Source organism: Novosphingobium resinovorum, from assembly GCF_036352595.1.
Lineage (GTDB): Bacteria > Pseudomonadota > Alphaproteobacteria > Sphingomonadales > Sphingomonadaceae > Novosphingobium > Novosphingobium resinovorum_B.
The window spans coordinates 115,344-230,686 of record NZ_JAZFAX010000004.1 but is presented as its reverse complement, the minus strand read 5'-3'; the positions used below and the strand labels follow the sequence as shown (position 1 = coordinate 230,686).

Sequence of the window (115,343 nt, the reverse complement as noted above, 5' to 3'; positions counted from 1 at the left end):
GCAACGATCGCCCTCTGTGCGCTGAGCGTCAACTTTGCAAAACGGCCCCATAGAGGTCGTGCTCGTCCGCATCTTCGACGAGAACTTCAACGATATCACCGACTTGCAGCCCACCAGCGTCGCGCAGGAAGACGTTTCCGTCGATCTCGGGAGCGTCCGCTTGCGAGCGGCCGGTTGCGCCGACATCACCGTCTTCGTCCGCCTCGCCCACTTCGTCGATGATGACGGGCAGCACGCGGCCGACCTTGGCGGCGAGCTTCGCGGCGCTGATCGCGGCGGTCTTTTCCATGATCCGCTGGTAGCGCTCTTCCTTGACCTCTTCCGGCACCGGATCGGGCAGGTGGTTCGCCGAGGCCCCCTCGACCGGTTCGAAGCGGAAGGCGCCGACGCGGTCGAGCTGGGCTTCGTCGAGCCAGTCGAGCAGGTACTGGAAGTCCGCCTCGGTCTCGCCGGGGAAGCCGACGACGAAGCTGGAGCGGATCGCGATATCCGGGCAAATTTCGCGCCACTTGTGGATGCGGTCGAGCACCTTGGCTTCGTTCGCCGGGCGCTTCATCGCCTTGAGCACCGACGGCGCCGCGTGCTGGAACGGGATGTCGAGGTAGGGCGTGATCAGCCCTTCGGCCATCAGCGGGATGACGTTGTCGACGTGCGGGTAGGGGTAGACGTAGTGCAGGCGCACCCACGGCTTGCGGCCCTGCGCATCCTTCAGGCCGCCGAGTTCGCGGGCAAGGTCGGTCATGTGGGTGCGGACCGCGTGGTCCTTCCACATGCGTTCCTCGTGGCGCACGTCGACGCCGTAGGCCGAAGTGTCCTGGCTGATGACGAGCAGTTCGCGCGTCCCGGCCTGCACCAGCTTCTCCGCTTCGCGCAGCACCGCGTCGATGCGGCGGCTGGCCAGCTTTCCGCGCAAGCTGGGGATGATGCAGAACGAGCAGGCGTGGTTGCAGCCCTCGGAGATCTTGAGGTAGCCGTAGTGGCGCGGCGTCAGCTTGACGCCGGCGTCGTCGTAGGCCTGCGGGATCAGGTCGAGGTAGGGCGAGAGTTCGGGCGGGGCCGCCTCGTGCACCGCCTCGACGACCGCCTCGTACTGATGTGCACCGGTCACCGCGAGGACTTGCGGGAACTTGGCGCGGATCGCTTCCGCCTCGTTGCCCATGCAGCCGGTCACGATGACACGGCCGTTCTCGGCGATCGCCTCGCCGATGGCGGCAAGGCTTTCTTCCTTCGCGGAATCGAGGAAGCCGCAGGTGTTGACGAGCACGACGTCGGCGCCGGAATAGTCCGGGCTCATGTCGTAGCCGTCCGCGCGCAGGCGGGTGAGGATGCGCTCTGAATCGACGAGCGCTTTCGGGCAGCCGAGGCTGACCATGCCGACTTTCGGCGGGGAGGGGAGTTCGATAGCCATGGGATTGGCGCGCCCGATACCCGCAAATCGCGCCCGAGTCACGAGAAACGAATTTTGCGGGTGATTCGCAAAACTTGCACAAGTGTACGTAGCCTGCAAGACAGGGCCCGGATTGAGGAGACAAGGCTATGGGTCCGGTGAATTGGCTGGCAGTGGTGCTGGCCGCAGCGCTCGCGGTGGCGGTGGGTATCGTGTGGAACACGGTCCTGTTCCGCGACGGACGCCAGATCGTTCCCGGCAGTTCCGAGCGGGCCGGCGGCCATATCACCATGGCCATCGTCTTCCTCATCAGTGCGGCGATGCTGGGCCATGCTCTTGCACGGATCGGGGCAGAGACCCTCGCGGTGAAGCCATGGCTCTATTTCATGCAGAGCGGCGGGCTCGCCATCGCCTTCGTCATGCCTGCCGTGTGGTTGACCCATTCGCGGGGGCGCACCGAGCCGATGCGCCGGGTGACCGATTGCGCGTTCTGGCTGGTCGCTTACCTGGCGATGGGCCTGGTGTTCTGGCTGCTAGGCTAGGCCTTCGCGGTTGACGGTGGGGGCGACCTCGACGACGATGTCGCCCGCTTCCAGCTTGTGCGCCTCAGGCTCCCAGAAGCCGTAGCAGCGCTTGCCGCGGTAGATGCGCACGCCCTTGCCGGTATTTATGTCGTCGAGCGAGTGACCGATCTCCTCGGGCGAGACGGGGCGCTCCACCAGTTGCACGCGCCCGCCTACCGAGGCGAGGTCGGACATGTATTCGGCGATGTGCTGGCCCTCGGCCGAGCCTGCCAGCAGCAGGCCGGTGAAGCGCACCGGGTTGATGACGTTGTCGGCGCCGGCTTGCCGGGCCAGCAGTTCATTGTCCTCCGCCCGGATCACGGCGGTGATCGGGATGCCGGGAGCGAGGTGGCGCGCGGTGAGGACGATCAGGATCGTGGTGTCGTCGCGCCCGGCCGAGACAAGGATCGTGCGGGCGAGGTCGATGCGCACCGCCGCCAGCGTCTCGTCGCGGGTGGCGTCGCCTTCGAGCACGTTGCAGCCGACTTTCTCCGCCAGCTTGAGCCGCGTGTTCGAGGGATCGACGACGACGATGCAGGCGGCGTCGGTGCCGCGCGCGATCAGTTCCTCGACCGCCTCGGACCCGCTGACGCCGTAGCCCAGGACGACGATATGGTCGGACAGGCGCTCCTGGATGCGCTTCATGCGCCAGCTCTCCCAGCTATGCTTGATGAAGTAGTTGTAGGCGGTGCCCACGAAGATGAAGATCACGGCGAAGCGGATCGGGGTGACGATCACCGCCTCGATCAGCCTCGACTTGTCGCTGACCGGCGCGATGTCGCCGAAGCCGGTCGTGGTGATCGAGATCATGGTGAAGTAGAACACGTCGAGGAAGCTGACGGTCCCGTCGTGCGTGTCCTTCAGGCCGTCGCGGTCGATCCAGTGGATCAGCACCACGAACATGACGAGCGCGAAGGCGCCGCCGAGCCGCAAGGCCAGGTCCGCCCAGACCGGCAGGTCCACCGCGCGTCGCAACGGACGGGTGAGGGCCGCCGGCGGGCGCCGCACCGTCACGGCGCCTTGGGCAGCTCGCCCAGCGGATCGACGGGCTGACCGTCGCGGCGGAGCTCGAAGTGCAGTTCGTCGCCCTTGGCAAGCCCGGTGTCGCCGACGAGGCCGACGCGCTCTCCCTGCGCCACCCTGGCGCCTTCCTTGACCGTCACGCGGCTGAGGAAGCCATAGGCGGTGTACCAGCCGTCGCCGTGGTCGAGCACGACAAGGTTGCCGAACTGGGCTTTCTCGTTGCCCGCGAATTTGACGATACCGGCGGCGGAGGCGCGCACCATGGTGCCCTTGGCAGCGGGAATGTCGATGCCGTCGTGGTAGTCGGCGCCGTCGGAGTAGCCGCGCCGCACGGTACCCGAGAGCGGCCAGGCGAAGCGTGCGGCCTTCGGCGCGGCGGCCTTGGCGCCAGTGGCATTGGCAGGGGCGGGGGCAGTCGCAGGGGCAGGCGCCAATGTCTTCGGCGGATCGATGATCGTCGGGATCAGCAGGTTCTGCCCCACCTTGACCGGCGCCGCCGGGTCGAGATTGTTGGCGAGCGCGATGTTTTCCCAGGGCACCGCGGTGTCCATGGAGATCGAGAAGCCGGTCTCGCCCGACTTCACCACATGGCGCCCGGTGCGCGGAATCCTGAGTGTCTGGCCGACACGCACGTTGAACGGCGGTTGCAGGCCGTTGGCCTCGGCGATCAGCACGCGCGGCACTTTGGCGCGCGCGGCGATGCCGCCCAGCGTCTCGCCTTCGCCGACGCGGTGCTCGGTCTCGTATTCCGGGGCGCCGGGAGCGGCCGGGGTGCGCGCCTCGATCACGCGGGCGGCCTTGGCTACCTGCTTCGCCGCTGGAACCGCCGAGTTGGCCGCCTTGGCAGCGACGTTGCGGTCCTGCGCCGCCTTGCCCGGTGCCGACGGCGCGGCCTGCGACCTCGGGATCGTCAGCTTCTGGCCGATGCGGACGACGTAGGGTTCCTTGAGCGCATTGGCCTTGACGATCGCGCTAGCCGTTACGCCGGCGCGGTTGGCGATGCCGTTCAGCGTCTCGCCCGAGGCGACGACGTGGACCGTCTCGTCCTGCGCGGGCGCGGCTAGAGCGGGCGTCGAGGCCAGCGCCGCGGCAAGAAGAAGCGCCCGCTTCACTGGCCGAAGCGCTCCGACAGGGCTTGGAGCGAAGCGTCGTGAGTCAGGTCGAGATGCAGCGGCGTCACCGAAACGTAGCCCTCCGCGATCGCCTCCAGGTCGGTCGCATGACCGGGCGTATGTTCGATCCCGTGTAGCCCGAACCAGTAGTACGGGAAACCACGCGGATCGCGGCCTTCCACAACCGAGCCGCGCGCGTAGTCGTGGAAGCCCTGGCGCACCACGCGGATGCCCTTGACGTCCTTGCCCAGCAGCGGCGGGAAATTGACGTTCACCAGCGTGCGCGGGGCGAAAGGCTGGTCGATCAGCGGGCGCAGCACTTTCGCGCCCCATTCCTCGGCGGCGGAAAAGTCGACGCCGTCGCCCAGATCCTCGCGCACCGGAACCTGGCTCAGTGCGATCGAGCGGATACCCGCCAGCGCCCCTTCGAGCGCGGCCGATACGGTGCCCGAATACGTCACGTCGTCGCCCAGGTTGGCGCCGCGATTGACGCCCGACAGGATCAGGTCGGGCGGGCCGGGCAGCGCCTTCTTGAGGCCCAGCGTCACTGCATCGGTCGGCGTGCCGGTGACCGAGAAGCGCTTTTCGGCGTGCTGGCGCAGCCTCACCGGGCGCGTCAGCGTCAGCGAATGGCCCGCGCCCGACTGCTCCTCACTGGGCGCGCAGATCCAGATGTCGTCCGAAAACTGCGCGGCGATCTTCTCCAGCACATAGAGGCCGGGAGCGTTGATGCCGTCGTCGTTGGTGAGGAGAATGCGCACGTGTTGATGTTTTCCTTCGTCACCCTGAACTTGTTTCAGGGTCCATTTGGCAGCTTTGACCGACGCGTTGATTGTCCGCGCTGCTCCGGCGGTTTACCCGGTTCGGCCTTGGAGCATGCGGCACGATGGACCCTGAAACAAGTTCAGGGTGACGGGAAAATTCATCATCCGGCGGTTTCAGGCCTCCAGCGTCTCGATCCCGCCCATCCAGGGCTTGAGCGCCTCGGGCACCCGCACCGAGCCGTCTTCCTGCTGGTAGTTCTCCAGAACCGCGACGAGGGTGCGGCCAACCGCGAGGCCCGAGCCGTTGAGCGTGTGGACGAACTCGGTCTTCTTCGAGCCCTCGGGCTTGTAGCGCGCGTTCATTCGCCGGGCCTGATAGTCGCCGCAGTTCGAGATCGAGCTGATCTCGCGGTAAGCGGCCTGACCCGGCAGCCAGACTTCGAGGTCGTAAGTCAGCCTCGCGGTCGCGCCCATGTCGCCCGCGCACAGCAGAACCTTGCGATACGGCAGGCCGAGCGCCTCGAGGATACCCTCGGCCGCCTTGACCATGCGCTCGTGCTCGGCCGCGCTCTCTTCGGGCCTGGCGATGGTGACGAGTTCGACTTTCTCGAACTGGTGCTGGCGGATGAACCCGCGCGTGTCACGCCCGGCCGCGCCTGCTTCCGAGCGGAAGCAGGGGGTGAGGGCGGTCATGCGCAGGGGCAGTGTGTCGGGGGTCAGGATTTCGCCGGCGACCGCGTTGGTCAGCGAGACTTCGGCGGTGGGGATGAGCCAGCGGCCGTCCGTCGTCCTGAACAGGTCTTCGGAAAACTTGGGCAATTGACCAGTGCCGTAGACGGCCTCGTCCTTGACCAGCAGCGGCACGGCGCATTCCATGTAGCCGTTGGTCGCGGTCTGCGTGTCCAGCATGAACTGCGCCAGCGCACGGTGCAGTCGCGCCATCTGGCCCTTGAGGAAGGTGAAGCGCGCGCCCGAGAGCTTGGCGCCCGTCTCGAAATCGAGGCCGAGCGCCGGGCCGAGGTCGGCGTGCTCCCTAGGCGTGAAGGCGAATTCGCGCGGCGTGCCCCAGCGCAAGACTTCGACGTTCTGCGCCTCGTCCTCGCCGTCCGGTACTTCGGCGACGGGGATGTTGGGCAGGCTTGCCAGCGCGTCCTGCAACTGCGCGGACAGTTCCTTCTCCTCGGCCTCGAGCGCGGGGAGGGTGTCCTTCAGCGTGGCGACTTCGGCCTTCAGCGCCTCGGCCGTGGCGGTGTCGCCCGAGCCCATGGCCTTGCCGATCGCCTTGGAGGCTTCGTTGCGGCGGTTCTGCCCCTCCTGCATGCGGGTGGCGACGGCGCGGCGCTGCTCGTCGAGGGCGACGAGGCTGGCGGCAACGGGCGCCACGCCCCGGCGAGCAAGGCCGGCGTCGAAGGCTTCGGGGTTTTCGCGGATCTGGCGGATGTCGTGCATAGTGCCAGCGCCTATGCCGCGCAGGCGTTGCGCCCGCAAGACGCCCGAACCGAAATGCCACCGATGTCGAGGAAAAAACCGCTACCATCCCGAAGGATGGTGGGCGCGACAGGGATTGAACCTGTGACCCCACCCGTGTGAAGGGTGTGCTCTACCGCTGAGCTACGCGCCCGCTCCGTTAGCGGAAGCGCGCCTTTAGACAGGCCGGATCGAATTGACAAGCGGGGAATGCAAGATAAATCGCTGCGTCATGACTGAAGACACCCAGACTCCCGAAACGGCCCCCTCGACCAATGGTCCGGACGTGCCGCCCGATCATCTCGCGATCAACCCGCGCAGCCCGTTCTTCGACCAGGACAAGCTGCAGCGCGGCATCGGCATCCGTTTCAAGGGCACCGTGCGCACCAATGTCGAGGAATATTGCATCTCCGAAGGTTGGGTGCGCGTGCAGGCGGGCAAGACCATGGATCGCAAGGGGAACCCGCTGACGCTGAAGCTCTCCGGCCCCGTCGAGGCATGGTACGAGGATCTCGGCGAAGGCGCACCGGTCGCGAAGAAGGACTGATCGCATGAAAAACGCGCCGTCGCTGGGGCGAGGGCGCGTTTTTCCTGGGGGGTGAGATATCTCAGAAGTTGCCGGCGATGATCGCGCCGATGGGGTCGCTGCGGCGGCCCTTTTTCTTGGCCGGCTTCGCGACCTGCGCGGCGAGGCGGACTTCACCGCGATCGGGCGCGGCGTCCCGCAATCTGGTGCCGGGCGCGGCATTGTAAATGAAACCGGAGACCGGCCAGTGCGTGGTGCCCAGGTTCCGGGAAGGGCCGTACCAGATGCGCACCTCGCTCCAGTCGTTGTTCGGCGATACGTCGAGCGCCGAAACGTTGCGCTCGATCTCGCCGGGCACCGACCAGTTGGCGTGGCTGAGCAGCACCGTGCGCGAATCGACGATGCGGCTGACCGTGGCGACATGGCCGAGCTTCGAGTTGTTGAACGGCTTGACCGCCATCACCGCGCCGACGCGCGGCGTGCTGCCGGTGGCGTAGCGGCCCTTGGCCTGCGTCCACCAGGTCCAGGCGTCGCCATAGATCTGGATGCCGGAGGTCGTGCGCGCATAAGGCACGCATTCGAGATGGCCCGGCCCCTTCGGAACCGTCAGTGCGGCGCCGGCGTCGTGGTCGATGGCCGATCCGGCCTCGATGTCGATGGCGGTGCGCGCGATCGCTGCTGCGGGAAGCATGCAGGACGCTGCGAGCGCCACGATGATGATCTTACGGTAAACCCTCATGAACGTCGTTCTGCCCTCGGAAGGTTGACGTGCGTCTTCCGGGGTTGGTTAACGACGAGGTAGGAAAAGGTTCCGTGCTTTTCCCAGGGTCGGATGGAAAAGGTATGCGCAATCGATTGCAAATCGCTTAACGGCGCCCTGGTCCCGATCCGGCACGACGAATCACCGCAAGACTTGCCAAATCCGCAGGAAATGCCCAAGCGGTGGGAATCATGCTTCCCCAAGTCATCATCATCGGCCGACCCAACGTCGGCAAGTCCACGCTGTTCAACCGACTCGTCGGCAAGAAGCTCGCCCTCGTCGACGACCAGCCCGGCGTTACGCGCGACCGGCGGTTCGGCGACGCCGAGCTTCTGGGCCTCAAGTTCCAGATCGTCGATACCGCCGGCTGGGAGGACGACGAGGCCGAAACCTTGCCCGGCCGCATGCGCAAGCAGACCGAGGCGGCGCTGGAGACGGCCGACGTCGCGCTGTTCGTCGTCGATGCGCGCGCGGGGCTGACCCCGCTCGATGCGGAAATCGGCAACTGGCTGCGCTCCTCGCCGGTGCCGGTGATCCTGCTCGCCAACAAGGCCGAAGGGCGTGCGGGCGAAGGCGGGCTGCTCGAGGCCTATTCGCTGGGTCTCGGCGATCCGCTCGGCATCTCGGCCGAACATGGCGAGGGCATGGCGGACTTGTTCGAGGCGCTCCTGCCGCACCTCGACCCGCTGCAGCCCGAGGAAAATCCCTTCGAGGAGGAAGAGGACGAGGAAGCGCGGCTGCGTGCCCCGCTCAAGCTGGCGATCGTCGGCCGCCCGAACGCGGGCAAGTCCACGCTCATCAACAAGCTGCTGCGCGAGGATCGCCTGCTGACCGGTCCGGAAGCCGGGATCACGCGCGATTCGATCACCATCCACTGGAAATGGACCGATCCCAAGACCGATGACGTGCGGGAAGTCCACCTGATCGACACCGCCGGCATGCGCAAGCGCGCCAACGTGGTCGAAAAGCTGGAGCGCATGGCTGTCGCCGATGCGCGCCATGCGATCGACTTCGCCGAAGTCGTGGTGCTGCTGCTCGACGCCACGCGCGGTCTGGAGCACCAGGATCTGACGATCGCCTCCAAGGTGCTGGAGGAAGGCCGCGCGCTGATGATCGCGATCAACAAGTGGGACGTGGCCGAGGGCGCATCGGGCCTGTTCAACGGCATTCGCGCCGCGCTGGACGATGGCCTCGCCCAGGTTCGCGGGCTGCCCTTGCTGGCGGTCTCGGCCCGCACCGGCAAGGGTCTGGACGAGATGATCGCCGCCGCTTTCTCGATCCGCGAGGCCTGGAGCAAGCGCGTGCCGACCTCGGCGCTCAACCGCTGGTTCGACGATGCGCTGTCCGCCAATCCGCCGCCGGCACCGGGCGGCAAGCGGATCAAGCTGCGCTACATCACCCAGGCCAAGACGCGCCCGCCGGGCTTCGTGGTGTTCGGGACGCGGCTGGACCTGCTGCCGGAGAGCTACAAGCGCTATCTCATCAACGGGATGCGGCGAGAACTCGGGTTCGAATCGGTGCCGATCCGCCTGAACCTGCGCAGCGCGAAGAACCCGTTCGCGAAGGATTGAGCTACGGCTCGTCATTGCGAGCGAAGCGAAGCAACCCAGGGCAGCATTACGCCGCCCTGGGTTGCTTCGCTTCGCTCGCAATGACGAATTTTACGAAGGATGCGCTACCGCTTCTTCCGCCGCCTTGGCGGCGCCGGCCTCGGTCTGCACCGGGATCGGTGAGCCTTCCGCCACCGCGGCCTTCGCCTCGCGCCGGTCGCGGTGCTGGTTCCATACCGAGATGAACAGCGCAGCGATCACCGGCCCGATGATGAAGCCGTTGAGGCCGAACAGTTCCAGCCCCGAAAGCGTCGCGATCAGCACCACGAAGTCGGGCAGGCGGGTGTCGCGGCCGACCAGGATGGGGCGCAGGACATTGTCCACCATGCCGATGATGAAGACTCCGCAGAACACCACGATCCCGGCCTTCATCACGTCTCCTGCCGCGAAGAGGTAGATCGCCACCGGCACCCAGATGATGCCGGTGCCGACAGCCGGCAGCAGCGAGAAGAAGCCCATCAGCACGCCCCAGATGAGCGCGCCCTCGATCCCCAGTACCGAGAACAGGATGCCGCCGAGCAGGCCCTGCACCACCGCCACCACCACGGTGCCGCGCATCGTCGCGCGGACCACGAGGAGGAAGTTCTCGATCAGCGAATCACGCGTCTCGGCATGGAGCGGCATGCTGGTGCGGACCATCTCGCCGTAGCGCTCGCCATCGCGCAGCAGGAAATAGCTGAGGTAGAGCATCACGCCGAGCGCGGCGACGAAGCTCAGCGCGCCCTGGCCGAGGGTGAGCGCGCGGCCGGCCACAGCCTGCAGGCCGCTGGTGATGCTGGAGCCGAACTGGCGCCGGATGGTCTCGAAGTCGGTCAGGCCGTACTCGTCGACCATGCCCCGCACCCGGCGGGGAAGGGCGTTCTGGATCTGCTGCAGGATGCGGCCGAAGTCGATCTGGCCGCTGGTGATCTTCTGGTAGAGCGCGGTCGCCTCGTTGACGATGCTGATGCCGAGCAGGATCGTCGGCACCACGAATAGCGCGATGAGCCCGAACAGCACGATCGACGTGGCGAGATTCCTGCGTCCGCCCATCCGCGTCGCCAGCTTGGCGGTCATCGGCTGGAACATGATCGCGGCGACCACGCCCCACAGGACGGCGCCGAAATAGGGTGCGAGCAGGTATGCCGCAGCCAGAGAAATGACGACCACGAGGACGGCGAAGCCAATGTCCTCGGTCTGTAGTCCGCGCTTGTCTTCCGATCCCATCCACGCCCCTTACAACGCAAAACCGCTCCTGCCATCCGATAAACGACGGCAGGAGCGGTGGTTCCCTCTGTCGGGGATTCGCGTCCGGGACTTTTTTCGGTGCCCCGGTGGCACCAAGCCCTCCCGTCATCCCCTTGCGCGCCGCCCCGGCGAGTGCGGGGGCTGAAGGCCGGCCTTGCGTCATGGTGCAAGGATCGGCCGCGCGGCGGGAAATCGTGTCGATCCCCGACTTGTCGGGGATGACGGGACGTAGCGTCAGGATCGTGTCAGGTCACGATCCCGGAAATCAGGATTCCGATTCGCCCGCCGGCTTGCTCTGCAGCTGGCAGTAGTTCTGGATGCCCATGCGGGCGATCATGTCGAACTGCTTCTCGAGGAAATCGACATGCTCTTCCTCGCTCTCGAGGATGCGCGCGAAAATCTCGCGGCTGACGAAGTCGCGCACCGTCTCGCAGTGGGCGATGGCGTCCTTGAGCATCGGGATCGCATCGTATTCGAGCGCGAGGTCGGCCTTGAGGATTTCCTCGACCGTCTCGCCGACGCGCAGCTTGCCCAGGTTCTGGAAGTTGGGGAGGCCATCGAGATAGAGGATGCGATCGGCCAGCACGTCGGCGTGCTTCATCTCGTCGATCGATTCGTGACGCTCGTACTCGGCGAGCTTCTTGATGCCCCAGTTGTCCAGCATGCGGTAATGCAGCCAGTACTGGTTGATGGCGGTTAGCTCGTTGAACAGCGCCTTGTTCAGAAATTCGATGACCTTGAGGTCGCCCTTCATCGCGCGGAAACTCCTATGTGGGAGCCGCGGCCTATATCCGGCAATGTCGAGTCGGGCAAGTCAGGTCATGAATTACGCGGCGGCAGCTATTCCCATTCCAGCGGACGAAACCTCGTCCGCGATGATGTCTTCGGCTTCGTCCAGGCACTGGCGGCACTGCGGAGGCCGGCCGATCGCACCGTAGATCGCTTCGGCATTGCCGCGATAACGGCGTGCCGCGCAGCGAAGCTCGGTCTCTCGAATGGCATTGCAGATGCACACGTACATGAGCGAATCCTTTGTTCGGCCCCCAATATATGAGAGTGCGAATAGATCGCAATAGCATATTCGCTCAATTCATCCGATTGTTCAGCAGGCGGTGCTCGACGAGGCAGCGCCACAGCCATTCCAGCGGGCCGCGCCGGAAATGCCGCAGCCATCGGCCGCTCCAGCCCAGCATCAGCGCCCAGCCGCCGAGCACGAACAGCCACTGCGTTGCGGGCCGGACCTGGCCAAACAGGCCGAGGCCCCATCCCTGGAACACGAAAGTCATGACCAGGCTGGTGAGGATATAGTTGCTGAACGCCATGCGCCCGGCATCGGCGATGCGGCCGCCGAGCCATGTCGCGCCGAGGCGGGGAGCGACCATGACCAGCAGGCCGGCATAGCCCACGCCGCCCAGGACGTGCGGCATCGCAAGGCCCCATACCAGCGCGGCGTGCATGGTTACCGGCGGGAAATGGCGCGGCCAGGCCCAGGCGAGGAACATCGCCGTCAGCGCAAGCCCTCCGAACGTGCAGGCGAACGAAACGTCGGCGAGGCGCCGGCGCGAGATGCGTCCGTCGAACACGCCCCTGCGGTAAAGGACTATGCCGATCAGCATCAGCGGCAAGGTTTCCGAAAACGCACCCGAGACGACTTCGATCGGCCAGAACGGGCGGTCGACGAGCTTTACCCGCAGCAGATCGAGCCAGCCGAGATGCGCCTCGCGCAGTTCCTGTGCCGCCCATGTCCGCATTGGCTCCAGGCGCTCGGCCAGAAGCTGGAGCTGCGCCGCGCTGGCGTGATGGGCAAGGGCGGCCTTCTCCGCCTCGATCGCGGTGGCCGCGTCAAGCATGCCCCAGACATGCCAAGCATAGTAGAGCACGAGCGCGAGGCCCAGCAGCGTCCGGTCACCGAGCGGCCGCAGCAGCAGCGCGGCGATCCCGCAGGCGGCATAGAGGAACAGGATGTCGCCCCACCACAGCAGCAGGTAATGCGCGAGGCCGAACAGCAGCAGCCAGCCCAGGCGGCGCAGTTGTAGGCTGTCGCCATCGCGGTCGGTAGCCTCGCAGCGCTCCCAGAACAGCACGATCCCGGCGCCGAACAAGAGGGTGAAGAGGGCGCGCATCTTGCCCTCGAACACGAAGAAGCCGAAGGCCCAGGCCGCTTCGTCGAGCGGGCTCACGGCGTCCGGCAGATTGGGCGTGGTCGAGCCGATCATCGGCCCCGCGAACCCGGCGATGTTGATCGCCAGGATGCCGAGCACCGCGACGCCCCGGATCAGGTCGAGCGTCTGCAGCCGCGCCGCAGGGGCGCCGGCCGCATCCTCTGCGGCGGGGTGAGGGGAGGTCAGTCCCTCGCCGCCAGGCACCCGAAGCCACCGGCCGTCAGGCGTGCGCAGGCGGCATCGGCCTCTGCCTTCGAGGCGAAGCCGGTGGCCTGCAGCTTGGTCAGCTTGCCTGCCGGCACGAGCGCACGGGGATGGCCCGCGAGTTCCGGACGGCCCTTGATCCGGGCCCACAGCGCCTCGGCATTGCCGGCGACACCGAAGGCGCCGAGCTGGACACGCCAGGGGCCGGAAGCGACGGCGGCTGCGGGCTTCGGCGCTGGCTTGGGAGCGGGCGGCGGCGTCCTCGCCTCAGGCCTGTTTGCCTCAGGCCTGTTTGCTTCGGTCCGGGCCGGCGCGGGGCCGGGAGCCGCGGATTTCCACGGCCGTGCGAAGTCGGTGGTCTTGGGTGCGGTGCTGTCGGTGCCTGCCGCATGAGCCGCCTGCGCGACCGCATGGCGGGCCTCGACGACCTCGCGTTCGGGAACCGCGCTGGCCGCAAGAGGCGGCCGGGCGGGCGGGGTGCCCAGTTCCGCCGAGGCGTTCAGGCGCTGGCGGTTGGCCTGTGCCTGCGCCGCGATCTGCTGGGCGAGGACCACGCTTTTCTGCCGGTCGGCGAGCGGGATGTGCTGGTCCATCTGCGCCAGCGCGCTGGTCGCCTGCTCCAGGCCCGCCTGCTGTGCGAGCGTGGCGAGGGCATAGGCCCGCACCCAGTCCTTGCGGACGATGTCGCCGTTGAAATAGGCGACCCCCAGGATGTACTGCGCGCGCGGATCCCCGCGTGAGGCCGAACCTTCGATATAAGGCAGGGCGCGCTGGCGTTCGCCGCGCTGGAACAGCAGCAGGCCATAGGCGTCCGCCGCCTGCAGGTGCCCCTTGGCGGCGGCCTTGCCGTAGAGATCCTCTGCACGGGTGAGGTCGAGCGGGACGCCGCGCCCCAGCTTGTAGGCCTGCGCCAGGTTGAACAGGGCATCGGCATCGCCCCTGTCGGCGAGCGGCTGCCAGATGCGCACCGCCGAATCGTAGTTGCCGCCCGACCAGGCATCGACGCCGGCCTTGACGTCGGGCGCCTGCGCCAGGGCGACGGGCGCGGTCATCACCGCCAGGCCGGCGGCGAGCAAGGGAAAAATCGTCTTCACGTCGTCGGCGTTCCAGTGCAGCCCCGTCAATGTCCCTATGGTAAGCTTAACGGGGCGCCTCTTGCCAGCAGGAAGCGCACGCAAAGTCCATGAGGAACCATGGATTAAGCCTAGACCGGAAGAGTTAATGCCCGGTGGATGGCGTGGGCGAGCCCCATCGCCACACGGATTGCCCGCTGCGGCGACCATTGGCGGCCTTCTAAGCAATTAACCGTAAATTAGGAACGATCTGGCAGTTCCCGAATGAGGGCGGTGCGCCGCCGCACTGGTCGGTCACCGGGGGGAATTCGGTTTTGCGCGTTTTGGCATTGGCATCGCAGAAGGGCGGATCGGGCAAGACCACGCTGTCGGGCCACCTCGCCGTACAGGCCGAGCGCGCGGGCGCCGGGCCGGTGGTGCTGATCGACATCGACCCGCAGGGCTCGCTCTCCGACTGGTGGAACGAGCGCGAGGCCGAGACACCTGCTTTCGCGCAGACCACCGTGGCGCGGCTTGCGGCCGACCTGCAGGTGCTGCGCCAGCAGGGTTTCAAGCTGGCGGTGATCGACACCCCGCCGGCGATTACCCTGGCGATCCAGAGCGTCATCGCCGTCGCCGAACTCATCGTCATCCCCACGCGTCCCAGCCCGCACGACTTGCGCGCGGTGGGGGCCACCGTCGACTTGTGCGAGCGCTCGGGCAAGCCGCTGGTCTTCGTCGTCAACGGGGCCACGCCCAAGGCGCGCATCACCGCAGAGGCTGCCGTCGCGCTTTCGCAGCATGGCACCGTGGCCCCGGTCACCGTGCACCAGCGCACCGATTTCGCGGCCTCGATGATCGACGGCCGCACTGTCATGGAGATCGACCCGAACGGTCGCTCCGCCGCCGAGATGGCCGCCTTGTGGGCCTATGTCGCCGATCGTCTCGAAAAGAATTTCCGCCGCACGATCTTCGCCGCGCCGGCTGCGGGCCAGTCCCCGCACGGGACGGTGCAAGGCGGGGTGCTGCGTCCGGTCGGCGGTTTCGGCCGCCGGGTTCCGGCCTGAAGGGAAACGTCCGATGAAGAATCGCTCCAGCAGCAAATTCACTGGCAGCAGTGCCCGTAACGCCGGCTTCACCTTGTGCTCGGCGATGGTTGCCGCCCTCCTTGCCGGTTGCGCGGGCGGGCAGTCCCATGTCGCCAGCGCGGAAGGCACGCATCTGGCCGAGGGCAGGGCCGAAGGCGTCACCGATGGCGCACTGGCCAAAGTCGAGGCGCGCGTGGCGAAGTCGCCGCGCGATGCGGCGGCGCGCGCCGCGCTGGCACAGGGCTATCTCGCCGCCGGTCGCTTCGATTCGGCTGCCACCACCTTCGAGGACGCGCTGGCGCTGGGCGATCGCAGCCCCCGCACCGGGCTGAGCCTCGCGCTCGCCTACGTCGGTTCGGGCCGGCAGGCCGAGGCGCTGGACGTGCTCGAGCGGTTCCGCAGCAAGCTCCCGGCGGGCGACTACGGCCTCGCCGTCGCGCTGGCGGGGCAGCCGGCGCAGGGCGTCGCGGTGCTTTCCGACGCGGTGCGCGGCGGGGACAACACCCCCAAGACACGGCAGAACCTTGCCTATGCCTACGCGCTGGGCGGGCGCTGGGCCGAGGCGCGCGTGATCGCTTCTCAGGACATTTCCGGGCCGCAGCTCGATGCGCGGCTGCAGGAATGGGCGGGCAGGACGCGCCCCGACATGGCCCGGGCACGCGTGGCCGGATTGCTCGGCGCGCCGCTGCGCGGTGATCCGGGCCAGCCGGTCGCGTTGGCACTGGGCGGCGTCGATCATACCCCGCGTACGATGATGGCGGTGGCAGAGCCGGTCGCCGAACTCCCCGCCGCCGAGGAAACCGTGCCGGCCCCGGCTTTCGTACCAGCCGTGGCTGAGGCCCCGGCGACGGTGGCTCCCGCTCCCGCGATGGCGATGGAGGACGAGGCCCCGCGCCGCTCGATCGAGCGTGCTTTCGACGGCAGCCTCGCGCGCTTGCAAAAGCCACAGGCCAGGAAACCTTCCGCCGCGGCACCGGCTGAGCAGACAGGCCGCCATCTGGTACAGCTCGGTTCGTTCGGCACGATGGAGGGCGCCAAGCGCGCCTGGGCGATCTTCCAGCGCCGCGACCCCTCGCTGCGCGGCCATGCGCTGCGGATCACCGAGGCCGAGGTGAACGGTCGCCGCTACTACCGCGTCGCCGCCGAAGGCTTCGCACGCGGCGCGGCCGAGTCGATGTGCTCGAGCGTCAAGGGGCGCGGCGGCGAATGCCTCGCCTATGAGGGCGGGCGCACGCTGCCCGGCGCGGTCGCGGCACGGGGCAAGCCGATGCTGGCGAGCCGCTGAAGTTTCAAGGTTTCATGCGAACCTGACGGCCCTTTCGTCCTGCGGGACGGAAGGGCCTTTTCCTTGGCCGTTTCGACAAGCTCAGCCTTGGCGGGGTTTCGCAGGTTTACACCACTTCCGCTCACCCTGAGCTTGTCGAAGGGTCTGGCGCCGGCCTACCCGCCGACCTTCTTGGTGCGCACCACCACGCCGCCCTTGAACAGCGCAAGGACGCGCCCCTGAACAGGCTGGCGGTCGAACGGGGTATTGCCCGCAGCGGCGGCCATCTTGTCCGAATTGACGATCCACGGCCGCTCGGGATCGAGCACCGCGATGTCGGCCTCGGCGCCGACTGCCAGTGTGCCCGCGTTCACGCCCAGCAGCTTCGCCGGGTTGGCGGCGATCAGCTCGAAGGCGCGGGCCATGTCGATCACGCCGTCGCGCACGAGGCTCATCGTCAGCGGCAGCAGCGTCTCCGCGCCCGCCATGCCGGGGGCCGAATCGCTGAACGGCAGGCGTTTGTCCTCCGGTCCGCGCGGATCGTGGCCCGAGGCGATCACATCGATGGTGCCGTCGGCGATGGCGGCGACCACCGCCTTGCGGTCCGCCTCGCAGCGCAGCGCGGGCGAGAGGTGGGTGAAAGTGCGGAACGCCCCGATCGAAAGGTCGGAGAGCATGAAGTAGGCCGGGCTGACACCCGCCGTCACCTTCAGGCCTCGCGCCTTGGCCGCGCGCACCAGGTCAAGCCCGGCGGCGGTCGTCACGTTGCGGAAGTGGATCGCCGCATTGGCCATCTCGGCGAGCGCGATGTCGCGGGCGATGGCGAGCGCTTCGGCCTGCGCGGGTGCGCTGGGGAGGCCAAGCCGCGTCGCCATCTCGCCCGCCGTGGCGACGGCATTGCCGACGATCCCGGCGTCCTCGGCATGGGCGATGACGACCATGCCCAGCATCCCGGTGTACTGCAGCAGGCGCAGCATCGTGCCCGAATCGCCGATCCAGCGCCGCCCGGTGCAGACCGCGCGCGCACCGGCATCGCGCATCATCGCGATCTCGGCGAGCGCCTTGCCTTCCAGCCCCTGCGTCGCGGCGGCGAGCGGGTGGACCCAGAAGTCCGGCTTGCCCGACTGCGCCGCGAACCGCACCCGCGCCGAGACGTCGAGGGGCGGGTTCTGGTCAGGCATCAGCGCGGCGCGGGTGATCCCGCCGAAGTGGAACGCGGGCTTGTCGATCGCGAAGACGCCGATATCGACGAGGCCCGGCGCAACGATCTGGCCGCGCGCGTCATGCACGGTGTCGCCGTCCTGCGGGGCGACGTCCGCGCCGATCGCGGTGATGAAGCCGCCTTCGCAGCGCACGGCGCCGCTCTGGATCGAACCGTCGGCCAGCAGCACGCGGCCGCCCGTGACGGTCAGGGGTGCGTGAAGGCTCATGCCCAGCCCTCCATCTTGCGACCTTTTCGGGTGAGGACATCGAGGCAGGCCATGCGGATCGCCACGCCCATCTCCACCTGCGTGGTAATCATCGAGCGCTCCACATGGTCGGCGACGTTGCTGTCGATCTCGACGCCGCGGTTCATCGGACCCGGATGCATGACCAGCGCGTTCGATTCGGCCAGTTCCAGCCGGTCGAGCGTCAGTCCGTAGAGGTGGCGGTATTCGCGCGGGGAGGGGATGAACTGGCCCTCCATGCGCTCCATCTGCAGGCGCAGCATCATGACCACGTCCGCGCCTTTCAGCGCCGCGTCGAAGTCGTGGAACACCGTCACGCCCATCTGCTCGATATCGGCGGGCATCAGCGCAGGCGGCGCGCAGACCCGCACGTCGGCGCCCAGCGAGGCGAGGCACAGGATGTTCGAGCGCGCCACGCGGCTGTGCAGGATATCGCCGCAGATCGTCACGCGCAGCCCGTTGAAGGCGCGCTTGGCCTGCCGGATCGTCAGTGCATCGAGCAGCGCCTGCGTCGGGTGCTCGTGCTGGCCGTCACCGGCGTTGAGCACCGGGCAGTCCACCTTGTCCGCGATCAGCTGCACCGCGCCTGAGGAGGCGTGGCGGATGACGATGGCGTCTGCGCGCATGGCGTTGAGCGTCATCGCCGTGTCGATCAGCGTCTCGCCCTTCTTCACGCTGGAGGTGGCGACCGCCATGTTCACGACGTCGGCGCCGAGGCGCTTGCCCGCAATCTCGAAGCTCAAGAGCGTGCGCGTCGAGTTCTCGAAGAAGGCGTTGATGATGGTCATGCCGGACAGCAGCTCGACCCGCTTCTGCGCGCCCCGGTTCATTGCGACCCACTGTTCCGCCTCGTCGAGCAGGAACCAGATCTGGTGCGGGGCAAGGCCCGCAATGCCCGTGAGGCCGCGATGCGGAAAGGCGAGAGCGCCTGCCGGATAAGTATATTCTGGAGGTGTCATTAAAGACCACGCCATAGGCGGGGAAGGGGCATGGCTCAAGGGGGGATGGGCGCGATGTGCACGGTTGAAGCCCGTGCGGGTCCGATGCATGCTAAAGGCATGGCGGAATTCGAGAGCCTCGATGGCGATGACGATTGGGATCAGGCGTTTGCGGACGATCTGATCGGCTGCACCTTGCTGGTGGGGCTGACCTATCTGGCGCCGGACGATACCGTTGTGGACAGCAAGCAGGTGTTTGGAACCGTGGATTCCGTGGACATGAGCGCGGGTATCGTCATTCGGCAACACGCCGACGGCGAGCCTTTCACGATCGCACCGTTGCTGGATGCCATTGATCCGGCCGATCCCGGCGTCTACCAGCTACGGGATGAGGATGAGGCGGTCGAGAACCCCGACTTTACCGCGCTGATTACGGTGCGTGCTCCGTTGCGGAGTTGAGGCACGCGCTGCTTGGGCGGATCACGCCGCTTGCGAAATCCTCGTAACCTCCAGCGCATGCCCATGCTCGCGCGCCTGCGCCACGTCATAGGCCGCCTGCATTCGCATCAACACGTCGGCCGAGACACCGAAGGCCTTCTCGAACCGCAGCGCCATGTCGGCGGACAGCGCCGCCTTGCCGTTCAGCAGGTTGCTCATCGCCACGCGGGTGACGCCCAGCGCCTGCGCCGTGGCGACCACGGTGAGGCGGTGAGGAGCGACGAACTCCGCGCGTAGCCAGGGGCCGGGGTGGACGGAAAACGAGGCATGAACCTTGATGGCCATCAGTGATAATCCTCCAGATCGAGGTCGGCGACCGTGTGCCCGTCGGGGCAGGTGAAAGTCAGCCGCCAATTGCGGGTGACGGTCATCGCAAAAGTCCCGGCGCGATTTCCTGTCAGCGCGTGAAAGCCGAAATTGGGTGGAACCGAGAGGTCATCAACCGATCGGGCCGCAACCATGAAAGCGATCATCCGGCGTAGTCGCTCGGGTTCCCGCAAACCCCTGGCATTGCCGGTATCGACGAAGCGGCGCAGGGTCCGGTCGAGGATGCTCTCGATCTCCATCAACGGCGATGTATAGCATGGCTATACGGAAACGTATAGCATGGCTTTGCGTTTGCCGTTTCAGGCGGGCTCGCCCTTTCCCTTGTTACCCCCTATCCTCTAAGACTTCCCCCGAAAGGCAGGTCGGTACATGAGATTCGCGCGCAAGGTCTGGAAGTTGCTGGTCGCCGTGAAGGATGCGCTGGCGCTGCTGTTCCTGCTGGCCTTCTTCGGAGTGATCTACGCCGCGCTCTCGGCGCGGCCGGTCGGCGGCAAGGTGGAGAACGGGGCGTTGCTGCTCGAACTCGACGGCACCGTGGTCGAGGAGAAGAGCAAGGTCGATCCGCTCCAGTTGCTCACCTCTGGGGGCGAGCAGGTCCACGAATTCCAGGCCCGCGACGTCGAGCGGGCGCTGCGGCTGGCGGCGAGCGACAAGCGGATCAAGGCGGTCGTCCTTGACCTCTCGCGCTTCATGGGCGGGCGCTACGTCCACCTGCATGATATCGGCGCGGCCATCGACGAAGTGCGCAAGGCGGGCAAGCCGGTGCTGACTTTCGCCAATCTCTATGCCGACGACGGCGTGCAACTGGCGGCCCACGCCAGCGAGGTCTGGGTCGATCCGATGGGCGGCGCCTTCGTGGCGGGCCCGGGTGGCAACCTGCAGTTCTACAAGGGCCTTTTCGACAAGTACGGGGTCAACGCGCATGTCTACCGCGTCGGCACCTACAAGTCGGCGGTCGAGCCCTACATGCGCACCGACCTCTCGCCCGAGGCGCGCGAGGACTTCAAGCTGATCCTCGATTCGCAGTGGAACGCCCTGCGCGCCGAGATCGCGAAGGCGCGGCCCAAAGCGCAGCTCGATCGCATGGTCGCGGACCCGGTCGGCTGGAACAAGGCGCACGGCAACGACATGGCCGAGGCCGCGAAGGCGGCAGGCCTGATCGACCGCATCGGCGACCAGACCGAGTTCGAGGCCCGCGTCGAGAAGCTGGTGGGCGAAACCACGATCGGCCATTCGGACAAGGACGCGCCGGACTACGCGCATACCGGGCTGGCGACCTGGCTGGCGGCGAACCCGGTGAAGGGGGAGGGCGCGAAGATCGGCGTCGTCACCATCGCCGGTGAGATCGTCGATGGCGAGGCCGGGCCGGGCACCGCGGGCGGAGACCGCATCGCCGCGCTGCTCGACGAGAACCGCGAGGAGGGCATGAAGGCGCTCGTCGTCAGGATCGATTCGCCGGGCGGCTCTGTCATGGCGTCCGAGCGCATCCGCCGCGCGATCCAGCGCTGGCGCGATGCGAAGATCCCGGTTGTGGTGTCGATGGGCTCGATGGCGGCGAGCGGCGGGTACTGGGTTTCCACGCCCGGCCAGCGGGTCTTCGCGGAACCGGCGACGATCACCGGCTCGATCGGCGTCTTCGCCTTCGTGCCCAGCTTCGAGAAGACGCTGGCGGACTTCGGCGTGACCAGCGACGGGGTGCGCTCCACGCCGCTGGCCGGGCAGCCGGACATTCTCGGCGGCTTCACGCCTGAGGTCGAAGCCATGCTTCAGGGCTCGGTGGAGAGCATCTACGGCAAGTTCCTCGGCATCGTCGGCAAGGCGCGCGGCAAGACGCCGCAGCAGGTCGACGCGATCGCTCAGGGCCGCGTGTGGCCGGGTGCGGACGGGCAGCGGCTCGGCCTCGTCGACCAGATGGGCGGGCTGGACGATGCGCTCGCCTATGCCGCGAAGCTGGGCGGCGTGGGCAACGGCAAGTGGCAGGCGGTCTATCTGGAGGAACCGGAGGATTCGTTCAGCGCCTTCGTGCAGAGCATGACGTCAGGTTCACAGGAGCAGGTGGCAGCCTACGACTTCGCCGGGCTGGTGGCGCAGCGCCAGCGTCTGCAGATGGCGCAGGCGGTGGCGCGGCTCGATGGTGTGCTGGGGGCGCAGGGCGTGCAGGCATACTGCCTCGCCTGTGCGGCCGGGCCTGACTATCGCGCGGTACGCAAACCGTTGGGTGAGGGCTCGACTGCGGCGATGCTCGCGCGGCTGGCGGGTTGGAAATAGGCTGACAGGGTGGCGCGCGGCCCTTCGACAAGCTCAGGACGAGCGGGGTGGGGGTGGTTCGCTTTCCTTTCCCCGCTCATGCTGAGCCTGTCGAAGCACGAGCGGAGGCACCCGCCCATCGTCATTGCGAGCGTAGCGAAGCAATCCAGGGCACGGTTATGCCGCCCTGGATTGCTTCGCTACGCTCGCAATGACGAGATGAGCCTCAATCCGGCGGCGGCAGTTCCACCGGAGCCTCATCGGGCTGGTCGAAGTCCGGCCCTTGCGGCGGCGTCTCGTCAGGCCCGCCGGGAACCCCGGGGTCGTTTCCGGGCGTCGGGATTTCCGCAGGCGTGTCGCCGGGGCTGTAGACGGGTGGCTGGGTGGCCATGGTGATCTCGCTCCTCTCGCCCCCTCGCACCCATAAACCGGTGCACAGCCGATCCGTTCCGTGACACCATAGCGACTCGTCGCACTTGCCCTTTTCTCCGGCTGCCATTAATGGCCCGTCCCTTGAGTTTCAGGCTACACTCATGCGGGCGTGGCGGAATTGGTAGACGCGCTGGTTTTAGGTACCAGTATCGAAAGATGTGGGGGTTCGAGTCCCTTCGCCCGCACCAATCCGTCACCTGTGCGAGGGTAGGCCACGGTAATGCTGGCCGAGAGGCCCTTTGGATTGCACAGGAAGGCATCGAAATGCAGATTGTCGAGACGACCAACGAGGGCCTGAAGCGCGCCTACACGGTCACCATTCCCGCCGCCACGATCACCTCGAAGGTCGAGGGCGAGGTCAAGAAGATCGCCCCGCAGGTGAAGATGCCCGGCTTCCGCGCCGGCAAGGTTCCCGCGAACCTCGTCAAGAAGCTGCACGGCCCGGCGATTCACCAGGAAGCGCTGAACACCTCGATCCGTGAAGCCATGGACAAGCTGGTGGCCGACAACGCCCTGCGCCCCGCCATGAACCCCGACGTCAAGCTGACCGACGGCTACGAAGAGGGCAAGGACGCCGAGCTGACCGTCAGCCTCGAAATCCTCCCCACCATCGCTGCGCCCTCGCTCGACGGGCTCAAGCTCGACAAGCTGACCGTGCCCGTCTCGGACGAAGCCGTGACCGAAGCGGTCGCGAACATCGCCAAGCAGCAGCAGCGCTTCGAGACCAAGGACGGCGAAGCCGCCGAGGGCGATCAGGTCATCATCGACTTCACCGGCAAGCTCGACGGCGTCGAGTTCGACGGCGGCAAGGCCGAGAAGGCCCCGCTGGTGATCGGCGCCGATCGCTTCATCCCGGGCTTCGAAGAGCAGCTCAAGGGCATCAAGGCCGGTGACGAGCGCACCATCACCGTGACCTTCCCCGAGGACTACCCGGCCGAGAACCTCGCCGGCAAGGAAACCACCTTCGACATCGTCGCGCACGAAGTGAAGGCGCCTGCCGAGTCGAAGCTCGACGACGACTTCGCCAAGGAACTGGGTCTTGAGAGCCTGGAGCAGCTCACCGGCCTGCTGCGCGGCCAGCTGGAGCAGGAAACTGCCGGCCTGACCCGCACCGCCATGAAGCGCTCGCTGCTTGACCAGCTGGCCGCCGGCCATGACTTCGACGTGCCGCCGACCATGGTGGAAGCCGAATTCTCGCAGATCTGGCAGCAGCTGATCCAGGAAGCGCAGAACGAGGAAGATCCCGCCGCCGCTCTCGAAGAGATCGAGGCCGAGAAGGACGACTACCGCAAGATCGCCGAGCGCCGCGTGCGTCTGGGCCTGCTCCTGTCGGAAATCGGCCAGGCCAACGGCGTCGAAGTGACCAGCCAGGAAATGGGCATGCTGATGCAGCAGGCTGCGCAGCAGTACCGCCCCGAAGATCGCCAGCGCTTCTTCGAATACGTCCAGCAGGACCCGATGATGGCCGCCCAGCTGCGCGCTCCGCTCTATGAGGACAAGGTCGTCGACTTCCTCATCGAGAAGGCCGAAGTCACCGAGCGCGAAGTGACCCGCGACGAGCTGCAGGCCGCGATCGAGGCCGACGCCGACGGCGAGAAGCCCGCTGCGGCTGCGAAGCCGAAGAAGGCTCCGGCCAAGAAGGCAGCCAAGAAGGACGAAGCGGAAGCCGCTCCGGCTGATGAAGCTGCCGCCGAGGAAAAGCCGAAGAAGGCTCCGGCCAAGAAGGCTGCCGCCAAGAAGGACGACGCTGAAGAGGCTCCGGCCGACGAAGCCAAGCCCGCCAAGAAGGCCCCGGCCAAGAAGAAGGCCGCTGCCAAGGAGGACTGATCCCTCGCTTGCGGTTCGACCGATAACGAAAAGGCCCGGTGCAGCGATGCACCGGGCTTTTTTCGTTATCGCGTTGCGTTTGGGCGCGGGGCCTTCGACAAGCTCAGGCTGAGCGGGATCGAGGGCGAACGGACGCGGGAAAACTCTGAGCCCGCGCAGGCTGAGCGGGATCGAGGGCGAACGGACGCGGGAAAACTCTGAGCCCGCGCAGGCTGAGCGGGATCGAGGGTGAATGGACGCGGGAGAAACCCAAACCCGCTCAGGCTGAGCTTGTCGAAGCCCGCCCGCGACCTCGGGCCATCTTCAGTCCCCGATCTTCCCGAACGGCACCAGCTTGCGGGCCATTTCCGCTGCCGCCTTGCCGTTGTTCGCCCGCAGCGAGGGCAGTACCGAGAGCGCCGCCCGCTTCATCAGCGCGTCGAGCGGAGTCGCGGCCTCGCCGTTCGCAGCCGCCTCCGCCCAGCGTCTGGCGAGCGCGATGTCGTTCGGGTCGTTGCGGATCTGTAGCAGCGCGGCGAGGCCGGGGTAGAACGCCCGGTCGCCGCCGAGCGCCACCGCCTTGGCCAGCGCCGTCTCCCCCGCCGCAGTCCGCGCGCCGAGCGCCGTGCGGGCCAGGAAACCGCCGAGTTCATCCACCGCGCCCAGATGCCATCCGGCAATCACCATCTGCGCCTCGGGATCGCGCGGGTTCTGCGCCGCCAGCTTCTGGAACACGTCGAGCGAGGCCCGCACGTCCGAACGGCTGCGTGTCAGCTTGCCGCGATAGCCGATGGCGATGGCGCGCTGCAGCGTGGCCTCGCGGTCGCCGGGGCGGGCGGCGAGGATCTTCTCCGAGGCGGTGATCGCCTGCGCCACCAGTTTGAGCGCCTGCGGCTTGGTCGCGGTCTGGAAGGCGGCGGCGGTGAGCAGTTCGCGAGGGGTATCGGCATGAGCGGCCGTCGGGGCGGCGAGAACGATAGGCGCAACGATTGCACCGAAGGCTGTCAGCGTGGAACGGTACACGAAATCTCCTGGCGAACGGGAAGTGCGCAGGATGACCCAAGGCGGCGGGATGCGCCAGTCGCTAATCGTCGCAACGAATGGTTCCGACTGCCGTGACGAGCCGCGCCCGCGTCGTTCTCCCCCGCGCAATGCCGATCGATAGGTTAACCCCCTTGAACATCGCGCATTGCCACGCGACATAGGCGAGGCAAAATCGCAAAGAGGACTCCCATGCTCGACCTGTTCGGCGCTTCGAACGCCCAAGGAAAGTTCACCACCGATCCCGTGACGGGCGCACTCGTGCCGATGGTCGTCGAGCAGACCAGCCGCGGCGAACGTTCGTTCGACATCTACTCGCGCCTGCTGCGCGAGCGCATCGTGTTCATCACCGGCCAGGTGGAAGACCACATGGCCTCGCTGATCGTCGCGCAGCTGCTGTTCCTGGAATCGGAGAACCCGACCAAGGACATCTCGATGTACATCAACTCGCCGGGCGGCGTGGTGACGGCCGGCATGGCGATCCACGACACCATGCAGTACATCAAGCCGCGCGTGTCGACCGTGTGCATCGGCCAGGCGGCCTCGATGGGCAGCTTCCTGCTGGCGGCAGGCGAGCCGGGTATGCGCATCGCGCTGCCGAACGCCCGCATCATGGTGCACCAGCCCTCGGGCGGCGCGCAGGGCATGGCCAGCGACATCGAGATCCAGGCACGCGAAATTCTGCGCATGCGCCGCCGCCTGAACGATCTCTACGTGAAGTACACCGGCAAGTCGCTCGACGATATCGAGAAGGCGATGGACCGCGACACCTTCCTGGAAGCCGACGAGGCGCTGGCCTTCGGTCTGGTGGACAAGGTGTTCGAAACCCGGCCCGACGCCGACAAGGCGGAAGGGTAACCGACTCGCGGCAGCGGGGGCCGAGTCTTCAACCTATCGAAAGCATTTGGCGGTAGGATTGCAAAACCGGCTCCCCACGGAGTAAGAGTCAGCGAGTCGCCTCGCTTGGAGGCCAAAGACGGAAAATGACGAAATTGAGCGGATCTGACGCGAAAAGCACCCTTTACTGCAGTTTCTGCGGAAAGTCGCAGCACGAAGTGCGCAAGCTGATCGCGGGCCCTACGGTCTTCATCTGTGATGAATGTGTCGAGCTTTGCAACGACATCATTCGCGAGGAGACCAAGGCTGGCATCGCCGGGCGCAAGGAAGGCGAGATCGTCTCCCCGCGCGACATCTGCGAAATGCTGAACGACTACGTGATCGGCCAGGAACGCGCCAAGCGCGTCCTGTCGGTGGCTGTCCACAACCATTACAAGCGCCTCAAGCACAGCGGCAAGCAGGGCGACGTCGAGCTTTCGAAGTCGAACATCCTGCTGGTCGGGCCGACCGGCTCGGGCAAGACGCTGCTCGCGCAGACGCTCGCGCGCACCTTCGACGTGCCGTTCACCATGGCCGACGCCACCACGCTGACCGAAGCCGGTTACGTGGGCGAGGACGTGGAGAACATCATCCTCAAGCTGCTGCAGGCGTCCGACTACAACGTCGAGAAGGCGCAGCAGGGCATCGTCTACATCGACGAGATCGACAAGATCAGCCGCAAGGCCGAGAACCCGTCGATCACGCGCGACGTTTCCGGTGAGGGTGTGCAGCAGGCGCTGCTCAAGCTGATGGAAGGCACCACCGCCTCGGTTCCGCCGCAGGGTGGTCGCAAGCATCCGCAGCAGGAATTCCTGCAGGTGGACACGACCAACATCCTGTTCATCTGCGGCGGCGCTTTCGCGGGCCTCGACAAGATCATCGCCGACCGCCTGCAGAAGCGTTCGATCGGTTTCGGCGCGCATGTCGCCGATCCGGACAAGCGCCGCGTGGGCGAACTGCTGCAGAAGGCGGAGCCGGAAGATCTCCTCAAGTTCGGCCTGATCCCCGAATTCGTCGGCCGCCTGCCGGTGATCGCGACCCTCAACGACCTCGACATCGAGGCGCTGGTCAAGATCCTCAAGGAACCGAAGAACGCGCTGGTCAAGCAGTACGCCCGCCTGTTCGAGCTGGAAGACGTGGAACTGACCTTCACCGACGACGCGCTCGAAGCGATCGCCAAGAAGGCGATCGAGCGCAAGACCGGCGCGCGCGGCCTGCGTTCGATCGTGGAAGGGCTGCTGCTCGACACCATGTTCGACCTGCCGACCGAGCGTGACATCGCCGAAGTCGTCGTCGACAAGGACGTGGTCGAGGGCCGCAAGGAACCCGTCCGCGTGCTCAAGGGCGACAAGGCCGAAGCCGCGGCCTGACGGTTCCGCCACACTGAAATGAAAAGGGCCCGGCCGGGAAACTGGCCGGGCCTTTTTCGTTTCAGGTCCGCAGCACCTCCACCGCGATGCCCATGTGGTCGGTCGCCGTCGTGCCCGAGGACGACTGCGAGAAGTAGACCGCCTGCTTCAGCGCCACGCTCATCCGGTTGTAGACGGCGACGTCGTACATCCGGGTGCCGGCGCTGTTCGTGCCGCTCTCGACGTGGAGGTAGTTGTCGACCGGCGCGATCGTCCCGCCGCCATGGGCGTTGACGTAGACCGCGCCGGTGTTGCCTGCCGCCGCCTGCAGGCAGTCCCGCGTGTGATCGGCGCTGGCCTGGTTGGTGTCGCCCATCACCACGTCCATGCTGGCATAGCCCTTGCGCACCGCGTCCTGGATGATCTGCGCATAGAACGCCGTCGTCGCGCCGCGATCGGTGGCGAAGGCATTGGGGACGTGGACCAGCAGCACGCACAGCCCGTCGATGTCGATGCACAGGAAGCCGATGCCCTCGCTCACCACCTTGGACTGCGCGCCGCGCCCGGATGAGGTGAACGAGGTGAAGCACTGGCAGTTGCGGCTCGCCAGCGTGGTGTGGGTGGTCAGGTTCGGGAAGCTGCGCATCGCCGCGAAGTCGGCGTGGCTGGCGATGTCCAGTTCGCCGCAGACCAGCAGGTCGATCTCGTCGTGCAGAGCGCGGGTGGAATTCTGGTAGATCTGTTCGATCTGCGCGCGCAACGGGCTGATCGAGGCCGCCGCCAGCGGTGAGAGATGGCGCACCGGCACCAGATGGGCAGGCCCCTGCACGATCGTCGCCGGATCGTCCGGGATGGTCGGGTAGACCAGCGCGTTGACGTTGCCTGCCACGCGGGCGTTGGTCTGCTGGGTGAACTGCTTCTGGTGGATGGCCTGCGCGTTGTGCGTCGTGCTCGTGTTCGATTCGAAGGACTGGTACGCGATGATCGTCACGGCGCCGTCTCCCTGTTGTCCTGGCGGCAAGTGCTAGGACGCGGGGGGCAGGGCGGCAAGCCGGGCAACCATGACAATTGCCGTGAGGACTCTCAGACCGTGTGGTCGCTTTCCAGCGCGCAGGGGCTGGCGGGGTCGGTCTCGACCTGGATGGTCGGGTGGCCGATGCCGAAATCGTGCGCGAGCCCGTCGGCCAGGGTGCGCAGGAAGGCGTCGCCGGGCTGGCCGCCGGGCATGACGAGGTGGGCGGTCAGTGCCGTCTCGGTCGTGCTCATCGGCCAGATGTGCAGGTCGTGGACGCGCATGACGCCCGGCTGTGCTTCCAGGAAGGCGCGGACGCGGGCGCCGTCGATGCCCTCCGGAACCCCCAGCATGCCCATGTGCAGGGCGTCACGCAGCAGGCCCCAGCTCGACCATGCGATGACGACGGTGATGACCAGCGAGGTCAGCGGATCGACCAGCGCCCACCCGGTCCAGGTGATGACGAGGCCGGCGATCACCACGCCCACCGAGACCAGCGCATCGGCCATCAGGTGAACGAAGGCCCCGCGCAAGTTGAGGTCGCCCTTGGCGCCCTTGGCGAACAGCAGCGCGGAGAGGCCGTTGACCGCGATGCCGAGCCCGGCGACCACCATCATCATCGTGCCGCCGACCGGCTCCGGCTCGGCGAGGCGGCGCACGGTCTCTACCAGGATGGCGCCGATCGGCCACCCACAGCAGCGCCGCATTGGCGATCGCGGCGAGGATGGAGGAGCTTTTCAGCCCATAAGTAAAGCGCTCCGAAGGCGGCCGCGCCGACAGCACCGCGGCGGCCCAGGCGAGGCCGAGCGAGAGCACGTCGGACAAGTTGTGCCCGGCGTCGGCCAGCAACGCCATCGAGCCGCTGACGAACCCGGCGGCCGCTTCAGCCACCACGAACACGAGGTTGAGCGACACCGCGATGGCGAAGGCCCGTCCCGGGTCGGCGGTAGCATGGCCGTGGGAATGCCCGTGCCCGTGCCCGTGCCCGTGGTCATGCGAATGCCCGTGATGGTGGTGGTGATGTCCGGCGCCCATGGTCGACGAGTGCCACGAGGCGATAACGCACTGCAAGACATGACGTAACATCACCTTCCGGCGGCCGGAGACGATGCTGCAGGTGCAGCATCGGGTTTCGCTCCTGCGTGACATTTTTGCCTCAGCGGAATAACTGAAACATGTCGCAACATTCTGACATAAAAAGATTTTTTTGAAATATTTGAGCTTATGTGACCGTAGTGTCACAAAATTTCGTCCAGATGAAAGGATTTGAACTGCCAACTGTCAGAAAGTTGTCATATGCCGATGCTCTTAGCAGCCGCAGCAAATGCGGCCGGGCTAAAGTTCGTCGCGCATTGTGACCACTCCAGTCTGACAAAGCTCAGGGGCATAAAATGAAACTCACCTCCCTCCTCTCCACGGCGACCAGCACGATCGCCGTCGGCGCCGCTTTCCTGGCGGTTCCCGCCTTTGCCCAGTCCACCGGTTCGGCTGACTTCGACAACACCATCATCGTCACCGGCACGCACATCGGCGAAGGTATCGCTGGCGTCCGTACGCCCGATTCGCCCAAGGCGAAGGTTGAGATCGGCCAGGAAATCATCGGTTCGCAGCGCGCGGGCCAGTCGGTCAACGAGATTATCAACCTGGTTCCGGGCGTCAGCTTCACCAACAACGATCCCTGGGGTTCGTCGGGCGGCTCGTTCACCATTCGCGGCTTCGATTCCAGCCGCATCTCGCAGACCTTCGACGGTATCCCGCTGAACGACTCGGGCAACTACGCGGTCTATTCGAACCAGCAGGTCGACGGTGAGATCATCGAGCGCGTCAACGTCAACCTCGGCTCCACTGACGTCGACAGCCCGACCGCTGCTGCCGTCGGCGGTACCGTCAACATCAACACCAAGGTTCCGGACGAGCAGTTCGGCGTCATGACCAGCACGTCCTACGGCGATATCGTGGCGAAGGATTCGGGCGGCGAAGACCGTTCGTACCAGCGCTTCTTCGCCAAGGTCGAGACCGGTGAACTGAATTCGAGCGGCACGCGCGCCTATTTCACCGGTTCGTTCGCCCGCAACGGAGCCACCTTTGCCAATTACGGCAAGGTCCAGAAGAAGCAGTTCAACACCAAGATCTATCAGCCGCTCGGCGACAATGGCGACTTCATCTCGATTGCCGGCCACTACAACGAGAACCGCAACAACTTCGGTGGTTCGCCGTTCACCGCCGGGGCTTTCTCGGGCGACAAGTCGACGCGCTTCTATGATATTACCGGCGGCTACCCCTGCACCGTCGCCGCAGCAACGCCCGGCGTCGCCGACGCGACCAACAGCTGCGGCACCTCGTTCGAGCGTCGCTACAACCCGTCGAACACCGGCAACGTGCGCCTTGCCTCGCTGTTCCACCTGACTGAAAAGCTGACCCTGTCGGTCGATGCGGCCTATCAGTATACCAAGGCCAACGGTGGCGGCACCACCGGTGCTTACGAGCGTGAATACACCGCGAACGGCTTCACCGGCACCGGTAACTACGGTGGCAGCTTCTACTTCGGCCGTGATCTTAACGGCGACGGCGATCTGCTCGATCGCGTGACCCTGCTGCAGCCGAGCCAGACCAAGACCAATCGCTACGTCGCGATCACCAACCTGGCTTACGAGATCAACGACACGAACCGCATTCGTCTGTCGTACTCGTTCGATCGCGCACATCACCGCCAGACCGGCGCAGCCGGCTTCCTGAAGGCCAACGGCGAGCCGTTCGACGTGTTCCCGATCAACGATCCGCTGACCGATGACGCGGGTAACGTCCTGCAGAAGCGCGATCGCAATTCCTACGCGACGCTTCACAAGGTCGCGGCGGAATACCTCGGCCGCTTCTTCGACGAAGCTCTGACGGTTCAGCTTGGCGTTGCCGCGCCGTTCTTCAAGCGCGACCTCAACCAGAACTGCTTCACCACCAGCACCGGCGGCAGCTCGGGCGCCTTCGTGAACTGCGTTCCGGCCGATCAGGCTGCAGCCTATGCCGCTGCAAACCCGTATGTCTACAACGCGACCACGGGCAAGGCGACCGGAGCTGCACTGCCGCAGTCGCGCAAGCTGAACTACGACAAGATCCTGCCCAATGTCGGCGCCACCTTCCGCATCACCCCGGAAGTCAGCATCGCGGGCAGCTACTCGAAGAACCTTTCGGTTCCGAGCACCGACACGCTGTACAACTCGTTCTACTTCCCGGCGAACGATCCCTCGTCGTACCGCACCCCGGAAACCTCGGACAGCTTCGACCTGAGCCTGCGTTACTCGACGCCGATGGTCCAGGCTGCGCTGACCGGCTGGTACTCGTCGTACAACAACCGCCTCGTCACCGCGTATGACATCGACGGCAATGCGACCGATACCAACCTGGGCAAGGTCAAGAAGTACGGCGTCGATGCCAGCGTCTCGGTCCGTCCGGTGCAGCCGCTGTCGCTCTATGCCTTCGGTTCGTGGATCAAATCGGAAATCCAGGACGACGTCGTCACCAGCGCCTGCTCGGCTACCAGCGACATCGGCCGCGCCGGCCTGTGCTACACGCAGGATGGCGTCAGCTACCTGCGCACCGCTGGCAAGCGTGAGCGTGCGGCTCCCGAATGGCTGTTCGGCGGCCGCGCGCAGCTCGACCTGGGTGACTTCCAGTTCGGCGCTCAGGCCAAGTACACCGGCTCGCGCTTCCTGAACGACATCAACGGCGAAATCCAGACCGTGAACACCGGGACCGACGCGGCTCCCGTCATGACCACGATCTATCCGGGTGCCAAGTTCAAGAGCTACACGGTGGTTGACCTCAACCTGCGCTATAAGCTGGAGAGCCTGGGCCTTGCCAAGAGCGAGATCCAGCTCAACGTGACGAACCTGTTCGACAAGTATTATGTCGGTTCGTTCAGTGGCGGTCTCGACACCCTGTCGAGCTCGACCAATGCGTTCGTGAACTTCGGTTCGCCGCGCGCGGTCAGCGCCACGCTGATCATGGGCTTCTGATCGAAGCGCATCCGGTAACGGAAACACGGGAAGGGGAGGGACCGCAAGGTTCCTCCCCTTTTCTTTTGCCCGCCGCACGCGTGGGCGACGCGGCGCGCGATGCGTTTTCCTACAGGCGGTACAGTGGGTTAGAAGCGGGGGATGGCATGGTCCGATCCTTCGAACGCAGTATGCGTCCAAAGCGCTTCGCGAACGGCCGGGGCCTGCGCGATGCCGTGCCGCAAGGTGACACTTACCCGCGACAAGGTGACACCTTCACCGCGCAAGGTGACACCTCTGGCCGCCAAGGTGACACTTTCGGGCCATAAGGTGACACATTCCGGGGCCAAGGTGACGCCTTTGTCCCCTGGACCGTGTAAACTGTGTAAACCCTGTCACCTTGCGCCGCCTCTTAGGGCGCGGCGGCTGCGTCTATTCGTAGACGCAGGACGCGTAGCCGCCGCGCTTTACCGTGCCGATGCGCGCGGCGATGGTGTTGCCGTAGCGGCGGGTGAAACCGGCGGGGTTCTTGACCGAGCGGGTCTTGGGGCTCGGCAGCGCGGCGGCCATGCGGCCCGCCTCGGCCGGGGTGAGGTGCGCGGCGGACTTGCCGAAGTAGCGCTGCGATCCGGCCTCGACGCCGTAGGTGCCGATCCCGGTCTCTGCCACGTTGAGGTAGACCTCCATGATCCGCCGCTTGTCCCACAGGTTCTCGATCAGGAAGGTGAACCAGACCTCGAAGCCCTTGCGCAGATAGCGCGTCCAGCCGTCGCCCTGCCACAGGAACACGTTCTTGGCGGTCTGCTGGCTGATCGTCGAGCCGCCCCGGATGCGGCCGCCCTTGGCGTTGCGCTCCATCGCCTTCTCGATCGCGTCGGTATCGAAGCCGTTGTGGGTGCAGAACTTGCCGTCCTCGGCCGCGACTACGGCGGAGACCATGTTGGGGTCGATGCGGCTGAGCGGCACCCAGTCCTTGGTGATGCCGTTGCCGTCCACCAGCATCGTCACCGTTACCGGCGGGGGGACGAAGCGGTACAGCACCGTCATCCCCACGCTGATGGCAATGAACCAGATGACGATCTTGGCAAGCAGACGCATGGACGCAGGGAGCCTCGGGAACCTTCGGGAAGAATCTCTCTAGTCGAAATGCCACGCCTTGCGCCAGCACCGGGACGCGCTACGCCCCGCCGATGAATGTATTCGCAATATAGACCTTTCATTTGCAGTGTGGACAAACCTCCCGGATAGATCGGCGTATAAGACGAACGGGAGAACAGGCGCATGGCGGCATCCTTCGGCGTGGGGTGGAGGCAGGTCGCGGTCGGCTTCATGCTGCTGGCAGCGGCGGGCATGATCGCGGCGACGTACTCGATCGTCGCGGTGCCGCTGGCGCGGGAGTTTCGGCCGAGTCGCACCGTTCTGATGCTGGCGATGACGGTCCTGTCCGGGACCAGCGCGGTGCTGGCACCGCTGCTGGGCGCGCTGATGGACCGTTTCGCGCTGCGCCGCCTGATGGTGATCGGCGGGCTGTGCCTCGCTGCCGGCTATGTGGGGATCTCGCTGGCGAGTTCGTTCGCGCAAGTGCTGCTGATCTTCGCGCTGCTGATCGCCCCGGCCAACGTGCTCATCGGGCCGGTGGCGGTCACGGTGCTGCTTTCGCGCTGGTTCGAGAAGAAGCGGGGCAGGGCGGTGGGCATCGCGATTGCCGGGATTTCGGCAGGGGGATTCGTGTTCCCGCTCGTCATCTCGGGGCTGATGGCGGCATTCGAATGGCGGATCGCCCTGCGGGCGCTGGCGGCGGTGCTGCTGGTCTGGACGATCCCGATGGCGTTGCTGGTGGTGGATCGCCCTTCCGACCGGGGCCTCAATCCTGATGGCGCCGACGAACCGCCGCTCCAGTCCCGGGCGGAACTGGCCAGGAAGCCGATTTCCGCGCGCGAAATCCTGACCGACCCGGCGTTCTGGATGATCGCGCTGACCGTCTCGATCGTGACGGCGGGGATGAAGGGCATGATCACCAACCTGGCGCCGCTGGCGATCGATACGGGGGCTACGGCGGCGCAGGCGGCGCCGCTGATCTCGCTATATTCCGCGTGCAGTTTCGTCGCGAAACTGACCTTCGCGGCGCTTGCCGACAGGGTGGGGCCGCGCGTGCTGATGTTCTGCGGCCTGGGCGGCTTCGCGGCGGGAATGGCCTGCCTGACGCAGGCGCATGCCGGCTACGAGGTCATCGCGATCGGCGTGGCGGTGACCGGGCTGCTCGGCGGGCTGATGGTGCCGGCGGAAAGCTATCTGGCCCCGCGCATCTTCGGCCAGCGGGGCGTCGGCCGGGCGATGGGGCTGCTGTCCGGTGCGATCCTGCTGGCGATGCTGGCGACGCCGCCGCTCTACGGGCTGATCTACGACCTGACGGGGAGCTACACCGGCATGTTCTGGACATTCGCCGCCATTGCCGTGGCGGCGTTGTTCTGGGTGCCAATGCTGCGGCTGCATCCGCGGGCGGAGACATGACAGCGACCGTAACTTGTTCCCTCGGCCCGGCTATGGTCATTTCCGGGTCCGGAAGAATGAGGAACCAGAGACATGGCCAAGCTCGAAATCCTGCTCACGCCGCGCCAGTACGACCCCGACTTGTGCATGCTGCGCAAGGTCGTCGTGCTGGATCGCAAGCCGCAGCTCTCCGAAGTGGTGCTTCGGACCGAATACGGCAATGCGGTCAAGCTCTTCATCGACCACAAGACGCTCTATACCATCGCGATCGATTGCGGGGCCGGGCCCTGGCGTATACCGGACGCGGGTTTCCCCGAGGTTCCGGGCGCTAGGGTGCTGGAGTTCGGCGGCAACTACAACGACCTGTGCATGCATCTCGAGCGCATCGAACTGAGTGCCGGACTGCTCGAGGTGGCTGTGCGCAAGCTCTCTTTCCACAGGCCCGGTGAAAAGGGTTCGGACTTCATGCTGGGCGAGAAGCAGGATCTCATCCGCCTCATCTTCACCGTTTCCGAGGCGTTGCGCTTCTGGACGATCCAGCGCGACGTCTCCGGGCTTCTCAAGGAGCCGGCCAAGTCCATCTGGATCAACGATTATGCCGGCAATGACAAGCCGCTGAACAGCTGGGGCACGTGGTCCGAACGTTTCAACTGGCCCGACAAGGGGGTCTTCGTGCCTAAGGTGCTCGAGCCGTCCTGACATGGAAAAGCGGCCGGACTTTCGTCCGGCCGCCTCTCGTTCCGCGCTATCGCCGGGTCAGGCCGGCAGCAGGCGCTTTTCACCGGCGATACGGTTCATCGCCTTCTGCAGCTTCTCGAAGGCGCGCACTTCGATCTGGCGCACGCGCTCGCGGCTGACCGAGTAGACCTGGCTCAGTTCCTCCAGCGTCTTGGGATCGTCGGTGAGGCGGCGCTCCGTCAGGATGTCGCGCTCGCGCTCGTTGAGCGAACCCATGGCCTCGACCAGCATGTCGTGGCGTACCGAGGCTTCCTCGGCGTCCGCGACGGTCTCGTCCTGCAGCGGGCGTTCATCCTGGAGGATGTCCATCCACTGGCCTTCGCCTTCCTCGCGCAGGGAGACGTTCAGCGAGGCATCGCCGCCCATCATCATGCGGCGGTTCATGTTGACCACCTCGGTCTGCGAGACGCCCAGCGTCGTCGCGATCTTGGCGACGTCATCGGGGTGCAGGTCGGTGTCCTCGTAGGCGTCGAGGTTCTTCTTCATGCGGCGCAGGTTGAAGAACAGCTTCTTCTGCGCGGCAGTCGTGCCCATCTTCACGAGGCTCCACGAACGCAGGATGTATTCCTGGATCGAGGCCTTGATCCACCACATCGCATAGGTGGCAAGGCGGAAGCCGCGTTCGGGCTCGAACTTCTTGACGCCCTGCATCAGGCCGATGTTGCCTTCGGAAATCAGCTCGGACACGGGGAGGCCGTAGCCGCGATAGCCCATGGCGATCTTGGAAACGAGTCGCAGGTGGCTGGTGACGAGCTGCGCCGCAGCTTCCGGATCCTGATGTTCCGAATAGCGCTTCGCCAGCATGTATTCCTGCTCAGGAGCCAGGATCGGGAACTTGCGGATCTCCGACAGGTAGCGGTTGAGGCTTTGCTCACCGCCCAAGGCCGGGACACTCGGCAGGTTTCGATTATTGCTCACGATCATCCGTCCTTTCTAGGTCGGTACACGGTCTAGGACCCTTCATAGGCGTCTTAGCTTGTGTCCACCTCTATACGTTAGCATGGATTTGCGATTTCAGTGTCGCAGTTCGTCGATCAGTGTCCGCATGTCGTCGGGCAGCGAGCTGGCGAAATGGACCCTTTCTTGTGAAACGGGGTGAACGAACCCGAGTTCCGCAGCGTGGAGCGCCTGGCGGGAAAAACCGAGTCGGGAGAGAATCGGTCGAAGCGGAGAAGGAGTTCGCCCATAGACAGGGTCTCCCAATAGCGCATGACCGATTGACGCCATGTGAACACGGACCTGATGGGTTCGTCCCGTTTCCAGCCTGCATTCGACGAGAGTGGCGCCGCGCAGCGCCTCCAGCGTGCGGAAATGGGTGACCGCGTGCTTGCCGCGCCCGTCCTCCACCAGCGCCATCTTCTTGCGATCATGCGACGAGCGGGCGATCGCGCCGCGCACGGTTCCGGCCACCGGCACCGGCCTGCCGCCGACGACGGCGTGATAGGCGCGTTCGATCGAGTGGTCGGCGAACTGGGCGGCCAGCCCTTCGTGCGCCTTGTCGGTCTTGGCGACGACGAGGAGCCCCGAGGTGTCCTTGTCGATGCGATGGACGATGCCAGGCCGGGCGACTCCGCCGATGCCCGAAAGCTGGCCCCGGCAGTGGTGCAGCAGGGCGTTCACCAGAGTCCCGTCGAGGTTTCCCGCCGCGGGATGGACGACGAGGCCGGCAGGCTTGTCGACGATGATGAGGTGTTCGTCCTCATGGACGACCACCAGCGGAATATCTTGCGCCACAGCCTCCGCAGGCGCAGCCTCGGGCACGTCGATGGCGAAGGGCGTCCCTGCATCGACCTTCAGCGAAGCCTGCGCGATCGGCTTTCCTGCCAGCGATACGCGGCCTTCGCCCATCAGCGCCTTGATGCGCTCGCGCGAAAGGCCGCTGACTTCGGCCAGCGCCTTGTCGATTCGGCCGCCGCTGGCGACTTCGCCCTGGATGATATTTGTAAGCGCCCCCATTGCCTGTAGGATTTGGGGATGATCGTCGAACTGACAAGTGGTGTTCTTGCAACATTGCATGAAGAAGCGCGCCGGGCTGCTCCCGAGGAATGCTGCGGGTTGTTGTTCGGGCGCGGTGGATGGATCGACGAGGTGCGTGCTGCCGCGAATGTCGCGGAAAACCGCCGGGTTCATTTCGAGATCGACCCCGGAGCGCTGCTGGCGGCGCACAAGGCGGCGCGGGCGGGTGGGCCGCAGGTGATCGGTTACTATCACTCTCATCCTACGGGGATTTGCGTGCCTTCGGCGACCGATCGGCAACATTCCACCGGGGATTCGCGCATCTGGGCGATCATCGCGGAGAGCGAGGTTGCTTTCTGGCGCGATAACGCCAATGGATTCGAGGCCCTGCCGTTCCGCATCGTCGAATAGGGGGCCGCGTCAGAAGTACGAAAGAGCAGTCCAAGCCCATGACCACGAGTTCGATCGAACTTGCCAGCCTCCTGTGTTCGCGCCTTTGCCACGACATGCTCAGCCCGGTTGGTGCGCTGACCAACGGCCTCGAACTGCTGGCGGACGAGAAAGACCCGGAGATGCGTCAGCGCTGCTTCGAACTTCTCGACCAGAGCGCGCGGATTTCCACCGACAAGCTCAAGTTCTTCCGCCTCGCTTTCGGCGCTGCCGGTGGCTTCGGCGATATGGTCGCGGTGAGCGAGGCGAAGGTGCTCGTCGATGCGCTGGTGGCGAACAATCCGCGCATCACGCTGGCCTGGGCACTGCCGAGCGATTCGCTGCCGAAGGCGGCGATCAAGACGCTGCTGAACTTCGCTTTGATCGGGCTTGAGGCACTGCCGCGCGGCGGTACGCTGGAAATCGCGGCCGAATTCCGCGACAACCACAGTGAACTGGTCGTGCGTGCGGCCGGCCCTCGCATCGCCTTCGACCGCTCGGTCGGCGCGGCGCTGGAAGGCACGCTGCCCGAAGGCGAACTGTCGAGCCGGACGGCTCCGGCGGCGATGCTCCACCAGCTTGCCGTCGAGTTGAAGGGGCAATTGCAGTACGTGTTGGCCGAAGACGCGCTGGTGCTCGGCGCGATGCTGCCGAGGGCCTGACGGGAGGGCGCAACGCGATGAACCGCTGGCTCGTCAATCGCACTGTCGCCTCCCCCAACTGGAACGAGCGCAAGCTGCCGGTCAGCATGGTCGTGCTGCACTACACCGGCATGAAATCCGCCGATGAAGCGCTGGCGCGCATGTGCGATCCGGCGGCGGAAGTCTCCGCGCACTACATGATCGACGAGGAGGGCACGGTCACCTCGCTCGTGCCCGAGGACAAGCGGGCCTGGCATGCGGGCCGCTCTTACTGGCGCGGCGTCACCGACGTGAACTCCGCCAGCATCGGTATCGAACTGTGCAATCCCGGCCACGAATGGGGCTACCGTCCGTTCCCCGAACCGCAGATGGACGCGCTGCTGCCGTTGCTCGCCGATATCATGGACCGGCACGACATTCCCCGCGCGAACGTCGTGGCGCATTCTGACATCGCTCCCGCCCGCAAGCAGGATCCTGGGGAATACTTCGACTGGAACCGCCTTGGCGAACTCGGTCTCGCGCTCGAGATTCCCAAGGCGAAGATGAACCTGTTCTACGACAATCCCGGTGCCTTCTACCTGGCGCTGGAGCGGTTCGGCTATGACATCACCGATGGGCGCGCCGCCGTCACCGCCTTCCAACGCCGCTGGCGGCCGATCTTCATGGACGGCGAGATCGATGGAGAAATCGGTGGCATCCTGTTCGAACTGCTGTTGGAACGCGACATCGGCCGTGCTAGGTGACCGCCCGCGCCGGGGAGCCGGGCAGCCGCGTCCTTCGACAAGCTCAGGATGAGCGAGGAGAAGGCCGAGGAAAGTCCGGGCTCCACGAAACAAGGGTGGCAGGTAACGCCTGCCGGGCGAGGGCGGTTTTCAGACCGCTCGAAGCTTAGGGAAAGTGCCACAGAGAGCAGACCGCCGATGTTTCCTTCTCTTTCGGGAGATCGGAAGCAGGTAAGGGTGAAAGGGTGCGGTAAGAGCGCACCGCGCTGCCGGTAACGGTAAGCGGCTTGGCAAACCCCACCCGGAGCAAGACCGAATAGGGGCTGCGTGCCGGCGCTCGCGAAAGCGGGGGGATCGGCGGGTTCGTTTCGAACCCAGGCAGCCCGGGTTGGTCGCTTGAGCGAGGCAGCGATGTCTCGCCTAGAGGAATGGCTGCCGCCGCGGCGTAAGGTCCCTCTTTGGGGAGACCACGCCAGGAACAGAACCCGGCTTACAGGCTCCCCGGCGCAATCGGACGAATTTCAGGCGGCTTCGCTGCAGGCGGTCGCGGAGTCGCTGGCGGTGAGGAACCAGCGTTCGGTGCCTTCGAGGCCGATGGCGGTGAGTGTGCCGTGGAGGTAGGCGCCGGTGTCGATGCCGATGCGGTTGGTGCAGATCTCGGGCTCGGGCGTGATCGTGTGGCCGTGGACGACGAAGGCGCCGAAATCGCCGCGATGGCTGAGAAACGGCTCGCGGATCCAGCGACAGTCCCGCCCCAGCTGGTGCGCCAGCGGTGTGTCAGGCCGCACCCCGGCATGGACGAAGAGATAGTCGCCGATCTGCACCATCTTCTTGAACCCGTCGAGGAAGTCGAAGTCCTCCTGGGGGATCGCGGCGTTCATCGCGTGCTGGAGATCCTCGATCTCGGCCGAGAGCACGGTTTCGCTGTCGACGCCGTAGGACAGGATCGTTTCGACCCCGCCGAACTTGAGGAAGCCGCGCATCGCCTCGGCATCCTCGCGCGCGACAAGCAGCATTTCCTCGTGGTTGCCCTGGATGAATTCGACCTCGCGCTCACGGCCCCACTGGCGGGCCCGCGCCACGACCGCTGCGCTGTCGTCGCCGCGATCGATGAGGTCGCCCAGCAGCACGACGGTGGTACGCGCCCTGCCGCGCGCCGCGTCGTCCTGCTCTATGGCACGGATCAGGTTCTCGAAAAGGTCGGCCCGGCCGTGGATGTCGCCCACGGCATAGACCCGTTCTCCGAAGGGGATCGAGGGGGCTCGCCGTGGTTCGGCCCGGCCCAGAATTTTACGAATGGTGCTCAGCATTTATTGCGCTGCGGTATAAACCGCCCCTCCGTCGCGCACAACCCGTTGCGATTACGGATGCCGTGCGTGGCAAAAAGTCCACACATCGTTTCCTGAATGTTGCTGAATTGAAATTTTCCTTGTGCCGTTCTTGGCTGCAGTGCAGCAATCTTGTGCCGCCGCGATCGGGATCCGTTGAAGAGATCCCATGCAGCGGACGCAGGTGGGACGAGGCATCAAGACAATAATTGTGAGGGAAACATCATGCTCTTGTCCGTCCGCGGCGCCATCGCCGCCACTCTTCTTGCGGGCACCGCGATCTCGGCTGCGCCGGCATTTGCGCAGGACGCCGAAGCACCCAAGGAGATCACGATCACCGGCAGCGCGGCCCTGACCAGCGACTATCGTTTTCGCGGCGTCTCGCAGTCCGGCGGCGACATTGCCATCCAGGGCGGCATTACCGCCTCGCACGCCAGCGGCTTCTACGTGGGCACCTGGAGTTCCTCGCTCGACAACGGCAGCCTCTACGGCAGCACCGAGGTCGATCTCTTCGGCGGCTGGACCGGCCAGGTTTCGTCGGGCCTGACGCTCGACGCGGGCCTGCTGTACTACGCCTATCCGAACGGCACTGGCGGCGCTTCCGAGTTCTTCGAACCCTACGCGTCGATCTCCGGCCAGGTGGGCCCGGCGAAGCTCAAGGTGGGCGGCAACTACGCCTGGAAGCAGAAGGCGCTGCCGAGCTACACTTCGAGCAAGGACGACAACATCTATCTCTACAGCAACGTCGATATCGCCATTCCCAATACGCCGCTGACGGTGTCGGGTCACATCGGCTACACCGATGGCGTGCTGTCGCCGTGCTATTATTGCGATCCGGTCGTCGCGGGCGACAAGACCAACTGGGACTGGTCGATCGGCGCTTCGGCGACGGTCTATGGCCCGCTTTCGGTCAGCCTGTCCTACGTCGGCGTGACGGGCCCGAGCGTGGACAGCTACACCGACGACACGGTCGTGGCGACGCTTACCGCCTCGTTCTGATCGCGAGGCGACCGCGTTACAGACGCATAGCAGGAGGGGAGCCCGCCCGGGATATCCGGGCGGGTTTTCTCATTTCAGGTAGAAGTCGATCGTCGTGACGACCCGCACCTTCTTGTAGGGGGTATCGGATTGGCCCCAGCCGCCGCCCGAATCGCCGTCACGCGCCTCGATCGAGAAATAGCCCTGCGCCGCGTTCTTGATCGCGCCGACTTCCGCTCCGCTATCCTTGGCGAACTGTTCGGCGGCGGCGCGCGCGTCCCTGGTGGCGGCGGCGACCATGCGCGGCTTGAGGTCGTTGAGCCGGGTGAAGGTATAGGCCATTCCCGAGCCTTCCTCGAGGATCACGCCCCGGCGCACGAGGTCGAACTGGCGGCGCACCGCGTTCTCGGCGCGCTTGATGTCGGTGGTGCGCAGGCTCACCCGCTGGCGCACGGTGAAGCTTACAATGCCGTTGTCCTTGGTCTGGTTGACGTTGACCCCGGTGGGTTGCAGCGCATCGGCCGGAAAGCCCAGTTCGCGGAAGAAGGCGGCGATCTGGGCGGTGTCGCGATCGACACTGGCCTGCGCCGTCGCGAGATCGGGGGCGGTCGCCGAATAGCTGATCGTCCAGGTCGCGAGGTCGGCGGTGACGTCCTGCTCGGCGAGGCCCTTGACGGTGACTGCACGATCGGCCCGTTGTGCGCGCTTGAGCCCGTCGCCCAGCGCGAAACCGCCGAGGATCAGGCCGACCGCGATGATCGTCGAACTGGCGAGCCAGCGGCCCGTCGTGCCTTTCAGGCCTCGCACGGTCTTGCGCGCCTCTTCACCCGAACTATCTTCGCTCATCGCACTCTCCCCGGATTGTCGCCCGTCTTTGCCGGACGGCGCCTGTATCCGCGATGAATTGTTCAATACCGTAGATGAATCGAAAAAGGCTTTTCCATGACCCGCTACCTTCACACCATGATCCGCGTGACCGATCCGGACGCGACGATCCGCTTCTTTGAACTGATCGGTGTAAAGGAGACCCGCCGGTTCTCGAGCGAGCAGGGGCGCTTCACGCTGATCTATCTGGCCGCGCCGGGGCAGGAGGAAGCCGAGGTCGAGCTGACATATAACTGGCCCGCCGAGGACGGCTCTGCCGAAGTCTATGGCGGGGGCCGCAATTTCGGGCACCTGGCGTTCCAGGTCGCGGATATCTACGAGACCTGCCAGCGGCTGCAGGATGCGGGAGTGACCATCAACCGTCCGCCTCGCGACGGGCACATGGCCTTCGTGCTGACGCCGGACGGGATTTCGATCGAACTGCTGCAGGACGGCCGCCTCGATCCCGCCGAGCCCTGGGCCAGCATGCCGAACGTGGGAAACTGGTAAATCGAAAACCCTGTCTGGTTAACTTTGTGAAACGGCATGTCTTCGCGTTTGCGAACTGCTGACACCCACCCTTAAGCTGGGCTCGTGCCGGATCGGGGGGCTGATCCTGCACGGCTCATCTGCCGGGGGAAAAGGTGCAAGCATCCACTGCGTTGACCGGCATCGTCGCGTGCCTGCAGGGGCTGGAGCATGAACTCCTGCTCTTCGTCGGCTTCTGGTTCGTCATCGGCGCGCTTGACGAATTCGCGATCGATGCGTGCTGGATCGTCCTGCGCCTGACCGGACGGGCGCGCGACGGCTTCATCGGCGATGCGGACGCGCAGGCGCCATTGTCCGGGCGTGCCGCCGTGATGATCGCCGCATGGTCGGAGGCGGAGGTCATCGGTCCTACCGTCAGACATGCGCTTGCTGCCTGGCGCCAGCAGGATTTCACGCTCTATCTGGGCTGTTACGGCAACGATCCCGCGACGGTCGAGGCCGCGGTCGAGGCCGCTGGCAGTGACGGCCGGGTCCGGTTGGTCATCGGCGAGATGGCGGGGCCGACGACCAAGGCCGACTGCCTCAATCGCATCTACGAGGCCTTGTGCGCCGATGAGCAGCGACAGGGGCGTCGCTATCGCTCGGTCATCATCCACGATGCCGAGGACATGGTGCATCCGGCGGCGCTCGCGGTCATGGACGCGGGACTGGCGAGGGCGGACTTCGTGCAACTGCCGGTCTTGCCGGAACTGCAGCCGCAATCGCCCTGGGTGGCGGCACACTATGCGGACGAATTCGTCGAATCGCATGGCAAGGCGATGGTCGTGCGCGACGCGCTTGGCGCGGCGATCCCGGCGGCAGGGGTCGGCTGCGGCTTTTCGCGCGGGATGATCGCCCGGATCGCCCGGCGGCGCGGCGACGAAGGAGCCCATGGCGGCCCCTTCGCTGCGGAATGCCTGACCGAGGATTACGAACTCGGGCTGCTGGTGCGGCGCGAGGGCGGCCGCTCGCGGTTCCTGCGGGTACGCGACGAAGCTGGCCGTCTGGTCGCGACACGCGCCTATTTTCCGGCGCGGCTGTCGGATGCGGTGCGCCAGAAGTCGCGCTGGGTCCATGGCATCGCCTTCCAGGGTTGGGACCGGCTGGGCTGGACCCGCGGTTTCGCCGATACCTGGATGGCGCTGCGCGACCGGCGCGGTCCGTTGACGGCGGTGGTGCTGGCCTGCGGTTATGCGCTGCTCGCCATCGAGGCGCTGCTGTGGATCCTTGCCGGGCAGGAGCGGTCGGTCGTGCCCGACGGTCTGCGCGTATTGCTGGCGATCTGCCTGGCGGGCTTCGTATGGCGCGCTGCCATGCGATTCGTGTTCACCGCGCGCGAATATGGCGTGATCGAGGGGCTGGGCGCGATCGCGCGCATTTTGACCGGGAATCTCGTCGCGATCCTGGCCGGCCGGCGGGCGCTTGCGGGCTACCTCAAGGTCTTGCGCGGCGGCGGCGTGCATTGGGAGAAGACCCTGCACCACGGCCATCCCGCGCTGCCGGATCACCGTCAGGCCGATCCACAGGAAGCATTGGCGGCATGACGGCGGCGCGGATTTCCCGGGGGCACCCGCTGTTCGCCCTGCTGGCGGTCCTTGGCGGCTGGGTCGGTGGCCGAGCCGCGACCTGGGAGCCGGTAATGCCGGTGGCGGAGGTGGCGGCTGCCTCGGTGACAGGGACCGGCAGTGCGCCTCAATCCCTGCCGGGCTTCGCGCCGGAATATGGGCCCGCACCGTCGATGGCTTATCCGGGAGCAGCGCCTATCGGTTATATGGTCCCGCAAGCTCTTCCCCCGGTCGTCCGGTATGTTCTTGGGGCCCCGGCCGAAGTCCGTGCGCCGGGGATGGAGGTGCCGGGAGGGACATCGCTGCCGCCACATCTGCGCACGGACTTCGCCGGGCTGGAGCCGCTGCCGAGGTTCTATGCACCTGAAGTCCCGGGTATTGGCGCGGCGCCCGTGCAAGGCGCGCCCGTGCAGCCGGCCCCCTTGCGTCCACGCCGCTGGACGATGGACGCCTGGGCCCTGCTGCGCCGCGACGGGGCGACCGGTTCCGCATCCGCCGGCGTGCTCCCCGCCAGCTATGGTGCAAGCCAGGCGGGAGCGGTCCTGCGTTATCGGCTTGCCATGGCGAGTCGCCATCGACCGATGCTCTACTTGCGCACGACCTCCACGACCGGGACGATACAGGAAAGCACGGCGGCGGCGGGTCTTGCGGCGAGACCCTTCGCGGCCGTGCCGATCGTCGCGGCGCTGGAGGGGCGGTTGACGGACCAGTCCGGGCAGCGCCGGGTGCAGGGCGCGGCGATGGCGATCACCGAACTCGCGCCTTTCGCCCTGCCGGCGGGCTTTCGCGGCGAGGCCTATGCGCAGGCGGGCTATGTTGCCAGCCGTTTTGCGACGCCGTTCGCCGATGGCCAGTTTCGTGCCGATCGCGGGCTCGTCAGGCTGGGCCGGGTCGACGCGCGCTTCGGTGCCGGGCTGTGGGGCGGGGCGCAAAAGGGCGCGGCACGCTTCGACGCCGGGCCGACCGCGTCGATCGCGCTGCCGCTGGGACGCGGCATGAACGGGCGCGTCGCCGTCGACTGGCGCTTTCGTCTGGCCGGGGATGCGGTGCCCGGTTCCGGCCCGGCGCTGACGCTTTCCGCAGGATTCTGAAACGGCGCTTTTCCGGAAGGCCATGCTGCGGTAGCGAGGAGGCAGCATGGACGTCTATCTCCCCATCGCCAACCTTTCGGTCAACGGGCTCATCATCGTCGGGCTGGGCGCGCTGACCGGTGTGCTTTCGGGCATGTTCGGGGTCGGCGGCGGGTTCCTGACGACGCCGCTTATGATCTTTTACGGCATTCCCCCGACGGTCGCCGCCGCCTCGGCCGCGAGCCAGGTGACCGGCGCCAGCGTCTCGGGCGTCTTCGCGCATACCCGGCGGGGCGGCGTGGACTACCAGATGGGCGCGGTGATGGTGGCGGGCGGCATCATCGGCACCGGGCTCGGCTCGCTGCTGTTCAACCTGCTGGAGCGGCTGGGGCAGATCGATACCGTCATCAACATCCTCTACGTCGTGCTGCTCGGCTCGATCGGCGGGCTGATGGCGAAGGAGAGCATCCAGTCGATCCGCGCCGAGCGCAGCGGCATTCCGCTCGCGGCGCGCAAGCGGCGGCATCATCCGATGGTCGCCAGCCTGCCGATGCGCTGGCGCTTCTACCGCTCGGGCCTCTACATCTCGCCGCTGGCGCCGCTGCTGCTGGGGATCGGCACGGGCATCCTGACGATGCTGATGGGGATCGGCGGCGGCTTCGTGCTGGTGCCGGCGATGCTCTACATCCTGGGCATGAGCGCCAACGTGGTGGTGGGAACCTCGCTGTTCCAGATCCTGTTCGTGACGATGGCGACGACGATGATGCACGCGCTGACGACGCATGCGGTGGATATCGTGCTGGCCTCGCTGCTGCTGCTGGGCTCGGTCTCGGGCGCGCAGGTGGGCGCGCAGTTCGCCCAGAAGGCAAGCCCGGTGAAGCTGCGTCTGGTGCTGGCGGTGATCGTGCTGCTGGTGGCGGGGCGCATGGCGCTGGGGCTGGGTTACCGCCCGGACGAGATCTACACGGTGTCGCCGCTGTGATCGGCAGCGTTTGCCTTGACGAAGCCGCCGAAGTGGCGCGCGTCGGGTGAAAGTGTGGCTCGCCTTGCTGGCGCTGTTCGCGCTGACGGGCGCGCGCGACCCGATCCTGGTGCCCGAGGTCTCGCAGCACGAGGTGGACCTGCAGCAGGGCTTCACCGGCACCGAACTGCTGCTGTTCGGGGCGATGCTGACCCCCGAGGGATCGCGCGCGGCGCAGGACTATGACATCGTCGTGGTGCTCAAGGGGCCGACCCAGTCGGTCGTCCTGCGCGAGAAGCAGAAGGTGGCCGGCATGTGGATCAATGCCGCCAGCACCGAACTGCGCAGCGCGCCCAGCTATTACGCCATCGCATCGAGCCGCCCGATCGCCGATATCGTCGACGACAAGACCGCGGCGATCTACGAACTGGGCCTCAAGTGGCTGCAGTTGTCGCCGATCGGCGCGATCGATCCTGACGAGCAGGCACGTTTTTCGACCGGGCTGGTCGATCTCAACCGCCGCACCGGCTTGTACCGGGAGCAGGAGGGCGGGGTGACGGTGAAGGAGCAGGTGCTCTACCAGGCGCGCATCGAACTGCCTTCGCGCGTGCCGACCGGGATCTACACTGCCGAGACTTTCGCGATATCCAAGGGCAGGGTGGTCGCCTCGGCCAGTAGCCAGGTGGAAGTACGCAAGCAGGGCGCCGAGCGCGCGATCGCCGAATTCGCCGAGAACTACGGCTTTGCTTACGGCCTGCTGGCGGTCTTCGTGTCGGTCGCGATGGGCTGGCTGGCCGGGCGGCTGTTCGCGTTGATCTGAGAATTTGTCTGGAGAATGCCGCGAAACGCGGATTTCCAAACACTCTTTGACCCGCTCCGGCAGGGTGCTTTAGCCGGAAATTAACCTAGCCGCTGCTAGGCATCGCAATCGGTTGCCATAGATAACGCGAAACGGTTGACGAAGCAGATGCATCTGGAAGGTCTCGACAGATTCCAAGACCCCAAGGCCGCTACGAGCGTGACGGCGTTGCACGGCGTCGAGCCGATCGGCGTGGTGCTCGATATCAGCGGGGCGGGCAGCCGGGTGGCCTTCGACCTCGATCGCCTGCACGAGATCGCCGCCGATGCCGATCCCTCGGTCGCCATGTCGGGGCAGGTCGGCAGCCAGATCAAGATCCGCGTCGGCAGCGGCTGGCTGCTCGCCAATGTGCGCAGCCAGCGGCAGGACGGGCGCACCGCCGGCGTGCTGGCCGAAGTCGATTTCCTGGGCGAAGGGCTGGAGGAGCGACTGACCGGGCGTATCCACGGCTTCCGCCGCGGCGTCACCGCCTATCCCATCCCCGGCGCGCTGGTCTATCCGGCGACCAGCGACGATCTGCGGCAGATCTACGCCAGCGACGGGCGCTCGGCGATCCAGGTCGGCAACGTCTATCCCACCAAGGACATCCGCGCCGGCCTTTACGTCGATGCACTGCTGGGCAAGCACTTCGCGCTGCTGGGTTCGACCGGCACCGGCAAGTCGACCAGCGCCGCGCTGATCCTCCACCGCATCTGCGAGCACGCGCCCGAGGGCCATGTCATCATGGTCGATCCGCACGGCGAATATGCGGCGGCTTTCCGCGATACCGGGGTGATCCTCGACGTCTCGAACCTGCAGATGCCGTACTGGCTGATGAACTTCGAGGAGCATTGCGAGATCCTCCTCACCTCGCGCGGGGACGAGCGGCAGCTCGATGCCGAGATCCTCGGCAAGGCGCTGCTGGAGGCGCGTTCGAAGAACCGGCTGGCCGAGCAGATGGGCAGGATCACGGTGGATTCGCCGATCCCCTACCTGCTGTCCGACCTTGGCAACATCCTGAACAACGCGATGGGCAAGCTCGACAAGGGCCATACCAGCGCGCCGTACCTGCGCATCCGCAACAAGCTGGACGAGATGAAGTCCGACCCGCGCTACCAGTTCATGTTCTCGGGCATGCTGGTGGGCGACGTGATGGCGGACTTCATCATGAAGTTGTTCCGCCTGCCTTCGCGCGGTCGGCCGATCTCGATCATCGACGTCTCGGGCGTGCCGACCGAGATCACCTCCACCGTCGTCGCGGTGCTCAGCCGCATGGTCTTCGACTTCGCCGTCTGGGCGCGCGAAGAGGAGACGCGGCCGATCCTGCTGGTCTGCGAGGAGGCGCACCGCTACGTGCCCAACGAGCGCAATGCCGATGGTTCCTCGGTCGGGCGCATCCTCTCGCGCATCGCCAAGGAGGGGCGCAAGTACGGTATCTCGCTGGGCCTCATCACCCAGCGGCCGTCCGATCTGGCCGAGGGCGTGCTGTCGCAGTGCGGCACCATCATCTCGATGCGCCTCAACAACGAGCGCGACCAGGCCTTCGTGCGCGCCGCCATGCCTGAGGGCGCGCGCGGGTTCCTCGATTCGATCCCGGCGCTGCGCAACCGCGAGTGCATCGTCTGCGGCGAGGGCGTGGCGATCCCGATGCGGGTGTCGTTCGACGACCTCGAGGAGCGCAAGCGCCCGGCTTCGGCCGACCCCTCGTTCACCCGCCTGTGGAACCAGACGGGCGGCGAGGAGGAGATGGTCCTGCGTACCGTGCAGAGGTGGCGCGCGCAGGGCAGGTAGTCCCCGCGCTCACCTTACCCCTTGAACGCGGCCCGCCACTTGCCCCAGCGGTAGTAGCCCAGCGATATCAGCACCGTCAGCACCGATCCCACCGGGTAGGCCCACCACACCGCATCGCTGCCGATCAGCGGCCGCGCGATGGCATAGAAGCCCAGGCGCCCCGGATAGAGGCCGACGAACAGGATCACCAGCGGCGCTCCCACCGCGCCGTAAGCGCGCATCGTGCCGGTCAGGATCATGGTGATCGACACCAGCACGAACGAGGCCGTGCAGATCAGCTGGATATGCTGCGCGATCGGCATCGCCGGGCTTTCGGCGCCAAGGAACAGTGCCAGCAGCGGGCGATCGAAGCCGACGATCACGGCCGCCAGCACCGTCGACATGACGAGGTTGGTCGCCATGCCGATCGCGTTGACCTTGCTGATGCGGCCATGGTCGCCCGCGCCCAGCGACTGCGCGACCATGGCGCTGACGGCCGAGCCGATCGCGAAGGCGGGCATCTGCAGGTAGTTCCACAATTGCAGCGATGCCCCGTAGGCCGCCGTGGCGTTCAGCCCCTCGCGGTTGACGAGGCCGATCATGATGAGCCCCGCCGAGGAGACGATCAGCATCTGCGCGCCCATCGGCAGCCCCTTGGCCAGCACATAGCGCAAGTCCGGCCCACTCGGCCGCAGGTAGGCAAGCTCCGCCCCGCGCAGGCGCAGCGGCAGATCCTTGCGGTAGATCACCACGATCTGGAGCAGTAGCCCCGCCGTGTTGGCGATGGCGGTGGCGATCGCGGAGCCGGCGACGCCGAGCGCGGGCAGGGGGCCCGGCCCGATGATGAGCAGCGGGTTGAGCGCGATGTCGAGCACCACCGCCAGGATCATCGCATAGAGCGGCGTCTTGGAATCGCCGGCGCCGCGCATGCCCATCGACACCATCATGCTGACGGCGGCGAGCGGCAGGGTCACGAAGATCACCCGAAGGTAGGCCAGCGCGTCCGGCCGGCTCACCTCAGGGGTGCCGAGCAGGTCGAGCAGCGCGGCGGCGCCGAACCAGCCGATCACGGCGGTGGCGATCGAGATGCCGATGCAGAAGCCCACCCCGGTCCCGAAGGTCCGCCGCGCCGCGTCGATCTGGCGCGCGCCGAAGTGCTGGCCGACGCGCACCGTGGTCGCCATGCCGAAGCCGAACACGGCGGCCACGACCAGGAACATCACGATGTTGGCGTTCGCCGTCGCCGCCAGCGCGGCCTCTCCCAGCAGGCGGCCGACCCAGATCGCGTTGACCGATCCGTTCAGCGTCTGCAGCACGTTCGACACCAGCATCGGGATCGAGAACATCAGCAGCGTCTGCAGGATCGGCCCCTTGGTGAGGTCTCCGCGCATGGCCGGGCGTGCGGCGGCTTCTTCCTGCGGCGTGTCGCCGGCTTCGATTTCCTCTCCGGCGGGAATGGGCGATGCTTCGTTCATGTGCCTCTCGTGTCGCCCCACAAGTGGATGTGCAAGCGATCTGTGAACCTCAGGCCATGCTGCGAGCAGAAATCCGCCAGCCAGCCCGAGCGCTGCCGGATGACATCGCTGGAGCGGCCTTCGGGCATCAGGAACAGGCGCTGGCCGGGAATGGCGTAAGTCTGTTGCAGGGCCATGACTTCGTCGAGGTCGTCGCGGGTGGCGACCACGAACTTGAAGAAGGCGCGCGGTTCGGCGGCCCAGGCGGCGAGGCGTTCGGGCAGCAGCGCGAGGGTATCGGGGTTGCCGCTGTGCGCCAGCTTGGGGCTGACGTTGTACTGGTCGATCCGGGCGTCTAGCGCGGGGTGCGGCGCGACGGTGGAGTTGGTCTCGACCTCGACGTGCATGCCGGGGCGGATTTCGTCGAGCGCCTTGACCATGCGGGCGAGCGCCGCGCCTTGCAGCAGCGGCTCGCCGCCGGTGATGACGAGGCGGTCGGGCACCAGATCGGCGACCGCCTGCGCGAGGTCCGCTTCCTCCATCGTCACCTGGTTCTCGCGCCGTTCGAAGGCGAGATCGTCGCGGTGGAAGCGGTTGTCGCCGGTGAAGCGCCAGGTGTAGGCGGTGTCGCACCACTGGCACGCGAGGTTGCAGCGCGAGAGGCGCACGAAGGTGCTCGGCCGGCCCATCGAGGGGCCTTCGCCCTGCAGCGAGGCGAAGATTTCCGGCTGGCCGGGGGTGGTGGTGGCTAAGGTGAGGGTCATGGTTTCAGTGTCGTAAGGTGACGCAGGTTTACACGGTTTACACGGTCCAGAGGGAAAAGGTGTCACCTTGTGGCTGAAAGTGTCACCTTGCAGGCGAAACCTGTCACCTTGCGGCGAAAAAGTGTCACCTTGTGCGGGGAAGGTGTAACCTTGAGTGTCACTTTGTGCGGCGCGATCATCGACATGGGCGGCATCGTGTCAGAGGCACGCCATGTAGGAAAGCCACCGTCGCCGCAACCTGACCGGGCAGCCTTCCCGGCCCATTTCCCCCCTTCGTCATTGCGAGGCCCGCAGGGCCGAAGCAATCCAGGGCAGAGCGGCGCCGCCCTGGATTGCTTCGCTACGCTCGCAATGACGAGCAAGGGGGAACGAGCGGGCTTGGGTTAGTGGTTCTGCGTAGCCCTCAGCCCAGACGCGCCAGTGCCGCCGCCAGACGCTCCGCCTCGGCCGAATGCGCGGCGTGGTCGGCCTTGGCCTTCTCGACTGCCTCGGGCTTGGCCTTCTGCGCGAAGGCCGGGTTGTCGAGGCGCTTGCCCAGCGAATCCCGCTCCTTGATCGAGGCGGCGTGCGCCTTTTCCAGACGGGCCTTTTCGGCGGCGATGTCGATCACGCCTTCGAGCGGGATCGCCAGCATCGCATCCCCGGCGCCGACCTGCATCGCCGCGCCCGCAGGGGCCGCTTCGAAGCGGATGCCGTCGAGACGGGCGAGGCGGTCCACCACCGCCGGGTTGCGCTCGATCACGGCGCGCGTCTCGGTCGAGGGATCGGCGAGGTACGCGGTCAGGCGCGCGCCGGGCGAGATCCCCAGTTCCGCCTTGGCGCCGCGCAAGTTGCCGACGAGAGCGATCAGCCACTCGACTTCGGCCTTGGCCTCGGCGTCCACCGCGGCCTCGGGCGCGGGCCATGCGGCGACGATCAGTTCGGCCTCGCGGGTGCCGGTCTTGCTCCACAACTCTTCGGTGACGAAGGGCATGAAGGGGTGCAGCATGACGAGGATCTGGTCGAGCACCCAGCCGGCGACGGCCTTGGTCTCCTCATCGAACGAACCCTTGATGAGTTCGATGTACCAGTCGCAGAACTGGTTCCAGACGAAGTGGTAGATCGCGTTTGCGGCCGCGTCGAAGCGCAAGTCGGCCATCGCCTTGTCGAGCGCGGCGACGGTTTCCACGACTTCGCCGATGATCCAGCGGTTGACCGCCGAAGTCGCCTTGGGCGCGGCTACCGAGGTGCTGCCGACGATGCCGTTGGACTGGCAGAAGCGCGCGGCGTTCCACAGCTTGGTGGCGAAGTTGCGGTAACCCTCGACGCGCTTCTCATCCATCTTCACGTCGCGGCCCTGGCTCTCCATGGCGGTCATGAAGAAGCGCAGCGCGTCGGCGCCGTACTGGTCGATGAGGCCCAGCGGATCGACGACGTTGCCCTTGGACTTGGACATCTTCTGCCCGTCTGCCGCGCGCACGAGGCCATGGAGGTAGAGCCGCTTCCACGGCACTTCCTTCATGAAGTGGATGCCCTGCATCGCCATGCGCGCATCCCAGAAGAACAGGATGTCGAAGCCGGAAACGAGCAGGTCGTTGGGGTAGTGCTTCTTGAGCAGCGCCGAATCCTGATCGGGCCAGCCCAGCGTCGCGAATGGCCACAGCGCCGAGGAGAACCACGTATCGAGCACGTCGTTGTCGCGGGTCAGCGCCTTGTTACCGGCGAGGGCCTGCGCCTCTTCTTCGGTCTCGGCGACGAAGATCTCGCCGTCTTCGGAGTACCAAGCTGGGATGCGGTGGCCCCACCAGAGCTGGCGGCTGACGCACCACGGTTGGATGTTCTCCATCCAGTTGAAGAAGGTCTTCTCCCACGACTTCGGGACGATCTCGATCGAGCCGTTGCGCACCGCTTCCATCGGCGGGATGGCGAGGGTGGCGGCGTCGACGTACCACTGGTCGGTCAGCCACGGCTCGATCACCACGCCGCCGCGGTCGCCGTAGGGCGTCGCGATGGTGCGCGGCTCGGCGTCGTGCTCGACTTCGTTGCCTTCCTTGTCCTTGGTGACGTGCGGGATCAAGAGACCAAGCTCCTTCATCGCCTCGACCACGGCGGTACGCGCCTCGAAGCGATCGAGGCCGAGGAACAGGTGCGGGATCAGGCCGTCCGCCGTCTGGCAGACCTTCGCCTCGGCATCGAGCATGTTGAGCATGTCGCGCGCCTCGATCCCGGCGCGCTTGCCGACGTCGAAGTCGTTGAAGTCATGCCCCGGGGTGATTTTCACCGCGCCCGAGCCCAGTTCCGGATCGGCGTGCTCGTCGGCGACGATGGGAATCTCGCGCCCGGTGATCGGCAGGGTGACGGTGGCCCCGCGCTCCAGCAGTGGCCTGTAGCGCTCGTCGGCGGGGTTCACGGCGACGGCCATGTCGGCCAGCATCGTCTCGGGGCGCGTGGTGGCGACCTCGATATGGCCCGAACCGTCCGAGAGCGGATAGTTGAAGTGCCAGAAGTGGCCCTGGATCTCGCGCGTCTCGACCTCGAGGTCGCTGATCGCGGTCTTGAGCTTGGGATCCCAGTTCACCAGCCGCTTGTCGCGGTAGATCAGGCCCTGGCGGTGCAGGTCCACGAAGACCTTGACCACGGCCTTGGTGAAGTGCGGGTCCATGGTGAACTGCTCGCGGCTCCAGTCCATCGAGCAGCCGAGGCGGCGCAGCTGGCCGGTGATGGTGCCGCCGCTCTCGGCCTTCCATTCCCAGACCTTCTCGATGAAGGCTTCGCGCGAATAGTTGGTGCGCTTGTCCTGGCGCTGTTCCATCTGGCGTTCGACCACCATCTGCGTGGCGATGCCGGCATGATCGGTGCCGACCACCCACAGCGCATCCTTGCCGCGCAGGCGCTCGTAGCGGATCACCACGTCCTGCAGCGTGTTGTCGAGCGCGTGGCCGATGTGCAGCGAGCCCGTCACGTTGGGCGGCGGGTTGACGATGGTGAAGGGCGCGGCGTCGGGGCGCTCGGGGCGGAACAGGTTGTTCTGTTCCCAGTGGGCGTACCACTTGGCCTCGATCCCGGCGGGGTCGAAAGTCTTGTCGAGAGCGGGTTCTGCGATCTGGTCGGTCATGGCTGCGGGCCATGCCAAAGCGCGGGTTTTGGCGCAAGGAGCCATTGCCATGCGATTGCCGCATTCGCGTGCGAACCCGTCGCAGCAACACCACTGACACATCTCGTCGCCACCATGGAACATCTTGCCGGTCCATGGTTTTTCCCCCAAAGCGAGCGAACATGCGGGAATGGGCTGAATTCACCCTGTCGGAAAACGACCAAGGCGCCGACCATGTCCTGGCGCTGAAGGGACCGCTTTGCGTCCATTCGCTGGGCAATCTCGACGCCAAGCTGCATGGCCTCAGCGGGAATTTCACCCGCGTCGACATGTCCGGCGTCACCGATATCGACACCACCGGCGCCTGGCTGGTCACACACTACGCCGGCCAGCGCGGGCTGGAGATCACCGGGGAGAGCGAGCAGGCGCGCCGTCTCTTCGCCGCCATCGGCAACATGCACGAGCACGAAGCCGAGCCGGAGCCGAAGCTGCCCTTCATCACCCGCCAGTTGGACGAACTCGGCGACCTGATGGCGAACTGGGGCCACGGCATCGTCAAGGTGCTGGATTTCCTCGGCGAACTGATCCTTGCGATCTGCGCGGTGATCCGCCGCCCGTCCAGGCTGCGCGGCACCGCGCTGGTGTTCCACATGCAGTACGTGGGCATCAACTCGCTGTGGATCATCGGCCTGATGAGCTTCCTCATCGGCATCGTCATCGCGCAGCAGGGCGCGGTGCAGCTGGCGCAGTTCGGCGCGGAATTCTACACGATCAACCTGACCGGCCGCCTGTCGATGCGCGAGCTGGGCATCCTGATGACCTCGATCATGGTCGCGGGCCGTTCGGGTTCGGCCTTCGCGGCGCAGATCGGCACGATGAAGCTGACCGAGGAAGTGGACGCCATGCGCACCATCGGCGTCTCGCCGATGCAGGCGCTGGTGGTGCCGCGCGTGCTCGCCTCGATGCTGATGATGCCGCTGCTGGGCTTCTATTCCTCGGTGCTCGCGATCATCGGCGGCGCAACCATCGGCGGCCTCGCGCTCGACATTCCGTTCTGGACGTTCCTCCAGCGCACGCAGGAAGTGGTGCCGATCACCGACGTGTGGATCGGCCTCATCAAGGCGCCGGTCTTCGCGCTGATCGTGGCGCTCGCGGGCTGCTACCAGGGCATGCAGGTGACCGCCAACGCCGAGGAAGTCGGCGCGCGCACGACGCAGGCGGTGGTCACGGCGATCTTCACGGTGATCGTGCTCGACGCCTTCTTCGCCATCTTCTTCACGAAAATCGGCTGGGCCTGATGGACCTCACCAACGATTATGAGGGCGAATACCCGATCCTCGTCGAAGGGCTGCGCAACAGCTTCGGCGAGCATGTGATTCACGAGAACCTCGACCTCAAGGTCCGCAAGGGCGAAATCCTGGGCGTGGTCGGCGGCTCGGGCACTGGCAAGTCGGTGCTGATGCGCTCGATCATCGGGCTGCAGCAGCCCACCGACGGCAGCATCACCGTGCTCGGCCACAAGATGGGCGAGGCGACCGAGGACGAGGACATCGACCTGCGTTCGCGCTGGGGCGTGCTGTTCCAGGGCGGCGCCCTGTTCTCGACGCTGACGGTGGGCGAGAACGTCGAAGTCCCGCTCAAGCAGTTCTTCCCCGAGATCACCGACGCCCTGCGCGCCGAGATCGCCCGCTTCAAGGTGCGCCTTTCGGGCCTGCCGGAGAATGCCGCGTTCAAGTTCCCAAGCGAGCTTTCGGGCGGCATGAAGAAGCGCGCCGGGCTTGCCCGTGCGCTGGCGCTCGATCCCGAGCTGCTGTTTCTCGACGAGCCGACCGCCGGTCTCGATCCGATCGGCGCGGCCGCCTTCGACGATCTCACGCGGGAGCTGAAGGAGACGCTGGGGCTCACGGTCTTCCTCATCACCCACGATCTCGACACGCTCTACGCGATCTGCGACCGGGTGGCGGTGCTGGCGGACAGGAAGGTCATCGCCGTGGGCACGATCCCGGAGCTGCTGGCGCTCGACCATCCGTGGATTCAGGAATATTTCAATGGCCCGCGCGGCCGCGCGGCGCTTGCCGCGAAGGACGATCCGGCGATAACCCCGGAACACGTCCTGTCGGAACATGGGGCCGCCGCGGCGGTTCAGGATAGTTCGCCGTCCGACACGGACAGCAAGAGGTCGGAGGCATAAGGGCGCAGGCGATGGAAACCAAAGCCAATCACGTCTGGGTCGGAGCCGTCACGCTGGTCTTGCTGGCGTGCCTCGCGGCGTTCGTCATCTGGATCGCGCGTCTCGGCGACGGGGCCAAGAACGAGTACGACATCTTCTTCAAGCAGTCGGTCGACGGCCTGGCGAAGGGGTCCGAGGTCAATTACGCGGGCGTGCCGGCGGGGCAGGTGACCCAGATCGAGCTGTGGCCGCAGGATCCCAGCTTCGTGCGCGTGCGCGTCAAGGTGGACGAGAAGGTGCCGATCACCGTGGGCACCACCGCGCAGATCCAGGGCAGCTTCACCGGCGTCTCCGACATCCAGCTGGAGGGCGCGGTCAAGGGCGCGCCGCTGCTGACCGATGCCGGGCCCGAGGGCGTGCCGGTGATCCCCACCAAGCGCGGCGGCTTCGGCGAGATCCTGACCAACGCGCCGCTGCTGATGGAGCGGCTGGCGACGCTGACCGAGAACCTCAACCAGCTGATGAGCGCCGAGAACCGCAAGTCGATCACCGGCATCCTCGCCAATACCGACAAGATGACCAGGGACTTGTCGGCGGCGACCCCGCAGCTGCGCCAGACGATGACCGAGCTGCAGGGCGCGCTGGCACAGGCGACGCGCACGCTAGCCGCCTTCGAGGGTGTCGCCAGCAAGGCGGACGATCTGCTGGGCGACAAGGGCAGCTCGCTCGCCGACCAGCTTCGCCAGACGCTGGCCTCGGCACAGAAGTCGATGGACCAGCTGAACAAGACGATGGAACACGCGCAGCCCGCGCTGGACCAGGTTTCCGAACAGACCCTGCCCGCCGCCGAAAGCGCGATCCGCGATCTGCGCGCGACCAGCAAGGCGCTGCGCAGCCTGACCGAGAAGATCGACGAGCAGGGCGCCGGCGCACTGCTCAAGGGGCAGAAGCTGCCCGACTACAAACCGTGAGGATTTGGCCGTGAGGGGTATCGCGATGAACCGTCTAGCCAGTGGACTGCTTGCCGCCGTCGCCGCGCTCTCGATTTCCGCCTGCGTGAGCCTGGGCACCAAGCCGCCGGACGAACTGCTCAAGCTCTCCGCGCAGGACAGCGCGCCTGCGGGGGCGACCTCGAGCGGGCAGTTGACCGACGCGATCGTCGTGCTCGATCCGGAGTCCGATCGCGGGCTCGACGTGCTGCGGGTGCCGGTGACGGTGGACAGCTCCAGCGTCGCCTATCTCAAGGACGCGCTGTGGGTGGAGAAGCCGACGCGCCAGTTCCGCTCGCTGCTGGCCGAGACCTTGCGCGCGCGCACCGGGCAGCTGGTGGTCGAGGGCGGCGACTTCGAGGTCACCGGCAAGACGCTGATCGGCGGGCGACTGCTGCAGATGGGCTATGACGCGCAGGCGAGTGCCGTCGTCGTGCGCTTCGACGCGGTGCGGACCGAGCGTGGCAACGGCCCGCTGCAGACCCGCCGCTTCGAGGCGGTGGTGAACGGCGTCGAGGCCAAGGCCAAGCCGGTCGGCGCGGCGCTCAACCAGGCGGCGAACGACGTGGCGCGGCAGGTCGCGGACTGGGTTAAGGGCTGAGGGGCCAACCATCGTCATTGCGAGCGCAGCGAAGCAACCCAGGGCAGTTTTGAACCGCCCTGGGTTGCTTCGCTGCGCTCGCAATGACGATGGGGGGGCACGAGGCTACAGCGCGAGTTCCCCGAACATGTCGCGCCATGTCGGGTTCAGCGTTTCGATCAGAGCCAGCTTTTTCTTCCGAGATCCGCCTTTAAGCTGCTTTTCGCGCAAGATGGCGTGCTGCATCGTCGCATGCAGTTCGAACCAGACCAGCGCCTTGCAGGCATATCTGCTTGTGAAGCCGTCTGCGACACCCTCGCGATGCTGCCATGCCCTGACGCGCAAATTGGAGGTGACGCCGACGTAGATCGTCCCATTGCGCCGGCTTGCCATGATGTAGACGGCGGGCTGGAATTCTCGTCGCATGCCCTGATCGTGCTGGTTCCATGCCGCGAGGCCCAGTTAACTCTTCATCACCCCTTCGTCATTGCGAGCGAAGCGAAGCAACCCAGGGCAGCACTACACGGCCTTGGGTTGCCACGCTGCGCTTGCAATGACGAAGGTTGGCAGCTTGTGGACTCGTGGGGAAATCCGCAGCGCGTGGTTGATCTGCCGCCATGGGGGCGCCTAATCTCCTGACCATCCAAAGGTTCAGATGAGGTTCCCCCCATGAAATTCGCCTCGACCGCGCTGGGCGCCATCGCCTTCGCGCTTTCCGTCGCCGCCGTGCCTGCCCATGCCGAGGATTACCCCCGGACCGCCGAGGGCGCGGCGAAGTTCGTCGCCGATGCCGAGAAGGATCTGTTCGACTTCTCGATCGGCAACAACCAGGCCAACTGGATCAACTACACCTACATCACCGAAGACACCGACGCGCTCGCCGCCGCCTCAAACGGCGAACTGACCGAGAAGCAGGTGAAGTACGCGGTCGAGGCGGCGAAGTTCGCGAAAGTGCCCGGCCTCGACGCCGACGTGTCACGCAAGCTGGGTATCCTGCGCCAGAGCATCGTCCTGCCCGCGCCCAATACGCCGGGGGCCGCCGCGCAATTGAGCGCGATCACCACGCGCCTGTCGTCAGCCTACGGCAAGGGCAAGGGCACGCTGGACGGCAAGCCGATCAATGGTTCGGACATCGAGGCGGAGATGGGCAATCTTCAGCACACCCCGGCCGAATTCGCCGAGATGTGGACTTCGTGGCACGACAACGTCGGCAAGCCGATGAAGCCGGACTACGTGCAGATGGTCGGCATCGCCAACCAGGGCGCGAAGGAACTGGGCTATGCCGACGTCGGCGCGATGTGGCGTTCGGGCTACGACATGAGCCCGGAGCAGTTCTCCGCCGAGACGCAGCGCCTGTGGGAAGAGGTCAAGCCGCTCTACCTGGCGCTGCATACTTACGTGCGCCGCAAGCTGAACGAGAAGTACGGCGATGCGGTGCAGCCGCGCACCGGCGCGATCCGCGCCGACCTGCTGGGCAACATGTGGGCGCAGGAATGGGGCAACGTCTACCCGCTCGTCGCGCCCAAGGGGGCGGGCGACCTCGGCTATGACATCGGCGATCTGCTCAAGGCGCAGCAGAAGACCCCGCTCGACATGGTGAAGGCGGGCGAGGGCTTCTATTCCTCGCTGGGCTTCGATCCCCTGCCCGGCACGTTCTGGACCCGATCGATGATTACCAAGCCCGCCGACCGCGAGGTGATCTGCCATGCCTCGGCCTGGGACGTCGACAACAAGGACGATATCCGCATCAAGATGTGCACGAAGGTCAATTCGGAGGACTTCGTCACGATCCACCACGAACTCGGCCACAACTACTACCAGCGCGCCTACAACAAGCAGCCCTACCTCTACCTCAACGGCGCCAACGACGGCTTCCACGAGGCGATCGGCGACTTCATCGCGCTGTCGATCACGCCGCAGTACCTCGTGCAGATCGGGTTGCTGGACAAGGGACGCGTGCCGAGCGCCGACAAGGACATCGGCCTGCTGCTGCGTCAGGCGATGGACAAAGTGGCGTTCCTGCCCTTCGGCCTGATGATCGACCGCTACCGCTGGGGCATCTTCGACGGCTCGATCCAGGCCGCCGACTACAACAAGGCGTGGACGAAGATGCGCCTCGACTACCAGGGCATCACGCCGCCGTCGGCACGCGGCGATGACGGGTTCGATGCGGGCGCGAAGTACCACATTCCGGGCAATACGCCCTACACCCGCTACTTCCTCGCACGCATCCTGCAGTTCCAGTTCTACCAGGCGGCGTGCAAGCAGGCGGGCTGGAAGGGACCGCTGCATCGCTGCAGCTTCTACGGGAACAGGAAGGTGGGCGAGAACCTGAACGCGATGCTCGCGATGGGCCAGTCGAAGCCCTGGCCCGAGGCTCTGAAGGCCTTTACCGGATCGGCGCAGATGAGCGCCAAGCCGATGCTGGACTACTTCGCGCCGCTCAAGCGCTGGCTCGACGCGCAGAACGCGGGCGAAAAGTCCGGCTGGTAAGCGCCAGTGCGTTCTCCCACAGCGCGAAGTCGGCGGCGTAGAAGTCCGTCAGGAAGGCCTCCTGGCTCGGAGTGAGCACGATCGGCGCGGGGGCGCTGCTGCGGTTCAGCCGGGGCAGCGCCGCCAGCCGGTCCAGCCCGACGATCGCATCGAGGCTGTCGATCTCCTCGTAGGGGACCAGCTGGTCGATCCGGCAGTCCCCGCGCGAGTCGGTCAGGTACCAGCTCTGCGGGCGGAAGATGTGGTCGATGTCGAAGGAACTGCGCGCGGTGGCGAGGTGGTCGATGGCGTCGTCCACGCTGGCGAAGGCGCGGTAGCGGCGGTTGAAGGGACGGGCGACGGCGCGGTCGGCGGTGCCGCCGCTGCGCGCATAGCGAAAGGCCGAACGGAAGCGGCAGACCGGATCGCGCACGATCGCGAAGCTGGGCAGCGCCAGCACGTCCGGCGCGACGCTGGCGTAGTAATGGACCGTCTCGTGCTTGATCTGCGAACCGTAGAGCGCCTCGCAGACCGAGGTTCCGGCGTTCTTGGGAACGTGGATGAACAGCACGCCGCTCTCGCGGATCACCGAGATCCGCTCGCGCCGCCGGGCGTTGGGGCGATAGGGCAGGCGGGCGCGGGCCAGGCGCTCGGGCACGTCGCTGACGAGCTTCAAGCGAAGGGCCGAGGCGATCAGGCGATTGATGCCGACGGTGCCGGTCTTGCGGGGGGGATTGTGCATGGCCCCAAGGCTATGGGGCGAAGGTCATGCGGCGATTTCGTCTATGTTGCATTCAGGCGCAGCCGGAAACGTCCCTGCGACAAGTGCCGCAAGGACGCTGAAATTTTCCGGTGAGGCCGGGGGCGATCCGCACCGCCCCGGCCCCGGCTGGCCTCAGAAGTCGACGGTGATGCCGGTGAAGAAGGTCCGGCCGTAGACGTCGTACGTCGAGGGATACGTGTTCGACTGCTCCTGGTTGTCACCCAGCACCGGCGGCTTCTTGTTGAACATGTTGTTCATGCCGATGTTCCAGGTGAAGCGCTTGTCGATGTTCACCGTCGCGCTCAGGTCGAAGTAGTCGTAGGCGGGGATGTGATCGACGGCATAGCCGCCGGTGTCGTCGTCCACGGCCGAGAGGTGGCGCCATGCCAGCGACAGGCTGACGTCCTCGGTCGACCAGGTCGCGCGGCTGTTGATGCGCCACTTGGCGTAGACGTTGCCGCAGCTCAGGCCGAACTTGCCCGCGCAGTCGAGCACGAGGTCGGGCAGCGAGGCCATCGGGCGGAACGTCCAGTTCATCAGGTACGAGCCCGCGACGCGCAAGTTCAGCTTGCTGGAGTTGTTGCGGCCGAAGCCCAGCGGGATGGTGTACTGCGCGTCGAAGTCGATGCCGTCGGTCTTGACGCCGCCGGTGTTGCTCAGGTTGTCCACCGCGCCGACGATGGTGCCGGTGCTGTCGCGCGGCAGCAGCGAGCAGGTGCTGCTGTCGTAGGACGTGTAGTTGTTCGCCGCATTGCCATAGCAGGCGGTGAGCAGGTTGGCGGTGCCGACGGTGGTGATGAAGTTGTCGATCTTGATGTGGTAGTAGTCGGCCGTGATCGACAGGCCCGGGATCATCTGCGGCTGCAGCACGACACCGAAGGTGTAGGTGTTCGCGGTTTCCTCGCGCAGCTTGGTGTTGCCGCCGTTGTAGCTCTCGATCTGGGTCGCGGCGGCGTTGTACTCGTCGTCACCCACGGCCGAGGCGGGCACGCCCGAGGCAACGCAGGCGGCGTAGAGGTTCGAGTAGCTCGTCGCGTCCGTGGTCGAGCACGGATCGGTCGCGGTCTCGAAGTTCTGGGCATTGCCGCTGTAGAGGTCGTTGACCGTCGGCGCCCGGACCGCGCGCGAGAACTGGCCGCGGAAGCTGATGTCCTTGATCGGCGCATAGACGAGACCGGCGGAGAACGTGCCCACCGACTTGGCCGCCGTCGAATAGTACGAATAGCGGGCCGCGCCGTTGAATTCGAGGCGCTGGATGAAGGGCTTGTCGGCGATCAGCGGCACGTCGATCTCGGCGAACAGCTCCTTGACGTTGTAGCCACCGGCGGTGGCGTCGCTGGCGTTGAAGCCGACGACGTCGCCCGAGGACAGCAGTTCGTCCGGGTTGTAGCTGCCGTGCTCGGAACGGTATTCCGCGCCGAAGGCCAGGCCCGCCGGGCCGGCGCCGAGGTCGAACAGGTTGTTGTTGGTGATCGCGCCGCTGACGACCTTCTCGGTGATGGTCGAGCGGTTGACCGTATCGACCGAGAGGAACGCCACCGCCTCGTCGCTGAGGTTGCCCTCGCCGAAGATGTTGGCGGGGACACAGCCGTTGCTGGTGTCGGTGCAGACGAGGTTGCCATCGGCATCGTACGTGGTCAGCAGGGACTGCTGGAGCCTGCTGGCCGAGATATTGCCGTACTGGTACTCGGTGCGCTTGGTCCGCGAGAAGCTGGCGTAGGCGTCGTAGCTCCAGTCATGGCCGAGATCGCCGCGTGCGCCGATCAGGCCGCGCACCGCCTTGCTGTCGGTGACCTGCACGCGGTCGCCGATCTCGCTCAGGCGGCGGTAGATGTTGGCGGCGGTGTAGCCGTCGCCATCGGTGTCGTAGCTCTGCAGCAGCGCCTGGCTGTCGGCCGAGAGGAACGAGCTGTCGTTGTCGATCAGGTAGCTGCCGGTCACCGGCGTCGGGGCGAGCTGGTTCTTGACGCGGTTATGGACGTACTGGCCTTCGGCATAGACCGTCAGCGCGTCGCTCACGTCGAAGTGCGCCTGACCGAACAGGAGTTCGCGCTTCTGCGGAACCTGCAGGTAGTTCTCGGTCGCGTAGTTGTAGGCGTCGGTGCTGCTGTCGTAGGCCGAATAGCTGCCGTCCTGCCCGAACTTGTAGTTGCTGCCGCCCAGGGCGAAGCGGGTCGCCGGGATCGACGAGGAGCCGCCGGCGACGAGGGTGCCGTCTTCGCCGTCGCTCATCGCCGTCTTGGTGTAGCTGCGCGCCGCCTGGGTGATCGCCTTGCGCTGGCTGTACTCGCCGTAGACGGTGATGTTGCCGCGCCCATCGGCGAAGTTCTTGCCCGCCAGAATGCCGCCGGTGTACTGCGCGCCGTCGCCGTAGTCGGTCAGGCGGTAGTTGGCGTTGGCCTGGACGCCGTCGTAGTCCTGCTTGGTGACGAAGTTGACCACGCCGGTGACCGCGTCCGAACCGTAGACGGCCGACTTGCCGCCGGTGACCACGTCGACGCGCTCCAGCAGGGCGGTCGGGATCGTGTTGAGATCGACGATCTGGTTGGTGTCGTAGGACACGTAGCGGCGGCCGTTGACCAGCACCAGCGTGCGCGAGGCGCCGAGGCCGCGCAAGTTGGCGGTGGCGACGCCGTCACCCGGGTTGTTCGAGGCGCCGGTCTGGTCGGGGACCAGCTGCGGGATTTCCTTCAGGACGTTCTCGACGTTGACCTGGCCGGTCGCCTTCATCTCGGCGGCGCTCATCGCCATGATCGGCGCGGCCTGTTCGAGGTTGGCGTTGCGCAGGCGCGAGCCGGTGACGATGATCGCGTCGCCCGGGGTATCAGCTGCGTCGGCAGCGGTATCGGCCGGCGCGGCGTCCTGCGCCTGCGCGGTGGCCGGCAGGCCCATCAGCAGGGTGGACGCCAGCAGCAGGCGCTTCATGTCGGATGTCATCGGTGCTCCTTTCGCGAACTCCGGCGGGACCGAAGTCAACGGCGCCGGAAGCAGGCGAGGGCGTTTGCTCCCAACCGTATCGCGGTGTCATCCGATAATCATGATGGTGCGGTATTTGAGTTGTTCGCGTTGTATATCGATCACATTTATTTCATTTACGGAAATGTATATGAAATAAATACGAAATATATGTCGGTATTATTTTGAGATAGAATTGATGGGTATTCATATCTTGCATTTTATATATTCAAAATGGATTTCAAGTAAAACTGATTTGTCGCCGGCTCAGTTGCACCGAAACGCGGATAATGACGTTACGTTGTGCGCATTATCCATTTCCAATGGCGGTCATAAAATTTCGCAAGGCAGGAATATTCGGGCGGTCCGTTGAACCAAACGCCTGCCTTTCCACGCTTCCCGCAGGCGCCAGCAAGGCTCTGCGATGAACCGCCATGCGCTCATGCACGGCAACCACCGCCAATACTGGGCCATCCATAGTAAAACGCCCCCCGCGACCGGGTCGCGAAGGGCGTCTTTGCATCCGTGGTAGGAGGGCCTTGCGGCTTACCGGAACGGCGGCTCGTTGAACGCGCGCAGCTTGCGCGAGTGCAGGCGGTCGCCCTGTTCGCGCAGCAGGTCGCAGGTGATGAGCCCGATCTTGAGGTGGCTGGCGATCGCCTCCTCGTAGAAGCGGTTGGCCTGGCCCGGCAGCTTGAGTTCGCCGTGCAGCGGCTTGTCCGAGACGCACAGCAGCGTCCCGTAAGGCACGCGGAAGCGGTAGCCCTGCGCGCTGATCGTGGCGCTTTCCATGTCGATGCCGATCGCGCGGCTCAGCGAGAAGCGCTTGGCGGACTCGGTGTAGCGCAGTTCCCAGTTGCGATCGTCGGTGGTGACGATGGTGCCGGTGCGCATCCGCTTCTTGAGGTTCGCGCCGCCTTCGCCGCTGACGACCTCGGCCGCCTGCGCCAGTGCGAGCTGCACTTCGGCGATGGCGGGCAGCGGGATCTCGGGCGGCAGCACCGGGTCGAGCACGTGGTCGTCGCGCAGATAGGCATGGGCGAGCACGTAGTCGCCGATGCGCTGGCTTTCGCGCAGGCCGCCGCAGTGGCCGATCATCAGCCACGCCTCGGGACGCAGCACCGCGAGGTGATCGGTGATGGTCTTGGCGTTGGACGGGCCGACGCCGATGTTCACCAGCGTGATGCCCGAGCCGTCCTTGCGGATGAGGTGGTAGGCGGGCATCTGGTGGCGGCGCCATGCGGTGTCGGACAGACGTGCGCGGGCGTTCTCAACCGGCGCGTCGAGATAGAGGCCGCCGGCGCCCGAAAGCGCGACATAGCCGTCCGAGCCGACTTGCGTGCCCGCCCAGTCCACGAACTCGTCCACATAGCGGTGGTAGTTGGTGAACAGCACGAAGCGCTGGCAGTGGTCCGGGCTGGTGCCGGTGTAGTGCGCCAGACGCGCGAGGCTGAAGTCGGTGCGCAGCCCGTCGAACAGGGCGAGCGGGTGCGGTTCGTCCTCGGCGGCGAGGAAGGTGCCGTCGGCGATCTCGTCGCCGATCATCGCCAGTTCGGTGCTGGGGAAGTGGCTCGCCAGTTCCTGCGGCGTGACGCTGCCGACCGATACGCCTTCGAGCACGTAGGGGAAGGGGATCTCCTGCGTGGATGCGGCGACCTCGAATTCCACTTCGTACTCGGCCTCGATCAGCGCGAGCTGTTCCTCGAGGTAGGAGGCGAAGAGGTGCGGGCGCGTGACGGTGGTGGCGTATGTGCCGGCCATTTCAAGCCGCCCGAACGCGCGCGAGGCGCGGGCGTTGAGTTCGGTGCCGCGATAGGTGATCCGCAGCTCAGGATATGTCCAGAGGCGGTTCGCGCGGCGATCTGACGGGGGGAGGGTGCCGTTCTCTACGAAGGCGGCGATGTCGGCCTTGAGAGTGGAAACGGCGGCTTCGTAAACGCGGACCAATTCCGCGATGGTTTCTTTCATCTTCTGCATGGCCATCTATTACGCATTCCGTGCTGCGGCGCAATAGGGGGCGATATGGGCAGGGTGATGACGGTTGGAGCTTCGGCAAGCTCAGCCGTGACCCTTCGACAGGCTCAGGGTGAGAGGAGGTAGCGTAAACTTCCCAAGTTCCGCTCAGGCTGAGCTTGTCGAAGCCCCCTCGGTACAAGCCGACGACAACTCCAGCGCCAGATACGTCACTGTCTTGCCGTTCTCCAGCCGCGCCTCGCCGACGGGCGTGAAGCCGAGGGCGGCATGGAAGGCGTCGGAAGCCGGGTTGGGCGGATCGGAATTGACCTCGCAGACAATGCGCTCGTGGCCTGCTGCGCGGGCGGCGTCGAAGAGATGGGCGTAGAGGCGCCGCGCAAGGCCGCGACCTCGTGCTTCGGGGGCTACGACGATGCGGTCGACGTAGACGAAGCTGGCGTAACGTTCGGCGAACCAGCGGTAGTTGGCGCTGTCGTATGCGGCTGCGGGCGCGAAGGCGAGGAGCAGGGCGTCCACGCTGCCGACCCGCGCGGCGAGGAAGGCCTCTTCCACTAGCATCGCCATGCGCGCTTCGTCGGCGAAGGAGAGTTCGACGGCGTGGGCGTTGTTGAGCGCCAGCATCGCGCCGCGCAGAGATGCGTCGGTGCGGTAGTCGGCGGGGGTGACGGAGTGGATCATGGCCGCCTCGTCTGCCCGCCCGAGGGGGCTTCGACAAGCTCAGCCTGAGCGGAATCTGGAGCGTGTTGGCCTTTTATCGATCGTCATTGCGAGCGTAGCGAAGCAATCCAGGGCGGTCTGCTCGGCCCTGGATTGCTTCGCTGCGCTCGCAATGACGAAGGGTGGTTAAATCCGATGTCATCGCGCGTTCCAAGAGCCTGCTCTCAACACCGCTCAGGCTGAGCTTGTCGAAGCCCCATCGGCACAAACTGCTCGACCCAAAAAGGAAAAGCCCCCGTTCCGCTGGGGAACGAGGGCTTTGCTATTCCTCGGTAACCGAAGGAAGGGCTCAGGCCTGCGCCTCGCCCTCTTCCTCGGTTTCCTCGACCGCGATTTCGCCGGGTTCGGCGTTCGGGTCGTAGGCTTCGGTGAAGCCCGAGACGTCCTGTTCGAACATCGCGGCCATCACGTCCACGCCCTGCGACTGCAGTTCGGCTTCGTCGGGCGAACGGGCGACGTTCACCTTGACGTTGACCGCAACTTCGGGGTGCAGCGAAACCTTGACGTCGAAGATGCCGAGCGTCTTGATCGGGCGCTCGAGCACGATCATCTGCTTCGACACGTTCGCGCCTTCGGCGTTCAGGCCGTCGACGATGTCGCGGACCGAGACCGAACCGTAAAGCTGGCCCGAGTTCGACGAGGCGCGGATCAGGACGATCTGCTTGCCTTCGACATTGCCCGAGTTGGCTTCGGCAGCCGAACGACGCTCTGCGTTGTCGGCTTCGATCTTGGCGCGGTTGGCTTCGAAGACCTTCTTGTTCGCGTCGTTGGCGCGGAGGGCCTTCTTGTTCGGAAGCAGGTAGTTACGGGCGTAACCGTCCTTGACCGAGACGACGTCGCCGATGGCGCCGAGCTTCTCGATGCGTTCCAGGAGGATGATCTGCATGGGTAGGTCCCTCCCTTACTTCACGATGAAGGGAAGCAGGCCGATGTGGCGGGCACGCTTGATAGCCTGGCCCAGCTCACGCTGCTTCTTTGCGGAAACCGCGGTGATGCGGCTGGGGACGATCTTGCCACGCTCGGACATGAAGCCCTGGAGCAGACGAACGTCCTTGTAGTCGATCTTCGGCGCGTTCTTGCCCGAGAACGGGCAGGACTTGCGGCGGCGGAAGAATGCACGTGCCATGGAAATCAGTTCCCTTCACGTTCGCGACGGCGAGTACGCTCGCGGTCGGTCTTGCGCATCATGACCGAAGGGCCTTCCTCGTGCTCGTCGACGCGGATGGTCACGTAGCGGATGACGTCTTCATTGATCTGCGTCTGGCGCTCGAGCTCGGCGACGACGTCGCCCGAAGCCTCGATGTTCAGCATCACGAAGTGAGCCTTGCGGTTGCGCTTGATCTTGTACGCGAGATTCTTGAGGCCCCAGGTCTCGGTCTTGACGACCTTGCCCTGGTTCGACTCGACGATCTCGGTGGCGGCGGCAGCAAGCGCATCGACTTGCGCCTGGCTGAGGTCCTGGCGTGCCAGGAACACGTGCTCATATAGAGCCACGGCAGCTTCCTTTATCTAGTCTAACCGATCGCTGGCGACCCGCGGGATTGCGGGGCCCCTCCGGCTTTCTTTGGGTTTCCCGCCCGTCCTCGGACTATGGGGAAGGCGGGCGCTTAGCGGATTCTCGGCGAAAGGCAAGCGAAAGGTGGGAATATGACCTGCCGGTTCGTCATCGGTTCGATCCCATGCGGTCCGCGCCCCTGGAGGCTGTTTGGAAAATGCCGAAAGCGGCATTTTCTTTGCGGCACCGGCCCACACCCCCACCCGACCGTCCAACGATAGTACCCTATGGGCGGTCGGGTGGCGGTGTGGGCCGGTGCCGCAATGCGCCGTCAGGCGCATTCTCAAACGCGCCCTAAGGCCTGATCCCCAGCTTCGTGTAGAGCGCGTCCACCGCCGGGTCGATCGTGCGGGCGACGGCAAGCTCGGCGCCGCTTTCCTGCGCGCGGCCCAGCTTCGCCAGCACGACGCCGCGCATGTAGCGGCTCTCGCTCTGGCCCGGCGCCTCCAGCAGCACGGCGTCGAGATCGCGCAGCGCGTCCTCGTAGCGGCCGAGCCGGAACCACACGACGGCCCGGCTGTCGAGCGGGCCGACCGGGCTGGCCGCCAGTTCGACCGCGCTGGAGCACTGGCGCACCGCACTCTCGACGTCGAGCGCGCGCATGCCCTTGATCCAGCAGGCGAGGTTGAGCAGGTCCGGACTTTGCGGGCGCCGCTCCATCAGCGTGCCGAGCATCGACAGCGCCTCGGCCGGGTCGCCGTAGAGGCCGAGGGTCTCTACCTCGCTCATCTCCCAGAACCGGCGCTGGTCGCCGCCGAGCGCGACCTTGTCCTGCAGGATCGTGCGGGCTTCGTCGACGTGGCCGGTCTCGGCCAGCAGCGTGGCGAGCAGCGCGGTGGCGCCGCCCGATGCCGGGTCCAGTTCCTGCGCCTTGCGGGCATCGGCGATGGCGGCGGGCATGTCCTTGAGGGCGCGCTCGACGCCGGCGCGCTGCAGGTAGGAATCGGCCTCGGCGGAGAGTTCGATGGCCTTGTCGAGATCGGCGCGCGCACCCTTGAAGTCACCGATGCCGCGCCGCAGGTTGGCGCGGGTCTCCCAACTGGCCGAATTGGGTTCCTTCGCCGCCATCGCCTTGGTCAGCACGGCCTCGACGGCGGCACGCTGGGTCGCGCCCTTGGCCGCGCCGGCCAGGTTCCAGCGCCGCGTGGTGTCCCTGGGGGCGACGACCTGGACGATCTGCGCCTTGGCTTTGGCGAGCGCCGCGCGGTCGGCACCGATGCGGTCCACGGGCACTTCGGCCCCGGTGCCGTCGGCGCGTTCCTCGAACGTGAAGGTGCCGTTCGCAAGGGCAGCGCGGCTGGTGAAGCGGGTGCCGCCGAGCGTGGTATCGACTTGCGGCGCGCCTTCGAGGGTGAAGCCCCGGCCGCCGTCGGGCAGCCGCACGCTGACGCGGTAGAGCGTGCTCATCGGCGCGGGCGTGGCGACGGGAATGCCCTGCCATTCCGCGCGGGCGCGGTCCGGTGCGAAAGTGAAGGCGGACAGCAGGCCGGGCAGGTTGCGCAGGCGCTGGCGGTCGCGCGTCTTCCAGGCGGTGGTGACGACGCCGCGCCCGCTCAGGACGGCGGTGGCGTCCTGCGTCGAGGTTTCCAGCTTGAGGTCGGTGTACTGCCCCTCGCCGAAGGCGCTGCCCAGCTGCTGGCGGATCATCTCCTCGCGCTGGTCGGGATCGAGCGACTGCGCCGCCAGGGCGATGCCGAGCGCGCCGGGCCCGCGAATGCTCATCTTCGCATCGACCACCGAGGGCAGGTCGACGCTGGAGCTTTCGTCGTATTGCGCGGCCAGTTCCACCGTGGGGCGGGCATTGGCGTGGGTGACGATCAGTTCGGGCTCGGCGCCGTCCCTGGCGAGCGGCAGCACGTAGCCGAGGTCGGGCGTATCGTGGATATCCTCGATGCGCGAGCCGAGGTCGGTGCCGTCGAGCCAGAGCGACTGGCCGCCCACTTTCGCGCGCACCAGCACATGGTCGAAGGCGGCGGCGCTGGGCAGGTGGCGGATCAGGTCGTGCCCGCCGCTGGTGCGGGCGAGCACCGCCTCGGCCTCTATCCCCAGCCGGTCGAGCAGGGCGAGCAGCAGCAGGCTCTTGGCCTTGCAGTCGCCGTAGCGCAGCTTCCAGGTCTCCTCGGGCGATTGCGGGGTATAGTTGCCCGCGTTCATCGCCACCAGGAAGTAGCGCACCTGGTCCTGCACCAGCTGGAGCGCGGCCTGGGCGCGGGTCAGCGGATCGGTGGAGGCGGCGGCGATCCGGTCGGCCTCGGCCGCCAGCGGGCTGCCGTCGGGGATGAGACCGGCGCGGGTGTAGAGCGGCTCGAACGTGCGCGAGACGTCGGCCCAGCCTGCGAACGTGCTCAGCTCGAATAGCGGCAGCGAGGCATAGCGCGAGGGCGCGTCGTCAGGCATCTCGGGCAGCTTGGGCAGCGGCAGTGGCATGTCCACCTCCAGCGCATCCCCGTTGCGGCGGGGCGTGGCGGTCACATCCTTGGCCAGGAACTGCCACTTCGCGGTGTCTTTCGCGGGCCACATCACGCGCAAGTGCCCGGCCCCGACCAGCAGCGGGCGGGTGGGCAGGTAGACCGTGCTCTGCACCCGGCCGCCCAGCACCGCATCGCGGCTGGTGACCGAATAGCGCAGGCGGAACACGTCGCCCACGCGCAGCCCCTCGACCGTCATGGTCGCGCTGAGCAGGCCGGTGAGCTGGCGCTGTTCGAGCATTTCCTCTCGCCGCAGCACGTCGAACTTCTTGCCCGAGGCGAGCAGGTCGATCGTTTCGCCGCCGCGCACGATCGTCATTTCATGGACGATGATGTCGCCCTTGTCCGGCGACCACTGCAGCGCGATCGTCGAAAGCTGCGCCAGTTGCTCGGGCGAGGCGATGCGGCTGGCGGTGTCGAGGTACTGCCACAGCCGGTCGCCCTCGACCTTCTGCTGGACGTCGTAGACGAGCAGCGCGGGCGAGGCGGCGCCTGCGGTGGCCGCCGGGATCTTTGCCGGCGAAACCCAGGTCGGCGCGGGTTGGTACAGGATCGCTTCCCCGGCCAGCACACGGCCCGGCCATGCTGCAAGAAGCAGCAGCAACGGCATGCGAACGTTCATGAATTCTTGCCCCCGTTCAGTCGCGTCCAAATCTAGACAATCGTGCTGCGGGAACAAGAGCGTGCCTGTGCAGTTTCGGAGGAGATTTACTTCAATGTCGCGCCGTCACTGAAAAGTTGCGCCGGACGGCAAATATCTTGCGCGTACGGGCGAGGGCGTTAGCAAGGCGCGCATCCCCCAGGTTGAACGAGTCGTCCATGAAAAAACCGTACCGCCGCGCCGCGCTGGCTCTTCTTGCCGGTGTCGCCCTGCCGCTTTCCGTTTCCGCCCAGACCGTTGCGTCGGGCGATGCCTCGACCACCGAAGGCGCGACCGCCGCGACGGTCACCACGCAGCTGCCGCGCGGCGTGCGGCCCAGCCATTACGACGTCACCGTCACCCCCGATGCCGCTGCGATGACCTTCACCGGTACGGCGGCGATCACCGTCGAGGTGGCCGAGGCGACCCGCACCATCACCCTCAACGCCGCCGATCTCACGATCGCGAAGGCGGCGCTGACGAAGGGCGGCAGGAAGGCGGGCACGCCGACCGTTGCGCTAGACGAGAATGCGCAGACCGCGACCTTCACGTTCGCCAAGGCGATCGCGCCGGGTACGTACGTGCTGTCGATCGATTATGCCGGCAAGATCAACACGCAGGCCTACGGCTTCTTCGCGCTCGACTACAAGGCGGCGGACGGCTCGGCCAAGCGCGCGCTGTTCACCCAGTTCGAGAACTCCGACGCGCGCCGCTTCATGCCGTCGTGGGACGAGCCGTTCTGGAAGGCGACCTTCAGCCTGAAGACGGTGGTGCCGACCGAGCAAGTCGCCGTCGGCAACCTGCCGGTCGAAGGCCGCAAGGATCTGGGGGGCGGCAAGACATTGGTGACGTTCGGCACCAGCCCGAAGATGTCCACGTACCTGCTGTTCTTCGGCCTCGGCGATTTCGAGCGCAAGACGAAGATGGCCGGCGCCACCGAAGTCGGCGTGCTCACCAAGAAGGGCGACATCGCGCAGGCGGACTACGCGCTGGACGCCTCGGCCGACCTGCTGCCGTGGATGAACGACTACTTCGGCGAGACGTACCCGCTGCCCAAGCTCGATCACATCGCGGCGCCCGGGCGCAGCCAGTTCTTCTCGGCGATGGAGAACTGGGGCGGCATCTTCTACTTCGAGAACGCGATGCTGCTCGATCCCAAGATCGCCTCGAACGCGCTGCGCCAGCGCATCTTCACGGTGGTCGCGCACGAGATGGCGCACCAGTGGTTCGGCGATCTGGTGACGATGTCGTGGTGGGACGACTTGTGGCTGAACGAGGGCTTCGCCTCGTGGATGGAAAGCCGGGCGACCGCGCGCTTCCACCCCGAATGGCACCCGGAACTGACCGCGCTGGGCTCGCGCGAGAAGGCGATGGGGCAGGATGCCTATGCCACCACGCACCCGGTCATCCACCATATCGCCACCGTCGAGGAAGCCAGCCAGGCCTTCGACAGCATCACCTACGACAAGGGCGAGGCGGTGATCCGCATGCTCGAGGCCTTCGCGGGATCGGACAAGTGGCAGGCGGGCGTGCAGGCCTACATGCACCGCTACAAGCATTCGAACACCGTCACCGACGACTTGTGGCGCGAGATCGACAAGACCTCGGGCAAGCCGATCAGCCAGATCGCGCACGACTTCACCCTGCAGCCGGGCATCCCGCTGGTGAAGGTGAGCGCTTCGTGCGCGGGCGGCAAGACCACGCTGGCGCTGGAGCAGGGCGAATTCACCCGCGACCGCGCCGACAAGCAGCCGCTTTCCTGGCGCGTGCCGGTCAGCGCGGCGGCAGTGGGCGGCGCGAAGGCCGAGACGCTGCTGCAGGGCAAGGGCGTGCTGACGCTGGCCGCCTGCGGCCCGGTCGTGGTGAACGCCGGGCAGTCGGGCTATTACCGCGTGCTCTATGATGCGAAGACTTTCGCGGGGCTGGCGAAGGGGATCGCCGCGGTGCAGCCGGTGGACCAGCTCGGCATCCTCAACGATGCGGTGGCGCTCGGCTATGCGGGCACCCAGCCGATGGCCGACATGCTCGACCTGGTGAAGAACCTGCCCGCCGATGCCTCGCCGCAGGTCATGGAGCGCGCCGCCAAGGTGATCGACGACCTCGCCGAGTTCGCCAAGGGCAATGCCGGGCGCAAGGCGGCGCTCGCCCGCTTCGCCTCGGCGCGGCTGCTGCCGGTGCTGAACGCGCTGGGCTGGGAGCCGAAGGCGGACGAGCAGGCCACCGCCGGCGACTTGCGCGCGACGCTGATCGAGACGCTCGGCGACCTTGGCGAGCCGAGCGTGGTCGCGGAGGCGCGCCGCCGCTTCGCCGATCCGGCCGCGATCGATCCTTCGGTCAAGGTGGCGGTGCTCACCGCCGTTGCGAAGAACGCCGATGCGGCGACCTGGGACAAGCTGCATGCGATGGCGCAGGAGGAGACTTCGGCGCAGGTGCGCACGACGCTCTACTCGCTGCTGGGCAAGGCGGGCGACACGGCGCTGGCCGACAAGGCGCTGGCGCTGTCGCTGACCGACGAGCCGGGCGCGACCACCAGCCCGGTGATCGTCAGCGCCGTCGGCGCGGTACACCCGGAGCAGGCGTTCGACTTCGTTCTCGCGCATTACGACGCGGTGATGAGCCGCGTCGACAGCTCGGGCGCGACCCGCTACGTCGGCCGCCTGTCGCAGACGAGTGCCGATCCGGCGATGCCCGCCAAGCTCGACGCTTATGCCAGCGCCCACCTCGCATCCGGCTCGCGCCGCCCGGTGGACGAGGCCATCGCCAAGATCGCGGACCGCGTGAAGGTCGGCGCCATGCGCCTGCCGGAAGTGGACACCTGGCTGGCGAAGCAGGGCTACTGAAGACAGGGCTTCCGATCCCGCTCGTCCGGGCGGGATCGGGCCGTGCGTGGGGGGCGCGGGTTGGAAGGCCGGCTTTGGGTGGGAAGCGGACCTGTCCCGATAGGCTTCGTCATCCTGAACTTGTTTCAGGATCCATCGGGCAGTTAGTGCCGGCACGTCATATCGCAAACCGCCATCCCGGTATGCTGATCGAGAACCTGAGCTATCGGTTTGATGGACCCTGAAACAAGTTCAGGGTGACGGCGGATTTGGGTGGGAAACTGCCGTTGCGCAGTGCCCACCGCGTCCGGCTAGGCAGCCCTTCGACAAGCTCAGGACTGCCTAGCCTACCGGCCCTCCCGCAAGCGGGAGGGCGAAGGCGGCTTTCCCCGCCCGCTTGCGGGAGGGGCAGCGAGACTTACTGAGCCGAAGGCGAAGTTAGTCGCAGCGGGGTGGGCCAAGCGCAACGCCCGCCACGGGGCCTAACCTGCCATGACGCCGCAAGGGCCTCGGGACCACTCCGCCCAGCGTCCTCAGGCCATCGCCAGGATCATGTTGCGAACCTGCGGATAGACCTCGCGCTCCCATTTCGAGCCCGAGAACACCCCGTAATGGCCCACGCCCGGCTGCAGGTGATGCCGCTTCAGGTGCGGCCGCAGGCTGGTGCAGAGCAAGTGCGCCGCCGCCGTCTGGCCGACCGCGCAGATGTCGTCGCGCTCGCCCTCGACGGTGAGCAGCGCGGTCTTGCGGATCGCCGCGCAATCGACCTTGCGGCCCCGGTGCATCAGTTCCCGGCGTGCGAGCTGGGCCTGCTGGAACACCTTGTCGATCGTTTCGAGATAGAACTCCGAGGTCATGTCCAGCACCGCGAGGTATTCGTCGTAGAAATCCTCGATCCGCGCCGCTTCCGCCATCTCCTGATCGGCGAGATGCTGGTAGAGCTTGCGATACTGCGCGTTGTGCCGCCCCATGTTCATCGACATGAAGGCGCTGAGCTGGATGAAGCCCGGATAGACCTTGCGGCCCGCGCCCTTGTATCGCCAGGGCACGGTGTGGATCAGGTTGTTCTCGAACCACTCGTAGCTTTGCGCATTGGCCAGATCGTTCACCACCGTGGGCGATTCGCGCACGTCCACCGGGCCGCCGAGCAGCGACATCGTGCGCGGCTGGCAGGGATCGTCGTCCTGCGCCATCACCGCCACCGCCGCCAGCACCGGCACGCAGGGCTGGCACACCGCCAGTACGTGAGCGCCGCGCCGGGTGTCCCCGGTGCCGGCCGGATCGCCCAGTTCGCGCAGGAAGCGGATCACGTAGTCGATATAGTCCTCGAGCCCGAACCGCCCGGCCGACAGCGGCACGTCGCGCGCGTTCTTCCAGTCGGTGATATAGACGTCGTGGTCGCGCAGCAGCGTCTCGACGGTATTGCGCAGCAGCGTCGCGAAATGGCCGGAGAGCGGCGCCACCACCAGCACCCGGGGCTGCGGCGCGGCGACTTCGGGCTTGGCGAAATGGAGCAGGTCGCCGAACGGCAGGGACAGCGCGACGTCCTCGACCACCGGGGTCATGGCATTGCCGCACAGCACCTGATCGATGCCGTAGGGCGGCCGCGCGTGGGTGATCCTCGCCTTGTCGAACGTCTCTGCCAGGGCGAAGAGGCGGCGCGCCATCGGCAGCTTTTTCGCGCCTCCCAGAAACCGGTCGCGAAAGCCGGTCGCCGCGCGCGCGGCCAGCCGGGCCGGCGTCATCGCGTCGCAATACGCCTGGTAGGCCTGGTAGAGCATCCGCAATATCCCTCATGATCCGGCGCTTCGCCCGCGCATGAATCGGAAGGGGCGAAGCAAACGGTTGTGGATTCATGCTGCGCTGCATCATAAGCTGATGCAAGCTAAACGAAGGGGCAGGGCATGACGGCTACCGGTGCGACGCTGACGATCTCCAGCAAGACCTATTCGGCGTGGTCGCTGCGCGGCTGGCTGCTGTGCCGCCTGGCAGGGCTGGAGGTGACCGAGAAGATGGTGGCCAACGACGCCGCCAACCGCGCCGAACTGCTGCTGCTCTCGCCCTCGGTGCTGGTGCCGCGCCTGACGTGGCAGGGGGCGAGCGTGTGGGACACGCTGGCGATCGCGGAATTCCTCAACGAGCGTTTCCCCGAGTCGCAGATGCTGCCCGCCGATCCGATCGCGCGGGCGCATTGCCGCTCGATCTCGGGGGAAATCCATTCGGGCTTCACCAACTTGCGCTCGGCGCTGCCCATGAACCTCAAGGTGCGCCACGCGAAGTTCCCGGTGTTCTCCGGCGCGCGGCCCGATATCGAGCGGATCGAGGCGATCTGGCTGGAATGCCTCGATCGCCATGGCGGCCCGTTCCTGTTCGGCGCGCAGCCCACGGTGGCGGACGCGATGTATGCCCCGGTGACGACGCGCTTCACCAGCTACGCGGTGGCGCTGCCGCCGGCGTGCGAGGCCTATTGCCGCACCATCGCCGAATGGGAACCGATGCGCGAATGGGTGGCGGCGGCGAAGGCCGAGCCGGAGGAGATGGAGGAACTCGACGTCGAGTTCTGACGGGAAGCGGACCTGTCCCGATAGGCTTCGTCATCCTGAACTTGTTTCAGGATCCATCGGGCAGTTAGTGCCGGCACGTCATATCGCAAACCGCCATCCCGGTATGCTGATTGAGAACCTGGGCTATCGGCTTGATGGACCCTGAGCCGAAGGCCAGCGCAGCTAAACAAGTTCAGGGTGACGGCGGATTTGGGTGGTTAGTTGCCATAGGTGGGGTGTTCATCGACCCAAATCACGGCTGCACGACAGGCCGGTTCTCCGATTGCCTTCGCATAGCTTTCTGCCTCATCCCACTCCGCTTGATGCTTTATTTTGGCGTCTGGGTGCCACCGAGCGATGGCAGTGCCGACCGGCACGGCGTCGGTTTCGCTGTTTATCGCGACAAATCTTAAGAACGGTTCAGCAAACCCATCAACCCGAGCGCCCTGAAACAATCCGCAGATAGCCCGGGCACCTGAGATATAAGAGCATTCGCCCGAAAGCATTGCTCTAGCTGTTGCGCCAATCTCGGCGCGACATCGCTCTATCTCGATAGCATTGAGGCTCATGCTTCGTCTCTAACCGCACAAATCTGCGTCGGCTATAGGACGTTTGGTGCCGGGAGGGCGGGAGAAACCCTTTTGCACTTCTTAGAGCCCCGGCTGATCTCCTCGCTGTGTCAAACCTCCCGACACAACTGAGAACTCGATTTGCTTACCGTCAGACCGGAAAAGCGGCAATGGGGCGCTTACGGATAGCCCGCTTTCCTACACCACACCCGCTCCGATATCTTGCGCGCATGCCCAGCCTGACCGCCTCACCCGCTGCAAGTTTACACTGCAAGGTGACACCTGCGCCGCACAAGGTGATACATCTCGCACCAAATCTGTCACCTTACGCCTGCAAGGTGACACTTTCCGGCCCCAAGGTGACGCTTTTTCTCTCTGGACCGTGTCAACCGTGTAAACCTGTCACCTTGCGCGTTCGGCATGTACGGAAACGCCCGACGGTCGGGGAGACGACCGCCGGGCTTCCGGACCTTCCGGGGGAGGAAGGCAGTGCAAGCTTTGCTTTAGCGCAGGAGCGACAGGACGTTCTGCTGGCTCTGGTTGGCCTGCGCGAGCATCGCGGTCGAAGCCTGCGACAGGATCTGCGCCTTGGCCATCGCGGTGGTTTCGGCCGAGTAGTCGGCGTCCTCGATGCGGCTGCGCGCGTCGGACAGGTTGGTGGTGGTGTTGGTCAGGTTGTTGATCGCCGATTCCAGGCGGTTCTGGCCGGCGCCCAGCGAGGCGCGGGTCGAGTTCACGTCGGCCAGGGCCTTGTCCACGCTGGTCAGCGTCGCGGCGGCCTTGGCGGCGTCGGTCACGTCGAGCGCAGAGGCGGTCAGGTTGGCGCCGTCGATCGCCTTGGAGGTCAGCGTGACCTTCTGGCCGGCGTTCGAACCGGTCTGGATGTCGAAGGTCAGGTCGGTGCCCGAAGTGGTCGAGATCAGCGTGTTGCCGTTGAACTTGACCTGGGTGAAGCTGTCCGAGATCTGCGTGGTCAGCGCCGCGACTTCCTGCTGCATCGCCGCGCGGTCCGAGGCCTGGTAGGTGCCCGAGGCCGACTGGATCGCCAGTTCGCGCACGCGCTGCAGCATGTTGCCGACTTCCGACAGCGTGCCTTCGGCGGTCTGGGCCAGCGAGATACCGTCGTTGGCGTTGCGGATGCCCTGGCTCATGCCGCGGATCTGCGAGGTCATCGAGGTCGAGATGGCAAGGCCCGCCGCATCGTCCTTGGCCGAGTTGATGCGCTTGCCGGTCGACAGGCGCTCCATCGCGGTGCCCAGCGCCTTGGTGGCCGAATTCGAAGCGTTCGAGGCGCGGATCGCGCTGATGTTGGTGTTGATGACTGACATGTAAGAAACCCCGGTAAGCCGTTTGGGAGGCCCCGGAAGTGGAGCGCCCTTCGCATGTCCAGAAGAACGGCGCAGGCCGCGCGGTTTTAAGTCGGTTTCGCTTTCGCTTGATCGCAGGCTGTTTAAACCGCATTGCAGCGACTTCGTTCGCACCTGCAAACAAAAGGAATTGTATGCCTTCCGGCCTTGTCGCCCTGCTTGACGACGTTGCGGTCATCGCCCGCGCCGCTGCCGCCTCCATGGACGACGTGGCGGCGGGGGTGGCCAAGGCCGGGACCAAGGCGGCGGGCGTGGTGATCGACGATGCGGCGGTGACGCCCGGCTACGTCACCGGCTTCACGCCCGATCGCGAACTGCCCATCATCTGGAAGATCACCAAGGGCTCGCTGTTCAACAAGCTGGTGATCCTGCTGCCGGTGGCACTGCTGCTGAGCGCCTTCCTGCCGATGGCGATCACCCCGATCCTGATGGCGGGCGGCCTGTATCTTGCGTTCGAGGGCGCCGAGAAGGTGCTGGAGAAGCTGGGCGGGGAAAAGCACGGCGAGACGCTGGAAGACCCGATCGAGGACGCGGCGACCTTCGAGAAGAGCCGCGTCTCGGGCGCGGTGCGCACCGACCTGATCCTCTCGGCCGAGATCATGGCGATCGCGCTGTCGCAGGTGGAGGATTCCAGCTTCATCGCCCGCGCCGTGGCCCTGGCGGTGGTGGGCGTGCTCATCACCATCGGCGTCTATGGCGCAGTGGCGCTGATCGTGAAGATGGACGACGTCGGCCTGCACCTGACCAACAAGCCCGGCGCAAGCGCGCAGGCGCTGGGGCGCGGGCTGCTGAAGGCGATGCCGATCGTGCTTACGGTGCTGGGCAGCGTCGGCACGGTGGCGATGCTGTGGGTCGGCGGCGGGATCATCCTGCACGGGCTGGAGGAACTGGGCCTGCCCGCGCCCGCGCATGTGGCGCACGGCATCGAGCACACGCTGGCCGCAGCGACCGGGCCGCTGGGGCCGGTGTTCGGCTGGCTGGGCTATGCGGTGGCTTCGGCGGTGGTCGGGCTGGTGCTGGGCGCGGTGGTGGCGGTGATCGTCCACCTCGTCGCCAAGGCGCGCGGGAAGGGGCATTGAGGTTTGCGTAAGGACGAGGGGGCTTCGACAGGCTCAGCCTGAGCGGGGATCAGGGTACACCTGCTCTCCGCCCCCCTGCCGCTCATCCTGAGCTTGTCGAAGGATGGGAACCCCGCGCTAGGTCAGGGTAACCGGGCCAGCACGTCCCGAGCGAACACCGTCAGCGTATCGTCGCGCGCGCCCATGATGACCACGCGGTCGCCGGGGCGGGCGATTGCGGCGATGCGCTTGCCGCAGTCCTCGCGGGCGGGGACATATTCGGCCTTGCCGCCGTGGCTCTCGATCAGCCCCACGATGCGCTGCGAGCCTTCGCTGCGGTCCACAGTACCGCCGAAGTAGACCGGGTCGCACAGGATCGTCACGTCCTCCGGCCCCAGCTTCGTCGCGAAGACTTCGGCCAGTTCCGCGCCCATCTGGCGCAAGGGGCCGTAGCCGTGCGGCTGGAAGAACGCGATCACGCGGCCCGGATGCGCTTTCAGCGTCGCCAGCGTGGCGGAGACCTTGTCCGGGTTGTGGCCGAAGTCGTCGATCACCGCGATGCCTGCGGGCGAGGTGCCGACGATGTCGAAACGCCGCGCCAGTCCCTCGAAGCTGCCGAGTGCGCCGACCGCTTCGGCCACCGGCACGCCCGCCGCATTGGCAGCCGCAATCGCCGCCAGCGCGTTGTAGAGGTTGTGCCGCCCGGGCACCTTCAGCTTCAGGTCGTGCGAAGTGCCGTCGCGCCGGTCGAGGATGGTGGCGAACAGCGAGGTCGGGCCTTCCACCACTTCGCTCGCGCCGATCTGGGCCTCGGGCGAGGTGATCCCGAAGGTCACCAGCGCCCGCGCACGGTGGGCGAGGGCGGCGGTCTCGGCATCGTCGAGGTTGATCGCGGAGACGTCCGCACGGGCGAGGAAGTCGCCGAACAACTCGCGCAGTTCCTCGAGGCTCTTGTGGTCGAGGCTGACGTTGCCCAGCACCGCCACCTTCGGGCGGTAGAGCGCGATCGAGCCGTCGCTCTCGTCCACCTCGGATACGAAGGCGTCGCCCGAACCCACGCGCGCGCTGGCGAAGGGCGCGTCGGGGCTGGCGAAGTTCTTCATCACCGCGCCGTTCATGATCGTGGGATCGCGGCCCGCCGCGGTCATGATCCAGCCGGTCATGCCGGTGACGGTGGACTTGCCCGAGGTGCCGCCGATGGCGACGCCGAAGGGCGCGGCGTTGAACAGCGTCGCCAGCAGCTGCGCGCGGCTCATGCGCGGGCAGCCGAGTTCGCCCGCGCGCACCACTTCGGGCACGGTGTCCTCCACCGCCGCCGAGGCCACCAGCGTCTGCTCCGCACGGGTCACGCCGCTGCCGTCCTGCGGGAACAGCTCGAAGCCCAGCGATTCGAGCCAGGCGAACTTCTCCGCGCTGCGCCCCTGGTCGCGGCTGCGGTCCGAGCCGCCGATCCGGGCGCCGTGGCCCTTGAGGATCAGCGCCAGCGGCAGCATGCCCGAGCCGCCGATGCCGCAGAAGAACCAGGGGTGAGAAGTGAGATCGTGTGCTTCGCTCATGGGCAATTGCCTATGCGGCCTTGCCCGCCGTGACAACCTCGATGGGGCTCGATAGGAATGGTCCGCATGACACGTATCGCCGTATGCGCACCGTCCACCCCGATCACCCCCGAGGATGCCGAGGCCGTCCGCGCGCTCGCCTCCGCGCAATTCCCCGGCGCCGAACTGGTGATCCACGACCAGTGCTTCGCGGTGGAGGGCCACTTCGCCGGATCGGACGCGGCGCGCCTCGACGCGCTGCTGGAATGTGCCAACGACCCCGCATTCGACGCGGTGTGGTTCGCGCGCGGCGGCTACGGCGCCTGCCGGATCGCCGAGGATGCGCTGGCGAAAATGAACCATGCGGCGGGGCAGAAGACCTACCTCGGCTATTCCGACGCGGGCTATCTGCTGGGCGGCCTCTATCGCGAGCGGATCGGCAGGCCGGTCCACGGGCCGATGCTGGCCGATGTGCGCCGCAGCGGTGGCGCCGAGGCGGTCCGGTGTGCGCTGGGCTTCCTTGCGGGGAAGGGGGCGGACCTCGAACCCTCGCTGGCGGACGAGCGCCACCCCGTCGTCGCCTTCAACCTGACGACGCTGGCGATGCTGGGCGGCACGCGGCTGATGCCGGGGCTGGCCAATCACGTGGTCATGGTGGAGGACGTGTCCGAATACCTCTACGCCATCGACCGCCTGTTCTTCCACGCCACCGCGCACCTTGGCGGCATCGCGGGCCTGCGGCTCGGCCGGGTCAGCGACGTGCCCGAGAACGATCGCCCGTTCGGCGCCGATGCGCAGGAAATCGCCCGCCACTGGTGCCGCCGCCACTCCATCGCATTCCTGGGCGAAGCGGATATCGGCCACGATGCCGCCAATAAGCTAGTTCCCTTCGGCTGACGGGCGGGCCACTCTCCCGCGCAAACAGAACGGGAGAGAGTATACCATGGCCGCCTTGCCGATCCGCCAGATCGCCTATTTCGTGCCCGACGTGCGCGCCGCCGCCCGCGCGCATTCGATCGCCTTCGGGTCCGGGCCCTATTATGTCGCCGACAACATCCCGCTCACCCGCGCCGTCCATCGCGGGGTGGAGCGCCAGCTCGACCATTCCAGCGCCTATGGCCAGTGGGGCGAGGTGATGATCGAGTTCTGCCAGCAGAACAACCCGGGGCCGTCCGCCTTTCATGACCTCTATCCCGAAGGATCGGGGCGCGAAGGGCTGCATCATGTGGCGCTGTTCGTCGACGATCTGGACGAGGCGGCGGCGATGTTCGCCGATCAGGGGCACGGCCTTGCGCTCGACGCCGCGATGACCGACGGGTTCCGCTACGTCTTCGTGGATACCGTGGCCACTTACGGTCACATGCTCGAACTCTACGAACCGCGCGAGAGCCTGACCGGCTTCTACGACTTCGTGCGGCGCAAGGCGGGCGACTTCACCCGGGGGGTGACGGTGGACATCGCTTTCGGGTGACAGGGCGGCCGGTTTCGACTTCCGGGCTTGCCCTGAGCGCCCAAGCGCAATAATCCGCCGCGCCACAATCCATAGAACGCGGTGCGTGGCCCCCGGCCTGCCGCAGCAGCAGGAGCGACGCCAAGATGCGTGCATTCGTTTTCCCCGGACAGGGCAGCCAGAAGGTCGGCATGGGCGCAGAGCTGGCCGCCGCCAGCGCGATCGCGCGCGAGGTGTTCCAGGAGGTCGACGACGCGCTCGGCCAGAACCTGTTCCGCATCATGAGCGAAGGCCCCGAGGATCAGCTCACCCTTACCGAGAACGCCCAGCCCGCGATCATGGCGAACGCCATCGCCGTGCTGCGCGTGCTGGAGAAGGAAGGCGGCATCAGCCTCGCCGACAAGGCGGACTTCGTCGCCGGTCACTCGCTGGGTGAATATACCGCGCTCTGCGCCGCAGGGGCCTTCAGCCTTGCCGACACCGCGCGCCTGCTGAAGCTGCGCGGCCAGTCGATGCAGGCCGCCGTGCCGGTGGGCGTGGGCGCCATGGCCGCGCTGCTGGGCGCCGATATCGAGAAGGCCACCGCGCTCGCCGAAGCGGCGGCCGAGGGTCAGGTCTGCACCGTCGCCAACGACAACGACCCCACGCAGGTCGTGATCTCGGGCCACAAGGAAGCGATCGAGCGCGCCATCGCGCTGGTCAAGGACCACGGCATCAAGCGCGGCATCGCGCTGCCGGTCTCGGCCCCGTTCCACTGCCCGCTGATGCAGCCTGCCGCCGACGCCATGGCCGAGGCGCTTGCGGCGACCCCTCCGGGTGCGCTGCGCGTCGCCCTGTTCGCCAACGTGACGGCTTCGGTGGTGACCGACCCGGCCGAAGTCCAGCGCCTGCTGGTCGAGCAGGTCACCGGCCGCGTCCGCTGGCGCGAGAGCGCGATCGCGATGCACGCGGCGGGCGTGGAGCGCTTCGTCGAGATCGGCGGCAAGGTCGTCGGCCCGATGATCAAGCGCTCGGCAGGCGAGGTGGACGTCGTTGCCGCGATCTCGATGGCCGAGATCGAGGAACTGGCCAAGAGCCTCTGATTTTCCGCATGGCCTCGGGCTTGACCCGGGGCCATGCGCCGTCTGATTAAGCATCGCCGGGATGGCGATCTAGGAGTTTTGCCATGTTCAACCTCAACGGAATGACTGCCCTGGTGACCGGCGCAAGCGGCGGGATCGGTTCGGCCGTGGCCCGCGCGCTGGCGGCGCAAGGTGCGCGCCTTGCGATCTCGGGCTCGAACGCCGACAAGCTGCGCGCCTTCCGCGACGAACTTGACGAGCACACCCCGCAGCACCTGCAGGAAGTCGATCACGTCTCGATCGCCTGTAACCTGGGCGATGCCGAGCAGGTCGAGAAGCTGGTCCCCGCCGCGCTCGAATCGCTGGGCAAGATCGACATCCTCGTCAACAACGCCGGCATCACGCGCGACAACCTCGCGATGCGCATGAAGGACGAGGAGTGGGATCAGGTGATCCGCATCAACCTCGAATCGACCTTCCGCCTGATGCGCGCGGCCACCAAGCCGATGATGAAGGCGCGCTTCGGTCGGATCATCAACGTGACTTCGGTGGTGGGCACTACCGGCAACCCCGGCCAGATGAACTACTGCGCGGCCAAGGGCGGCATCACCGCGATGTCCAAGAGCCTCGCGCAGGAACTCGCCAGCCGCGGCGTGACGGTGAACTGCATCGCTCCCGGCTTCATCCGCACGCCGATGACCGACGTGCTGCCCGACGCGCAGAAGGACGCGCTCAACGCCCGCATCCCGATCGGCCGCATGGGCGAGGGCGACGAGATCGCTGCCGCCGCCGTCTACCTTGCCAGCAAGGAGGCGGGCTACGTCACCGGCCAGACGCTGCACGTCAACGGCGGCATGGTGATGGTGTGATTTGATGCAGGGGGAGTGATTCTCCCCCTGCACGCCGCGCTCCGTCACCCTGAACTTGTTTCAGGGTCCATCGGGCAGTTGTGCCGGAACGTCGGACACCATGCGTCCCTCACGGCTTGCGCCTCACTACACCGGGCTATCGGCGCAATGGACCCTGAAACAAGTTCAGGGTGACGGGGGTGAAAATCAGACGAGGTTCCGCCGCCTGGTACCGCAAACCCCCGATTTATCCCCAGATTCGCGGTTTTCCGCCCAGTTCCAGCTTGCCGCGTTCCTGACTCCCGTTAGAGATAGTCGTCCGAATTTGAGGGATATCCTTATCCCGTGCCCGACCAAGGGGGACTTGAGGCTGTCATGAAGGCCACTATCGAACGTTCCACGCTGCTGCGCTGCCTTTCCCACGTGCAGTCGGTCGTCGAGCGCCGCAATACCATTCCGATCTTGTCCAACGTGCTGATCGAGGCGTCCGCATCCGGTTCGCTCAAGATCATGGCGACCGACCTCGACCTGCAGGTCGTGGAAACGCTCGGCGCCGTGGCGGTGGAGCAGGCTGGTGCCATCACCGTTTCGGCGCACCTGCTGTTCGACATCGCGCGCAAGCTGCCCGAAGGCAGCCAGGTCAGCCTCGATTCGGCGGACAACCGCATGGTCGTGAAGGCCGGTCGCAGCCGCTTCCAGCTGCCGACGCTCCCGCGTGACGATTTCCCGATGATCGCGGAAGGCGAACTGCCGACCAGCTTCGAGGTGCCCGCCGCCACGCTGGCGCAACTGATCGACCGCACCCGTTTCGCGATCTCCACCGAAGAGACGCGCTACTACCTCAACGGCATCTTCCTGCACGTCAGCGACGAGGAACTGAAGGCTGCCGCCACCGACGGTCACCGTCTGGCGCGCTTCACCATCGCCCGTCCGGACGGCTCGGAAGGCATGCCCGACGTGATCGTGCCGCGCAAATGCGTGGGCGAACTGCGCAAGCTGCTGGAAGAAGCGCTGGACACCAACGTCCTCGTCGATCTGTCGCCCAGCAAGATCCGCTTCACGCTGGGCGGCGAGCATGGCGTGGTGCTGACCAGCAAGCTGATCGACGGCACTTTCCCGGACTATACCCGCGTCATCCCGACCGGGAACGACAAACTGCTGAAGGTCGATCCCAAGAGCTTCTTCCAGGGTGTGGACCGCGTGGCGACGATCGCCACCGAGAAGACCCGCGCGGTGAAGATGGCGCTCGACACCGACCGCGTGACGCTGTCCGTCACTTCGCCAGACAACGGCACCGCGGCCGAGGAAGTGCCCGCGCAATATGACTCCGCGAGCTTCGAGATCGGCTTCAACGCCAACTATCTCAAGGACATCCTTGGCCAGATCGACGGCGATACGGTGGAACTCCATCTGGCCGATGCCGCCGCGCCGACCCTGATCCGTCAGGACGAGAAGAGCCCGGCGCTCTACGTGCTGATGCCGATGCGCGTCTGACCGCAAGGCTTCGAGACAAGAAAAAAGGGCCGGAAGCGAAAGCTTCCGGCCCTTTTTTCTTGGGGGTAAAGCGGGGCTTCAGGCTCGCCCGGTCGCCTCGATCATCTTCCCGACTTCGACGAACTTCTCGCGCGGGGCGCCGTCACGGGCGGCGGCGACTTCGGCCTCGTCGATCTTCTGCCAGTCGGTGAACCGGACCACCTGGATGCCGCGCGCCTCCGCCAGGGCATCGAAGCCGGGGCGGCCGGGCTTGCCGGAATCACCGGGAATGTCGGCCGCGATCTTCTCGACGATGGCGAAGCCGTCCGGGCGATTGGTGCCGATCGTGCCGGTCGGCCCCCGCCGCGCCCAACCGACGCAGTAGAGGCCGGGGGCGATGCGCCCTTCGCTATTGGCGAAGCGTCCGCCCTCGTCGTCATAGGGAACTTCGGGAATCGGCGAGGTCTGGTAGCCGATACAGGCGATGACGAGACCGGCGGGAATGCGGTAGGTCTCGCCAGTACCGACAGCCTTGCCGTTCTCCAGCCGGGTGCGCTCCACCTCCACGCCCTCCACCTGGCCATCGCCGAGGATGGCGCGGGGGGCGGCGAAGAAGTCGAACTCGACGGTCACGTCGTCGGCGCGCGGGTTCCGGTTGCCGGCGAAGGCGCGCAGCAGGCCAAGCGACTTGCGCAGCCCGGTGTCGAGCGCGCCGTCCGCGTCCGCCGGCGGAAGGTCGGCGGCATCGACCACCGGATGCGCGCGCTCCAGTTTGGCCAGTTCGCCCAGTTCCTTGGGCGTCATCGCGATCTGGTGCGGGCCGCGCCTGCCGAGGATGACGATGCGCCGCACTTTCGATTCGTGCAGCGTGGCGAGCGCGTGGGCGACGATGTCGGAGCCGGCCAGTTCGTCCTCTGACTTGGCCAGGATGCGGGCGACGTCGAGAGCGACGTTGCCGTTGCCGACGATGACGGCGGTGTCGTGGCCGACGGGCGGGTGGAGGCCGGCGAACTGCGGATGGCCGTTGTACCAGCCGACGAAGGCGGCCGAGCCGAAGACGCCCGGCAGATCCTCGCCGGGCAGGCCCAGCTTGCGGTCCGAAGGCGCGCCGGTGGCGAGGACGACGGCGTCGTAGAGTTCCCGGAGTTCCGCCACCGACAGGTCGCGGCCGAGCATCACGTTGCCGACGAAGCGCACGTTGCGGGTCAGCGCGGTGTTTTCGTAGCGCCGCGCGACGGCCTTGATCGACTGGTGGTCCGGCGCGACGCCGGTGCGGATCAGGCCGAAGGGAACCGGCAGGGTGTCGAAGATATCGACGTGGACCTCGTCGCCCCACTGCTTGAGGGCCGCTTCGGCGGTGTAGTACCCCGCCGGACCCGATCCGACGATGGCGATGTGCCGCATGGCTATGTCTCCCGTCATCTGGCCAGCTTCGGCGCCGGTCGATGCGATGAAGCAAGCACGACGACGAAGCGGTATCAAGGGAAATGCTTCGGCTTTCGGATTGTTGCGGGCATGGGACGGTTCGCGCATCGCTCCGGGGCGATTCAGGGTGGGTGCGCTTAACCCTTTCGCAATGGCGACGGGGGCATGATCCCGGCCATGGCGAAACTGGGTCTGCGTGGAGAACGACAGGCGGCGCGCATCGGCGCCGAGGGCGGGCCTGTGCCCGAAGCGAACGGCCTCGATGGCCGGGACGCGGGTGAAGGCGAGCACGCGGCAGTTGCCGAGCCATCCGCCTTCGCGGGCTTCTCGCGGCTGAGGGCGGGTTCCGACGCGAGCGACGTGCTTCACTATTTCACTTGCCGCCGCTGGATGGTTATGGGGCCGGCATTGCTGCTCTGCGTTCTGCTGATGGGCGCAATCTCGGGCTCCATCCCCGACAGGGCATCCGCACTGTTCCTGGGACTGGGCATGGCGCTGTGCCTGGCGGCTCCGCTCCATGCGCGCGTCGAGCGGCGGATCGTGCACGACGGCTGGCAGCGCTATCCGCTGATGATCGCCGCGATCATGCTGCCGATGGGACTGTTCGGCTATGGCGCGGCGTGCTGGACGAACATTCCCGGCGGCCTCGGCTGGGATGTGACCGCCGATATCTTCGTGATCGCCGTGCTGATGGCGACGGTGTTGCTGGAAGGCCGCCTGACGTCGATCATGGGGGCGACGATCGGGCTGTGGGGCGGGGGATCGCTCGACGGTGGCACGGTGGCCTCGTTCACGTTGCTGCTCGCCGGTGCCATCATCGGCCTGTGGATGGCGATCCGCCAGGCGCGCAGTGCCTGCTCGCAGTCGCTCCGCTACGCCGAGCGCGAACGCGAGCAACGCCGCGCCGAGCAACTGCTGCACGAATACGAGCAGACCGGGCAGGGCTGGTTCTGGGAAACCGACCGCCAGGGCCGGATCACTTACGTCACGCAGTCGATCGCCGCGCTGCTGGGGCGCAGCGCCGCCGACCTCGAGGGCAAGCCCTTCACCGGCCTCTTCATGCTCTCGGCCGCCGGGCAGGAGGGCGAGCGCACGCTGGTGTTCCACCTCAACACCCGCTCCTCTTTCCAGGACCTCGGCGTGCGGGCCGCGACCGAGGAGAAGGACGAGCGCTGGTGGTCGATCTCGGGGCGTCCGGTGCTCGACCAGTTCAACAACTTCATGGGCTTCCGCGGCTCGGGCACCGATCTGACCGAGAAGCGCCGCTCGCAGGCGCATGTCACGCAACTGGCGCGCTTCGATTCGCTGACGAAGCTGGCGAACCGCTTCCAGATGTCGGAGTGGCTGGAGAAGATCCTTACCAGCCCCCGCATCGAGACGCGCGCCTGCGCGGTGTTCCTGCTCGATCTCGACCGCTTCAAGCAGGTCAACGACACCATGGGCCATCCGGCCGGCGACGCCCTGCTCAAGCAGGTGGCCGAGCGGTTGGGCAGCACGGTGGGCGATCGCGGCCGCGTGGGCCGCCTTGGCGGCGACGAGTTCCAGGTCATCCTCCACGGCGCCCAGAACCGCGAGGGCCTTGCCCATCTGGCGCGGCGCATCATCGAGAACCTGTCGCAGCCCTACACCATCGAGGGCGCGCGGGTGGTGATCGGTGCCTCGGTCGGCATCGCGCTTTGCCCGGACGACGGGATGACTTCCGACGCGCTGATCCGCAACGCCGACCTCGCGCTCTATGCGGCCAAGGGCGGCGGACGCGGGCGCCATCACTTCTACGACGAGGATCTCCACTCTGACGCCAAGGAGCGGCAGCAGCTGGAGCAGGATCTGCGCGATGCGATCGCTGGCGGCGCGCTGGAGCTGCACTATCAGCCGCAGGTCCGCACCACGACCGAGACGATCACCGGGTTCGAGGCGCTGCTGCGCTGGAAGCACCCCGTCCACGGCTATATCTCGCCGGCCAAGTTCGTGCCGGTGGCCGAGGAGACCGGCCTCGTCGCGCAGATCGGCGAATGGGCGCTGCGCACCGCCTGCGCCGACCTTGCCCGCTGGCCCGAGGACGTGCGCGTGGCGGTCAACGTCTCACCGCTGCAGTTCTCCAACCCGGCGCTGCCCGCGATCGTGACCAGTGCCATCGCCGGAGCGGGAATCTCGCCCGGCCGGCTGGAGCTGGAAATCACCGAGAGTGTGTTCCTGAGCGACGACAAGGCGACCGAGGCGATGTTCTCGGCGCTGAAGAACCTTGGCGTACGGCTTGCGCTCGACGATTTCGGGACCGGCTATTCCTCGCTCGGCTATCTCAAGAAGGCGCCGTTCGACAAGATCAAGATCGACCAGAGCTTCGTGCGCGGCGCCACCATCCAGGGCAGCCGCAACGGCGCGATCATCTCCTCGATCGTCAATCTCGCCGAGGCGCTGGGGATGGAGACCACCGCCGAGGGGGTCGAGACGATGGACGAGCTGGATCTCGTGCGCATGCTGGGCTGCAGTCATGTGCAGGGCTTCATCTACGAGCGGCCGCTCAATGCGCAGGCCGTCGCCGCGCAGCTGGCCGGGGGACTCGTGGCGGTCGCCAAGGGGCCGCGCTCCGCCCGACCGCCGCGCCAGACGATGCTGCGCAAGGTCGTGCTGGAGCACGGATCGCACAGCTACGACGGGACGATCCGCAACGTTTCGCAGAAGGGGGCGATGATCGAAGGGCTGTGGAACGTGCCGGTGGGCACGACCTTCGGCGTTCACTTGTCCGAAGGCTACGTGGTGATGGCGACTTCGCGCTGGTGCAAGGAGGACCGCATGGGCCTCGAATTCGCGCAGCCGCTCGACCTCGATGGCACCGGCGCCCTGCTTTTCGCGCCCGCGCGGCCGGTGCGCGAGAGGGTGGAGGCGCCGTTGCTGCGCCACACCGCCTGACGTTCGCGCCATTTTTCGCATTTTCCCACGTCGGGGGTGATTTCACACTTGGCGAAAATGCTCTAACGGCGCTGCCATGACCGAACTCTCGCAGATCCGTAACTTCAGCATCATTGCCCACATCGACCATGGCAAGTCGACTCTCGCCGATCGTCTGATCCAGACCACCGGCGGTCTCACCGAGCGCGAGATGAGCGCGCAGGTGCTCGACAACATGGACATCGAGAAGGAACGCGGCATCACCATCAAGGCGCAGACCGTGCGCCTGAACTATACCGCCTCCGACGGGATCACCTATGAGCTGAACCTCATGGACACCCCGGGCCACGTCGACTTCGCCTACGAAGTCAGCCGCAGCCTGGCCGCCTGCGAGGGCGCGCTGCTGGTGGTGGACGCGGCGCAGGGCGTGGAAGCGCAGACGCTGGCCAACGTCTACCAGTCGATCGAGCACGACCACGAGATCGTGCCCGTCATCAACAAGATCGACCTGCCCGCCGCCGAGCCCGAGAAGGTCCGCGCCGAGATCGAGGAAGTGATCGGCATCGACGCGTCCGAAGCGGTCATGGCCAGCGCCAAGTCGGGCATCGGCATCGCCGAAGTACTCGAAGCCGTCGTGAAGAAGATCCCGCCGCCCAAGGGCGAGCGCGACAAGCCACTAAAGGCGATGCTGGTCGACTCGTGGTACGATCCGTACCTCGGCGTCGTCATTCTGGTGCGCGTCATCGACGGCGTCATCAAGAAGGGCCTGCCCGTCAAGTTCATGCAGGGCGGCACCGATCACCTCGTCGACCGCGTCGGCTGCTTCACGCCCAAGCGCATCGACCTGCCTGAACTCGGCCCCGGCGAGATCGGCTTCATCACCGCGCAGATCAAGGAAGTCGAGCAGGCCAAGGTCGGCGATACCATCACCACGGTGAAGGGCGGCGCCACGCAGGCGCTTCCGGGCTACAAGGAAGTGCAGCCGGTGGTGTTCTGCGGCCTGTTCCCGGTCGACGCCAACGACTTCGAGAAGCTGCGCGAATCGATCGGCAAGCTGCGCCTCAACGACGCCTCGTTCTCTTTCGAGATGGAATCGAGCGCGGCGCTGGGCTTCGGCTTCCGCTGCGGTTTCCTGGGCCTGCTGCACCTGGAGATCATCCAGGAGCGCCTCAGCCGCGAATACGACCTCGACCTCATCACCACGGCGCCCTCAGTGGTCTATCGCCTGACGATGACCGACGGTTCGGTGAAGGAACTGCACAACCCGTCCGACATGCCCGATCCCGTGAAGATCGACTTCATGGAGGAGCCGTGGATCAAGGCGGTGATCTACACGCCCGACGAATACCTCGGCTCGATCCTCAAGCTGTGCCAGGATCGCCGCGGCATCCAGAAGGATCTCACGTATGTCGGCGGCCGCGCTCAGGTGACGTACGACCTGCCGCTCAACGAAGTCGTGTTCGACTTCTATGACCGCCTCAAGTCGATCAGCCGCGGCTACGCCAGTTTCGACTACGAGCAGACCGGGCTTCAGGAGGGCGACCTCGTGATGATGAACATCCTCGTCAACAACGAGCCGGTCGATGCGCTGTCGATGATCGTCCACCGCAGCCAGGCCGAGCCGCGCGGGCGCGCGCTGGTCGAGCGGCTGAAGGAACTGATCCCCCGCCACATGTTCAAGGTGCCGATCCAGGCCGCCATCGGCGCCAAGGTCATCGCGCGCGAGACGATCAGCGCCATGCGCAAGGACGTCACCGCCAAGTGCTATGGCGGCGATATCAGCCGCAAGAAGAAGCTCCTCGACAAGCAGAAGGAAGGCAAGAAGCGCATGCGCGAATATGGCAACGTCCAGATTCCGCAGGAAGCCTTCATCGCCGCCCTGCGCATGGGCGAGGAATAAGCCACCGTTCTCCCAGGCCCACCATGGCGGACCGCCGTTGCCTCCAGATCGGTGGCCGGCGGGCAGCGGAGCCGCGTCCGAGCGTTGAAAAGATCCGGATCGGCGGTATTTGATGGTAAATTTATTGCTAAGAATACTTATGGTTGCGTGCCTCGCAGATCGTTGATTACATTTGAAACAGAGGCGAGGTGGGTCTCTGGCGAAATATGGCGGACAGCAATCTTACAGGGCAGGCATCACCTCGCGCGGGCGGCGCGGGCCTTTTGCACGTCTTCCCCGGGCTGACGCCCAAGCAGCATGAAGTGCTGCGGTTCGTATCGGAAAACCGCACGAGCAAGGAGATCGCCTGGGAACTCGGCATATCCGAAAGCGCGGTGAACCAGCGGATCGAAGGCGTGCGTATCCGGACCGGCTCGCCGCCGCGCGCGGAACTGGCGCGGGCTTACCGGCAGTACCTGACCGATCAGGATGCAGCCTGTAATCCGATACCAGATAAGATTCCTCAGGTTCCCGGCGGTCTGCCCGATGCGCCACTCGGGGTTCAGGACGATCGGGCCGCAAGCCTCGCTCTCTCGGATGCCATGACCTACACCGTCACGGCGCCCTGGCAGCGTGAAGCTTTCGAACGGGTCGTCCCGGAGGTGCTCGATGGAGCGAATGCCGGGCTCAGCCGGACTGCTGCCATGGTCGCCATCGCCGGGGGTATGTTGTTAGTGGCGATGGTGGGTCTTGGCGTCATTCGCGCGCTGGCCGATCTGATTTGAGAGCGGCTTTGTTCCAGCCTCCCCGAACCTTCACGTGTGGCACGTCGGTCGAGCCGGCGGCTTGCCAGGGGGACTTCTACGATGTCGATGACCATTTCCGCTGCTACCGCCCGTATCGCCCGCCAGCTTCCCGAGGCGGAACTCTCGCTCGATTCCGCGCTGCTCGCTTCGGCGCGCCTGATGGAATCGATGCTGCTCGCCCGTCAGGCGGACGGGGTGCAGGTCTTCACCGGCCAGACCGCACTGATGCGTCTTGCCAAGGCCCAGCGCACGCTGCTGGAAAGCCAGAACGACATGATCCGCGTCCATCAGGAACTGCGCGGCGTCGGCCTGGAAGTGAAGGCGATCACCGACGACAAGGACTCGTGCCCGCCCAGCGGCATGCTCGATGCCGAACCGCTGCGCCGCAGCGCCTGATCCCTGGACTGACCCGGCCGGGGCGGGGAAGGCATGCCCATGCCTGACCAGTCCTGGCTGGCGTTCGCGTGGTCGAACAAGGATTCTGCGCAGTACGCGATCTATGCCCTGCTTTTCCTCTTCTGCCTGGTCCGCAGGCTGCCGGTGCCCGAATGCATCCTTTCGGGCCTGCTGTGCGCCATGGGGACGGCCGACAGGCTGCATCACTTCGTGGTGGGCGGCTCGATCATCTGGCACAACACGAACATCGGTCACTTGTTCATCGACACGCTGGCGATGGCCTGTGCCTTCGTCGTCGCGCTCCATGCGAATCGGGTCTACCCGCTATGGATAGCGGCAGCGCAGATCATCGCGATGTTCGGGCACATCTACCGGCTGGCGCTGGAGGAGATCAACGCCTTCGCCTACGCCGTGATGTCGATCACGCCTTCGTACATCCAGTTCGCGGCGATGCTGGCGGGTATCGCGTCTCACATGTCGCGGCGCAGGAGGCTGGGCAGCTATCCGTCCTGGCGCCGCTCCTCGTCCCTTACGCCGGCGATGCCGCCGAAGCTGTCGCCAGAAGCCTGATCCGTCGTTTCGGATCGCTGCGCACGATCTATTCCGCCTCGATCGAGGCCCTGCGCGAAGGGTTGGTCGAAGCCGGGCACTATCGCGCCGATATCGGTGGAAGCCGGGATATCGCTCCCGAGATCGCCGAGGCGATCATCGCCGCTCGGCGGCTGGCCGAGGCGGCCTCGCGTGAAGCCCTGCTGGGGGTACCGATACAGACCGAGGCATCGGCATTCCGCCAGTACCTCGTCAACCGGCTGGGCAGCCGCCGGGAGGAATGCGTGCTGGTGTTCTTCTTCAACGGCGAAGGGGTCTATATCGCCGAGGATCTCTATGCCGGGGGCCGACGGTCGGAGTGCCTGATCCCGCTGCGGCGTACCGTTCGCCGGGCATTCGACCTGGACGCCCGGCGGATCGTGCTGGCGCACAACCATCCTTCCGGGACCGCGAACCCCAGCAGCGACGACATCGCCGCGACCGCCCGGTTCCGGCAGGTCGTCGAGCCGCTTGAGATACGGCTCGACGATCACTGCATCGTCGCCGGCAATCACGTTGCCAGCCTGAAGGCGATGGGCTGTCTCTAGTTCTTCAGGCGCAGGCTGACGAACAGGGTGCGCCCGGCTTCCGGATAGCCGTCGACGGTGGTGTAGTTGCGGTCGAACAGGTTGCGCCCGCCGACGCCCAGCGTCACCTGGTCGGTCACTTCGTAGTCCATGCGCAGGTTGGCCAGCGCATAGTTGCCGATCTTGTAGTAGCGCGTGCCGGCGGTGTTGACGGTCCAGCGCTTCGAGGCGACGTCGAGGCTGGGCAGCACGCGCAGCGACGGCAGCGGCGACCACTCGGCCCAGACGAAGCCGCTATGCTCCGGCACGCCGGTGATGTGGAACGCGGCGATCGCGGACAGCGTCGGGTCGTCGAAGCTGCGGTGCACCCAGGCGTAGTTCGCACCGGCGCGTAGGGTCGGGGCGATCTGCGCGGTCAGCGACAGTTCGGCGCCATAGTAGTCGCCCTTGCCGACGTTGCGGCTCTGCGCCGTGGCGGTGTCGGTGCAGACACCCGCGCTGGTGCAGGAGGTGTAGACGAACGGGAACGAGACGATCGCATCGTCGACCTTCGCGTACCAGCCCGCCGCCTCGACGCGCAGGGCGCCGAACTGCCGCGCGCCGCCAAGCTCGACCTGGGTGGCGCGCTCGGCCTTGAGGTCGGGGTTGGAGACGGCGCCGCCGAAGCGGCTGCTGAAGCGCTCGGCGATGGTCGGGAAACGCGCGCGCGACGAGAGCGAGAGATGCACGTCGGTCGCCTCGTCCGGCGTCCACAGCAATTGCGCCTGGCCGTTCAGGGCATCGCCGTTGCGCTTGTCGTAATAGACGAAGGCACCGCTGGCGTAGTCCTCGGCGCGGCTGAGGTCACGCCAGTCGTAGCTGGCGCCGACCACCAGTTCGAGCTGCGGGGTGAACTTGAAGCCGTTCTCGATCGCGGCGCTGTAGGTCGCCTCCTCGGAGGTCTGCCAAGGTTCCCAGATGCCGCCGGGGAAGCTTTGCTGGATCTCGCGGTGGCGGTCGTTGCGATAGTGGAACGCCACGCTGAGCCGCTCCGCCTCGCTGGGGTTGAGGTCCAGCTGCGCGGAGCCGCCGTAGGCACGATCGTCGTAGGCGCTGTTGAACGAGGAGCCCTTGGTCTGGGTGTTCAGCGTCTTGTCGTCGAAGCTGTCGAGGCTGTTCTTGAAGGTGTTGTAGTACACCCGCGTCTTGAGCGTCGCGATCTCGCCCAGCTGTGTGGTCGAGAGGAAGTAGATGTTCTGCAGGTTCCAGTACGGCCAGGTCCAGTAGCGCAGGCCGCTGGTGTCCGAGACGTGGGTGGGCGCCAGCTTCTCGCCCTCCTGGCGGGTGTAGCTGATCGCGTATTCGTCCGTCGCGTTGGGGGTGAAGCCGATCTTGGCGTTCACGCGCCAGTCCTCGCTGCGCGACAGGTCGCGCTCGCCGCCGTCCTCGTTCGTGGTGGCCTTGAACTTGTTGGACAGGTCCCAGTGATCGGTGAAATTGCGGGCGTAGCTGGCCTGTGCATACCAGGTGTCGTGCTTGGTGCCGAGCGAGGCGAAGCCGGTGTAGCCGGCATAGTCGGCGTCGTTGTCGAGGTTCACGCTGAAGCGCGCCTCGGCGTCGAATTCCTTCTGCGGCTTGCGGGTGACGAGGTTGATCGCGCCGCCCATCGCGCCCGGCCCGTTGAGCACCGAGACATAGCCCTTGGCGACCTGGATCTCGGCGACGTCGGGGGTCAGGAAGCGACCGTAGTCGAGGCGGCCGTCGGCGGGCAGGTAGACGCGGATGCCGTCGATCGAGAGCGGCACCTGATAGCGGTCGAAACCGCGCACGTAGATCAGCCGCTCGTTGCGCGAATTGCCCGAAAGGCCAGAGGTGACGCCGGGGATCAGCTTGACCGCCTCGTCCAGCGTATCGCGCGAGAAGTCGTAGATCGCCTCGGCATTGACGCTGGAGGAGGTGATGTCGCTTTCTTCGGTGCGCGGCGCCGTCACCACGATCTGGCCGAGCCCGAAGGTGTTGCCGCCGCTTGCAGCGGTATCGGCGGCGCCGTCCGCGCTAGCCGCATACGCAGGCAGGCCGGCACAGGCCAGCGACACGGCGAGCGCCGTGGTCGTCACGTACTTCATGATAAACCCCCTTGAACCATTCTGGGATTCGCGCTTGGAGCGAATCTGTATCTCGCCGTACATAATTCGTGCGCAGGGTACAGTAAGATATTCACGGGGATATAGATGGGGCATCACGCGATGGGCATGACACGAAGCTTGGCGATGGTGCTTTGCGCGGCGGTTCTTGCCGGGCCTGTCGTTGCGGCTGAACCGGAAGGGCGAGGCGCGATGGGGCCGAACCCGGCAGCCTGCACCACTCCGTCCGCCATTCCCACCGACCTTGCCGGGTGGAGCGCGGCGCACCGCGCGATCAAGGCCGCCGCGAAATCGTCCGCAGTGGGCAAGGCGCTGCTCGTGCAGGGGGTGGCGGCCGACGTCGCGCTGGTGCCGACGCCCAAGGTGGCCTACGTGGCCGAGCCCGGCAAGCCCGGCGGCTCGGTCAGTTACGGCGGGCTTCTCGCGTTCGACGTCGCCGAGGCCGGGCGTTACCGGGTCGCGCAGAGCGGCCGCTCGTGGGTGGACGTGATCGTCGATGGCAAGCCTTCGCCTTCGGTGGCGCACGGGCATGGTCCGGATTGCTCCGGGATCGCCAAGATGGTCGATTACGATCTTCCCGCCGGGCGCCACCTGCTGCAGGTCGCGGCGAACGGGGAAGCGGCGCTGACGGTGATGGTCTCGGCCGTCAGATGATCCGCGCCGGGCGGCTGGCGCTGCTGCTCTCGGGCCTGCTGCTGGCCGCCGGGGCCGGCGCGGCGCGTGATGCGAAGGGCAGTGCGGAGGCACAAGTCGCGCTGGGGCGGCGGTTGTTCCATGACGGGGACTTGTCGATCAACGGCACGCTGTCCTGCGCCACCTGCCACGATCCGCGCCACAGTTTCGCCGACGGCGTGCGGGCTCATCCCGGGGCGCATGGCGAGGCGGGGCTGCGCAATGTGCCCTCGCTGGTCAACGTGGGCAGTCTGTCGCCGCTGACCTGGGGCAATGCCGGCCTTACCACGCTGGAACTGCAGGCCATGGTGCCGATCACCGGGGAGGATCCGGTGGAGATGGGGATGAAGGGGCAGGAGGCGGAACTGGCGCGCCGGCTTTCCGCAAACCATTGCTATCGCAAGCTTTTCCGCGCCTCTTTTCCAGCGACGCGCGGACGGATCGACTTCGCTTCGGTCGCGGCGGCGCTGGCGGCGTTCCAGCGCACGATCGTCAGCCATGATACCGCGTGGGACCGCGCCGCCGCCGGAGGTCCGCCGCTGGCCGGGGCGGCGGCGCGCGGGGAGGCGTTGTTCCGGGGCAAGGCCGGCTGCGCCGGGTGCCATGCCGGGCGCGAGTTCACCGATCTGGCGTTCCACCGCCTGCCGGGCGAGCCGGAAACGCCGGAAAACGGGGACTTCGGCCTCGCCCGCGTGACCGGCCGGAGCGAGGATCGCGGGCGCTTTCGCACCCCTTCGCTGCGCAACGTGGCGCTGACCGCGCCGTACCTGCACGATGGCAGCGCGGATACCATAGCGGCGGTTCTGGCCCGCCACGGGGCGGCGCTTTCGCCGGCCGAGGCGGGCGATATCGAGGCGTTTCTGGGTGACCTCAACGACACTCAGGTGACACATAACGCTGCCTACGCGCGACCCGGACGTTCCTGCGAGGTGTCCTGAGAGACCGTTTGAGAATGCGCCTTTCGGCGCATTGCGGCACCGGCCCGCTCCCCCACCCGGCCACCCATAGAATACTGCCGTTGGGTGGCCGGGTGGGGGAGCGGGCTGGTGCCGCCTTGGAAATCGCTCTTCCGCGATTTCTCAAACGGTCTCTGAGCGCTCAGCCGACGACGCAGCGGTTCCGCCCCTCGCGCTTGGCCTGGTAGAGCGGTCCGTCGGCGCGGGCGATCCATTCCTCGGCCACGGTGATGTTCTCGTCGAGCATGGCGATGCCGAAGCTGGCGGTCACCGCGATCGTGCGGGTGGGTGCGACGACGATCGGGCGCGTCGCGATCGCGGTGCGGAAGCGCTCGGCGGCGGCCATGGCATCGGGCACGGCGGTTTCGGGCAGCAGCATCGCGAATTCCTCGCCGCCGAGCCGTCCCAGCACGTCGGCGGAACGACCGGCGGCGCTCAGCGTCGCGGAGAGTTCGCGCAGCACCGCGTCACCGGCGGGATGGCCCCAGGTGTCGTTCACCGACTTGAAGTGATCCACGTCGATCAGCACCAGCGAGGCCTTGCGGCCGTAGCGATGGCAGCGGGCGATCTCCTGGTTCGCCTTTTCCAGGAAGCCGCGCCGGGTGAGCGCGCCGGTGAGCTGGTCGCGCTCGGCGATGCGGCGCAGTTCCATCTCGTTGACGACGATGCGCGCGAAGTTGCGCAGGATGTCGAGTTCGCCCTCGGTGAACTCGCGCGTCTTGGTATCGACCGCGCAGAGCGCGCCGACGTTGTAGCCGTCCGAGGTCACCAGCGGAATCCCGGCGTAGGCGCGGACATGGGGATCCTGGGTGACCGCCGGATAGTCGGCGACGCGCGGGTCGAGCGTGGCGTCGGGGATCAGCAGGGGCGCGTGCTGCTGGATGGCATAGGCGCAGAACGATTCGCTGCGCGGCGTTTCCGTGGCGTCGAGCCCCTCGATCGCCTTGAACCACTGGCGGTCCTTGTCCACCAGCGTGACGGCGGAGATGGGAACGTGCAGCACCGTGCGCACGAGGTTCACGACGTTGTCGAACGCCTCTTCGCGCGGGGTGTCGAGGATCGCCAGTCGCTGGAGAGCGGCGAGGCGGGCAGGTTCGTCGGCCAGAACGGTCTGGGCATGCATCCGTCGAGTACTCATGCGGCGCGCCGGTAGCCTCGGCGCCGGATCAGGGTGTCAGCTATGCTCGCATAAATACGCAGGGGGTAGTTAACGAAGTCGGAACGGCAACCGATTGCCGTGTGCTGCATTGCCCAAGCATCATTTGACAACGGGCACGGGGACACGGAAGTGTCGTCTTGTGCGCATATGGCTCCGTGCCGTCGAATCTTTGGAGATGCCTTCCTTGACCCAGATCGTCACTGTCCCGACCACGCCCTTCGAGGGGCAGGCGCCCGGTACTTCGGGGCTGCGCAAGAAGGTCAGGGTGTTCCAGCAGCCGGGCTATGCCGAGAACTTCATCCAGTCGGTGTTCGACGTGGTGGAGCGGCCGGCGGGGGCGGTGCTGGTGATCGGCGGCGACGGGCGGTTCCACAACCGCACGGTGATCCAGCAGGCGATCCGCATGGCCGCCGCCAACGGCTATGCGCGCGTGCTGGTGGGGCAGGGCGGCATCCTTTCCACCCCGGCCGCCAGCCACGTCATCCGCAAGTACGGGGCGAGCGGCGGGCTGGTGCTCTCGGCCAGCCACAACCCCGGCGGGCCGGACGAGGACTTCGGCATCAAGTACAACATCGCCAACGGCGGCCCCGCGCCCGAGGGCGTGACCGGCGCCATGCTGGAGCGCACGAAGGTCATCGACCGCTGGCTTACGGTGGAGGCCCCCGACGTCGATCTCGACACCATCGGCGAAGTGCAGGTCGCCGGGATGGCGGTGCAGGTGATCGATCCGGTCGCCGACTATGCTGACCTGATGGAGGAGCTGTTCGACTTCGACGCGATCCGCAAGGTCGTCGCCTCGGGCTTCACCATGCGCATGGATTCGATGAGCGCGGTGACCGGGCCTTATGCCCGCGAAATCCTCGAAGGACGGCTCGGCTTCGCGCCCGGCACGGTGGTCAACGCGGTGCCGCTGGAGGATTTCGGTGGCCATCACCCCGACCCGAACCTGATCCATGCCAAGGAACTTTACGACCTGATGATGTCCGAGGACGCGCCCGATATCGGGGCGGCTTCGGACGGGGACGGCGACCGCAACCTCATCATCGGGCGCGGGCGCTTCATCACGCCTTCGGATTCGCTGGCGATGCTGGCCGCCAACATCGAGATCGCGCCGGCCTATCGCGGGCGGCTGGCGGGCATCGCCCGCTCCATGCCGACCAGCGCCGCTGCGGACCGCGTGGCCGAGGGACTGGGCGTGCCGGTGTTCGAGACGCCGACCGGCTGGAAGTTCTTCGGCAACCTGCTGGACGCGGGCAAGGTCACCATCTGCGGCGAGGAGAGCGCCGGCACCGGCTCCGACCATGTGCGCGAGAAGGACGGGCTGTGGGCGGTGCTGCTCTGGCTCAACATCCTGGCGGTGCGCGGCATCAGCGTGGACGATCTCGCGCGCGAGCACTGGGCGCGCTACGGGCGCAACTACTATGCCCGGCACGATTACGAAGGCATCGCCAGCGAGGGTGCCAATGCGCTGATGGACGGCCTTCAGGCGCGGCTTGCCACGCTGCCGGGCACGGCCTTCGGACCGCTGACGGTGGGCACCGCGGACAGCTTTTCCTATACCGATCCGGTGGACGGTTCGGTCAGCGCCAACCAGGGCATTCGCGTGCTGTTCGAGGACGGCAGCCGCATCGTCTTGCGCCTTTCGGGCACCGGCACGCAAGGGGCGACCTTGCGCGTCTACCTCGAACGCTACGAGCCGCGTTTCGGCGACCTGGATGCGGATACGGGGGCGATGCTGGAGCACCAGATCGCCGCTGCGGAGGCGATCGCTGGGATCGCCGTGCATACCGGTCGCACGGCGCCGGACGTGATCACCTGATACGTGCGGCAGGGGCTTCGGCAGGCTCAGCGGTGACCCTTCGACAAGCTCAGGGTGAGCGGAGGTGGTGTAACAACCTTCAATTCCGCTCAGGGTTAGCGGAGGTGGTGTAACACCCGCTAATTCCGCTCATTGCGAGCGGAGGTAGTGTAACACCCTCCAATCCCGCTCAGGCTGAGCTTGTCGAAGCCCCCGCCGCACACGCTACCTGTGCGTGAGCATATACGCTCTAGCGATGATTGGGATGTCCCGCCGACAGGAATGGCTTAATTAAGCCATTTCGGAAACCCGCTCCACCATCAGTGTATACATTTAGCTTGCCCGTCCCTCGCTCCCGCCGCATCCCTCCGGCAGGAGAGGAACGCGCATGAGCAAGCACATCCACCTTGTCAGTTTCCTGATAAATTCGCCGATCAACCACACGGTGCTGAGCTGGGCGCAGCCCGGCGACAACCGGCTCGACGCGCTCGGCGACATCGCCCTGTGGCAGGATCTGGCGCGCACGCTCGAGCGCGGGCGGTTCGACGGCCTGTTCTTCGCCGATACCCCGGGCGTCTTCGACCGCTACCGCGACAGCCATGAGGACGCGGTCCGCTATGGCGTGTGCTGGCCCTGCATGGACCCGGTGGTGCTGCTTTCCGCCCTGGCGGCGGCGACGACGCACCTCGGCCTTGCGGCGACGATGTCGACCAGTTCCTACCAGCCCTGGACCATCGTGCGCCAACTGGGGACGATCGACTACCTTTCGGGCGGGCGGGTCGGCTGGAACATCGTCACCGGCCATTTGCGCGGGGAGCATCGCGCGCTGGGGCTCCAGCAGCTCGACCACGACCGCCGTTACGACCGGGCCGACGAGTACATGGAAGTCTGCCGCAAGCTGTGGAATTCGGTGCAGCCGGGCGCGATCGTGGCCGACCGGGCCGCCGGGATCTACGCCGATCCCGACAAGGTGGAATTCATCGACCACCGGGGCGAGTTCTTCTCGTGCCAGACCGTCTCGCCGGTGCCGCCTTCGCCGCAGGGGCATCCGGTGCTGTTCCAGGCCGGCAGTTCCGGGCGCGGGCAGCAGTTCGCGGTGAGCCATGCCGACGTGGTGTTCTCGATCCAGCCCAACGTCGCGGGGATGAAGCGGTTCTCGGCGAACCTGGCCGAGGCGGCGCAGGCGGCGGGAAAGCGGACCCCCGGCATCAGCTTCGGCATCCAGCCCATCGTCGGCGGCACCGAGGAAGAGGCCAGGCGCAAGCTGGCCGACCTCGTCGAGGCGCTGCCGATCGACGCTTGCCTCGCGCGGCTGTCGGGGACGATGGGGGTGGACTTCGCGGGGATGGACCTCGACCAGCCGCTGGCGGAGATCGAGACGCAGGCCTCGCAGGGGCTGATGAAGGCCTTCGCCAACATCGCGGGCGACAAGCCGCTGACCTTGCGCGAGGTCGCGGTGCGCTGGGGGCTTGCGGTGGGCAAGCCGCAGATCGTCGGCACGCCAGAGCAGGTGGCGGACGAGATGGAGCGCATCTGGCGCGAGACCGGCTGCTACGGCTACAACGTGACGCCCACGGTGATGGCCAGTTCGGTCACCGACTTCGTCGATCAGGTGGTGCCGATCCTGCAGAGGAACGGCGTCTATCGCACCGAGTACGAAGGCACGACCTTCCGCGAGAATCTCGGCCTGTGATCGGGAAGCGGTGATGGGCGACATCCGGGGCAAAGCGCACAACATCGCGCAAGTGCGGGCGCTGGCGAAGCGCCGCCTGCCGCGCGCGATCTGGGAATTCATCGAGCGCGGGACCGAGGACGACCTGCTGATCGCCCGCAACGTCGCGGCGCTGCAGGCGGTCCGGCTGCTCCCGCGCACCTTGCGCGACGTCGGCGTGCGCTCGGCCGAAATCGAGCTGTTCGGCCGCCGCCAGCCGCTGCCGCTGGTGATCGCGCCGACGGGGGTATCCGATCTGCTCTGGCATCGCGGCGAGCGGGCGATCGCGCGCGCGGCGGCCTCGGCGGGGATTCCCTTCACCCAGACCACCAGTTCGACGACGAGCTTCGCCGACATCGCGCGCTGCGCCACGTCCGGGCACTGGATGCAGATGTACCTGTGGGAACGGCGCGAGCTGTCGTGGCAGGTGGTCGAGGCGGCGCGGGCGAACGGGGCCGAGGTGCTGGTGCTCACCGTCGATACCCCGCTATGGCCGCTGCGCGAGTTCAACCGGCGGGCGGGCATGTCCAACCCGGTGCGGCCCAATGCGACGCTGGTGTCCGATTTCCTGAAGCGGCCCGCGTGGTTCGCCTCGGTGATCGGGCGCTATTACCTCGAAGGCGGATTGCCGCAGTTCGCCAACTATCCGCCGGAAGTGGGGAGCAAGCTGACCGGCACCGTCAGCCGCGTCGCCAATTCCGCCTCGGTCAACTGGCGCGACGTCGCCGAACTGCGCCGCCGCTGGCCGGGCAAGCTGGTGATCAAGGGCGTGCTGAGCGCCGAAGACGCGCGCATCGCGCTCGATCACGGGGTGGACGGCATCGCGGTGTCCAACCACGGCGGGCGCAATTTCGACAGCTCTCCGCCCGCGATCGACGTGCTGGCGGGGATCGTCGATGCCGTGGGGAACCGTACCACGGTGCTGTTCGACAGCGGCGTGCGGCGCGGCGCGGACGTGCTCAAGGCACTGGCGATCGGCGCGAAGGCGGTGCTGGTCGGCCGCGCGACGCTCTACGGCTGCGCCGCCGGGGGCGAGGCGGGCGCGCGCCATGCGATCGACCTGCTGGCGAACGAGATCGACGTCGCCATGGCCATGCTCGGCGTGAGGCGGCTGGACGAACTGGACCGCAGCTACCTGGTGCCGGGGACGTTCCGGGGCTGACGTCGCCCATCCTGCAACAAGTTCGGGGTCACGTTGGTTGGAAGGGGATGCACGGTCACCCGGTTCGGCCCATATGGGATGATCCGGAAGGCCTGAAACGATCGGGCGCGACGTTCAGGAGTACGAATGGCACGAATGCAGCGATGGCACGCGGCGCTGCTGGGGCTTGGCGTCCTGGCGGGGGCCGGTTTCGGCCTGCATCGCGCCAATCGGCTGCCCCGCCGCAAGGCGCGCCGCACGCCCGCGCCCTCGGTGGCGGGAGAGACGACGCTCTCGCGCGTGGCAAGGGAGCGATCGGCGCACCATCCGGGGCTGTCCGGGCTGCATCTCCTTGCCGACGGCGTCGATGCCTTCGCCGCGCGCTACCTGCTGGCCCGCGCGGCGGAGCGCACGCTCGACCTGCAGTACTACATCTGGCACGGCGACCGCACCGGCACGCTGCTGCTGGAGGCCGTCCACGAGGCGGCGCAGCGCGGGGTGCGGGTGCGGCTGCTGCTGGACGACAACGGCATCGCCGGGCTCGACCGCATCCTGGCGGCGCTGAACGACCATCCGAACATCGAGGTGCGGATCTTCAACCCGTTCCGCATCCGCTATCCCAAGGCGATCGGCTTCCTCGTCGATTTCGGGCGGCTCAACCGGCGGATGCACAACAAGAGCTTCACCGTGGACGGCGCGGTCAGCATCGTCGGCGGGCGCAACGTGGGCGACGAATACTTCGGTGCCGGCGACGGCGCGCTGTTCGCCGACCTCGACGTCATGGCGATGGGCCCCGTCGCGCGCGAGGTCGAGGCCGACTTCGAACGCTACTGGACCAGCGAATCCGCTTATCCCGCCCGCCAGATCCTGCCGATCCTGGGCCGGGCGCAGCGTCGCAAGCTGACCTCGCGCGCCTCGGTGGTGGAGCGCGACCTTTCGGCGCGGCGCTATGTCGAGCGCCTCGCCAGCCTGCCGATCGTGCACGAGGCGGCACAAGGCACGCTCGCTCTCGAATGGGCTGCGGTGCGTATGATAAGCGACGATCCCGCCAAGGTCGTGCGCGAGCTGGACTACGCCGACCTGCTGGCGGGCAAGCTCGACGATGCGATCGGCCGGCCGACCCGCGAACTGGCGATCGTCTCGGGCTATTTCGTGCCGGGCGAGCAGGGCACGCGGCAACTGAGCGACTACGCGCGGGACGGGGTCAGGGTGTCGGTGCTGACCAACGGCTATTCGGCGACCGACGTGGCGCTGGTCCATGCCGGCTATGCACCCTGGCGCAAGCCCTTGCTGAGCGCGGGCGTACGCTTGTTCGAGACCGCCGCCGCCGTGCGCGACACGCCCTCGAAGAAGGAGCGGCGCAAGGGCAGCCGGCTGGGCATCGGCAGCAATCTGCGGCCGACCGGCAGCGGCTCGTTCGCGGCGCTGCGCTCGGGCGCCTCGACGATCCATGCCAAGACGATCACCGCCGATCGCGAGCGGCTGTTCGTCGGCTCGTTCAACTTCGATCCGCGTTCGATGCGGCTCAATACCGAGATGGGCTTCGTGATCGACAGCCCGGTGCTGGCCGCACAGGTCGCCGATGCCTTCGAGACGCTGATCCCCGGTGCGGCCTACGAAGTGACGCTCGATCCGCGCGGGCGCCTGCACTGGACCTGCGAGGGGCGCTCCTCGACCCGCGAGCCGGGGCTGGGGCTGTTCGACAGCCTGCTGGTCGGGATCGGCGAGCGCCTGCCGATCGGCTGGCTGCTGTAGCCGGGATGCCGCTTCGTTCTTTCTTCCCGCCACTCTGAAATTCAGGGTGGCAAATTGTGGCATGGCGGGATCGAGGCTCGACAAGGTAGGGTGAACAGGGTTCTCTTGCCGGAGGCCAGGCGCCGACAGGGTCAGGCATCAGGGGGGTATCCGTGCCGTTCGCGATCGAGGAAATCTATGATGCCGCCTTCGACCGCGCGCGGTTCCCGGCGCTGATCGAGCGGATCGGCGGCGAACTGGGGGCGCAGGCGGGCTTCATCGCCTGGAGCGACCCCGAACGGCAGGTTGGGTTCCAGTTCCAGTTCGGCAACGATCCGGTGTGGCTGGGCCGCTATGTCGAGACATATGCCGCGCATGACATCCTGCTGCCGCACCTCCATGCCATTCCCGAGGGCGAGTGCCGTTCGGCCTGGCCGCTGCTGCAGACGCCCGAAGTGCGCGAGAGCGTGTTCTATCGCGAATACCTGGCGCCGCAGGGCATCGTCGACAACCTCGCGGTCAATCTCATCAAGCGGCCGGGCATCATCGCCAGCCTGGCGCTGTTGCGCCGGGAACCGGCAGCAGCCTATTCGCCGGAGGACTGCGCGCGGCTGGCGGATCTGGTGCCGCACTTGCGCCGGGCGATCTACATCCAGAGCCATCTGGTGCGCGCCGCCGAGCACGCCGCCGCCGACCGCGCCTTTGCCGGCAGTGCGGGCAGTTCGGTGATCCTGCTCGATGCCGCCCATGTCCCGATCGAGGCGAGCCCCTCGCTGGTCCCGCTGCTGCGCCTGCGGCTGGGCGAGCCGCTGGGCGACGGCATCCTGGGCAGCGCGGTGGCGGCGGCGATCGGGCAGGGCGAGCCGGTGGCCATGGAGATGGCGCCGGGGGCCGATGGCCGGCCCCTGTGCCTGCTGCTGGAGGCGCGTCGGCTGGAAACCGTGCGGTTCGGCGATCTCGCCGACGGGCCGGGCGCCGCCTTCGCGGTCCATGTCACGCGGGTCGATCGGCCCCGTGCGATCGCCTTCGAGGCGATCGGCAGTCTCTACGGCCTGACCGCCACCGAACTGCGCGTGCTGACCGACGCGGTGGATACCGGCGACATCACCGCCGTCGGCGATCGTCAGGGCATGGCGCGGGCGACGGCGCGCACCCACCTGCACCGCATCTACGAGAAGACCGGGACGCGCAGCTTCGCCGGCCTGTCCAGTCTGGTCCATCGTTTCGGGCGGATCGCCCCGGCAAGCGACGAAACCTGAATCGAGCATCAAAAAACGCGGCGGGTAAACAGATGATGGATGCGCGGTTAGGCGGCGTAAACTAAACTTGCGTGCAGGGCACCGGGGGGGTGCCTGACAGGGCAGTGGTGGGTTCGATGATGAACGTGCCGTCGTTTCCGGAAAAAGTGGGCGAGTTTCGCGGTGGGTCTTCGCCGGGGGGCGGGGATCCGGTGGAGCGGCTCGATGGCTGGAAGCGCATCGCCGCGCATTTCGGCCGGGAGCGCTCCACCGCGATTCGCTGGGCGCGCGATCGGGGGCTGCCCGTCCACCGCATGCCGGGCGGCCGCACCGGCACGGTCTATGCCTGGCGCCATGAACTCGACCACTGGGCGGGATCGTCCGCCGTGGTGCAGCCCGCGCGCAAAGCCGCTGCCGAACCGATCGTGCCCGGCAGCACCCTTGCCTTTCCGGTGCGGGTGTTCGAACTGCGCGACGGCATCCTCCTCATCGTCGCGATGATCGGCGTGGCGGTGATGCTGATGGCGGCGGCGAGCAGCGCCTATTCCATAACCGGCAGCGATGCGGCCAGCGCGCCCCGCACGGTGCGGCCGGCCGACCCGACGATCGGCGGACGCCTGCTGGCCGCGCGCGACCTCGTCGCCGAGCGCGAGACCGACGGGCTGGAGCGGGCGATCGGCCTGCTCGAAGGGGTGACCCTGCAGGCACCGGGCTTCGCGCCGGGCCACGCGGGGCTGGCCGAAGCGCTTGTGCTCTCGCGCGAGTTCGGCCGGCGCGGCGACGGCGAGGCGTTCCGGCAGGCCCGGCAGGCGGCGCAGACGGCGGTGCGGCTCGATCCCGGCCTCGCTGCCGGCTATCGGCTGCTGGGCTTCATCGACTACTGGGCCGACGGCGATTTCGCGCAGGCCCGCCTGCAGTTCGAGCGCGCGCTGGCGCTGCAGCCGGACGACGTGCTGTCGCACTTCTGGTACGGCAACGTGCTCAGCGACCATGGCGAGCATGTCGCGGCGCTGGTGCATCTTGAACGCGCCGGGCAGCTCGAACCGGGTTCGCTGGCGATACGCACCGACCTGGCCTGGGCGCGCTGGGCGATGGGGGATGAGGGCACGGCGGTCGCGGCGCTGGAGGGCGTGGTCCGCCGCAACCCCGATTTCGCCGTCGCGCATGATTGCCTCGCGGTGATCGCTCTCGTGAACGGCGACGAGGCGGGATACCTCGAACATTTCGCGCAGTTCGCGCGGTCTCGCGGCGACCGGCGCCTGCTGCAGCGTGCGGGCGAACTGGTGCGTGCCGGGAATGCGGGCGGCGAGGCGCTGCACGCGGCGATGCTCGACCAGGCGATGGCCGACGTCGCCGACGGATCGCGCAACCGGGCCTGGGCGGTGCTGGTCGCCTCGCTGCAGCACGACCGGGCGACTGTCCTGGCCCTGCTGCAGGCGGCTGACCGCGCGCAGGAGGCCTGGGGCGACGCTGCGCTGCTGCGGCACATCCGCGCGGCCTGGCCGGGCGATGCGCAGATCGCCGTGCTGCTCGATGGACGCATGGCGCGGGCGGGCGCCGGGGTCTCGCCGGGACGCTCGCGCGACTGGACCTGACGAGGTTGATCGCGGGGCCGCATCGCCCTGCACGGCTCCTGCATCGGGCGTGCGCGAAGTCTTGATGGCCCACCCGCAACGATCTGCTTGAGCAGGGCGGCATTGTCCCCTCGATCATCGAGGGAGATTGCCCATGCGTTTCGCCGCCCTGCCTCCGGGCGCCGCCTTCCGGTCCAAGCTGGTGCCGGCCGTTGTCGTCGTCGCGCTGGGGGACTGGATCTTCTACCAGCGCGGCCTGCTGGGCGGGAACTGCAGCTTCTTCGGATGGGCCTTGCTGGCGGCGATGCTGGTCGGGCGCCCGGCGGTGCGGCGGGATCGGCGGGCCTGGATCGCGCTGCTGGCAGCCGCCTTGTTCGCCTTCGCCTACTTGTGCGATCCCAGCCTGCTGGCGTGGACGCTGTTCTGGGTCACCGCGGGCATGGCGACGCTGCTGCCCGCGACGGCGCGCTTCGACGACGGCTGGCGCTGGCTGCAGCGGCTGGTCTGGCAGGCCGTCTGCGTGCCGTTCGGCCCGCTCATCGATCTCGTGCGGCTGGGCCGGGTGCGGGGCAAGGGCCGCGCCGCCCGTACGAACCTGCGCGCCGGGATCGCCCTGCTGGCCCTGCCGCTGGGAGGAAGCGCAGTGATCCTGACGCTGTTCGCCGCCGCCAACCCGTTGGTGGAACAGGCCTTGTCGGCGCTGGTGCCGGACATCTCGCTGATGCTGGTCCCGCGCGCGATGCTGTGGACGGTGCTGTTCGTCATGGCCTGGAGCCTGCTGCGGCCGCGCATCGCCCGCCGCCTGCTGCCCGGCCTCGACAGGGCCGGCGCAGGGGCGCTGCCGGGCGTGTCGGTGGCCTCGGTCACGCTCTCGCTGGTGGTGTTCAACGCGATCTTCGCGGTCCAGAACCTGCTCGACGCCGCGTATCTGTGGGGCCTTGCGCCGCTGCCGGAGGGGATGACGCTGGCCGGCTACGCGCATCGCGGCGCCTATCCGCTGATCGCCACCGCGCTGCTGGCGGCGGCGTTCGTGCTGGTGACGCTGCGCCCCGGATCGGACACCGCGCGTTCGCCGACGATCCGGCGGCTGGTGACGGCGTGGATCGTGCAGAACGTGTTCCTGGTCGCCTCCTCGATGCTGCGCACGCTGGACTATGTGGAGGTCTATTCGCTGACCCGCCTGCGCATCGCCGCGCTGGCGTGGATGGCGCTGGTCGGCTTCGGGCTGGCGGCGATATGCTGGCGGCTGCTGCGCGGCCGCAGCGGGGCCTGGCTCGTCAACGTCAACGGCGTCGCGGCGGCGCTGGTGCTGACGGTGGCCTGCTTCGTCGATCTCGACGCGGTGGCGGCGCGCTGGAACGTGCGCCACGCCCGCGAGGTGGGGGGCAGCGGGGCGGCGCTCGACTTGTGCTACCTTTCGGATCTGGGGGATTCCTCCGTCCTCGCGCTGGTCGAACTGGAGCGCCGTCCGGGGCTCGATCCGGCGCTGCGCGAGCGGGTGCGGGCGGTCGCGCTCGATCGCATCGCCGGGCTGGAGCAGGGGCAGCGGTTCGGCTGGACGCTGCTGGGGCAGCGGCGGCTGGCGGCGGTGCGCGGCGACCGTGAGCGGCTGGGTCCGCCGCCGCGCTGGGGTGAGCGCGGCTGCGACGGGGCGCTGATACCGCCCCGGCCCCTGACCGACCCCGCGCCGGAGCAACCCACGTTGACAGGAGCACGCGGGAAATGATCTTAGGCCCCATGCCCGCCACGATCCTCATCGTCGACGACGATCCGCACATCCGCCACCTCCTCGTCTTCGCCTTCGGCAAGGCGGGGCTGGAGACGATCGAGGCGGCCGACGGCGAGGAGGCGCTGGCGCAAGTGGAGCGCAACGCTCCCGACCTGGTGGTGCTGGACATCAACATGCCCCGGATGGATGGGCTGGAGGTCTGCCGCCGCCTGCGCGCGACCAGCGAGGTGCCGATCTTCTTCCTCTCCTCGCGCGATGACGAGATCGACCGCGTGCTGGGCATCGAACTGGGCGGCGACGATTACGTGGTGAAGCCGTTCTCCCCGCGCGAGGTGGTGGCGCGGACGATGGCGATCCTGCGCCGCACCGCGCCGCGCGCGCCGCAGGCGGAAGCCTCGCCGGTGATCCGCCACGCTCGCCTATCGCTCGACACCGAGGGCTGGGCCGCGCAGTGGAACGGCCGGGACGTGAGCCTGACGGTCACCGAGTTCACTATCCTGCGCACGCTCATGGCTAGCCCCACGCGCATATTCTCGCGCGATCAGATCATCGACCACGTCCGCGGCCCCGGCTTCGCGCTGACCGACCGCACGGTGGACAGCCATGTCCGCAACCTGCGGCGCAAGTTCGCCGAGGCCGGCGGCGGCGACGTGGTGGAGACGCGCGCGGGGATCGGCTACCGGCTGGGTCCGTGCGGGGGCGCGGCGCCGCCGGCATGACCGCGTTCAAGGCCTGTGTCGCGCGGCACTGGCCGGTACTGCGGCTGCGCACGATCCTGCTGGGCACGCTGCTGTTCGTGGCGGCGCTGCCGGGGCTGGGCGCGATCTTCTTGCGGGTCTACGAGAACGCGCTGGTGCGCCGGACCGAAGCCGAACTGGTGGCACAGGGCGCGGCCCTGGCTGCGAGCGCGGCAGTGGTCGGGCGCGGCCTGCCGATGCAGCCCTCGCCCCCGGTGCCGGACCGCTATCACGAGCACACCACCGAAGTCGACTTGCGCTCGTCGCCGGTCCTGCCGCCGCGCCCGCCGGCCCGCGTCACGCCGCTGCGGGTCGATCCGGTGACGATCGCGCTGGCCTGGCGGATGATGCCGGCGTTCCAGGAGACCAAGGTGACCACGCTCGCCTCGATCCTGATGCTCGACCGGCAGGGCATCCTCATCAACGGGCGCGAGGCGGGGCGCAGCCTTGCCGCCCTGCCCGAAGTGCGCGCGGCGCTGGCGGGCAGGGCGGTGACGGTGCTGCGCGAGAACGACGGCTATGCTCCGGCCCATCCGCTCGAATGGCTGAGCCGGGCGGCGGGCATCCGCCTTCATCATGCCCGGCCGATCGTGGTGGACGGCAAGGTGATCGGCGTGATCCTCGTCTCACGCTCGCCGCGCGCGCTGTTCCTCGGGATATACGAGGATCGCGGCAAGATCGCGCTGGGCGTGGCGGCGATCTTCGCGATGCTGGTGCTGCTCTCGGCGATCCTGTCGCGCGCGATCGTGCGCCCCATCGAGGCGCTGAGCCGCGCGACGCGGGAACTCGCCTCGGGCCGGCATGTCGCCGCGCGCCGGCCGACGCTGCAGGTCGTCGAGATCCGCGCCCTGCACGAGGATTTCGAGCGCATGGCCGAAAGCATCGGCAAGCGATCGCGCTATCTGCGCGAGTTCGCCTCGGCGGTCAGCCACGAGTTCAAGACGCCGCTGGCGGGCATCTCGGGCGCGGTCGAGCTGCTGCAGGACCACGGCGCCGACATGGCCGAAGCCGATCGCGAGCGCTTCCTCGCCAATGTCGCGGCGGATTCGCGGCGGCTGTCGCAGCTTGTCGGGCGGCTGATGGAACTGGCCCGCGCCGACGTCATGGTGGGCGAGGCCGATGCCCGCGCGTCGGTGGCCGGGGTGCTGGCCTCGGTCGCCGATGCGCTGGGGGGCAGCGGTTTCGCGGTGGTGCTCGACCTGCCCGAAGACCTGCCGCCGGTCGCAGTGGAGGCCGGGGCGCTGGAAGTCGTGCTCGCGACGCTGGCGCAGAACGCCCGGCAGGCGGGCGCGGCCCGGCTCGGCATCGCCGTCTCGGTCGAGGGCGGGGAGGCGCTGATCGACCTCGTCGACGACGGGCCGGGGGTTCCCGAGGGCGACCGCGACCGCATCTTCGACCCGTTCTTCACCAGCAAGCGGGCGCAGGGCGGAACCGGCCTCGGCCTTGCGATCGCGCGTTCGCTGCTGGGGGCGCACGGCGGCGTCCTGCTGCTGCTGCCTTCGGAACGGGGCGCGCACTTTCGCATAGGCTGCCCGGTGGCGGGCTGAGCGACCGTTACTCCGGTACCTGCCCGCCGAGCGCCTGGTAGACCTGCACTTGCGCGACGAGCTGGTTGTAGCGGTTCTGGATCAGGCCGGTGCGTGCCGTGCGGGCGCGTTCCTGCGCGTCCAGCCAGTCGCGCAGTGGGATCAGGCCGGCGCGATACTGGCGTTCGTAGAGCGCCTCGGCATCGACGGCCGCTTCGTGGTTCCGCGTCACGAACTGCGCCTGCCGCACGTACTGGTCGCGGGCCGAAAGCGAGACCTGCGTATCGCGCAGCGCATCGTAGAAAGTCTGGCGAAAGTCCTGCACGGCGATGTCGTAGTCCGTCCGTGCGACGCCGACCCCCAGGCGTATCTTCTCCGGGTTCAGCTCCGCCAGCGAGAGCGCGCCGCCCAGGCTCGCGGCGGGGTTGGTGAAGAACTTGAGCAGCGCCGAGCTGGCGGTGCCGAGCGCGCCGGTCAGGCTGAAGGTCGGGTAATAGCCCGCCGCCGTGGCATCGCTGGTCGCCAGGGTCGAGCGCAGGCGCAGTTCGGCGGCGGCGAGATCGGGGCGATGGGCCAGCAGCGCGGCCGGCACGCCCGCGGCGATCGCGGGGAGATCGCCTTGCGGCAGGGCCGCGGGCTCGGTGCCGGCGTAATCCTGCTGCGCGAGCAGTGCGGCGATGGTCTTGAGGGCCTCCACCCGTGCCTGGACCAGCTGCGTCTGCGAGGATTCCTGCGCCGCCACGGTCTGCTGCGCGTCGCGCAGTTCGAGCCGCGAGACGGCGCCCGCGTCATACTGGCGCTGTACCAGGGCGAGCGCACGGCGCACGTAGGCGAGGCTCTGTTCGCCCAGCGCGATCTGCTCGTTGGCATAGCCCAGCTGCCACCAGGCCTGGACCGTGGTGCTGATGAGCGAAAGGCGCGTCTCGGCGAGATCCTGCGCGGTCGCCTCGGCTTCCCAGCGGGCGGCATCGGCCTGTGCGTCGAGGCGGCCGAACAGGTCCACCTCCCACGACGCGCCGAGCGAGGCGCTGCTGCTCTTGCTCCATGCCGCGCCGCCCTGCAGCGCCTTCGACGCATCGGACGAGAGGCTGGCCGAACCGCTCGGGAACAGGCCCTGCCGGGCGAGGTCCGAGGACAGCCGGGCCCGCTTCAGCCGCAGGCCGGCGGCCGCGAGGTCGGCATTGCTCGCCAGCACTCGGTCCACCAGCGCGGTGAGCGCGGGGTCGGCGAATGCGTTCCACCAGGGCCCGCCGACCTTTGCCGGATCTCCGAGCGGGCTGGCGTCCCAGCTGGCCGCGACCGGCACGGCAGGGGCGGCATAGTGTGAGCGCACGACATTGCCGCATCCCGCCGTGAGAGGCAGCAGCGAGAGCGCGGCGAGGAAAAGCGGGCGCGGATTGGGGGGCACGGTCAGTCTCTCGAAAGGGCGTCGACGGGGTCGAGCCGGGCCGCACGGCGCGCCGGCAGGAAGCCGAACACGACGCCGATGAGGGTGGAACACACGAAGGCGGCGACGATCGAGGTGGTCGAATAGGCCATCGCGAAGCCGGCGGCGAGGAACGAGAAGGCCACGCCCACCGCCAGCGACAGGCCGACGCCGATGACGCCGCCGATCAGGCAGACCAGGATCGCCTCGATCAGGAACTGCTGGAGGATGTCCGACTGGCGCGCGCCCACCGCCATGCGCACGCCGATCTCGGCGGTGCGCTCGGTGACCGAGACGAGCATGATGTTCATGACCCCGATGCCGCCGACGATCAGCGAGATCACCGCGATCGCGGCGACCAGCAGGGTCATCGTCTGGGTGGCGCTGGTGATCGTCGCGCGGATGTCGTCGGAGTTGCTGATGAAGAAGTCCACCGTGCCATGGCGCTGGGTGAGCAACTGGGTCACCGCCGCTTCCGATGCCGAGGTCGATACGTCGTCGCTGATGCGTACGGTGATGCTGGAGACGTAGCTCTGCCCCAGCATGCGGCTCATCGCGGTGGTGTAGGGGACGTAGGCGGTGAGGCTGTCGCTGCCGCCGAAGCCCTGCTGCTGGGTGCCGACGACGCCGACGATGCGCACCGGCACCTTGCCGAGCAGCACGACCTTTCCGAGCGGATCCTCGCCGTCGGGGAACAGGGTCTTCTGGGTGTTCTCGTCGATCACCGCGTCCTGTGCCAGCTGGCGTACCGCCTGCGCGTCGAACAGGCTGCCCGCGTTGAGGGTCAGGCCGCGCACGCGGAAGTAGTCGGCGCCGACGCCGCTGACTTGCGCCGTCGCCGCGACGTTGCGGTAGCGCGCGGTGACGCTGGTGGAGACGCTGGGCGTGACGCTGTCGATGTAGGAGAGCTGGCCGAGCGCCTCGGCATCGCTGTCCTTCAGCGTCTGGATCTTGCCCGATCG

Annotated in this window: 97 protein-coding genes, 2 tRNA genes, 1 other RNA gene and 1 pseudogene (1 of these 101 only partly in view); 55 read left to right on the top strand and 46 right to left on the bottom strand. The window is 66.9% G+C overall.

Annotated elements, in window-relative coordinates; all coding sequences use genetic code 11:
* Positions 1-28: 28 nt before the first annotated feature.
* The gene (gene rimO / locus V2S85_RS06430; protein WP_008833529.1) at positions 29-1,408 is read right to left on the bottom strand and encodes a 30S ribosomal protein S12 methylthiotransferase RimO; all 1,380 of its coding nucleotides are present in this window, start codon (positions 1,406-1,408) and stop codon (positions 29-31) included.
* Positions 1,409-1,536: 128 nt separating this feature from the next.
* Between rimO and V2S85_RS06425 the strand changes: the two genes are divergently transcribed.
* Positions 1,537-1,929: a DUF1761 domain-containing protein gene (locus V2S85_RS06425; RefSeq protein WP_330702032.1), complete on the top strand. Its 393-nt coding sequence runs from the start codon at positions 1,537-1,539 to the stop codon at positions 1,927-1,929.
* On the opposite strand, the gene V2S85_RS06420 is transcribed toward V2S85_RS06425, so the two are convergent.
* The 5 genes from V2S85_RS06420 to V2S85_RS06400 form a co-directional block, all read right to left on the bottom strand.
* A complete protein-coding gene (locus V2S85_RS06420; protein ID WP_330702031.1) occupies positions 1,921-2,964 on the bottom strand; it encodes a potassium channel family protein in 1,044 nt (347 codons plus the stop codon). The genes V2S85_RS06425 and V2S85_RS06420 overlap by 9 nt on opposite strands.
* Entirely contained in the window at positions 2,961-4,085 is a 1,125-nt protein-coding gene (locus V2S85_RS06415; protein WP_330702030.1) for a LysM peptidoglycan-binding domain-containing protein, read from the bottom strand. Before V2S85_RS06415 ends, V2S85_RS06420 begins: the two co-directional genes overlap by 4 nt.
* Positions 4,082-4,846, bottom strand: coding sequence for a 5'/3'-nucleotidase SurE (surE, locus tag V2S85_RS06410; RefSeq protein WP_330702029.1), 765 nt, complete (start codon positions 4,844-4,846; stop codon positions 4,082-4,084). The genes V2S85_RS06415 and surE overlap by 4 nt, the downstream gene beginning before the upstream one ends.
* A gap of 177 nt (positions 4,847-5,023) precedes the next feature.
* Positions 5,024-6,298, bottom strand: coding sequence for a serine--tRNA ligase (gene serS, locus V2S85_RS06405; protein WP_330702028.1), 1,275 nt, complete (start codon positions 6,296-6,298; stop codon positions 5,024-5,026).
* A 97-nt stretch (positions 6,299-6,395) separates the two neighbouring features.
* Positions 6,396-6,470: transfer RNA gene (locus V2S85_RS06400), tRNA-Val, on the bottom strand.
* Positions 6,471-6,548: 78 nt separating this feature from the next.
* Between V2S85_RS06400 and V2S85_RS06395 the strand changes: the two genes are divergently transcribed.
* Positions 6,549-6,863 (top strand): DUF3297 family protein, encoded by a 315-nt coding sequence (locus tag V2S85_RS06395; RefSeq protein WP_330702027.1) that lies wholly within the window; start codon positions 6,549-6,551, stop codon positions 6,861-6,863.
* A gap of 61 nt (positions 6,864-6,924) precedes the next feature.
* Here the strand turns inward: V2S85_RS06395 and V2S85_RS06390 are convergent, their stop codons facing one another.
* A complete protein-coding gene (locus tag V2S85_RS06390) occupies positions 6,925-7,581 on the bottom strand; it encodes a CHAP domain-containing protein (protein WP_330702026.1) in 657 nt (218 codons plus the stop codon).
* A 212-nt stretch (positions 7,582-7,793) separates the two neighbouring features.
* Here V2S85_RS06390 and der point away from each other — a divergent pair, with 212 nt between their 5' ends.
* A complete protein-coding gene (der, locus tag V2S85_RS06385) occupies positions 7,794-9,173 on the top strand; it encodes a ribosome biogenesis GTPase Der (protein WP_330702025.1) in 1,380 nt (459 codons plus the stop codon).
* A gap of 90 nt (positions 9,174-9,263) precedes the next feature.
* Here der and V2S85_RS06380 read toward each other — a convergent pair whose 3' ends face one another.
* The 5 genes from V2S85_RS06380 to V2S85_RS06360 all read right to left on the bottom strand — a co-directional run bounded on the left by V2S85_RS06380 (position 9,264) and on the right by V2S85_RS06360 (position 13,899).
* Positions 9,264-10,418 carry an AI-2E family transporter gene (locus tag V2S85_RS06380; protein WP_330702024.1) on the bottom strand — a complete coding sequence of 385 codons (1,155 nt, stop codon included), beginning with the start codon at positions 10,416-10,418 and terminating at the stop codon, positions 9,264-9,266.
* 286 nt (positions 10,419-10,704) lie between these two features.
* On the bottom strand, positions 10,705-11,193 hold the full coding sequence (gene bfr, locus V2S85_RS06375; RefSeq protein ID WP_330702023.1) for a bacterioferritin: 489 nt from the start codon (positions 11,191-11,193) through the stop codon (positions 10,705-10,707).
* Positions 11,194-11,265: 72 nt separating this feature from the next.
* Entirely contained in the window at positions 11,266-11,460 is a 195-nt protein-coding gene (locus tag V2S85_RS06370; protein WP_330702022.1) for a (2Fe-2S)-binding protein, read from the bottom strand.
* Positions 11,461-11,524: 64 nt separating this feature from the next.
* Complete coding sequence (locus V2S85_RS06365) at positions 11,525-12,805, bottom strand: DUF418 domain-containing protein (protein WP_330702021.1); 1,281 nt, start codon at positions 12,803-12,805, stop codon at positions 11,525-11,527.
* Positions 12,784-13,899 (bottom strand): SPOR domain-containing protein, encoded by a 1,116-nt coding sequence (locus V2S85_RS06360; protein ID WP_330702020.1) that lies wholly within the window; start codon positions 13,897-13,899, stop codon positions 12,784-12,786. The genes V2S85_RS06365 and V2S85_RS06360 overlap by 22 nt, the downstream gene beginning before the upstream one ends.
* A gap of 293 nt (positions 13,900-14,192) precedes the next feature.
* On the opposite strand from V2S85_RS06360, the gene V2S85_RS06355 reads away from it, so the two are divergent.
* Complete coding sequence (locus V2S85_RS06355; RefSeq protein ID WP_330702019.1) at positions 14,193-14,924, top strand: ParA family protein; 732 nt, start codon at positions 14,193-14,195, stop codon at positions 14,922-14,924.
* A gap of 13 nt (positions 14,925-14,937) precedes the next feature.
* Positions 14,938-16,230 (top strand): SPOR domain-containing protein, encoded by a 1,293-nt coding sequence (locus V2S85_RS06350; protein ID WP_330702018.1) that lies wholly within the window; start codon positions 14,938-14,940, stop codon positions 16,228-16,230.
* A gap of 155 nt (positions 16,231-16,385) precedes the next feature.
* Here V2S85_RS06350 and V2S85_RS06345 read toward each other — a convergent pair whose 3' ends face one another.
* Together V2S85_RS06345 and V2S85_RS06340 are read right to left on the bottom strand one after the other, a co-directional pair.
* Complete coding sequence (locus V2S85_RS06345; RefSeq protein ID WP_330702017.1) at positions 16,386-17,639, bottom strand: dihydroorotase; 1,254 nt, start codon at positions 17,637-17,639, stop codon at positions 16,386-16,388.
* Entirely contained in the window at positions 17,636-18,616 is a 981-nt protein-coding gene (locus V2S85_RS06340; protein WP_330702016.1) for an aspartate carbamoyltransferase catalytic subunit, read from the bottom strand. Before V2S85_RS06340 ends, V2S85_RS06345 begins: the two co-directional genes overlap by 4 nt.
* A gap of 99 nt (positions 18,617-18,715) precedes the next feature.
* On the opposite strand from V2S85_RS06340, the gene V2S85_RS06335 reads away from it, so the two are divergent.
* Complete coding sequence (locus V2S85_RS06335; protein WP_330702015.1) at positions 18,716-19,054, top strand: hypothetical protein; 339 nt, start codon at positions 18,716-18,718, stop codon at positions 19,052-19,054.
* A gap of 21 nt (positions 19,055-19,075) precedes the next feature.
* Here the strand turns inward: V2S85_RS06335 and V2S85_RS06330 are convergent, their stop codons facing one another.
* Together V2S85_RS06330 and V2S85_RS06325 are read right to left on the bottom strand one after the other, a co-directional pair.
* Positions 19,076-19,378 (bottom strand): HigA family addiction module antitoxin, encoded by a 303-nt coding sequence (locus V2S85_RS06330; protein WP_330702014.1) that lies wholly within the window; start codon positions 19,376-19,378, stop codon positions 19,076-19,078.
* Positions 19,378-19,659, bottom strand: coding sequence for a type II toxin-antitoxin system RelE/ParE family toxin (locus tag V2S85_RS06325; RefSeq protein ID WP_330702013.1), 282 nt, complete (start codon positions 19,657-19,659; stop codon positions 19,378-19,380). The genes V2S85_RS06330 and V2S85_RS06325 overlap by 1 nt, the downstream gene beginning before the upstream one ends.
* 130 nt (positions 19,660-19,789) lie before the next feature.
* Between V2S85_RS06325 and sppA the strand changes: the two genes are divergently transcribed.
* Complete coding sequence (gene sppA / locus V2S85_RS06320) at positions 19,790-21,688, top strand: signal peptide peptidase SppA (protein WP_330702012.1); 1,899 nt, start codon at positions 19,790-19,792, stop codon at positions 21,686-21,688.
* Between the two features lie 205 nt (positions 21,689-21,893).
* On the opposite strand, the gene V2S85_RS06315 is transcribed toward sppA, so the two are convergent.
* A complete protein-coding gene (locus V2S85_RS06315) occupies positions 21,894-22,058 on the bottom strand; it encodes a hypothetical protein (RefSeq protein ID WP_172705199.1) in 165 nt (54 codons plus the stop codon).
* A gap of 144 nt (positions 22,059-22,202) precedes the next feature.
* Between V2S85_RS06315 and V2S85_RS06310 the strand changes: the two genes are divergently transcribed.
* Positions 22,203-22,287: transfer RNA gene (locus tag V2S85_RS06310), tRNA-Leu, on the top strand.
* Between the two features lie 76 nt (positions 22,288-22,363).
* Positions 22,364-23,926, top strand: coding sequence for a trigger factor (gene tig, locus V2S85_RS06305; protein WP_330702011.1), 1,563 nt, complete (start codon positions 22,364-22,366; stop codon positions 23,924-23,926).
* Positions 23,927-24,229: 303 nt separating this feature from the next.
* Here the strand turns inward: tig and V2S85_RS06300 are convergent, their stop codons facing one another.
* Entirely contained in the window at positions 24,230-24,928 is a 699-nt protein-coding gene (locus V2S85_RS06300) for a hypothetical protein (RefSeq protein WP_330702010.1), read from the bottom strand.
* A 210-nt stretch (positions 24,929-25,138) separates the two neighbouring features.
* Between V2S85_RS06300 and clpP the strand changes: the two genes are divergently transcribed.
* Together clpP and clpX are read left to right on the top strand one after the other, a co-directional pair.
* Positions 25,139-25,804, top strand: coding sequence for an ATP-dependent Clp endopeptidase proteolytic subunit ClpP (gene clpP, locus V2S85_RS06295; RefSeq protein WP_330702009.1), 666 nt, complete (start codon positions 25,139-25,141; stop codon positions 25,802-25,804).
* A 125-nt stretch (positions 25,805-25,929) separates the two neighbouring features.
* Complete coding sequence (gene clpX / locus V2S85_RS06290; protein WP_330702008.1) at positions 25,930-27,192, top strand: ATP-dependent Clp protease ATP-binding subunit ClpX; 1,263 nt, start codon at positions 25,930-25,932, stop codon at positions 27,190-27,192.
* 61 nt (positions 27,193-27,253) lie between these two features.
* Here the strand turns inward: clpX and V2S85_RS06285 are convergent, their stop codons facing one another.
* Positions 27,254-28,162 carry a hypothetical protein gene (locus V2S85_RS06285; RefSeq protein WP_330702007.1) on the bottom strand — a complete coding sequence of 303 codons (909 nt, stop codon included), beginning with the start codon at positions 28,160-28,162 and terminating at the stop codon, positions 27,254-27,256.
* A 92-nt stretch (positions 28,163-28,254) separates the two neighbouring features.
* A pseudogene (locus tag V2S85_RS06280) lies at positions 28,255-29,218 on the bottom strand (cation diffusion facilitator family transporter).
* Positions 29,219-29,574: 356 nt separating this feature from the next.
* Here V2S85_RS06280 and V2S85_RS06275 point away from each other — a divergent pair.
* Positions 29,575-32,193 (top strand): TonB-dependent receptor, encoded by a 2,619-nt coding sequence (locus V2S85_RS06275; RefSeq protein WP_330702006.1) that lies wholly within the window; start codon positions 29,575-29,577, stop codon positions 32,191-32,193.
* A gap of 411 nt (positions 32,194-32,604) precedes the next feature.
* Here the strand turns inward: V2S85_RS06275 and mtgA are convergent, their stop codons facing one another.
* Positions 32,605-33,270, bottom strand: coding sequence for a monofunctional biosynthetic peptidoglycan transglycosylase (gene mtgA / locus V2S85_RS06270; protein WP_330702005.1), 666 nt, complete (start codon positions 33,268-33,270; stop codon positions 32,605-32,607).
* 183 nt (positions 33,271-33,453) lie between these two features.
* Between mtgA and V2S85_RS06265 the strand changes: the two genes are divergently transcribed.
* On the top strand, positions 33,454-34,683 hold the full coding sequence (locus V2S85_RS06265; RefSeq protein ID WP_330702004.1) for an MFS transporter: 1,230 nt from the start codon (positions 33,454-33,456) through the stop codon (positions 34,681-34,683).
* A 72-nt stretch (positions 34,684-34,755) separates the two neighbouring features.
* Positions 34,756-35,361, top strand: coding sequence for a ribosome-inactivating family protein (locus tag V2S85_RS06260; protein ID WP_330702003.1), 606 nt, complete (start codon positions 34,756-34,758; stop codon positions 35,359-35,361).
* A gap of 57 nt (positions 35,362-35,418) precedes the next feature.
* On the opposite strand, the gene rpoH is transcribed toward V2S85_RS06260, so the two are convergent.
* Positions 35,419-36,324 carry an RNA polymerase sigma factor RpoH gene (gene rpoH / locus V2S85_RS06255; protein ID WP_330702002.1) on the bottom strand — a complete coding sequence of 302 codons (906 nt, stop codon included), beginning with the start codon at positions 36,322-36,324 and terminating at the stop codon, positions 35,419-35,421.
* Positions 36,325-36,414: 90 nt separating this feature from the next.
* The gene (locus tag V2S85_RS06250) at positions 36,415-37,356 is read right to left on the bottom strand and encodes an RluA family pseudouridine synthase (protein WP_330702001.1); all 942 of its coding nucleotides are present in this window, start codon (positions 37,354-37,356) and stop codon (positions 36,415-36,417) included.
* An 18-nt stretch (positions 37,357-37,374) separates the two neighbouring features.
* Between V2S85_RS06250 and V2S85_RS06245 the strand changes: the two genes are divergently transcribed.
* The 4 genes from V2S85_RS06245 (at position 37,375) to rnpB (ending at position 39,657) form a co-directional block, all read left to right on the top strand.
* Positions 37,375-37,767 (top strand): M67 family metallopeptidase, encoded by a 393-nt coding sequence (locus V2S85_RS06245; protein WP_330702000.1) that lies wholly within the window; start codon positions 37,375-37,377, stop codon positions 37,765-37,767.
* Between the two features lie 38 nt (positions 37,768-37,805).
* Entirely contained in the window at positions 37,806-38,447 is a 642-nt protein-coding gene (locus V2S85_RS06240) for a histidine phosphotransferase family protein (protein ID WP_330701999.1), read from the top strand.
* 17 nt (positions 38,448-38,464) lie between these two features.
* Positions 38,465-39,169 carry an N-acetylmuramoyl-L-alanine amidase gene (locus tag V2S85_RS06235; protein ID WP_330701998.1) on the top strand — a complete coding sequence of 235 codons (705 nt, stop codon included), beginning with the start codon at positions 38,465-38,467 and terminating at the stop codon, positions 39,167-39,169.
* 9 nt (positions 39,170-39,178) lie between these two features.
* Positions 39,179-39,657, top strand: an RNA gene (rnpB, locus tag V2S85_RS06230) — RNase P RNA component class A.
* Positions 39,658-39,669: 12 nt separating this feature from the next.
* On the opposite strand, the gene V2S85_RS06225 is transcribed toward rnpB, so the two are convergent.
* The gene (locus tag V2S85_RS06225) at positions 39,670-40,458 is read right to left on the bottom strand and encodes a metallophosphoesterase (RefSeq protein WP_330701997.1); all 789 of its coding nucleotides are present in this window, start codon (positions 40,456-40,458) and stop codon (positions 39,670-39,672) included.
* Positions 40,459-40,701: 243 nt separating this feature from the next.
* On the opposite strand from V2S85_RS06225, the gene V2S85_RS06220 reads away from it, so the two are divergent.
* Complete coding sequence (locus V2S85_RS06220) at positions 40,702-41,475, top strand: TorF family putative porin (protein WP_330701996.1); 774 nt, start codon at positions 40,702-40,704, stop codon at positions 41,473-41,475.
* Between the two features lie 69 nt (positions 41,476-41,544).
* On the opposite strand, the gene V2S85_RS06215 is transcribed toward V2S85_RS06220, so the two are convergent.
* Entirely contained in the window at positions 41,545-42,300 is a 756-nt protein-coding gene (locus V2S85_RS06215) for an SIMPL domain-containing protein (protein WP_330701995.1), read from the bottom strand.
* 96 nt (positions 42,301-42,396) lie between these two features.
* Here V2S85_RS06215 and V2S85_RS06210 point away from each other — a divergent pair, with 96 nt between their 5' ends.
* The 6 genes from V2S85_RS06210 to V2S85_RS06185 all read left to right on the top strand — a co-directional run bounded on the left by V2S85_RS06210 (position 42,397) and on the right by V2S85_RS06185 (position 49,071).
* Positions 42,397-42,828, top strand: a complete 432-nt coding sequence (locus V2S85_RS06210) for a VOC family protein (RefSeq protein WP_330701994.1) — start codon at positions 42,397-42,399, stop codon at positions 42,826-42,828.
* A gap of 134 nt (positions 42,829-42,962) precedes the next feature.
* Entirely contained in the window at positions 42,963-44,390 is a 1,428-nt protein-coding gene (locus V2S85_RS06205) for a glycosyl transferase family protein (RefSeq protein WP_330701993.1), read from the top strand.
* 428 nt (positions 44,391-44,818) lie between these two features.
* Positions 44,819-45,502: a hypothetical protein gene (locus V2S85_RS06200; protein WP_330701992.1), complete on the top strand. Its 684-nt coding sequence runs from the start codon at positions 44,819-44,821 to the stop codon at positions 45,500-45,502.
* Between the two features lie 46 nt (positions 45,503-45,548).
* Positions 45,549-46,463, top strand: coding sequence for a sulfite exporter TauE/SafE family protein (locus V2S85_RS06195; protein WP_330701991.1), 915 nt, complete (start codon positions 45,549-45,551; stop codon positions 46,461-46,463).
* 46 nt (positions 46,464-46,509) lie between these two features.
* Positions 46,510-47,262, top strand: coding sequence for a TIGR02186 family protein (locus tag V2S85_RS06190; RefSeq protein ID WP_330701990.1), 753 nt, complete (start codon positions 46,510-46,512; stop codon positions 47,260-47,262).
* Between the two features lie 147 nt (positions 47,263-47,409).
* Positions 47,410-49,071: an ATP-binding protein gene (locus tag V2S85_RS06185; RefSeq protein WP_330702060.1), complete on the top strand. Its 1,662-nt coding sequence runs from the start codon at positions 47,410-47,412 to the stop codon at positions 49,069-49,071.
* 14 nt (positions 49,072-49,085) lie between these two features.
* Here the strand turns inward: V2S85_RS06185 and V2S85_RS06180 are convergent, their stop codons facing one another.
* The 3 genes from V2S85_RS06180 to V2S85_RS06170 form a co-directional block, all read right to left on the bottom strand.
* Positions 49,086-50,525: an MATE family efflux transporter gene (locus V2S85_RS06180; protein WP_330701989.1), complete on the bottom strand. Its 1,440-nt coding sequence runs from the start codon at positions 50,523-50,525 to the stop codon at positions 49,086-49,088.
* Positions 50,522-51,268 carry a 7-carboxy-7-deazaguanine synthase QueE gene (locus V2S85_RS06175; protein ID WP_330701988.1) on the bottom strand — a complete coding sequence of 249 codons (747 nt, stop codon included), beginning with the start codon at positions 51,266-51,268 and terminating at the stop codon, positions 50,522-50,524. Before V2S85_RS06175 ends, V2S85_RS06180 begins: the two co-directional genes overlap by 4 nt.
* Before the next feature lie 403 nt (positions 51,269-51,671).
* Positions 51,672-54,362, bottom strand: coding sequence for a valine--tRNA ligase (locus V2S85_RS06170; RefSeq protein WP_330701987.1), 2,691 nt, complete (start codon positions 54,360-54,362; stop codon positions 51,672-51,674).
* A gap of 161 nt (positions 54,363-54,523) precedes the next feature.
* Here V2S85_RS06170 and V2S85_RS06165 point away from each other — a divergent pair, with 161 nt between their 5' ends.
* The 4 genes from V2S85_RS06165 to V2S85_RS06150 are packed head-to-tail and all read left to right on the top strand — an operon-like array spanning position 54,524 to position 58,101.
* The gene (locus tag V2S85_RS06165; RefSeq protein ID WP_330701986.1) at positions 54,524-55,639 is read left to right on the top strand and encodes an MlaE family lipid ABC transporter permease subunit; all 1,116 of its coding nucleotides are present in this window, start codon (positions 54,524-54,526) and stop codon (positions 55,637-55,639) included.
* Positions 55,639-56,532 carry an ABC transporter ATP-binding protein gene (locus V2S85_RS06160; protein ID WP_330701985.1) on the top strand — a complete coding sequence of 298 codons (894 nt, stop codon included), beginning with the start codon at positions 55,639-55,641 and terminating at the stop codon, positions 56,530-56,532. The genes V2S85_RS06165 and V2S85_RS06160 overlap by 1 nt, the downstream gene beginning before the upstream one ends.
* 11 nt (positions 56,533-56,543) lie before the next feature.
* Positions 56,544-57,482: an MlaD family protein gene (locus V2S85_RS06155; protein WP_330701984.1), complete on the top strand. Its 939-nt coding sequence runs from the start codon at positions 56,544-56,546 to the stop codon at positions 57,480-57,482.
* A 25-nt stretch (positions 57,483-57,507) separates the two neighbouring features.
* Positions 57,508-58,101, top strand: coding sequence for an ABC-type transport auxiliary lipoprotein family protein (locus V2S85_RS06150; RefSeq protein WP_330701983.1), 594 nt, complete (start codon positions 57,508-57,510; stop codon positions 58,099-58,101).
* A gap of 105 nt (positions 58,102-58,206) precedes the next feature.
* Here V2S85_RS06150 and V2S85_RS06145 read toward each other — a convergent pair whose 3' ends face one another.
* On the bottom strand, positions 58,207-58,506 hold the full coding sequence (locus V2S85_RS06145) for a GIY-YIG nuclease family protein (RefSeq protein ID WP_330701982.1): 300 nt from the start codon (positions 58,504-58,506) through the stop codon (positions 58,207-58,209).
* A gap of 243 nt (positions 58,507-58,749) precedes the next feature.
* On the opposite strand from V2S85_RS06145, the gene V2S85_RS06140 reads away from it, so the two are divergent.
* Entirely contained in the window at positions 58,750-60,573 is a 1,824-nt protein-coding gene (locus tag V2S85_RS06140) for a M2 family metallopeptidase (RefSeq protein ID WP_330701981.1), read from the top strand.
* Here V2S85_RS06140 and V2S85_RS06135 read toward each other — a convergent pair.
* The 8 genes from V2S85_RS06135 to V2S85_RS06100 form a co-directional block, all read right to left on the bottom strand.
* On the bottom strand, positions 60,524-61,294 hold the full coding sequence (locus V2S85_RS06135) for a sulfotransferase (protein ID WP_330701980.1): 771 nt from the start codon (positions 61,292-61,294) through the stop codon (positions 60,524-60,526). The genes V2S85_RS06140 and V2S85_RS06135 overlap by 50 nt on opposite strands.
* Before the next feature lie 153 nt (positions 61,295-61,447).
* Positions 61,448-64,252, bottom strand: coding sequence for a TonB-dependent receptor (locus tag V2S85_RS06130; RefSeq protein WP_330701979.1), 2,805 nt, complete (start codon positions 64,250-64,252; stop codon positions 61,448-61,450).
* Positions 64,253-64,816: 564 nt separating this feature from the next.
* Positions 64,817-66,247 (bottom strand): AMP nucleosidase, encoded by a 1,431-nt coding sequence (locus tag V2S85_RS06125; RefSeq protein WP_330702059.1) that lies wholly within the window; start codon positions 66,245-66,247, stop codon positions 64,817-64,819.
* A 144-nt stretch (positions 66,248-66,391) separates the two neighbouring features.
* Positions 66,392-66,922, bottom strand: a complete 531-nt coding sequence (locus tag V2S85_RS06120) for a GNAT family N-acetyltransferase (protein ID WP_330701978.1) — start codon at positions 66,920-66,922, stop codon at positions 66,392-66,394.
* Positions 66,923-67,250: 328 nt separating this feature from the next.
* Complete coding sequence (gene rplI / locus V2S85_RS06115) at positions 67,251-67,847, bottom strand: 50S ribosomal protein L9 (protein ID WP_008832808.1); 597 nt, start codon at positions 67,845-67,847, stop codon at positions 67,251-67,253.
* 15 nt (positions 67,848-67,862) lie between these two features.
* A complete protein-coding gene (gene rpsR / locus V2S85_RS06110) occupies positions 67,863-68,087 on the bottom strand; it encodes a 30S ribosomal protein S18 (RefSeq protein ID WP_007686754.1) in 225 nt (74 codons plus the stop codon).
* A gap of 5 nt (positions 68,088-68,092) precedes the next feature.
* Positions 68,093-68,455: a 30S ribosomal protein S6 gene (gene rpsF, locus V2S85_RS06105; protein WP_008832807.1), complete on the bottom strand. Its 363-nt coding sequence runs from the start codon at positions 68,453-68,455 to the stop codon at positions 68,093-68,095.
* Positions 68,456-68,810: 355 nt separating this feature from the next.
* Positions 68,811-71,606, bottom strand: a complete 2,796-nt coding sequence (locus V2S85_RS06100; RefSeq protein ID WP_330701977.1) for a DUF3857 domain-containing protein — start codon at positions 71,604-71,606, stop codon at positions 68,811-68,813.
* 197 nt (positions 71,607-71,803) lie between these two features.
* On the opposite strand from V2S85_RS06100, the gene V2S85_RS06095 reads away from it, so the two are divergent.
* Positions 71,804-74,464 (top strand): M1 family metallopeptidase, encoded by a 2,661-nt coding sequence (locus V2S85_RS06095; protein ID WP_330701976.1) that lies wholly within the window; start codon positions 71,804-71,806, stop codon positions 74,462-74,464.
* Positions 74,465-74,976: 512 nt separating this feature from the next.
* Here the strand turns inward: V2S85_RS06095 and V2S85_RS06090 are convergent.
* The gene (locus V2S85_RS06090; RefSeq protein ID WP_330701975.1) at positions 74,977-76,224 is read right to left on the bottom strand and encodes a polyhydroxyalkanoate depolymerase; all 1,248 of its coding nucleotides are present in this window, start codon (positions 76,222-76,224) and stop codon (positions 74,977-74,979) included.
* Between the two features lie 123 nt (positions 76,225-76,347).
* Here V2S85_RS06090 and V2S85_RS06085 point away from each other — a divergent pair, with 123 nt between their 5' ends.
* Complete coding sequence (locus V2S85_RS06085) at positions 76,348-77,007, top strand: glutathione S-transferase (protein WP_330701974.1); 660 nt, start codon at positions 76,348-76,350, stop codon at positions 77,005-77,007.
* A 197-nt stretch (positions 77,008-77,204) separates the two neighbouring features.
* On the opposite strand, the gene V2S85_RS06080 is transcribed toward V2S85_RS06085, so the two are convergent.
* Complete coding sequence (locus tag V2S85_RS06080) at positions 77,205-77,555, bottom strand: hypothetical protein (protein WP_330701973.1); 351 nt, start codon at positions 77,553-77,555, stop codon at positions 77,205-77,207.
* 503 nt (positions 77,556-78,058) lie between these two features.
* The gene (locus V2S85_RS06075; RefSeq protein WP_330701972.1) at positions 78,059-78,883 is read right to left on the bottom strand and encodes a flagellin; all 825 of its coding nucleotides are present in this window, start codon (positions 78,881-78,883) and stop codon (positions 78,059-78,061) included.
* A 173-nt stretch (positions 78,884-79,056) separates the two neighbouring features.
* Here V2S85_RS06075 and V2S85_RS06070 point away from each other — a divergent pair, with 173 nt between their 5' ends.
* Complete coding sequence (locus tag V2S85_RS06070) at positions 79,057-80,001, top strand: DUF808 domain-containing protein (protein WP_330701971.1); 945 nt, start codon at positions 79,057-79,059, stop codon at positions 79,999-80,001.
* A 122-nt stretch (positions 80,002-80,123) separates the two neighbouring features.
* Here V2S85_RS06070 and V2S85_RS06065 read toward each other — a convergent pair whose 3' ends face one another.
* Entirely contained in the window at positions 80,124-81,536 is a 1,413-nt protein-coding gene (locus tag V2S85_RS06065) for a glutamate ligase domain-containing protein (RefSeq protein WP_330701970.1), read from the bottom strand.
* 66 nt (positions 81,537-81,602) lie between these two features.
* On the opposite strand from V2S85_RS06065, the gene V2S85_RS06060 reads away from it, so the two are divergent.
* The 5 genes from V2S85_RS06060 (at position 81,603) to dnaN (ending at position 86,368) form a co-directional block, all read left to right on the top strand.
* Positions 81,603-82,412: an LD-carboxypeptidase gene (locus V2S85_RS06060; protein WP_330701969.1), complete on the top strand. Its 810-nt coding sequence runs from the start codon at positions 81,603-81,605 to the stop codon at positions 82,410-82,412.
* Between the two features lie 46 nt (positions 82,413-82,458).
* Positions 82,459-82,986, top strand: a complete 528-nt coding sequence (locus V2S85_RS06055; protein WP_330701968.1) for a VOC family protein — start codon at positions 82,459-82,461, stop codon at positions 82,984-82,986.
* A 125-nt stretch (positions 82,987-83,111) separates the two neighbouring features.
* Positions 83,112-84,047 (top strand): ACP S-malonyltransferase, encoded by a 936-nt coding sequence (gene fabD, locus V2S85_RS06050; protein ID WP_330701967.1) that lies wholly within the window; start codon positions 83,112-83,114, stop codon positions 84,045-84,047.
* 83 nt (positions 84,048-84,130) lie between these two features.
* Complete coding sequence (gene fabG, locus V2S85_RS06045; protein ID WP_330701966.1) at positions 84,131-84,895, top strand: 3-oxoacyl-[acyl-carrier-protein] reductase; 765 nt, start codon at positions 84,131-84,133, stop codon at positions 84,893-84,895.
* 354 nt (positions 84,896-85,249) lie between these two features.
* Positions 85,250-86,368, top strand: a complete 1,119-nt coding sequence (gene dnaN, locus V2S85_RS06040; protein ID WP_330701965.1) for a DNA polymerase III subunit beta — start codon at positions 85,250-85,252, stop codon at positions 86,366-86,368.
* 78 nt (positions 86,369-86,446) lie between these two features.
* Here the strand turns inward: dnaN and V2S85_RS06035 are convergent, their stop codons facing one another.
* The gene (locus V2S85_RS06035) at positions 86,447-87,751 is read right to left on the bottom strand and encodes an FAD-dependent oxidoreductase (RefSeq protein ID WP_330701964.1); all 1,305 of its coding nucleotides are present in this window, start codon (positions 87,749-87,751) and stop codon (positions 86,447-86,449) included.
* A 198-nt stretch (positions 87,752-87,949) separates the two neighbouring features.
* On the opposite strand from V2S85_RS06035, the gene V2S85_RS06030 reads away from it, so the two are divergent.
* The 6 genes from V2S85_RS06030 to V2S85_RS06005 all read left to right on the top strand — a co-directional run bounded on the left by V2S85_RS06030 (position 87,950) and on the right by V2S85_RS06005 (position 94,878).
* Positions 87,950-90,682 (top strand): EAL domain-containing protein, encoded by a 2,733-nt coding sequence (locus V2S85_RS06030; protein WP_330701963.1) that lies wholly within the window; start codon positions 87,950-87,952, stop codon positions 90,680-90,682.
* Positions 90,683-90,758: 76 nt separating this feature from the next.
* Positions 90,759-92,561, top strand: coding sequence for a translation elongation factor 4 (gene lepA / locus V2S85_RS06025; RefSeq protein WP_330701962.1), 1,803 nt, complete (start codon positions 90,759-90,761; stop codon positions 92,559-92,561).
* Positions 92,562-92,767: 206 nt separating this feature from the next.
* Entirely contained in the window at positions 92,768-93,325 is a 558-nt protein-coding gene (locus V2S85_RS06020; protein WP_330701961.1) for a helix-turn-helix transcriptional regulator, read from the top strand.
* 81 nt (positions 93,326-93,406) lie between these two features.
* Entirely contained in the window at positions 93,407-93,742 is a 336-nt protein-coding gene (locus tag V2S85_RS06015) for a hypothetical protein (RefSeq protein WP_330701960.1), read from the top strand.
* A 39-nt stretch (positions 93,743-93,781) separates the two neighbouring features.
* Positions 93,782-94,312, top strand: coding sequence for a hypothetical protein (locus V2S85_RS06010; RefSeq protein WP_330701959.1), 531 nt, complete (start codon positions 93,782-93,784; stop codon positions 94,310-94,312).
* Between the two features lie 62 nt (positions 94,313-94,374).
* Positions 94,375-94,878, top strand: a complete 504-nt coding sequence (locus V2S85_RS06005) for a JAB domain-containing protein (protein WP_330701958.1) — start codon at positions 94,375-94,377, stop codon at positions 94,876-94,878.
* Here V2S85_RS06005 and V2S85_RS06000 read toward each other — a convergent pair.
* Positions 94,875-96,962 (bottom strand): TonB-dependent receptor, encoded by a 2,088-nt coding sequence (locus V2S85_RS06000; protein WP_330701957.1) that lies wholly within the window; start codon positions 96,960-96,962, stop codon positions 94,875-94,877. The two genes, V2S85_RS06005 and V2S85_RS06000, sit on opposite strands and share 4 nt — an antisense overlap.
* Positions 96,963-97,088: 126 nt before the next feature.
* On the opposite strand from V2S85_RS06000, the gene V2S85_RS05995 reads away from it, so the two are divergent.
* Both V2S85_RS05995 and V2S85_RS05990 read left to right on the top strand, forming a co-directional pair.
* Positions 97,089-97,634, top strand: a complete 546-nt coding sequence (locus V2S85_RS05995; protein WP_330701956.1) for a hypothetical protein — start codon at positions 97,089-97,091, stop codon at positions 97,632-97,634.
* Positions 97,631-98,590, top strand: a complete 960-nt coding sequence (locus V2S85_RS05990; RefSeq protein WP_330701955.1) for a cytochrome-c peroxidase — start codon at positions 97,631-97,633, stop codon at positions 98,588-98,590. The genes V2S85_RS05995 and V2S85_RS05990 overlap by 4 nt, the downstream gene beginning before the upstream one ends.
* 160 nt (positions 98,591-98,750) lie before the next feature.
* Here the strand turns inward: V2S85_RS05990 and V2S85_RS05985 are convergent, their stop codons facing one another.
* A complete protein-coding gene (locus V2S85_RS05985; protein WP_330702058.1) occupies positions 98,751-99,731 on the bottom strand; it encodes a sensor domain-containing diguanylate cyclase in 981 nt (326 codons plus the stop codon).
* A 220-nt stretch (positions 99,732-99,951) separates the two neighbouring features.
* Here V2S85_RS05985 and V2S85_RS05980 point away from each other — a divergent pair, with 220 nt between their 5' ends.
* From V2S85_RS05980 to V2S85_RS05940, 9 genes are all read left to right on the top strand, one after another.
* On the top strand, positions 99,952-101,586 hold the full coding sequence (locus V2S85_RS05980; RefSeq protein WP_330701954.1) for an alpha-D-glucose phosphate-specific phosphoglucomutase: 1,635 nt from the start codon (positions 99,952-99,954) through the stop codon (positions 101,584-101,586).
* Between the two features lie 367 nt (positions 101,587-101,953).
* Entirely contained in the window at positions 101,954-103,258 is a 1,305-nt protein-coding gene (locus V2S85_RS05975; RefSeq protein ID WP_330701953.1) for an NtaA/DmoA family FMN-dependent monooxygenase, read from the top strand.
* A gap of 13 nt (positions 103,259-103,271) precedes the next feature.
* Positions 103,272-104,438, top strand: coding sequence for an alpha-hydroxy acid oxidase (locus tag V2S85_RS05970; RefSeq protein ID WP_330701952.1), 1,167 nt, complete (start codon positions 103,272-103,274; stop codon positions 104,436-104,438).
* A 126-nt stretch (positions 104,439-104,564) separates the two neighbouring features.
* Positions 104,565-106,172 (top strand): phospholipase D family protein, encoded by a 1,608-nt coding sequence (locus V2S85_RS05965; protein ID WP_330701951.1) that lies wholly within the window; start codon positions 104,565-104,567, stop codon positions 106,170-106,172.
* A 152-nt stretch (positions 106,173-106,324) separates the two neighbouring features.
* Positions 106,325-107,410: a helix-turn-helix transcriptional regulator gene (locus tag V2S85_RS05960; protein WP_330701950.1), complete on the top strand. Its 1,086-nt coding sequence runs from the start codon at positions 106,325-106,327 to the stop codon at positions 107,408-107,410.
* Positions 107,411-107,499: 89 nt separating this feature from the next.
* Complete coding sequence (locus V2S85_RS05955) at positions 107,500-108,984, top strand: tetratricopeptide repeat protein (protein WP_330701949.1); 1,485 nt, start codon at positions 107,500-107,502, stop codon at positions 108,982-108,984.
* Between the two features lie 133 nt (positions 108,985-109,117).
* Positions 109,118-110,689: a DUF4173 domain-containing protein gene (locus V2S85_RS05950; protein WP_330701948.1), complete on the top strand. Its 1,572-nt coding sequence runs from the start codon at positions 109,118-109,120 to the stop codon at positions 110,687-110,689.
* Positions 110,686-111,411, top strand: a complete 726-nt coding sequence (locus V2S85_RS05945; RefSeq protein WP_330701947.1) for a response regulator transcription factor — start codon at positions 110,686-110,688, stop codon at positions 111,409-111,411. Before V2S85_RS05950 ends, V2S85_RS05945 begins: the two co-directional genes overlap by 4 nt.
* The gene (locus V2S85_RS05940; RefSeq protein WP_330701946.1) at positions 111,408-112,976 is read left to right on the top strand and encodes a HAMP domain-containing sensor histidine kinase; all 1,569 of its coding nucleotides are present in this window, start codon (positions 111,408-111,410) and stop codon (positions 112,974-112,976) included. Before V2S85_RS05945 ends, V2S85_RS05940 begins: the two co-directional genes overlap by 4 nt.
* A 7-nt stretch (positions 112,977-112,983) precedes the next feature.
* On the opposite strand, the gene V2S85_RS05935 is transcribed toward V2S85_RS05940, so the two are convergent.
* A complete protein-coding gene (locus V2S85_RS05935; RefSeq protein ID WP_330701945.1) occupies positions 112,984-114,363 on the bottom strand; it encodes an efflux transporter outer membrane subunit in 1,380 nt (459 codons plus the stop codon).
* A gap of 2 nt (positions 114,364-114,365) precedes the next feature.
* A protein-coding gene (locus tag V2S85_RS05930; RefSeq protein WP_330701944.1) for a MacB family efflux pump subunit crosses the window boundary here: on the bottom strand, positions 114,366-115,343 show its 3' portion. Its footprint extends 972 nt past the window's final position; 978 of the gene's 1,950 nt are visible here — the last part of the coding sequence; its start codon lies off the right edge, out of view; it ends in the stop codon at positions 114,366-114,368.

Bases quoted from the DNA above. Each gene is read 5' to 3' on its own strand.
- rimO (WP_008833529.1), bottom strand. From the start codon at position 1,408: ATGGCTATCGAACTCCCCTCCCCGCCGAAAGTCGGCATGGTCAGCCTC.
- V2S85_RS06425 (WP_330702032.1), top strand. From the start codon at position 1,537: ATGGGTCCGGTGAATTGGCTGGCAGTGGTGCTGGCCGCAGCGCTCGCG.
- serS (WP_330702028.1), bottom strand. From the start codon at position 6,298: ATGCACGACATCCGCCAGATCCGCGAAAACCCCGAAGCCTTCGACGCC.
- V2S85_RS06395 (WP_330702027.1), top strand. From the start codon at position 6,549: ATGACTGAAGACACCCAGACTCCCGAAACGGCCCCCTCGACCAATGGT.
- V2S85_RS06390 (WP_330702026.1), bottom strand. From the start codon at position 7,581: ATGAGGGTTTACCGTAAGATCATCATCGTGGCGCTCGCAGCGTCCTGC.
- der (WP_330702025.1), top strand. From the start codon at position 7,794: ATGCTTCCCCAAGTCATCATCATCGGCCGACCCAACGTCGGCAAGTCC.
- V2S85_RS06380 (WP_330702024.1), bottom strand. From the start codon at position 10,418: ATGGGATCGGAAGACAAGCGCGGACTACAGACCGAGGACATTGGCTTC.
- bfr (WP_330702023.1), bottom strand. From the start codon at position 11,193: ATGAAGGGCGACCTCAAGGTCATCGAATTTCTGAACAAGGCGCTGTTC.
- V2S85_RS06370 (WP_330702022.1), bottom strand. From the start codon at position 11,460: ATGTACGTGTGCATCTGCAATGCCATTCGAGAGACCGAGCTTCGCTGC.
- V2S85_RS06350 (WP_330702018.1), top strand. From the start codon at position 14,938: ATGAAGAATCGCTCCAGCAGCAAATTCACTGGCAGCAGTGCCCGTAAC.
- V2S85_RS06345 (WP_330702017.1), bottom strand. From the start codon at position 17,639: ATGAGCCTTCACGCACCCCTGACCGTCACGGGCGGCCGCGTGCTGCTG.
- V2S85_RS06340 (WP_330702016.1), bottom strand. From the start codon at position 18,616: ATGACACCTCCAGAATATACTTATCCGGCAGGCGCTCTCGCCTTTCCG.
- V2S85_RS06335 (WP_330702015.1), top strand. From the start codon at position 18,716: ATGGCGGAATTCGAGAGCCTCGATGGCGATGACGATTGGGATCAGGCG.
- V2S85_RS06330 (WP_330702014.1), bottom strand. From the start codon at position 19,378: ATGGCCATCAAGGTTCATGCCTCGTTTTCCGTCCACCCCGGCCCCTGG.
- V2S85_RS06325 (WP_330702013.1), bottom strand. From the start codon at position 19,659: ATGGAGATCGAGAGCATCCTCGACCGGACCCTGCGCCGCTTCGTCGAT.
- sppA (WP_330702012.1), top strand. From the start codon at position 19,790: ATGAGATTCGCGCGCAAGGTCTGGAAGTTGCTGGTCGCCGTGAAGGAT.
- V2S85_RS06315 (WP_172705199.1), bottom strand. From the start codon at position 22,058: ATGGCCACCCAGCCACCCGTCTACAGCCCCGGCGACACGCCTGCGGAA.
- tig (WP_330702011.1), top strand. From the start codon at position 22,364: ATGCAGATTGTCGAGACGACCAACGAGGGCCTGAAGCGCGCCTACACG.
- clpP (WP_330702009.1), top strand. From the start codon at position 25,139: ATGCTCGACCTGTTCGGCGCTTCGAACGCCCAAGGAAAGTTCACCACC.
- clpX (WP_330702008.1), top strand. From the start codon at position 25,930: ATGACGAAATTGAGCGGATCTGACGCGAAAAGCACCCTTTACTGCAGT.
- V2S85_RS06275 (WP_330702006.1), top strand. From the start codon at position 29,575: ATGAAACTCACCTCCCTCCTCTCCACGGCGACCAGCACGATCGCCGTC.
- mtgA (WP_330702005.1), bottom strand. From the start codon at position 33,270: ATGCGTCTGCTTGCCAAGATCGTCATCTGGTTCATTGCCATCAGCGTG.
- V2S85_RS06265 (WP_330702004.1), top strand. From the start codon at position 33,454: ATGGCGGCATCCTTCGGCGTGGGGTGGAGGCAGGTCGCGGTCGGCTTC.
- V2S85_RS06260 (WP_330702003.1), top strand. From the start codon at position 34,756: ATGGCCAAGCTCGAAATCCTGCTCACGCCGCGCCAGTACGACCCCGAC.
- rpoH (WP_330702002.1), bottom strand. From the start codon at position 36,324: ATGATCGTGAGCAATAATCGAAACCTGCCGAGTGTCCCGGCCTTGGGC.
- V2S85_RS06250 (WP_330702001.1), bottom strand. From the start codon at position 37,356: ATGGGGGCGCTTACAAATATCATCCAGGGCGAAGTCGCCAGCGGCGGC.
- V2S85_RS06245 (WP_330702000.1), top strand. From the start codon at position 37,375: ATGATCGTCGAACTGACAAGTGGTGTTCTTGCAACATTGCATGAAGAA.
- V2S85_RS06240 (WP_330701999.1), top strand. From the start codon at position 37,806: ATGACCACGAGTTCGATCGAACTTGCCAGCCTCCTGTGTTCGCGCCTT.
- V2S85_RS06235 (WP_330701998.1), top strand. From the start codon at position 38,465: ATGAACCGCTGGCTCGTCAATCGCACTGTCGCCTCCCCCAACTGGAAC.
- V2S85_RS06225 (WP_330701997.1), bottom strand. From the start codon at position 40,458: ATGCTGAGCACCATTCGTAAAATTCTGGGCCGGGCCGAACCACGGCGA.
- V2S85_RS06220 (WP_330701996.1), top strand. From the start codon at position 40,702: ATGCTCTTGTCCGTCCGCGGCGCCATCGCCGCCACTCTTCTTGCGGGC.
- V2S85_RS06215 (WP_330701995.1), bottom strand. From the start codon at position 42,300: ATGAGCGAAGATAGTTCGGGTGAAGAGGCGCGCAAGACCGTGCGAGGC.
- V2S85_RS06210 (WP_330701994.1), top strand. From the start codon at position 42,397: ATGACCCGCTACCTTCACACCATGATCCGCGTGACCGATCCGGACGCG.
- V2S85_RS06195 (WP_330701991.1), top strand. From the start codon at position 45,549: ATGGACGTCTATCTCCCCATCGCCAACCTTTCGGTCAACGGGCTCATC.
- V2S85_RS06185 (WP_330702060.1), top strand. From the start codon at position 47,410: ATGCATCTGGAAGGTCTCGACAGATTCCAAGACCCCAAGGCCGCTACG.
- V2S85_RS06180 (WP_330701989.1), bottom strand. From the start codon at position 50,525: ATGAACGAAGCATCGCCCATTCCCGCCGGAGAGGAAATCGAAGCCGGC.
- V2S85_RS06175 (WP_330701988.1), bottom strand. From the start codon at position 51,268: ATGACCCTCACCTTAGCCACCACCACCCCCGGCCAGCCGGAAATCTTC.
- V2S85_RS06170 (WP_330701987.1), bottom strand. From the start codon at position 54,362: ATGACCGACCAGATCGCAGAACCCGCTCTCGACAAGACTTTCGACCCC.
- V2S85_RS06165 (WP_330701986.1), top strand. From the start codon at position 54,524: ATGCGGGAATGGGCTGAATTCACCCTGTCGGAAAACGACCAAGGCGCC.
- V2S85_RS06160 (WP_330701985.1), top strand. From the start codon at position 55,639: ATGGACCTCACCAACGATTATGAGGGCGAATACCCGATCCTCGTCGAA.
- V2S85_RS06155 (WP_330701984.1), top strand. From the start codon at position 56,544: ATGGAAACCAAAGCCAATCACGTCTGGGTCGGAGCCGTCACGCTGGTC.
- V2S85_RS06150 (WP_330701983.1), top strand. From the start codon at position 57,508: ATGAACCGTCTAGCCAGTGGACTGCTTGCCGCCGTCGCCGCGCTCTCG.
- V2S85_RS06145 (WP_330701982.1), bottom strand. From the start codon at position 58,506: ATGCGACGAGAATTCCAGCCCGCCGTCTACATCATGGCAAGCCGGCGC.
- V2S85_RS06140 (WP_330701981.1), top strand. From the start codon at position 58,750: ATGAAATTCGCCTCGACCGCGCTGGGCGCCATCGCCTTCGCGCTTTCC.
- V2S85_RS06135 (WP_330701980.1), bottom strand. From the start codon at position 61,294: ATGCACAATCCCCCCCGCAAGACCGGCACCGTCGGCATCAATCGCCTG.
- V2S85_RS06130 (WP_330701979.1), bottom strand. From the start codon at position 64,252: ATGACATCCGACATGAAGCGCCTGCTGCTGGCGTCCACCCTGCTGATG.
- V2S85_RS06125 (WP_330702059.1), bottom strand. From the start codon at position 66,247: ATGCAGAAGATGAAAGAAACCATCGCGGAATTGGTCCGCGTTTACGAA.
- V2S85_RS06120 (WP_330701978.1), bottom strand. From the start codon at position 66,922: ATGATCCACTCCGTCACCCCCGCCGACTACCGCACCGACGCATCTCTG.
- rplI (WP_008832808.1), bottom strand. From the start codon at position 67,847: ATGCAGATCATCCTCCTGGAACGCATCGAGAAGCTCGGCGCCATCGGC.
- rpsR (WP_007686754.1), bottom strand. From the start codon at position 68,087: ATGGCACGTGCATTCTTCCGCCGCCGCAAGTCCTGCCCGTTCTCGGGC.
- V2S85_RS06100 (WP_330701977.1), bottom strand. From the start codon at position 71,606: ATGAACGTTCGCATGCCGTTGCTGCTGCTTCTTGCAGCATGGCCGGGC.
- V2S85_RS06095 (WP_330701976.1), top strand. From the start codon at position 71,804: ATGAAAAAACCGTACCGCCGCGCCGCGCTGGCTCTTCTTGCCGGTGTC.
- V2S85_RS06090 (WP_330701975.1), bottom strand. From the start codon at position 76,224: ATGCTCTACCAGGCCTACCAGGCGTATTGCGACGCGATGACGCCGGCC.
- V2S85_RS06085 (WP_330701974.1), top strand. From the start codon at position 76,348: ATGACGGCTACCGGTGCGACGCTGACGATCTCCAGCAAGACCTATTCG.
- V2S85_RS06080 (WP_330701973.1), bottom strand. From the start codon at position 77,555: ATGAGCCTCAATGCTATCGAGATAGAGCGATGTCGCGCCGAGATTGGC.
- V2S85_RS06075 (WP_330701972.1), bottom strand. From the start codon at position 78,883: ATGTCAGTCATCAACACCAACATCAGCGCGATCCGCGCCTCGAACGCT.
- V2S85_RS06070 (WP_330701971.1), top strand. From the start codon at position 79,057: ATGCCTTCCGGCCTTGTCGCCCTGCTTGACGACGTTGCGGTCATCGCC.
- V2S85_RS06065 (WP_330701970.1), bottom strand. From the start codon at position 81,536: ATGAGCGAAGCACACGATCTCACTTCTCACCCCTGGTTCTTCTGCGGC.
- V2S85_RS06060 (WP_330701969.1), top strand. From the start codon at position 81,603: ATGACACGTATCGCCGTATGCGCACCGTCCACCCCGATCACCCCCGAG.
- V2S85_RS06055 (WP_330701968.1), top strand. From the start codon at position 82,459: ATGGCCGCCTTGCCGATCCGCCAGATCGCCTATTTCGTGCCCGACGTG.
- fabD (WP_330701967.1), top strand. From the start codon at position 83,112: ATGCGTGCATTCGTTTTCCCCGGACAGGGCAGCCAGAAGGTCGGCATG.
- fabG (WP_330701966.1), top strand. From the start codon at position 84,131: ATGTTCAACCTCAACGGAATGACTGCCCTGGTGACCGGCGCAAGCGGC.
- dnaN (WP_330701965.1), top strand. From the start codon at position 85,250: ATGAAGGCCACTATCGAACGTTCCACGCTGCTGCGCTGCCTTTCCCAC.
- V2S85_RS06035 (WP_330701964.1), bottom strand. From the start codon at position 87,751: ATGCGGCACATCGCCATCGTCGGATCGGGTCCGGCGGGGTACTACACC.
- V2S85_RS06030 (WP_330701963.1), top strand. From the start codon at position 87,950: ATGGCGAAACTGGGTCTGCGTGGAGAACGACAGGCGGCGCGCATCGGC.
- lepA (WP_330701962.1), top strand. From the start codon at position 90,759: ATGACCGAACTCTCGCAGATCCGTAACTTCAGCATCATTGCCCACATC.
- V2S85_RS06020 (WP_330701961.1), top strand. From the start codon at position 92,768: ATGGCGGACAGCAATCTTACAGGGCAGGCATCACCTCGCGCGGGCGGC.
- V2S85_RS06015 (WP_330701960.1), top strand. From the start codon at position 93,407: ATGTCGATGACCATTTCCGCTGCTACCGCCCGTATCGCCCGCCAGCTT.
- V2S85_RS06010 (WP_330701959.1), top strand. From the start codon at position 93,782: ATGCCTGACCAGTCCTGGCTGGCGTTCGCGTGGTCGAACAAGGATTCT.
- V2S85_RS06000 (WP_330701957.1), bottom strand. From the start codon at position 96,962: ATGAAGTACGTGACGACCACGGCGCTCGCCGTGTCGCTGGCCTGTGCC.
- V2S85_RS05995 (WP_330701956.1), top strand. From the start codon at position 97,089: ATGACACGAAGCTTGGCGATGGTGCTTTGCGCGGCGGTTCTTGCCGGG.
- V2S85_RS05990 (WP_330701955.1), top strand. From the start codon at position 97,631: ATGATCCGCGCCGGGCGGCTGGCGCTGCTGCTCTCGGGCCTGCTGCTG.
- V2S85_RS05985 (WP_330702058.1), bottom strand. From the start codon at position 99,731: ATGCATGCCCAGACCGTTCTGGCCGACGAACCTGCCCGCCTCGCCGCT.
- V2S85_RS05975 (WP_330701953.1), top strand. From the start codon at position 101,954: ATGAGCAAGCACATCCACCTTGTCAGTTTCCTGATAAATTCGCCGATC.
- V2S85_RS05970 (WP_330701952.1), top strand. From the start codon at position 103,272: ATGGGCGACATCCGGGGCAAAGCGCACAACATCGCGCAAGTGCGGGCG.
- V2S85_RS05965 (WP_330701951.1), top strand. From the start codon at position 104,565: ATGGCACGAATGCAGCGATGGCACGCGGCGCTGCTGGGGCTTGGCGTC.
- V2S85_RS05950 (WP_330701948.1), top strand. From the start codon at position 109,118: ATGCGTTTCGCCGCCCTGCCTCCGGGCGCCGCCTTCCGGTCCAAGCTG.
- V2S85_RS05945 (WP_330701947.1), top strand. From the start codon at position 110,686: ATGATCTTAGGCCCCATGCCCGCCACGATCCTCATCGTCGACGACGAT.
- V2S85_RS05940 (WP_330701946.1), top strand. From the start codon at position 111,408: ATGACCGCGTTCAAGGCCTGTGTCGCGCGGCACTGGCCGGTACTGCGG.